108 protein-coding genes, 2 tRNA genes and 3 pseudogenes (2 of these 113 running past the window's edge) are annotated in these 110,379 nt (G+C 68.7%); 55 read left to right on the top strand and 58 right to left on the bottom strand.

Annotation, left to right across the window (positions count from 1 at the left end):
- Positions 1-666: the 5' portion of a PilW family protein gene (locus BLR05_RS02520; protein ID WP_092832113.1), read on the bottom strand. It extends 378 nt beyond the left edge of the window; only the first 666 of its 1,044 coding nucleotides appear in the window; its start codon is at positions 664-666; its stop codon lies beyond the left edge, outside the window.
- Complete coding sequence (gene pilV, locus BLR05_RS02515) at positions 663-1,337, bottom strand: type IV pilus modification protein PilV (RefSeq protein ID WP_092832112.1); 675 nt, start codon at positions 1,335-1,337, stop codon at positions 663-665. Before pilV ends, BLR05_RS02520 begins: the two co-directional genes overlap by 4 nt.
- Positions 1,338-1,417: 80 nt before the next feature.
- Between pilV and ribD the strand changes: the two genes are divergently transcribed.
- On the top strand, positions 1,418-2,548 hold the full coding sequence (gene ribD, locus BLR05_RS02510; protein WP_092832111.1) for a bifunctional diaminohydroxyphosphoribosylaminopyrimidine deaminase/5-amino-6-(5-phosphoribosylamino)uracil reductase RibD: 1,131 nt from the start codon (positions 1,418-1,420) through the stop codon (positions 2,546-2,548).
- A gap of 20 nt (positions 2,549-2,568) precedes the next feature.
- On the opposite strand, the pseudogene BLR05_RS02505 reads toward ribD, so the two are convergent.
- The 8 genes and pseudogenes from BLR05_RS02505 to BLR05_RS02480 all read right to left on the bottom strand — a co-directional run.
- Positions 2,569-2,835, bottom strand: a pseudogene (locus BLR05_RS02505) (DUF4142 domain-containing protein); the annotation flags it as partial.
- A complete protein-coding gene (locus tag BLR05_RS26970) occupies positions 2,814-3,116 on the bottom strand; it encodes a hypothetical protein (RefSeq protein ID WP_244160030.1) in 303 nt (100 codons plus the stop codon). The gene BLR05_RS26970 and the pseudogene BLR05_RS02505, both read right to left, overlap by 22 nt.
- Before the next feature lie 255 nt (positions 3,117-3,371).
- A pseudogene (locus tag BLR05_RS26965) lies at positions 3,372-3,443 on the bottom strand (hypothetical protein); the annotation flags it as partial.
- Positions 3,444-3,603: 160 nt separating this feature from the next.
- Positions 3,604-4,020 (bottom strand): hypothetical protein, encoded by a 417-nt coding sequence (locus BLR05_RS02495; protein WP_092832110.1) that lies wholly within the window; start codon positions 4,018-4,020, stop codon positions 3,604-3,606.
- Positions 4,021-4,046: 26 nt separating this feature from the next.
- Entirely contained in the window at positions 4,047-4,241 is a 195-nt protein-coding gene (locus BLR05_RS02490; protein ID WP_092832109.1) for a DUF3606 domain-containing protein, read from the bottom strand.
- A 97-nt stretch (positions 4,242-4,338) separates the two neighbouring features.
- Positions 4,339-4,542 (bottom strand): cysteine hydrolase family protein, encoded by a 204-nt coding sequence (locus tag BLR05_RS26960; protein ID WP_225978946.1) that lies wholly within the window; start codon positions 4,540-4,542, stop codon positions 4,339-4,341.
- A complete protein-coding gene (locus tag BLR05_RS26955) occupies positions 4,543-4,695 on the bottom strand; it encodes a hypothetical protein (RefSeq protein ID WP_225978947.1) in 153 nt (50 codons plus the stop codon).
- 232 nt (positions 4,696-4,927) lie between these two features.
- Positions 4,928-5,311 carry a DUF421 domain-containing protein gene (locus tag BLR05_RS02480; RefSeq protein ID WP_092832108.1) on the bottom strand — a complete coding sequence of 128 codons (384 nt, stop codon included), beginning with the start codon at positions 5,309-5,311 and terminating at the stop codon, positions 4,928-4,930.
- A gap of 185 nt (positions 5,312-5,496) precedes the next feature.
- Here BLR05_RS02480 and BLR05_RS02475 point away from each other — a divergent pair, with 185 nt between their 5' ends.
- From BLR05_RS02475 to BLR05_RS02455, 5 genes are all read left to right on the top strand, one after another.
- The gene (locus BLR05_RS02475; protein WP_092832107.1) at positions 5,497-7,131 is read left to right on the top strand and encodes a histidine kinase famiy protein; all 1,635 of its coding nucleotides are present in this window, start codon (positions 5,497-5,499) and stop codon (positions 7,129-7,131) included.
- A 121-nt stretch (positions 7,132-7,252) separates the two neighbouring features.
- Positions 7,253-8,311 carry an SAM-dependent methyltransferase gene (locus BLR05_RS02470; protein WP_092832106.1) on the top strand — a complete coding sequence of 353 codons (1,059 nt, stop codon included), beginning with the start codon at positions 7,253-7,255 and terminating at the stop codon, positions 8,309-8,311.
- A gap of 17 nt (positions 8,312-8,328) precedes the next feature.
- Positions 8,329-9,150, top strand: coding sequence for a DUF1295 domain-containing protein (locus BLR05_RS02465; protein WP_092832105.1), 822 nt, complete (start codon positions 8,329-8,331; stop codon positions 9,148-9,150).
- 23 nt (positions 9,151-9,173) lie between these two features.
- The gene (locus tag BLR05_RS02460; protein ID WP_092832104.1) at positions 9,174-9,794 is read left to right on the top strand and encodes a DUF6134 family protein; all 621 of its coding nucleotides are present in this window, start codon (positions 9,174-9,176) and stop codon (positions 9,792-9,794) included.
- A 63-nt stretch (positions 9,795-9,857) separates the two neighbouring features.
- A complete protein-coding gene (locus BLR05_RS02455) occupies positions 9,858-10,277 on the top strand; it encodes a DUF2177 family protein (RefSeq protein WP_092832103.1) in 420 nt (139 codons plus the stop codon).
- A 32-nt stretch (positions 10,278-10,309) separates the two neighbouring features.
- Here the strand turns inward: BLR05_RS02455 and BLR05_RS02450 are convergent, their stop codons facing one another.
- Together BLR05_RS02450 and BLR05_RS02445 are read right to left on the bottom strand one after the other, a co-directional pair.
- Positions 10,310-10,981: a ChrR family anti-sigma-E factor gene (locus BLR05_RS02450; protein WP_092832102.1), complete on the bottom strand. Its 672-nt coding sequence runs from the start codon at positions 10,979-10,981 to the stop codon at positions 10,310-10,312.
- A complete protein-coding gene (locus tag BLR05_RS02445; protein WP_092832101.1) occupies positions 10,978-11,643 on the bottom strand; it encodes a sigma-70 family RNA polymerase sigma factor in 666 nt (221 codons plus the stop codon). The genes BLR05_RS02450 and BLR05_RS02445 overlap by 4 nt, the downstream gene beginning before the upstream one ends.
- Positions 11,644-11,747: 104 nt before the next feature.
- Here BLR05_RS02445 and BLR05_RS02440 point away from each other — a divergent pair, with 104 nt between their 5' ends.
- Genes BLR05_RS02440 through BLR05_RS02430 form a run of 3 tightly spaced genes read left to right on the top strand, consistent with a single transcriptional unit; the run spans position 11,748 to position 15,228 of the window.
- Positions 11,748-13,136 carry an NAD(P)/FAD-dependent oxidoreductase gene (locus BLR05_RS02440; RefSeq protein ID WP_092832100.1) on the top strand — a complete coding sequence of 463 codons (1,389 nt, stop codon included), beginning with the start codon at positions 11,748-11,750 and terminating at the stop codon, positions 13,134-13,136.
- Positions 13,133-13,948: a DUF1365 domain-containing protein gene (locus BLR05_RS02435; protein WP_092832099.1), complete on the top strand. Its 816-nt coding sequence runs from the start codon at positions 13,133-13,135 to the stop codon at positions 13,946-13,948. Before BLR05_RS02440 ends, BLR05_RS02435 begins: the two co-directional genes overlap by 4 nt.
- Positions 13,945-15,228 carry an SAM-dependent methyltransferase gene (locus tag BLR05_RS02430; RefSeq protein WP_092832098.1) on the top strand — a complete coding sequence of 428 codons (1,284 nt, stop codon included), beginning with the start codon at positions 13,945-13,947 and terminating at the stop codon, positions 15,226-15,228. Before BLR05_RS02435 ends, BLR05_RS02430 begins: the two co-directional genes overlap by 4 nt.
- Positions 15,229-15,274: 46 nt before the next feature.
- On the opposite strand, the gene BLR05_RS02425 is transcribed toward BLR05_RS02430, so the two are convergent.
- Positions 15,275-16,081, bottom strand: a complete 807-nt coding sequence (locus BLR05_RS02425; protein ID WP_092832097.1) for an SDR family NAD(P)-dependent oxidoreductase — start codon at positions 16,079-16,081, stop codon at positions 15,275-15,277.
- A 234-nt stretch (positions 16,082-16,315) separates the two neighbouring features.
- Between BLR05_RS02425 and BLR05_RS02420 the strand changes: the two genes are divergently transcribed.
- Positions 16,316-17,608 carry an SPOR domain-containing protein gene (locus BLR05_RS02420; RefSeq protein ID WP_092832096.1) on the top strand — a complete coding sequence of 431 codons (1,293 nt, stop codon included), beginning with the start codon at positions 16,316-16,318 and terminating at the stop codon, positions 17,606-17,608.
- 147 nt (positions 17,609-17,755) lie between these two features.
- Positions 17,756-18,091, top strand: a complete 336-nt coding sequence (locus BLR05_RS02415) for an I78 family peptidase inhibitor (protein WP_092832095.1) — start codon at positions 17,756-17,758, stop codon at positions 18,089-18,091.
- Positions 18,092-18,131: 40 nt separating this feature from the next.
- Here the strand turns inward: BLR05_RS02415 and hemW are convergent, their stop codons facing one another.
- The 5 genes from hemW to BLR05_RS02390 form a co-directional block, all read right to left on the bottom strand.
- Positions 18,132-19,382, bottom strand: a complete 1,251-nt coding sequence (gene hemW, locus BLR05_RS02410; protein WP_092832094.1) for a radical SAM family heme chaperone HemW — start codon at positions 19,380-19,382, stop codon at positions 18,132-18,134.
- Between the two features lie 70 nt (positions 19,383-19,452).
- Positions 19,453-20,052 carry an RdgB/HAM1 family non-canonical purine NTP pyrophosphatase gene (gene rdgB / locus BLR05_RS02405; RefSeq protein ID WP_092832093.1) on the bottom strand — a complete coding sequence of 200 codons (600 nt, stop codon included), beginning with the start codon at positions 20,050-20,052 and terminating at the stop codon, positions 19,453-19,455.
- Positions 20,053-20,078: 26 nt separating this feature from the next.
- Positions 20,079-20,840 carry a ribonuclease PH gene (rph, locus tag BLR05_RS02400; protein ID WP_092832092.1) on the bottom strand — a complete coding sequence of 254 codons (762 nt, stop codon included), beginning with the start codon at positions 20,838-20,840 and terminating at the stop codon, positions 20,079-20,081.
- A gap of 129 nt (positions 20,841-20,969) precedes the next feature.
- Positions 20,970-21,884 (bottom strand): PP2C family protein-serine/threonine phosphatase, encoded by a 915-nt coding sequence (locus BLR05_RS02395; protein ID WP_092832091.1) that lies wholly within the window; start codon positions 21,882-21,884, stop codon positions 20,970-20,972.
- Positions 21,881-22,903: a serine/threonine protein kinase gene (locus BLR05_RS02390; RefSeq protein ID WP_092832090.1), complete on the bottom strand. Its 1,023-nt coding sequence runs from the start codon at positions 22,901-22,903 to the stop codon at positions 21,881-21,883. Before BLR05_RS02390 ends, BLR05_RS02395 begins: the two co-directional genes overlap by 4 nt.
- Positions 22,904-22,989: 86 nt before the next feature.
- Here BLR05_RS02390 and BLR05_RS02385 point away from each other — a divergent pair, with 86 nt between their 5' ends.
- From BLR05_RS02385 to BLR05_RS02370, 4 genes are all read left to right on the top strand, one after another.
- On the top strand, positions 22,990-23,901 hold the full coding sequence (locus tag BLR05_RS02385; protein WP_192883793.1) for a YicC/YloC family endoribonuclease: 912 nt from the start codon (positions 22,990-22,992) through the stop codon (positions 23,899-23,901).
- 43 nt (positions 23,902-23,944) lie between these two features.
- Complete coding sequence (gene gmk / locus BLR05_RS02380) at positions 23,945-24,565, top strand: guanylate kinase (protein WP_013595881.1); 621 nt, start codon at positions 23,945-23,947, stop codon at positions 24,563-24,565.
- 18 nt (positions 24,566-24,583) lie between these two features.
- Complete coding sequence (gene rpoZ / locus BLR05_RS02375) at positions 24,584-24,787, top strand: DNA-directed RNA polymerase subunit omega (RefSeq protein WP_011796632.1); 204 nt, start codon at positions 24,584-24,586, stop codon at positions 24,785-24,787.
- 92 nt (positions 24,788-24,879) lie between these two features.
- Positions 24,880-27,147: a RelA/SpoT family protein gene (locus BLR05_RS02370; RefSeq protein ID WP_092832088.1), complete on the top strand. Its 2,268-nt coding sequence runs from the start codon at positions 24,880-24,882 to the stop codon at positions 27,145-27,147.
- Between the two features lie 54 nt (positions 27,148-27,201).
- On the opposite strand, the gene greB is transcribed toward BLR05_RS02370, so the two are convergent.
- The 4 genes from greB to BLR05_RS02350 all read right to left on the bottom strand — a co-directional run bounded on the left by greB (position 27,202) and on the right by BLR05_RS02350 (position 29,251).
- Complete coding sequence (gene greB / locus BLR05_RS02365) at positions 27,202-27,771, bottom strand: transcription elongation factor GreB (protein ID WP_167361176.1); 570 nt, start codon at positions 27,769-27,771, stop codon at positions 27,202-27,204.
- A 94-nt stretch (positions 27,772-27,865) separates the two neighbouring features.
- Positions 27,866-27,942: transfer RNA gene (locus BLR05_RS02360), tRNA-Arg, on the bottom strand.
- 144 nt (positions 27,943-28,086) lie between these two features.
- Positions 28,087-28,398 (bottom strand): hypothetical protein, encoded by a 312-nt coding sequence (locus BLR05_RS02355; RefSeq protein ID WP_092832086.1) that lies wholly within the window; start codon positions 28,396-28,398, stop codon positions 28,087-28,089.
- Between the two features lie 295 nt (positions 28,399-28,693).
- A complete protein-coding gene (locus BLR05_RS02350) occupies positions 28,694-29,251 on the bottom strand; it encodes a hypothetical protein (RefSeq protein WP_092832173.1) in 558 nt (185 codons plus the stop codon).
- A gap of 144 nt (positions 29,252-29,395) precedes the next feature.
- On the opposite strand from BLR05_RS02350, the gene BLR05_RS02345 reads away from it, so the two are divergent.
- The 3 genes from BLR05_RS02345 to BLR05_RS02335 all read left to right on the top strand — a co-directional run bounded on the left by BLR05_RS02345 (position 29,396) and on the right by BLR05_RS02335 (position 32,290).
- On the top strand, positions 29,396-30,073 hold the full coding sequence (locus tag BLR05_RS02345) for a LexA family transcriptional regulator (protein ID WP_092832085.1): 678 nt from the start codon (positions 29,396-29,398) through the stop codon (positions 30,071-30,073).
- A gap of 912 nt (positions 30,074-30,985) precedes the next feature.
- Complete coding sequence (locus BLR05_RS02340; protein ID WP_092832084.1) at positions 30,986-31,675, top strand: LuxR C-terminal-related transcriptional regulator; 690 nt, start codon at positions 30,986-30,988, stop codon at positions 31,673-31,675.
- A gap of 213 nt (positions 31,676-31,888) precedes the next feature.
- A complete protein-coding gene (locus BLR05_RS02335) occupies positions 31,889-32,290 on the top strand; it encodes a hypothetical protein (RefSeq protein ID WP_092832083.1) in 402 nt (133 codons plus the stop codon).
- A 63-nt stretch (positions 32,291-32,353) separates the two neighbouring features.
- Here BLR05_RS02335 and hrcA read toward each other — a convergent pair whose 3' ends face one another.
- A complete protein-coding gene (gene hrcA / locus BLR05_RS02330) occupies positions 32,354-33,358 on the bottom strand; it encodes a heat-inducible transcriptional repressor HrcA (protein ID WP_092832082.1) in 1,005 nt (334 codons plus the stop codon).
- A gap of 29 nt (positions 33,359-33,387) precedes the next feature.
- Here hrcA and BLR05_RS02325 point away from each other — a divergent pair, with 29 nt between their 5' ends.
- The 3 genes from BLR05_RS02325 to rapZ are packed head-to-tail and all read left to right on the top strand — an operon-like array spanning position 33,388 to position 36,829.
- Entirely contained in the window at positions 33,388-34,284 is an 897-nt protein-coding gene (locus BLR05_RS02325; RefSeq protein ID WP_092832081.1) for an NAD kinase, read from the top strand.
- A gap of 2 nt (positions 34,285-34,286) precedes the next feature.
- Entirely contained in the window at positions 34,287-35,960 is a 1,674-nt protein-coding gene (recN, locus tag BLR05_RS02320) for a DNA repair protein RecN (RefSeq protein WP_092832080.1), read from the top strand.
- Positions 35,957-36,829, top strand: a complete 873-nt coding sequence (rapZ, locus tag BLR05_RS02315; protein WP_092832079.1) for an RNase adapter RapZ — start codon at positions 35,957-35,959, stop codon at positions 36,827-36,829. Before recN ends, rapZ begins: the two co-directional genes overlap by 4 nt.
- Before the next feature lie 26 nt (positions 36,830-36,855).
- Here the strand turns inward: rapZ and mutY are convergent.
- The 3 genes and pseudogenes from mutY to mutM all read right to left on the bottom strand — a co-directional run bounded on the left by mutY (position 36,856) and on the right by mutM (position 40,808).
- A pseudogene (mutY, locus tag BLR05_RS02310) lies at positions 36,856-37,948 on the bottom strand (A/G-specific adenine glycosylase).
- Positions 37,945-39,906 (bottom strand): dynamin family protein, encoded by a 1,962-nt coding sequence (locus tag BLR05_RS02305; RefSeq protein ID WP_092832172.1) that lies wholly within the window; start codon positions 39,904-39,906, stop codon positions 37,945-37,947. Before BLR05_RS02305 ends, mutY begins: the two are co-directional and overlap by 4 nt.
- A gap of 86 nt (positions 39,907-39,992) precedes the next feature.
- On the bottom strand, positions 39,993-40,808 hold the full coding sequence (gene mutM, locus BLR05_RS02300) for a bifunctional DNA-formamidopyrimidine glycosylase/DNA-(apurinic or apyrimidinic site) lyase (RefSeq protein WP_092832078.1): 816 nt from the start codon (positions 40,806-40,808) through the stop codon (positions 39,993-39,995).
- 29 nt (positions 40,809-40,837) lie between these two features.
- On the opposite strand from mutM, the gene BLR05_RS02295 reads away from it, so the two are divergent.
- From BLR05_RS02295 to pth, 7 genes are all read left to right on the top strand, one after another.
- Complete coding sequence (locus tag BLR05_RS02295) at positions 40,838-42,643, top strand: tetratricopeptide repeat protein (protein WP_092832077.1); 1,806 nt, start codon at positions 40,838-40,840, stop codon at positions 42,641-42,643.
- 17 nt (positions 42,644-42,660) lie between these two features.
- On the top strand, positions 42,661-43,164 hold the full coding sequence (locus BLR05_RS02290) for a lipoprotein insertase outer membrane protein LolB (RefSeq protein ID WP_092832171.1): 504 nt from the start codon (positions 42,661-42,663) through the stop codon (positions 43,162-43,164).
- An 8-nt stretch (positions 43,165-43,172) separates the two neighbouring features.
- Positions 43,173-44,030 (top strand): 4-(cytidine 5'-diphospho)-2-C-methyl-D-erythritol kinase, encoded by an 858-nt coding sequence (ispE, locus tag BLR05_RS02285; protein ID WP_092832076.1) that lies wholly within the window; start codon positions 43,173-43,175, stop codon positions 44,028-44,030.
- Positions 44,031-44,061: 31 nt separating this feature from the next.
- Positions 44,062-44,138 (top strand) — tRNA-Gln (locus BLR05_RS02280).
- Between the two features lie 44 nt (positions 44,139-44,182).
- Entirely contained in the window at positions 44,183-45,142 is a 960-nt protein-coding gene (locus tag BLR05_RS02275; protein ID WP_011796658.1) for a ribose-phosphate pyrophosphokinase, read from the top strand.
- A gap of 168 nt (positions 45,143-45,310) precedes the next feature.
- Positions 45,311-45,943, top strand: coding sequence for a 50S ribosomal protein L25/general stress protein Ctc (locus tag BLR05_RS02270; RefSeq protein ID WP_092832075.1), 633 nt, complete (start codon positions 45,311-45,313; stop codon positions 45,941-45,943).
- Between the two features lie 128 nt (positions 45,944-46,071).
- A complete protein-coding gene (gene pth, locus BLR05_RS02265; protein WP_092832074.1) occupies positions 46,072-46,713 on the top strand; it encodes an aminoacyl-tRNA hydrolase in 642 nt (213 codons plus the stop codon).
- Between the two features lie 36 nt (positions 46,714-46,749).
- On the opposite strand, the gene BLR05_RS02260 is transcribed toward pth, so the two are convergent.
- Positions 46,750-47,031, bottom strand: a complete 282-nt coding sequence (locus BLR05_RS02260) for a YfhL family 4Fe-4S dicluster ferredoxin (RefSeq protein WP_092832170.1) — start codon at positions 47,029-47,031, stop codon at positions 46,750-46,752.
- Positions 47,032-47,213: 182 nt separating this feature from the next.
- On the opposite strand from BLR05_RS02260, the gene BLR05_RS02255 reads away from it, so the two are divergent.
- The 8 genes from BLR05_RS02255 to BLR05_RS02220 all read left to right on the top strand — a co-directional run bounded on the left by BLR05_RS02255 (position 47,214) and on the right by BLR05_RS02220 (position 55,088).
- A complete protein-coding gene (locus BLR05_RS02255) occupies positions 47,214-48,176 on the top strand; it encodes an ABC transporter permease (protein ID WP_092832073.1) in 963 nt (320 codons plus the stop codon).
- Positions 48,176-49,063, top strand: a complete 888-nt coding sequence (locus BLR05_RS02250; protein WP_192883794.1) for an ABC transporter permease — start codon at positions 48,176-48,178, stop codon at positions 49,061-49,063. Before BLR05_RS02255 ends, BLR05_RS02250 begins: the two co-directional genes overlap by 1 nt.
- Positions 49,064-49,164: 101 nt before the next feature.
- Positions 49,165-50,133: an ABC transporter ATP-binding protein gene (locus BLR05_RS02245; protein ID WP_092832168.1), complete on the top strand. Its 969-nt coding sequence runs from the start codon at positions 49,165-49,167 to the stop codon at positions 50,131-50,133.
- Entirely contained in the window at positions 50,130-50,999 is an 870-nt protein-coding gene (locus BLR05_RS02240) for an ATP-binding cassette domain-containing protein (RefSeq protein ID WP_092832072.1), read from the top strand. The genes BLR05_RS02245 and BLR05_RS02240 overlap by 4 nt, the downstream gene beginning before the upstream one ends.
- Positions 51,000-51,084: 85 nt before the next feature.
- Positions 51,085-51,558, top strand: coding sequence for a helix-turn-helix transcriptional regulator (locus tag BLR05_RS02235; protein ID WP_092832071.1), 474 nt, complete (start codon positions 51,085-51,087; stop codon positions 51,556-51,558).
- Positions 51,555-52,817: a type II toxin-antitoxin system HipA family toxin gene (locus BLR05_RS02230; protein WP_092832070.1), complete on the top strand. Its 1,263-nt coding sequence runs from the start codon at positions 51,555-51,557 to the stop codon at positions 52,815-52,817. Before BLR05_RS02235 ends, BLR05_RS02230 begins: the two co-directional genes overlap by 4 nt.
- Before the next feature lie 89 nt (positions 52,818-52,906).
- Positions 52,907-54,394, top strand: coding sequence for an ABC transporter substrate-binding protein (locus tag BLR05_RS02225; protein WP_092832069.1), 1,488 nt, complete (start codon positions 52,907-52,909; stop codon positions 54,392-54,394).
- Between the two features lie 88 nt (positions 54,395-54,482).
- Positions 54,483-55,088 carry a hypothetical protein gene (locus tag BLR05_RS02220; RefSeq protein ID WP_092832068.1) on the top strand — a complete coding sequence of 202 codons (606 nt, stop codon included), beginning with the start codon at positions 54,483-54,485 and terminating at the stop codon, positions 55,086-55,088.
- Here the strand turns inward: BLR05_RS02220 and BLR05_RS02215 are convergent.
- The 5 genes from BLR05_RS02215 to BLR05_RS02205 form a co-directional block, all read right to left on the bottom strand.
- Positions 55,064-57,307, bottom strand: coding sequence for a type III secretion system effector protein (locus BLR05_RS02215; RefSeq protein WP_225978950.1), 2,244 nt, complete (start codon positions 57,305-57,307; stop codon positions 55,064-55,066). The genes BLR05_RS02220 and BLR05_RS02215 overlap by 25 nt on opposite strands.
- 109 nt (positions 57,308-57,416) lie before the next feature.
- On the bottom strand, positions 57,417-57,581 hold the full coding sequence (locus BLR05_RS26440) for a hypothetical protein (protein ID WP_167361171.1): 165 nt from the start codon (positions 57,579-57,581) through the stop codon (positions 57,417-57,419).
- Positions 57,512-57,733 (bottom strand): aldehyde dehydrogenase family protein, encoded by a 222-nt coding sequence (locus BLR05_RS26950; protein ID WP_434802836.1) that lies wholly within the window; start codon positions 57,731-57,733, stop codon positions 57,512-57,514. The genes BLR05_RS26440 and BLR05_RS26950 overlap by 70 nt, the downstream gene beginning before the upstream one ends.
- A gap of 46 nt (positions 57,734-57,779) precedes the next feature.
- Positions 57,780-59,135: a glucarate dehydratase gene (gudD, locus tag BLR05_RS02210; protein WP_092832067.1), complete on the bottom strand. Its 1,356-nt coding sequence runs from the start codon at positions 59,133-59,135 to the stop codon at positions 57,780-57,782.
- 129 nt (positions 59,136-59,264) lie between these two features.
- A complete protein-coding gene (locus BLR05_RS02205; protein WP_192883795.1) occupies positions 59,265-60,257 on the bottom strand; it encodes a Bug family tripartite tricarboxylate transporter substrate binding protein in 993 nt (330 codons plus the stop codon).
- Between the two features lie 132 nt (positions 60,258-60,389).
- Here BLR05_RS02205 and BLR05_RS02200 point away from each other — a divergent pair, with 132 nt between their 5' ends.
- Positions 60,390-61,445 carry a LacI family DNA-binding transcriptional regulator gene (locus BLR05_RS02200; RefSeq protein ID WP_092832065.1) on the top strand — a complete coding sequence of 352 codons (1,056 nt, stop codon included), beginning with the start codon at positions 60,390-60,392 and terminating at the stop codon, positions 61,443-61,445.
- Between the two features lie 107 nt (positions 61,446-61,552).
- The gene (gene xopQ / locus BLR05_RS02195; RefSeq protein ID WP_092832064.1) at positions 61,553-62,971 is read left to right on the top strand and encodes a type III secretion system effector XopQ; all 1,419 of its coding nucleotides are present in this window, start codon (positions 61,553-61,555) and stop codon (positions 62,969-62,971) included.
- A 31-nt stretch (positions 62,972-63,002) separates the two neighbouring features.
- Here xopQ and BLR05_RS02190 read toward each other — a convergent pair whose 3' ends face one another.
- From BLR05_RS02190 to BLR05_RS02160, 7 genes are all read right to left on the bottom strand, one after another.
- Entirely contained in the window at positions 63,003-63,248 is a 246-nt protein-coding gene (locus BLR05_RS02190) for a hypothetical protein (RefSeq protein WP_092832063.1), read from the bottom strand.
- Between the two features lie 95 nt (positions 63,249-63,343).
- Entirely contained in the window at positions 63,344-64,204 is an 861-nt protein-coding gene (locus BLR05_RS02185) for a DUF429 domain-containing protein (protein ID WP_092832062.1), read from the bottom strand.
- 4 nt (positions 64,205-64,208) lie between these two features.
- A complete protein-coding gene (locus tag BLR05_RS02180; RefSeq protein ID WP_092832061.1) occupies positions 64,209-65,090 on the bottom strand; it encodes an EamA family transporter in 882 nt (293 codons plus the stop codon).
- 114 nt (positions 65,091-65,204) lie between these two features.
- Positions 65,205-65,627 carry a BLUF domain-containing protein gene (locus tag BLR05_RS02175; protein ID WP_092832060.1) on the bottom strand — a complete coding sequence of 141 codons (423 nt, stop codon included), beginning with the start codon at positions 65,625-65,627 and terminating at the stop codon, positions 65,205-65,207.
- A 1-nt stretch (position 65,628) separates the two neighbouring features.
- Positions 65,629-66,354 (bottom strand): GTP cyclohydrolase I, encoded by a 726-nt coding sequence (folE, locus tag BLR05_RS02170; RefSeq protein ID WP_017439518.1) that lies wholly within the window; start codon positions 66,352-66,354, stop codon positions 65,629-65,631.
- A 119-nt stretch (positions 66,355-66,473) separates the two neighbouring features.
- A complete protein-coding gene (gene clsB, locus BLR05_RS02165; RefSeq protein WP_377777098.1) occupies positions 66,474-67,799 on the bottom strand; it encodes a cardiolipin synthase ClsB in 1,326 nt (441 codons plus the stop codon).
- The gene (locus tag BLR05_RS02160) at positions 67,799-68,557 is read right to left on the bottom strand and encodes an endonuclease/exonuclease/phosphatase family protein (RefSeq protein ID WP_092832059.1); all 759 of its coding nucleotides are present in this window, start codon (positions 68,555-68,557) and stop codon (positions 67,799-67,801) included. The genes clsB and BLR05_RS02160 overlap by 1 nt, the downstream gene beginning before the upstream one ends.
- Positions 68,558-68,676: 119 nt before the next feature.
- Between BLR05_RS02160 and BLR05_RS02155 the strand changes: the two genes are divergently transcribed.
- Positions 68,677-70,455 carry a response regulator gene (locus BLR05_RS02155; protein ID WP_092832058.1) on the top strand — a complete coding sequence of 593 codons (1,779 nt, stop codon included), beginning with the start codon at positions 68,677-68,679 and terminating at the stop codon, positions 70,453-70,455.
- Between the two features lie 51 nt (positions 70,456-70,506).
- Here BLR05_RS02155 and nudB read toward each other — a convergent pair whose 3' ends face one another.
- From nudB to BLR05_RS02095, 12 genes are all read right to left on the bottom strand, one after another.
- On the bottom strand, positions 70,507-71,031 hold the full coding sequence (nudB, locus tag BLR05_RS02150) for a dihydroneopterin triphosphate diphosphatase (RefSeq protein ID WP_092832057.1): 525 nt from the start codon (positions 71,029-71,031) through the stop codon (positions 70,507-70,509).
- On the bottom strand, positions 71,031-73,679 hold the full coding sequence (locus BLR05_RS02145; protein WP_092832056.1) for a chemotaxis protein CheW: 2,649 nt from the start codon (positions 73,677-73,679) through the stop codon (positions 71,031-71,033). The genes nudB and BLR05_RS02145 overlap by 1 nt, the downstream gene beginning before the upstream one ends.
- A gap of 140 nt (positions 73,680-73,819) precedes the next feature.
- Positions 73,820-74,632 (bottom strand): CsgG/HfaB family protein, encoded by an 813-nt coding sequence (locus BLR05_RS02140; RefSeq protein ID WP_092832055.1) that lies wholly within the window; start codon positions 74,630-74,632, stop codon positions 73,820-73,822.
- 78 nt (positions 74,633-74,710) lie between these two features.
- The gene (aspS, locus tag BLR05_RS02135) at positions 74,711-76,525 is read right to left on the bottom strand and encodes an aspartate--tRNA ligase (protein ID WP_092832054.1); all 1,815 of its coding nucleotides are present in this window, start codon (positions 76,523-76,525) and stop codon (positions 74,711-74,713) included.
- An 88-nt stretch (positions 76,526-76,613) separates the two neighbouring features.
- Positions 76,614-77,234: a DUF502 domain-containing protein gene (locus BLR05_RS02130; protein ID WP_092832053.1), complete on the bottom strand. Its 621-nt coding sequence runs from the start codon at positions 77,232-77,234 to the stop codon at positions 76,614-76,616.
- 10 nt (positions 77,235-77,244) lie between these two features.
- Positions 77,245-77,562 (bottom strand): FmdB family zinc ribbon protein, encoded by a 318-nt coding sequence (locus tag BLR05_RS02125; protein ID WP_092832052.1) that lies wholly within the window; start codon positions 77,560-77,562, stop codon positions 77,245-77,247.
- Between the two features lie 105 nt (positions 77,563-77,667).
- Entirely contained in the window at positions 77,668-79,113 is a 1,446-nt protein-coding gene (locus BLR05_RS02120; RefSeq protein WP_092832051.1) for a high affinity choline transporter 1, read from the bottom strand.
- Positions 79,114-79,183: 70 nt separating this feature from the next.
- On the bottom strand, positions 79,184-80,752 hold the full coding sequence (gene ubiB, locus BLR05_RS02115; RefSeq protein ID WP_092832050.1) for a ubiquinone biosynthesis regulatory protein kinase UbiB: 1,569 nt from the start codon (positions 80,750-80,752) through the stop codon (positions 79,184-79,186).
- Positions 80,749-81,339 (bottom strand): hypothetical protein, encoded by a 591-nt coding sequence (locus tag BLR05_RS02110; protein ID WP_092832049.1) that lies wholly within the window; start codon positions 81,337-81,339, stop codon positions 80,749-80,751. The genes ubiB and BLR05_RS02110 overlap by 4 nt, the downstream gene beginning before the upstream one ends.
- Positions 81,340-81,446: 107 nt before the next feature.
- Positions 81,447-82,478 (bottom strand): Tim44 domain-containing protein, encoded by a 1,032-nt coding sequence (locus BLR05_RS02105; RefSeq protein ID WP_092832048.1) that lies wholly within the window; start codon positions 82,476-82,478, stop codon positions 81,447-81,449.
- Positions 82,479-82,526: 48 nt separating this feature from the next.
- Positions 82,527-83,258: a bifunctional demethylmenaquinone methyltransferase/2-methoxy-6-polyprenyl-1,4-benzoquinol methylase UbiE gene (gene ubiE, locus BLR05_RS02100; protein WP_013595945.1), complete on the bottom strand. Its 732-nt coding sequence runs from the start codon at positions 83,256-83,258 to the stop codon at positions 82,527-82,529.
- A 156-nt stretch (positions 83,259-83,414) separates the two neighbouring features.
- A complete protein-coding gene (locus BLR05_RS02095; RefSeq protein ID WP_092832047.1) occupies positions 83,415-83,846 on the bottom strand; it encodes a gamma-butyrobetaine hydroxylase family protein in 432 nt (143 codons plus the stop codon).
- Between the two features lie 97 nt (positions 83,847-83,943).
- Here BLR05_RS02095 and BLR05_RS26945 point away from each other — a divergent pair, with 97 nt between their 5' ends.
- Positions 83,944-84,105: a hypothetical protein gene (locus BLR05_RS26945; protein ID WP_225978953.1), complete on the top strand. Its 162-nt coding sequence runs from the start codon at positions 83,944-83,946 to the stop codon at positions 84,103-84,105.
- A gap of 11 nt (positions 84,106-84,116) precedes the next feature.
- Positions 84,117-85,013: a GGDEF domain-containing protein gene (locus BLR05_RS02090; protein ID WP_225978954.1), complete on the top strand. Its 897-nt coding sequence runs from the start codon at positions 84,117-84,119 to the stop codon at positions 85,011-85,013.
- A 9-nt stretch (positions 85,014-85,022) separates the two neighbouring features.
- Here BLR05_RS02090 and BLR05_RS02085 read toward each other — a convergent pair whose 3' ends face one another.
- The 4 genes from BLR05_RS02085 to serA form a co-directional block, all read right to left on the bottom strand.
- Entirely contained in the window at positions 85,023-85,469 is a 447-nt protein-coding gene (locus BLR05_RS02085; RefSeq protein WP_092832046.1) for an HIT family protein, read from the bottom strand.
- Complete coding sequence (locus BLR05_RS02080; RefSeq protein ID WP_092832045.1) at positions 85,469-89,383, bottom strand: DUF3683 domain-containing protein; 3,915 nt, start codon at positions 89,381-89,383, stop codon at positions 85,469-85,471. Before BLR05_RS02080 ends, BLR05_RS02085 begins: the two co-directional genes overlap by 1 nt.
- Positions 89,384-89,503: 120 nt before the next feature.
- A complete protein-coding gene (locus BLR05_RS02075; protein WP_092832044.1) occupies positions 89,504-91,303 on the bottom strand; it encodes a methyl-accepting chemotaxis protein in 1,800 nt (599 codons plus the stop codon).
- 149 nt (positions 91,304-91,452) lie between these two features.
- Positions 91,453-92,682: a phosphoglycerate dehydrogenase gene (gene serA / locus BLR05_RS02070; protein WP_092832043.1), complete on the bottom strand. Its 1,230-nt coding sequence runs from the start codon at positions 92,680-92,682 to the stop codon at positions 91,453-91,455.
- 329 nt (positions 92,683-93,011) lie between these two features.
- Between serA and ugpB the strand changes: the two genes are divergently transcribed.
- From ugpB to BLR05_RS02035, 7 genes are all read left to right on the top strand, one after another.
- Entirely contained in the window at positions 93,012-94,322 is a 1,311-nt protein-coding gene (gene ugpB / locus BLR05_RS02065; RefSeq protein WP_092832042.1) for a sn-glycerol-3-phosphate ABC transporter substrate-binding protein UgpB, read from the top strand.
- A gap of 132 nt (positions 94,323-94,454) precedes the next feature.
- A complete protein-coding gene (ugpA, locus tag BLR05_RS02060) occupies positions 94,455-95,336 on the top strand; it encodes a sn-glycerol-3-phosphate ABC transporter permease UgpA (protein ID WP_092832041.1) in 882 nt (293 codons plus the stop codon).
- A 1-nt stretch (position 95,337) separates the two neighbouring features.
- On the top strand, positions 95,338-96,189 hold the full coding sequence (gene ugpE, locus BLR05_RS02055) for a sn-glycerol-3-phosphate ABC transporter permease UgpE (RefSeq protein ID WP_092832040.1): 852 nt from the start codon (positions 95,338-95,340) through the stop codon (positions 96,187-96,189).
- A gap of 60 nt (positions 96,190-96,249) precedes the next feature.
- Positions 96,250-97,266 carry a sn-glycerol-3-phosphate import ATP-binding protein UgpC gene (locus BLR05_RS02050; protein ID WP_092832039.1) on the top strand — a complete coding sequence of 339 codons (1,017 nt, stop codon included), beginning with the start codon at positions 96,250-96,252 and terminating at the stop codon, positions 97,264-97,266.
- A gap of 20 nt (positions 97,267-97,286) precedes the next feature.
- Positions 97,287-97,646: a bleomycin resistance protein gene (locus tag BLR05_RS02045; protein ID WP_092832038.1), complete on the top strand. Its 360-nt coding sequence runs from the start codon at positions 97,287-97,289 to the stop codon at positions 97,644-97,646.
- Between the two features lie 40 nt (positions 97,647-97,686).
- Positions 97,687-98,451, top strand: a complete 765-nt coding sequence (gene ugpQ, locus BLR05_RS02040; protein ID WP_092832037.1) for a glycerophosphodiester phosphodiesterase — start codon at positions 97,687-97,689, stop codon at positions 98,449-98,451.
- A 19-nt stretch (positions 98,452-98,470) separates the two neighbouring features.
- Positions 98,471-101,044 carry a DUF3772 domain-containing protein gene (locus tag BLR05_RS02035; protein ID WP_092832036.1) on the top strand — a complete coding sequence of 858 codons (2,574 nt, stop codon included), beginning with the start codon at positions 98,471-98,473 and terminating at the stop codon, positions 101,042-101,044.
- Between the two features lie 41 nt (positions 101,045-101,085).
- Here BLR05_RS02035 and BLR05_RS02030 read toward each other — a convergent pair whose 3' ends face one another.
- Together BLR05_RS02030 and BLR05_RS02025 are read right to left on the bottom strand one after the other, a co-directional pair.
- The gene (locus tag BLR05_RS02030; RefSeq protein ID WP_092832035.1) at positions 101,086-102,054 is read right to left on the bottom strand and encodes a Bug family tripartite tricarboxylate transporter substrate binding protein; all 969 of its coding nucleotides are present in this window, start codon (positions 102,052-102,054) and stop codon (positions 101,086-101,088) included.
- A gap of 115 nt (positions 102,055-102,169) precedes the next feature.
- Positions 102,170-103,075 (bottom strand): LysR substrate-binding domain-containing protein, encoded by a 906-nt coding sequence (locus BLR05_RS02025; protein ID WP_092832034.1) that lies wholly within the window; start codon positions 103,073-103,075, stop codon positions 102,170-102,172.
- Between the two features lie 115 nt (positions 103,076-103,190).
- Here BLR05_RS02025 and BLR05_RS02020 point away from each other — a divergent pair, with 115 nt between their 5' ends.
- Positions 103,191-104,759 (top strand): MFS transporter, encoded by a 1,569-nt coding sequence (locus BLR05_RS02020; protein WP_092832033.1) that lies wholly within the window; start codon positions 103,191-103,193, stop codon positions 104,757-104,759.
- Positions 104,760-104,766: 7 nt separating this feature from the next.
- Here the strand turns inward: BLR05_RS02020 and BLR05_RS02015 are convergent, their stop codons facing one another.
- A complete protein-coding gene (locus BLR05_RS02015; protein WP_092832032.1) occupies positions 104,767-105,042 on the bottom strand; it encodes a hypothetical protein in 276 nt (91 codons plus the stop codon).
- Between the two features lie 79 nt (positions 105,043-105,121).
- Between BLR05_RS02015 and hemA the strand changes: the two genes are divergently transcribed.
- From hemA to paeA, 6 genes are all read left to right on the top strand, one after another.
- Positions 105,122-106,420 carry a glutamyl-tRNA reductase gene (hemA, locus tag BLR05_RS02010; protein WP_092832031.1) on the top strand — a complete coding sequence of 433 codons (1,299 nt, stop codon included), beginning with the start codon at positions 105,122-105,124 and terminating at the stop codon, positions 106,418-106,420.
- 106 nt (positions 106,421-106,526) lie between these two features.
- Positions 106,527-107,609 (top strand): peptide chain release factor 1, encoded by a 1,083-nt coding sequence (gene prfA, locus BLR05_RS02005; protein ID WP_092832030.1) that lies wholly within the window; start codon positions 106,527-106,529, stop codon positions 107,607-107,609.
- 13 nt (positions 107,610-107,622) lie between these two features.
- Entirely contained in the window at positions 107,623-108,609 is a 987-nt protein-coding gene (gene prmC, locus BLR05_RS02000; RefSeq protein ID WP_225978955.1) for a peptide chain release factor N(5)-glutamine methyltransferase, read from the top strand.
- Entirely contained in the window at positions 108,606-108,938 is a 333-nt protein-coding gene (gene grxD, locus BLR05_RS01995) for a Grx4 family monothiol glutaredoxin (RefSeq protein ID WP_092832029.1), read from the top strand. The genes prmC and grxD overlap by 4 nt, the downstream gene beginning before the upstream one ends.
- Before the next feature lie 192 nt (positions 108,939-109,130).
- Positions 109,131-110,141 carry an AAA family ATPase gene (locus BLR05_RS01990; protein ID WP_092832028.1) on the top strand — a complete coding sequence of 337 codons (1,011 nt, stop codon included), beginning with the start codon at positions 109,131-109,133 and terminating at the stop codon, positions 110,139-110,141.
- A 183-nt stretch (positions 110,142-110,324) separates the two neighbouring features.
- Positions 110,325-110,379 carry the start of a polyamine export protein PaeA gene (gene paeA, locus BLR05_RS01985; RefSeq protein WP_167361174.1) on the top strand. 1,277 nt of this gene lie beyond the right edge of the window, so 55 of the gene's 1,332 nt are visible here — the first part of the coding sequence; its start codon is at positions 110,325-110,327; the stop codon falls past the right edge of the window.

The raw sequence follows: 110,379 nt of genomic DNA, 5'->3' as shown, positions 1-110,379 counted from the left end.
ATAGAGCACCTGGAAGTCCTCGACCCCGGAGATCAGCGGCCCGGTATCCGTCTGCAGCGTATTCGTGCTGTCGAGGTACCAGCGCGTACACATCAGTGCCGGCTCGCCATCATTGCTCACGTCCATGTGGAGCACGCTCGCCACCCGGTCGTAGCGGTCCTTGGCACTCACGGCGGGCGCATAACCCGAGCAGTCGATCATTGCATTGTCCGTCTTGGTGGCATCGCTGTTGGATGTCGCGGGCTGGAAGCGCAGGACGAGCACGTCGCTGCCATATCCCACGCTGCCCGACGTACGGGCCGTGCTGGCCTGGTACCAGTTGTCCGAACCGGTACGTGCCTTGTTGTTGAAGCCATAGACGAAGGTATTGGGGACCGCGGACGGATCGAGCCCGCTGGTGCTGGCGCTCTCGTCATAGGCCGCATGGAACAGGTCGCGGTAGCCCGCCTGCACGCCCAGGCGCTGAACCATGTCTTCCACGAAGCGGGCGTTGTCGCGCAGCTGCGATGCCGCATCGACGTTGTTGAAGCCCTGCCGGGCAACCACCAGGGCCACGGTCGCAGCCAATACGATCAGCAGGCTGATGACCATCGCGACCATCAGTTCCACCAGAGTCAGGCCCCTCTGCCGGCCCCTGCGGCCGGCGGCTTTGGAAAAGCGACTCATAGCGAGGGCGCTCCCATCGGGTTGCCGCTCGTGACGGGGAAGACCACATAGGGGTAGCTGGTGCTGGCCGCAGCGGTCTCGATGCCGGCGGACTCCGATGCACGGAGCGTGGATTTGCGGGTCCAGCCGATCTTGATGACCGCGATTTCATCCACGCCGGCAGTTCCAGCAGTGCAGTTCCATTGCGGCATGCCGTTGCTGTCGTAGGGCGCCTTGTCGAAGCAGATGACCACCCGCGCGCCAGGCAGGGCGGCATCCAGCCGCGTGAGCCAATCAGTCAGTTCTGCACGGGCCACAGCCGTCCCATCCGCGCAGGCGGACGACGAGGCCACACCCAGGCAATAGCCGGCGGTCGCCGGGGCCAACGGGCTTTGCAGACTGACGAGATACGGATTCAAGCTGGCATCGCTCTTGATGCCGATCTGGTTGTTACCCCGCATCATCTCCGCCATCTCCCGCGCCAGGTTGGCCGCCTGGGCCTGCAGGCGGGCCTCCCGGGTCGATTGCAGCGCAAAGGCCTGCACTCCGACCAGCCCCAGGATGCCGAACGAGAGCACCACGATCGACACCAGCACTTCCACCAGGGTAAACCCCGATTCCCGATGCCGTGGAGATGCATCTCCCGCTGGCCGCCACGAACGTAAGGAGTACAACAAACTGTTATTGTCCATGCCGGAATCTTAGGTCGGCGGCATGCCTCTGGCGATGCCGTTTGGCGGGCCAATCCGACCAGTCAGCGCAAAATACCCGGATGTCCGTGCCCTACGCCTCCGCATTCCCCATCGATTTCATGCAGCGTGCGCTCCAGCTGGCGGAAGACGGGCTCTACAGGACCTCACCCAATCCCCGCGTGGGGTGCGTGCTGGTCAACGCCGACCAGCAGGTCATTGGCCAGGGATCGACCCAGCGCGCCGGAGGCCCCCACGCCGAGATCATGGCGCTGCGCGATGCCCGGGCCCGGGGCCACGCCACCCGAGGCGCCACCGCCTACGTCACCCTGGAGCCCTGCTCCCATCACGGACGCACGGGCCCCTGTTGCGACGCCCTGGTGGAAGCAGGCATCGCCCGCGTGGTCGCTTCGGTAGGCGACCCCAACCCCCGGGTGGCGGGCCAGGGGTTCGCGCGCCTGCGCGCTGCGGGGGTCGAAGTGGAAGTCGGCCCGGGCGCAGAGGCCTCACGGGAGCTGAACATCGGCTTTCTCAGCCGCATGGTGCGGCGCTTGCCCTGGGTGCGGCTGAAGTCCGCAGCGTCCCTGGACGGAATCACGGCGCTGCCGGACGGGCAAAGCCAGTGGATCACCTCCGCCGCGGCGCGCGCCGACGCGCATGCCTGGCGCGCGCGGGCCTGCGTGGTCCTCACGGGCGTGGGCACCGTGCTCGCGGACGATCCGCGCCTGGATGTGCGCGAGGTGCCCACCGAACGCCAGCCCTGGGTCGCGGTGCTCGACAGCCGGCTGCGCACCCCGCCGGATGCGGCACTGCTGCGTGCGCGGGAGCGCAGCGTGGTGATCTATTGCGCGATCAGGGACGAATCGAAGGAGAGCGCACTGCGCGCCTCGGGCGCGACGGTCGTGCACCTGCCCGGCCCCGACGGTCGGGTGGCGTTGCACGACGTCATGGCGGACCTCGCGGCACGGGAAGCCAACGAGGTGCATGTGGAAGCAGGCGCCATCGCCAGCGGAGCGCTGTGCGCGGCCGGTCTGGTGGACGAGGTGCTGCTCTACCTCGCCCCCAAGCTCCTGGGACAAGGAAGAGGCATTGCGCCGTTCGGCCCGCTTCCGGACCTGGGGCAGGCGCTCGGCCTCACCATCCGCTCGGTCGCCCAGGTCGGGCCGGACCTGCGGGTGTGCGCGAGGGTGGCCAGCCGGGAATCCATGGCCTGAACCGCCGCACTTCCTACGCACACCGACACCGGCCTGCGGCGCATGTTCTTCCCGGCTGCCAGCGCGGCCAGTTGCTGGTTGGCCTGGGTGTGGTCGTCCACCATCTGCTGCGCGAAGGCACGCACCTTGGGGTTCCGGGCCTTCTGCAGCGCGAGCTGGCTGCTCCTGACCTCGGCATGGCCATTGTGGGCAGCATCGTCCCGGAAGGACTTGTCCGCCCGCGTCAGGCGCGACGCCTGTCCTTCCAGGACGACGGAGGCGGAAATCACCAGTTGGCGGTGGTCCATGGAATACTCCTTCCTGCAGTGATGAAAGGGAAACTGCAAGGAATGACCGCGCTCACGCGGAAGGCCCGGCGCCCATCCAGGACAGGCATCCCCAGCGCACCGGACCGGTCCGCCCAGACTACGCGCGCATCGGCAGCGGAAAGACGCCCCATGGCGTCGGCCGCGGAAATCCCCGGGCGGAACAGCACCATCACATCGCCGCCCCGGTCGCCCTGCGGCCACAGGCAGGCGAGCGCCGCTCCACCCACCAGCAGCACGGCGGCCAGCCAGCGGCCCGCCACACCGGGGCTGGAGCCCCGCGCGGCCGTCTGCGCAACGGGACCGGTAGCGGGCCAGCCACGGCCACGGCGCCCGGGCCGTTTCCGCGGCCACCGGAGATGGCGTTCAGCAGGAGCCAGCCGATGCGCCACAGCAGCGGTATCTCCGCCGCGTCGCGCACGCGGTGCAGGCCCAGAGCAGCCAGTGCGACGGCACGGGGCATCCAGCAGGTGCCAGAGCCCGAAGCCGGGCAAGGCACTGCCGGCCAGACGATGATCGGCTTCGGATGCGGCGAGCACGCTGCGCGCTTTCCAGAGCCGCCACAGCCCGACGGCCGCGATGACGTACATCAGGGTGTGGAACCGCCCGTCCGCCAGCGGGGGGAACGCACGCGGCTCAGCAGGTGGTGCCATTGCAGTACCTGGTGCAGCCGCCAGCCCAGGCCAGCGGGTGCAGGCTGCGGCCTTGCGACAAGGTGTCCTCAGCCATCGTGCGGACCGGGCATGCCGGTCAGTGCTGGCGGCCGCGGTCGCGCGTCTCGCCGATCAGGGCCGCCCCCTGGCGGGAGGACGGCATCGGGCCTTCGGGCTGGCCGCCACCGTAGTCGAGCCCCAGGCCCCGTGCCGAGCCGGAGGAATCGACCGACGCGATCGGCCCGGTCCGCAGCCGGTCCGAATGCCGGTCGCCGGGGCGCTGGCGCTCGCGGTTGCCATAGGTGCTCTCGTCGCCGCCGGCACCGAAACGGCGCGCGCCTTCGCCGGTGGCGAGGTTCTCCGCGCCGGCGGGGGTGGCGGCGGGACGGGGATCGTCGCGCATGCCGTACTGGTCATGGTGGCCGGTGTCGCGCCGGCGCTCCTGGCCGGAAGCCGCGATGGCTTCGCGGGATGTGTCAGGCTGCGCTGGAGTGGCTGTGTCGTCAGGCTTCATGGGGTGTCCTCCGATGTGTTGGGCTGTCATTGCGCGCGCTCGCGGTTCTGCGCGAGATAGCTGCGCACGGCCTCCGCCGAATTGCCGACGGTCTGAACGGCCCTGCGCAGTTCGTATTCGTCGCAATGGAGCACGGAGGCCCAGTCGCGCACTTCGTAGTCTTCCGAGAGGTTGATGAGCCGCCGGTCCGCGCCACCCACCTTGGTTTTGTCGTCTGCCACGAAAATGCTCCTATGCAATGCATGTGCGATGCATCCATGCTGGGCGGCCCGCTGCGGCCCGGGCGTAGGACAAGCCCCGCCGTCCATGCTGGAACTGTCACAGCAGGTTTCCGGGCCGCACATCGCACTGGAAGGCCTCTTCCAATTGCCTCAGGGCGTTGCGCTTGCGCGCCGGGCTCTCGGCGGCGGTGCAGTCCTCCGGCACCCAGACGTCGTAGCCGAGCATGCGGGCGTCGGTGGCGCTCAGCATCACGCACATCTCCGCTGCCAGGCCCGCGACGATGATGCGCCGCGTCCCCATCTACAGCAGCAGGTGCAGCAGGGTCAGGTCGCGTGGGCGGGGCGCCATGAGCCGGGACAGTTCGCCGCGCTTTCCTGGCCATTCCCCGCAGGCCGCGAGCAGGTCGCTGAATTCGCTGTGCCACGTGCCGTAGTTGTCGTTGGCATAGATCACCGGCACACGGCGGCTTGCCAGCCGCTCCCGCAGTTGCAGCGTCGCATGCGCGGCAGGCGGGTTTGGCGAGGCGAGGCGGCGGAGGACACGGGTGGCAGGTACCGGGCAATGAAGATACCCCCCAAGAACTTCCCGCCTCCACCGACCTGTGCCGCAGGGAACCTCCGAATCCGGCGCGCTTCTGTACGGGCCGTGGCGTATGGGCCGGTGCCGCGCGTTGCCGTGCGCCCGGTCACTCCGCCTGCGCGCGCGGGGCCTTCTGGATGACGATGCTGCCGTCCGCCTCCAGGAAAGCCAGCCGTATCGCGGACTCGTCGCAATCGGCCTCGCGCAGCGCCTTGTCCCAGTCGCTGCGCGACACCCGGTGGCGGCGCAGCGCATCTCGGAAAACATGGCCATCGCGCGCCACGAGCACGGCCTCCACCATGCGGCTGCATGCGCTCAGGAAGCCCGCGGTCGCATTCAGCGCCATCAGCACCCCGCACACCAGCAGATCGAAGGGCGTGAACTGCCCCACCGTCCGCTTGCCGGAAATCCGGAGCATGCACAACAGCGCAAGATAGACGAGCACGCCGCGCAGCACCCGTTCCGGCCATTCCACTTCGAGATTCCACATGGGCTTGGATCCTCCTTGGCCGCGATCCTGGCAAGGAAGCCACCGGCCTCCATGCGCCGGCCGAGCCACGCCGCGTAGGACGCAGCCGCCACCTGTGGTGGACGGCGCGTGCGCCTACAGGCCGGGCCGATCGGGGGAAATGTCCAGCACGGCGCTTTGTCCGCTTTGTCCGTATAGTCCGCCTGATGAGCAGCGAGAAGCCCCCCATCACCGGCCAGGCGCGCCCCTTCGTCGCGGAAGGCGCCCCCACCGAAGTCGCCGATCACAAGGACGACATCTTTTTCGCGGCCATCGAAACCACGCGGATGCCCATGCTGGTCACCGATCCGCGCCAGCCCGACAACCCCATCGTTTTCTGCAACCGTGCCTTCATTTCGATGACGGGCTACCAGCCGCAGGACATCCTCGGGCACAACTGCCGCTTCCTGCAGGGTCCCGCCACCGATCGCAACACCGTCGCGGCCCTGCGCGAAGCGATCGAGCAGCGGCGCGAGATCTCGCTCGAACTGCTCAACTACCGCAAGGACGGCTCCACGTTCTGGAATGCGCTGTTCATCTCGCCCGTCTACAACTCCCGCGGAGAACTCGTCTATTTCTTCGCATCCCAGCTCGACGTGAGCCGGCGCCGCGACGCCGAGGAAGCGCTGTCGCAGGCGCAGAAGATGGAGGCCCTCGGCCAGCTGACCGGTGGCATCTCGCACGATTTCAACAACCTGCTGCAGGTCATGTCCGGCCATCTGGACGTGATGCGCGTGCGCAACCGCAGCCAGAAGCTCACCCGGGAGGACATCGACCGCTCCGTCGACAGCATCCGCAGCGCCGTCAGCAAGGCCTCCACGCTCACGCAGCAGTTGCTGGCGTTCTCGCGCAAGCAGAAGCTCCAGGGCCGGGTCGTCAGCCTGAATGCGCTGGCCACCGGCATGGCCTCGCTGGCCGAACGCACGCTCGGCGAAGCGATCCAGATCGACTACGCGCTCGGAGACGACGTACCCAACTGCGAACTGGACACCACGCAGCTGGAGGTCGCGGTGCTCAACCTGCTGCTCAACTCCCGTGATGCCATGCCCAACGGCGGCCGCATCGGGGTCGAGACCCGCGGCATCGAACTGCACGCGCAGGATGGCCATGCCTTCTCCGGCCTGCCGCCAGGCCCCTATGCCACCCTGTCGGTGACCGACACCGGCGCGGGCATCCCGGCCGACATGGTGCCGCGCGTGATGGATCCGTTCTTCACCACCAAGGAGGAAGGCAAGGGCACGGGCCTGGGCCTGTCCATGGTGTACGGGTTCGCCAAGCAATCGGGCGGTGCCGTCACCATCTATTCCGAAGTCGGCGTGGGCACCACGGTGCGCATGTACTTCCCTGCCGTGCACGGCCGCACGCACCCGGAACTGGTGGAATCGCTTGCTCCGCACGCGCGCGGCGGCGCGGAAACCGTGCTGGTGGTGGACGACCGCGTCGAGGTGGCCGACCTCGCGCAGGCCATGCTCGAAGGGCTGGGGTACACGGTCCACGTGGCGCACAGCGCGCACGCGGCCCTCAAGCTCGTGCGATCCCTGGAGCCGTCCGCGCTGCCGCACCTGCTCTTCACCGACGTGGTGATGCCCGGAGGCCTGAACGGCTACGAACTGGCCCGCGAGATGCGCAAGACGGTGGCGGGCATCCATATCCTGCTGACCACCGGCTTCGACCGCGACATGGGCAGCCTTGCCAATGTCGCGCCCAGCGAGTTCGAGATCCTGAAGAAGCCCTACCGCCTGGCGGACCTCGCGCGGCGCGTGCGCATGGTGCTCGACGGCGCCACCGGCACCAAGACCTGAACCGGCGGTGGCAGCCGCCGGGCGCCGGCACGCCGGTGCCCTGCAATCCAAAAAGCGAGCCGCCGCGTACAGGCCGGAACCAGGCGGGCCATCCGGCACGCCGCCCGCCGGAGCTCCACGCATGCTGCAGAACACCGCCACCGCCATCCGCCTCGTCGAACGGGGCCTGCTGCCCGACCGGCTCATACGGCACGGCATACGCCGCCTGCTGAAAGACCGGCTCGCCGAATTGCGCAGCGGCGACGGGGTGTCCGCGGCGGAGCAGACCCAGGCGTTCCTGGAGCGCATCCGTTCGGCCCCGCTGGCACTGGTTCCGGAAAAGGCCAATGCGCAGCATTACGAGGTGCCTGCCGAATTCTTCGGCAAGGTGCTCGGCCCCCACCGCAAGTACAGCTGCTGCCTCTGGCCGGACGGCACCACGACCCTGGAGCAGGCCGAAGAGAACGCCCTCGCCGAGACCTGCGAGCATGCCGGCCTGCAGGACGGCCAGCGCATCCTGGAGCTGGGCTGCGGCTGGGGCTCGCTGACGCTGTGGATGGCCGCGCGGTATCCGGCCAGCACGATCACGGCCATTTCCAATTCGCACTCCCAGCGCCAGTACATCGAGGCCGAAGCCGCGCGCCGGGGCCTGCGCAACGTGCGCGTGCAGACCTGCGACTTCAACGTCTTCGATACCCCGGAGCGATTCGACCGGATCGTGTCGGTGGAAATGTTCGAGCACCTGCGCAACTGGCCCCGCGCCTTCTCGCACGTGGCACGCTGGCTGGCCGACGACGGCCGCTTCTTCATGCACGTGTTCACCCACCGCGAGGCCCCCTACCCGTTCGTGGCCCGCGATGCCAGCGACTGGATGAGCGAGCATTTCTTCTCGGGCGGCATGATGCCCAGCGACGACCTGGCCCTGCACTGCCAGGACGACCTGCGCGTCGCGCGGCGCTGGCGATGGGAAGGCACCCACTACGCGAAGACATCACGGGCCTGGCTGGACAACATGGACGCGCACCACGCGGAACTCCAGCCGCTGTTCCAGCAGGTGTACGGCCGCGACGCGGACACCTGGTGGACGCGCTGGCGGCTCTTCTTCCTGGCGGTGGAGGAACTCTTCGCCTACGGCGACGGCCAGCAGTGGTGGGTCAGCCACTACCTGTTCGACAAGCGGCCCGCGCACGGAGCGGCCTGACAGGACGGGAGACCGACATGGCGGACTTCTTCGGCACTGACGCCTGGCAGGCCGCGCTGGGCGGCCTGGCATGGACCGCCGCCGTGGCGCTGGCCACCTGGACCGTCAGCCTGGCCCGCCGCGATGCGAGCCTGGTGGACCGGATCTGGGGCCCGATGATCGCCGGGGCCGGCGTGGTGTATGCCCTGCGGCTGAGCCCGGCATGGCAGGGCAGTGCGGCGTGGTGGACTGTCGCCGTGGCGGCCGCCTGGGCGGCCCGGCTCGCCGTCTTCATCACGCTGCGCAACTGGGGCCATGGCGAGGACCGCCGCTACCAGGCCATGCGGGAGCGCCACGGCGAGCGCTTCGGGATCAGGAGCCTGTACCTGGTCTTCGGCCTGCAGGCCGTGCTGGCGTGGGTGGTGTCGGCCCCCCTCTTCGCCGCGGTGGTGTTCCTCCGCCCGGACCATGCCTGGCAGACCCTTCCCGGCCTGGCCCTGGCCGTCTTCGGCCTGGTGTTCGAAACCGTGGGGGATGCGCAGATGGCCCGGTTCAAGCGCCAGGGCGACCGCGGGGACCGCGTGATGGACCAGGGCCTGTGGCGCTATACCCGGCATCCCAACTACTTCGGCGAGGCCTGCGTATGGTGGGGCCTGTGGCTGGCGGCCCTGGGCGTGGCTGGCATGCCGGCGGTCTGGAGCATCGTCTCGCCCCTGCTCATGACCACGCTGCTCCTGCGGGTCTCGGGCGTGGCGCTGCTCGAAAAGGACATGCATTCGCGCAGGCCCGCCTACCGCGAATACCAGCGCCGCACGAGCGCCTTCATACCGATGCCGCCGCGGTCCGGGAGGCCCTCGTGAAGGAGCCCGCGCATCCCGGTCGCATGCACGCCGCCGCGCGGGCACGCAGGCTGCTGCCCGGGCTGCTGCTGGCCACGGCAGCGGCAAACGCCCAGGCGCAGTACGCGACGGAGCAGCAGTGGAACTTCACCGTGTCGCTGGACGGCAGCCCGATTGGCGAACACCGGTTCCGGCTGGGCGCCCAGGAGGGCGGCAACCGCCAGTTGGAAAGCTCGGCCCGCTTCACGGTGAAAGTGCTGGGCATCGCGGTGTACCGTTACCGGCATGAAGCCCGGGAGCAATGGCGTGGCGACTGCCTGAGGCGCATCGCGGCCGACACCGACGACGACGGTGAACGCAGCACGGTGCGCCAGGAATTCGCGCCGGACGCTCCCTGCACCCGCAGCTTCGCCTATTGGAATCCGGCCATCCTGGCCTCGCGGCAGCTGTTGGACCCGCAGAGCGGGAAGCTCGAACCGGTGCAGATATCGCGCGAGGAGGACGGCTCGGTCACCGTGCGCGGCCAGCCCCGGCCGGCGACACGCTGGCGCATCGCGGGCGCCCGCAGCCCCATCGACGTCTGGTATGCCGCCGACACCGGGGAGTGGGTGGGGCTGGATTCCACCGTGCGCGGCGGACGCAAGCTCAGCTACCGGCTTCCATGACGGCATCGCACTCCCGCCGCACCACCGCATTCCCCGCCATCCCCACTCTTCCGAAAGCCGCCCATGCCACGCACCTACGCCATCGCCTACGCCGCCACCGCCCTCGCCTTCCTCGCTCTGGATTCCGTATGGCTCGGCACCATGGCCCAGCGCCTGTACCGGCCCAACATCGGGCACCTCATGCAGGACGGTGTCTCCATCGCCCCCGCGGTGCTGTTCTACCTGTTGTATGTGGCCGGCATGGTCTTCTTCGCCGTCGTTCCAGGCATGGAAAAGCAAAGCTGGCAGCAGGCCCTGGGCCTGGGCGCGGCGCTCGGGCTGATGGCCTATGCCACCTTCGGGCTCACCAACCAGGCGGTGTTGCGCGACTGGCCCTGGCATGTCACGGCCATGGACATGGCCTGGGGAACGGTGGCCACCGGAGCTGCCAGCGCGATCGCCTGCGAGGTGATCCTGCGGTGGTTCCCTCCTGCATCGGCCTGACCGTCCAGGGCCGCGCCATTTCGGCACCGGCCCTACATTCCCACCAGGCTTCCCGCCAGCCGCGCCAGCATCCCGTCGAAGCGCAGGCGCCCATCGACGGCCGCCAGGCAGATGCAGTCTCCCGGCCCCTGCACCACCGGCTGGTGGTGCACGCTGTCGTCGGCAGCATCGAAATCGCCCGCGCCGAAGAGTGCATGTCCGTCATGGAAAGCGCCGTGCATGACCTGCGTCCACTCGAGCCCGCCGTGGGTATGGGCGGGCAGGCTGCGTCCGGGGCCGATGCGCAGCAGGAACACGTTCACGTCGCCCGCCGGCGGGGAGAGGGGCCGGCTCCAGCGCATGCCCGGGGCGATCCATTTCCAGGGCGAGAACGCCATGCCGTCCAGCGCCTGCGGCCATGGTGCGCCCGCAGGCCAGTCGGGGCCGCCGCGCACGGGTGCGGTAGCCCCGACTGGCGGGCGCGTTCCGTCCACGGACAGGGCATCGATGGCCTCCAGTACGCCGGACAGGGCGTCGGGCCTCAGCGTTTCGGCCGGCAGGGATTCCAGCAACACGCCGCCGACAGCCTCCAGGACCCTCAGGCGCTGCCCGCACTGCGGGCACATCTCTGCATGCACCGCGGCCAGCAGCGCCGGCCCCGGCGACAGCCGTCCCGCGGCCAGGTCGAGCAGCAGGCCATCTCCAGGGTGGTGGCGTATCGTCATGGCGCATGGGCGCCGAGCAGGCGGTGCAGGTGGCGTACGGCCAGGCGCACGCGGGATTTCACGGTCCCCAGCGGGATGCCGAGATCCTCGGCGATCCGGGCATGGGGCTGGTCCTCGAAGAAGGAGCGGCGCAGCACCTGCGCCTGTTCGGGAGCGAGCGACTCCATCGCCCGCCGCACGTCGTTTTCGCACTGGGCGGCGTAGGTCAGTTCCTCGGGGCCGTCGCCGTCCACGGCGATGTCGAGTCCTTCGTCGCTGTCGCACAGCTGGTTGGATTTGCGGCGCAGATGGTCGATGCGCAGGTTGCGCGCGATGGTGAACACCCAGGTCGAGACGCCGGCATGTGCCGGATCGAAGGTGGCCGCCCTGCGCCAGAGATTGACCATCGCTTCCTGCGCGAGGTCTTCCGCCACCCCCTCCGCCAGGCCCAGGCGCATCAGGTAGGCCTTCACGCGCGGGGCGAAATGCTTGAACAGCGCCGCGAAGGCCTGCCGGTCCCCGTGATCGGCCACGGCGCGCACCAGCGCGATCCACGCTTCCGACGAAGGCGATGAAGGCAGTCCTTCGGTGTGATACTTCGACACAATCGACAGGTAGGGAGGCAGAGCGGAGGCGGTCCTCGGGGGAGGCTGCTCTGCCAGGGGCTTGCGGACGATGGTCATGGTGCTGCCATTACGCAGCGATGGGCGGATTAGATCACGCCCCGCGACATCGGAATCCAAGAGCCCGGCAGATGCGTATAGGACGGCAGCATCCGAGGACTCCAATGAGAACGACACCAGACATGTCCGCCCCCGGCGGCGGCTCCGCGGGCGGAGCATCGCGCAACGGCCCGCTCGATATCGCCGTCATCGGCAGCGGGATCTCGGGCCTGGCCGCGGCCTGGCTGCTGGCCGGCCGCCACCGGGTGACCGTGTACGAAGCCGACGCGCGGCCCGGCGGCCACAGCCATACCGTGGACGTGCAGGGCCCTTCGGGCACCGTGGCCGTCGATACCGGCTTCATCGTCTACAACGAATCGGCATACCCCAACCTCACCGCCCTGTTCGCCCACCTCGGCGTGGAAACGGTCCCCACCGACATGTCGTTCGGGGTGAGCATGGACGCAGGGGCGCTGGAATACTCCGGATCGGGCCTGTCCGGCCTGTTCGCGCAACGCGCCAACCTGCTGCGCCCGCGCTTCTGGTCCATGCTCCGGGATCTCGTGCGCTTCTACCGCCTCGCGCCGGGCGACGCGCAGGAAATGGGGCTGCTGCCCCTGGACGAATACCTCGACCGCCGCGGCTTCGGCCGCGCCTTCCGCGAAGACCACCTCTACCCCATGGCGGCGGCCATCTGGTCCACCCCCGCCGCGCGCATCGGCGAGTACCCCACGGAATCCTTCGTCCGGTTCTGCGAGAACCACCAGTTGCTCCACCTGGGCCACCGGCCGGCATGGCGCACGGTCCGTGGCGGCAGCCGGCGCTACGTGGAAAAACTCGTGGCCGCCCTGGGGCAGGACGGCCTGTCGCTCGCACGGCCCGCCGTGGAAGTGCGCCGCACGGAAGGCGGCATCCACGTCCGCACCGCCGATGCGCGCGAATCGCGCCGCCACGACCATGTGGTGATCGCGACCCATGCCGACCAGGCGCTGCGCCTGCTGCCCGATGCCACGCCGGAGGAGTCGCGCTGGCTGGGCGCCTTCGGCTACAGCCGCAACCGCACCGTGCTGCACAGCGACCCGGCACTGATGCCGCGCCGACGCGCGGTCTGGTCCAGCTGGAACTACGCCAGCGACCGCAGCCTCGCCGACGGCCTGAGCGTCACCTACTGGATGAACCGGCTCCAGCACCTGCCGGACGACCTGCCCCTGTTCGTGACCCTGAACCCGGTACGCGAGCCCGACCCGCGCCACGTACTGCACGCGCAAACCTACGAACACCCCATTTTCGACGGCGACGCGCTGCGCGCCCAGCGGCAGCTGTGGAGCCTGCAGGGCGAGCGGCGCACCTGGTTCTGCGGCGCCTACTTCGGCGCAGGCTTCCATGAGGATGGGCTGCAGGCCGGCCTTGCCGTGGCCGAGGCCCTGGGCGGCGTGCGGCGCCCCTGGTCGGTGCCGAACGAATCGGGCCGCATCCACTGCACGCCGGCGCATGCGCCAGGGGCCCCGGGATGATTCCCGCCACCGTGCCGGTGCCGGGCAGCGCCCTGTGCATCGGGGAAGTCACGCACCAGCGCCACCGCCCTGCACGCCATCGCCTGCGCTACCGCGTCCATGCGCTCTGGCTGGACGTGGACGAACTGCAGGAGCTGGCACGCCGGCTGCGGTTCTTCTCCCTCAACCGGTTCAACCTGTTCAGCCTGCACGAGCGGGACTACGGACCGGGCACGGGCGAGGCCCTGCGCAGCCACGTGGAGCGCCAGCTCGCCGCGGCGGGTATTCCGACCGGAGCAGGCCCCATCCGCATGCTGACCATGCCGCGCATCCTGGGCTACGCGTTCAACCCGATCACGGTATATGCCTGCCACCGGCCCGACGGCGGCCTGCTCGCGGTGCTCTACGAAGTGAACAACACCTTCGGAGAACGCCACAGCTACCTGGTCGCGGTGCCTGGTGCGCAGGCGCACGACCCGCGGCAGCGCCATGGATGCGACAAGTCCTTCCATGTATCGCCCTTCCTGCCACTGTCCCTGCGCTACGCGTTCGACCTGCGGCGCCCGCAGGTTCCAGGCGATGGACTGGCGCTCGGCGTGACGGCTGGCGACGCCGCCGGTCCCGTGCTCCACGCCGCATGGCGGCTGCGCATGCGCCCCCTGACCGACGGAGCGCTCGTTCGCGCCTTCTTCACGCATCCCCTGCTCACGCTGAAGGTGATGGGCGCCATCCATTGGGAAGCGCTGCAGATCTGGCTCAAGGGCGTGAAGGTCCACACCAAGCCGCCGGCCCCCGAGCGGCACCTCACCATCATTCGCCCCGAAGAAACATGACGCCCTCCCCCACCTCGCCCACGAAGGCCGCGAGCGGCCTGTCCGAGGAATCCTCCGGCCACCACCTGCCGCATGCGCGTCGCTCCCCCGGCAGGCCCTGGCTGCACCGCCCCCTGGAGCGCCTGCTGCGCCGGCTGCTCGCCAGCATGGCCTGCGGATCGCTATCGGTACACTTGCCGGATGGCGGGGTCCTGCATGGTGCCGGCGCGGCACCCGGCCCGCAGGCCGCCATGGTCCTGCACGTCTGGAAGCCCGTGTGGCGGCTGCTTGCCGGAGGCGACCTCGGGCTGGCGGAAGGATACCGCCGGGGCGAATGGTCCACCCCGGACCTCACGGCCCTGCTGGAGTGCGGCAGCCGCAACGAAGCCCCCTGGAGCCGGGGCATCGGCGGCGGCTGGCTGGCCCGCTGGGCGGGTCGGCTGCGCCACCTCCTGCGCGCCAACACGCGCGGCGGAAGCCGGCGCAACATTGCCTTCCACTACGACATGGGCAACGATTTCTATGCGCAGTGGCTGGACGCGTCGATGCTCTACTCCAGCGCGATCTATCCCACGGGATCGGAATCGCTCGAGGCAGCCCAGGCCGTCAAGCTGGAACGCATCGCCGAGCGCCTGGCCCTGCAACCCGGCGAAGAGGTGCTGGAAATCGGCTGCGGCTGGGGCGCGCTGGCACAGGACATGGCCCGGCGGGGCGCCCGGGTGACGGGCATCACGCTGTCTTCGGAGCAACTGCGCTTCGCCCAGGAGCGCATGCGGCAGGCGGGGCTGCAGGACACCGTGGAACTGCGCCTGCAGGACTACCGGGACGTGCCCGGCACCTTCGACCACATCGTCTCCATCGAGATGCTGGAAGCCGTCGGCGAATCCTTCTGGCCCACCTACTTCGCCACCCTGCGCGACCGCCTGCGGCCGGGTGGGCGCGCGGTGCTCCAGGTGATCACCATAGCGGACCGCCACTTCGAGCACTACCGCTCGGGGGCCGACTTCATCCAGCGGTACATCTTCCCCGGCGGCATGCTGCCCTCGCCTGCGGTGCTCGCCAGCCAGGCCGCGGGCGCGGGCCTGCGCATCCGCTCCAGCGAGACCTTCGGCCCCGACTACGCCACCACCCTGGCCCAATGGCGCCAGCGCTTCCAGTCCGCCTGGCCGTCCATCGAGCCGCTGGGCTTCGACGAGCCGTTCCGCAGGCTCTGGGAGTACTACCTGTGCTATTGCGAAGCCGGCTTCCGCACGGGGCACATCGACGTGGGCCTCTATACCCTCGAGCACACCGACCGTTGAGCAGTCTGCCAGGGCAACGGTACTCCGCACCGCCCTGCCGCGGGCGTCAGCGGTCGGCCGTGCCGGGCTCGGCCATCTTCCGGTGCTGCGCCGCGACCAACTGGGAAGGGGCCATCTTCGCCAGGGCCACCTGCAGCTTGTTGCCCAGCCCCACCACCACATCCGCCTCACCGGCCTCCATCGCGGCGTAGCCCGTGCGTGCCACCTCGGCCGGATCGGACTTGCCGGACTGGGTGCCGAACTTCGTGTCCAGCATGCCCGCCCGCTCGAAGAACGCGGTGTCGGTCACACCCGGCATGAGGCAGGTCACCGTCACCCCGCAATCCTGCAGTTCATCGCGCAGCGCGGCCGCGAACGAATCGACGAATGCCTTGGTGCCGTTGTACACGGCCTGGAAGCTGCCGGGCAGGAAGCCGGCGATCGATCCAGTGATGAGGATGCGCCCCCGGCCGGCCGCGCACATGCGCTGGGCCACGCGCTGCACCAGCCATACGGTGCCGGTCACGTTGGTATCGATCACGTGGCGCACGTCGGCAAACGGCTGGTCCAGGAAGGCCCCGCCCAGGCCGTGGCCCGCATTGGCCATGAGCGCATGCACCATGCGGTCGCCGATGACCGCCCAGAGCTTTTCCAACCCCTCGGCCGTGGCCAGGTCCAACTGGATGAACTCGACCTCGGCGCCTTCGGCGCACAACGCCTCGGCCGCTCCGTTGAGCGGCGTGTCCGCTGCCAGCACGAGGTTGTACCCCCCTCGGGCGGCACACCGAGCCAGCTCCAGCCCGATGCCGGACGACGCTCCGGTAACCACCGCTAGCGGCCGAGTGGTTTCCGTGTTGCCTTCGATGGATTCCATGGCGAGACCTCTTTCCGATCAGCTGTATGAAAGGCGCGGCGCCCGCGCCGCCTGCCGCCGTCTGCGCAGGACGGGCGGGCAGGAGCATTGCGGGCGCCTCCGTGCACACCATGGTGGAAGCCCCTGCGGCGCTCGCCTGTCGGACACCGCCCCGCACCGGCCGGCGATAAAACCGCGCTTTTCCATGCCGGACGGTCGGCCGGGCCGCGAGCAGCCCGTGCCAGAATCCGGGCCATGTCCGCACCATCGGCCTACGCGGTCACAGCCGCCACCACCGCCCGACGCTCCACGGAAAGCACCATGGCCGCGCTGTACCGCGCCGCTCTGGGCCCGATCGGCGTGGCGCGGTACCTGCCCGCCTTCGAGCGCTTCGACGAGGCCGGCCGTACGCTGCCCGGCTGGAACTGGGCGGCGGCGCTGTGCACGCTCAACTGGATGGTGTTCCGGCAGCTGTGGAGCGCTGCGCTCGTCTATGTGGCCGCACTCGAGGGCCTGGCGCTCCTGGCCGTCGCGGTGGGCCGCTACACCGGCACCTGGCCGCTTCCCGTGCTCGCCGGCCTGGGCCTGGCGGTGCTGCTTGCCGCCACCGTGATTCCCGGGCTCTACGGCAACGCCATCGTCCATGGCGAAATCCGCAAGCGGATCACCAGGGCGCTGGCCGCCTCCGCGACGCTGACGCAGGCCCAGGAACGGCTGCAGGAGCATGCGCCGACACAGCGCCGGCTCGTGTGGATCGGCGCAGCCAACGCCGTGCTGGCCCTGCTGCTGGCGGCGTTGCTGCTGTTGCAGCCGGGATGGTCCGCCATGGACCCTTCCGCAGCCTTCCACCCGCCCGCGACGGCCGCAGAGGCCCCGCGGACAGCTGCGTCCACAGCGCAGGCACCGGCCTCCGAAACGGCCTCTGAAATGCCCTCCGGCCCGCCCGAGGCCGCCTCGGCGTCCGCCAGCGCGGCCCCCGCGCCCGACGCCACCTCCCCCGCCGCTCCGGCCTCGGTACCCGCACCTGTCGAGACGGCCGGCGTGGCAGGCGCCTCCCTGGCGGCATCTGCCGCCTCTCCGGCCTTGCCGCCCGCGCCCACAGCGTCCTCCACCGCACCGGCCGCAGCCCCTGCGCGCGCGCTGCCGGCTTCGGCGGCTGCCTCCGCATCGACACGGCCGGCACAGATACAGCCACAGGCGCCGGCCAGTGCCGCCTCTCGCCGCACCGCCCCCTCCGCCCCTTCACCGGCCTCCCGACCAGCGGCGTCCGCAGCGGCGGACCGTACCGACACCATCGCGTCGCCCGCACGCAGGCTCTACATCAACGTCGGCCTCTTCGCCGAGCCCGCGAATGCGCAACGCGCGCACGGCATGCTGCGCGGGGCCGGCATTCCGGCGGCCACGCAACCGGTCACCGCGGCAGACGGCCGCGAACTGCTGCGGGTACGCGCAGGCCCCTTCACTTCCACGTCGCAAGCCAATGCCGCGGCCGCTCGTATCCGGGCGCTCGGACTGGAAACCTCGGCCGCGGCTGCGCAGCGCCCGTGATGGCACCTCTGCCGTGGTTTCGTGTTACTGCTCGTGACGCCCCCCGCGCGACCGGCTGCGCTAAGGTCGGTCGGCCAGGCCGGCATACCGCGCCATACCGGCACCACCCTCCCAGCCCCTCTTTTCCTGATGACGGAGCCTCCATCCATGCGCACCACTGCCTGCCTTCTCGCCACCGCCACTCTCGCACTCCTCGCCAGTGGCTGCAGTACGGCGAACATGCCCTGGAGCGGACAATCCGCGCCGGCGCCGGTCGGCCCGACCGGCGCCCCCATGGGCGGCACCTGCAACGCCCAGCCCGCCCAGGCCCTCATCGGCCAGAACAGCACCGCAAGAGTGGTCGAGGATGCGCGCGTGCGGTCCGGGTCCCAACTGGCGCGGCTGCTGCGGCCCGGGCAGATCGTCACCAAGGAATACGACCCGCAGCGCCTGAATCTCGAGGTGGATGCGTCCGGCCGCATCACCGCGGCCCGCTGCGGCTGATCCGCAGCCCGTCGGGCCCGGGCGCGCACCGCGATCCGCCTCAATCTGCCAGGAAGAGTTCCTGCAGGTCGCTGAGGAAGTCGAACCCGCGCTCCGTCGGGCGCACGCGCGCGGCATTCCGCACGACCAGACCCTTGCGCTCGGCCTCGTCCAGCGCATCCGCGATGGCGCTCAGCGGCAGTCCCGTGCGATCCGCGAAATCCTGCAGGGCGAACCCCTCGCGCAGGCGCAGCGCATTGAGCATGAACTCGAACGGCAGATCCGCCCTGCGCACTTCGTGGTCCTGCGCCACGGCGTTGCCGGCCAGTGCCTGCTCCATGTAGCGCTGCGGATCGCGGAACCGCACCTGCCGCGCCACGCGGTGAGCGAAGCTGAGCTTGCCGTGCGCCCCCGCGCCGATGCCGAGATAGTCCCCGAACTGCCAGTAGTTCGTGTTGTGCACGCACTGGTGCCCAGGACGGGCATAAGCGGAAATCTCGTAGCGGTGCAGCCCCACCGCCTCCGTCATCTCGGTGATCCGGTCCAGCATGGCATAGGCCAGATCGTCTTCAGGCACCACTGGGGGAAACTTGGCGAAATAGGTGTTGGGCTCGATGGTCAGGTGGTAGATGGACAGGTGCGGCGGCTGGAGCGACAGCGCCAGCGCCACGTCCCGTCCCAGGTCCTCCAGGCTCTGCCCGGGCAGCGCGTACATGATGTCGAGGTTGAACGTATCGAACGCCTGCGCGGCCTCCTGCACTGCAGCCAGGGCCTGGGCCCGGTCATGCACCCGCCCCAGCGCCCGCAGGAAGCGGTCGTCGAAACTCTGCACGCCGACGGACAGCCGCGTCACACCGGCCGCGCGGTAGGCACGGAAACGGTCCTTCTCGAAGGTCCCGGGATTGGCTTCGAGCGTGATTTCGGCGTCCGCCTCGAGCCGCAGCCGCGCCCGCACTCCGCCGATCAGCCGGTCGATCGCTTCCGGCGAGAACAGGCTGGGCGTTCCCCCGCCGATGAACACGCTGTGCACCGTGCGTCCCCAGACGAGTGGCAAGGCGGCTTCCAGGTCCGCCATGAGCGCATCCAGATAGCGCTGCTCCTGCAGTGCGCCCGCACCGCCGCGCGCCTCGTGCGAATTGAAGTCGCAGTATGGGCACTTCTTCAGGCACCAGGGCAGATGCACGTACAACGACAGCGGCGGCGGGGAACCCAGGCTCAAGACACCGGGCCGCATCGAATGCCGCACGTCGCGCAGCGGAGCGGGCGCCTCTTCGGCGCCCGGAGGGGCGGCAGGAACGATGGGAATGGACACGGGAAGGGAAACGTTGGAAGACGGGGATGCCGGAGGGGAAAAGGCGTTCGGGCCAAAGCGCCGGTGTGGGTCAGAACCAGCGCTCGCGCATGAGCGCGAGCATCTGCTGCGCGGACCGCCCCCGGTGGCTGTGCGCATTCTTCACCTCCACGGGCAGCTCCGCGAACGTCTTGCCGAACTCCGGGATGAACATCACCGGATCGAAGCCGAAGCCCCCGTTGCCGCGCGGCTCCGTGGCGATCTCTCCGGCCACCCGGCCCACGGCGATGAGGGGCTCGGGATCGTCGGGACTGCGCACGGCCACGAGCGTGCTCACCATCGCTGCATGCCGCGAAGCGACGCCCTGCATCTGCTCCAGCAAAGCACGCACGTTGTTCGCGTCACCTTTCTCGTAGCCGAAACGGGTGGCGTAGTAGGCGGTCTGCACGCCCGGCTGGCCACCGAAGGCATCCACGCACAGGCCCGCATCGTCGGCCAGCGCCGGCAGTCCGGTGTGCTTCGCCGCGAAGCGCGCCTTGGCCAGGGCATTCTCGACGAAGGTATGGAAGGGCTCGTCCGCCTCACCCACGCCGAGGTCGGCCTGCCGCACCAGCTCCACGCCGAGGGGAGAGAACATGCTCTGCAGTTCGGCCAGCTTGCCGCGGTTGTTGGATGCGAGGACGAGTTTCATGGTGGGAATGCTTTCGGGAAAAGGACTCAGACGCCGGACGCCGGCACCGACAACGCCTGCCGCTGCAGGGCGATGAGCGCGTCCACGCCCTGCGCGGCCAAGTCGAGCAGCCGGTCCATCTCGCTGCGCGTGAACGCGACGCCTTCCGCCGTCCCCTGCACTTCGACGAACCGGCCGCCGTCCATCATGACGACGTTCATGTCGGTGTCGCACTGCACATCCTCGGTGTACTCCAGGTCGAGCAGCGGCGTGCCCTGCACAATGCCCACCGACACGGCCGCCAGCGGCGCCGTGATGGGGGATGCGGAGATCTTCCCGCCCGCCAGCAGGGCCGACACGGCATCGTGTGCGGCGACCCAGGCGCCGGTGATCGCGGCCGTGCGCGTGCCGCCGTCGGCCTGCAGCACGTCGCAATCGAACTGGATGGTGCGCTCGCCCAGCGCGCGCAGGTCGAACACCGCCCGCAGGCTGCGGCCGATCAGGCGCTGGATTTCCTGCGTGCGGCCGCTCTGCTTGCCGCGTGCGGCCTCGCGGTCGCTGCGGGTGTGTGTCGCGCGCGGCAGCATGCCGTATTCGGCCGTCACCCAGCCTTCGCCGCTGCCGCGCTTGTGCGGCGGCACCCGCTCCTCGACCGAAGCCGTGCACAGCACCTTCGTATGCCCGAACTCGACCAGCACCGAGCCTTCCGCGTGCATCGTGTAGCGGCGGGTGATGCGCACAGGGCGCAGGGCATCGACGGCGCGGCCGGCGCTGCGTTCGAAAGGGACGGAAAGGGAGGAGGAAGGCATGGGGATGCAACCGCGTGTGAAAGGGAATGAATAGCCACCCGGCTGCGGCCGGCGCGGAAAGCGCACGGTCCGCGCCCGCCAGGGCTGCGCCTGTGGTCCTGCGCGCCCGGCACAGCCTGCGCCGCAGCGTCAGGTCTTGCGCGCGGCGGAGCGACGGATGGCCTCGTTGATCTCGGCGATGGAGCGCTCGATCGCCTCGTCGTCGAGATCGTCCAGTTCGTCGGCCGCTCCGGCCTCGAACGGTTCGGCCTGGATCGTGGAAGCGAAGCCGTCGTCTGCGATGCTGTGTGTCGATATACCCTGGGTGGATTCGAAGGTGTCGGGAGTTTCCCACTCCATCGCCACCACCGTGACGTTGTCGCTGCTATCCCCCGCCCTGCGCAGGGCATCTTCCACCAGCTCCGGCACCGCCTGGGACACCGGCAGCCTCCCGAGCTGGCGCGCAATGGAGGCATCGTCCAGCGCGCCCCACAGGCCGTCGGAACAGAGCAGCAGCCGGTCGCCCTGCTCCAGCGCGACCGGGCCCGTGATGTCGTAGATGGGCTTGGTCGGAGACCCCAGGCAGGTGAACAGCACGTTGCGGTTCATGCGGTCCATACCGGGCAGCGACGCATTGCGCAGTTCCATGTAGGAGTGGTCGCGGGTGCGCGTAAGCAGTTCGCCGGAGCGGACCATATAGAGGCGGGAATCCCCGCAATGCACCCAGCTCGCGCTGCCCGCCTGCACCACCGCCGCGACGAGCGTGGTGCGGGGCGTGTCCAGCATGCCCCGGTCGCTGGCGTAACGCAGGATCTGGTGGTGCGCGGCCAGCAGGGACTCGGCCAGGAAGGCATCCACCGAGGGCAGCACGGGCTTGGCCTGGCGCTGGAACGCGGCGGAAACCGTCTGCACCGCGATCTGCGCGGCCACCTCGCCATCCGGATGCCCGCCCATCCCGTCGGCCAGCACGAAGAGGCTGGACTCCCGGGTATAACAATAGCCCATCCGGTCCTCGTTGATCTCGCGGCCGCCGCGGCGGCTCACCTGAAAGACCGAGAATTTCATTTCTGCTTCGCCCCTCCGCCGAGGCGCGTGGCCTCGCCCACCTTCTGCACGTTCTTCTTGGTATCCGACACCAGCGTATCGAGCTGCAGCCGCATCTTCTCGCCGACGGACAGCTTGGTATAGCGGCGCTCGCCTTCGCGGCTCAGCTCCTTCTGCAGCGCGAAGACGGACTGCGGGCGCGAGAGCGGATCGAGCGCCATGCACCATTCCACCACCTCGATGAGGTTGTCGGAATAGACGCCCCGGAGCTTGCTCAGGGCGAGCGACAGCCGGTCCTTCTCGGCGCGCTGCGGTGCCTCGTTCGGTGGGAAGCCCTGCATGCAGGCATAGATGCATGCGCCGATGGCGTAGATGTCGGTCCACGGTCCCATGGAGGAATCGCGGCGGTACATCTCGGGCGCCGCGAAGCCCGGCGTATACATGGGCCGGATGAAGTTGCCCTCCTTCGACAGCACCTCGCGCGCCGCGCCGAAGTCGATCATCACCGCCTTGTTGTCGTCGGTGATGAAGATGTTGGCCGGCTTGATGTCAAGGTGCAGCATCTTGTGCTGGTGCACGATGCGCAGGCCCCGCAGCACCTCGTCGAACAGCGAGCGGATCGTCGATTCACGGAACACCTTCTGCGTCTTCAGGTCGCGCGCGGTGATGATGAAATCCTGCAGCGTGGCGCCTTCCAGGTAGTTCATCACCATGTAGACGGTCTCGTTCTCCCGGAAGAAATTGAGCACGCTGACCACCGAGGCATGGGATATCTGGGCCAGGGCGCGGCCTTCCTCGAAGAAGCTCTTGAGCCCGAGGCGGTAGAGCGACAGCTTCTCGGGCGGCACCTTGGGCAGCAACTCGCCCGGCGAGCGCGTGGCGAGGGAGGAAGGCAGGTACTCCTTGATGGCAACCTGCTGGCCTTCGGCATCGACGGCCAGGTACACCACGCCGAAGCCGCCGGAGGAGAGCCGGCGTACCACGCGGTAGCCGCCCAGCATGGTGTCGGGCGGCAAGGGGGCCGGCTTGATTTTTGACATATTCGCGAAGAAAACCTGGACGCGTCCCGATCGGGAAAAGGAACCCGGATAATCGCCGGATCGCAAGCAATCACCGAAAAAGTCCGATGGCAGTTTACAGCATGACCGGCTACGCGAGCGCCCAGCTCGAAGCCTCCGCCACCGATGCCGACAGCGGTGCCCATCCCGCCCGCCTGGGGATCGAGATCCGCTCCGTCAACAGCCGCTTCCTGGATCTCTCCTTCCGGCTGCCCGACGAGCTCCGGGCCCAGGAACCGGGCCTGCGCGCCCTGGTCACCCAGCAGCTCAAGCGTGGCAAGGTGGAGGTGCGCGCCTCCATCGAGTCGGAGTCCCAGGGCCTCATCGCCCCGCCCTCGGCGCGCATGCTGCAGCAGCTCAATTCGGCGCAGGACTCGGTCCGCGCCTGGCTGCCGTCCGCCGCGCCGCTGTCCGTGGCCGACGCACTGCGCCTGTGCGCGGGCTCCGCGGCGTCTTCAGCCTCCTGGAACGCGGAAGACCTCCAGGCCCTGGCCCAGGGGGCGCTGGAAGACCTCGTGGCGGCGCGCGAGCGCGAGGGCAAGCGGCTCTCGGCCATGCTGCAGGACCGCCTGAAGCAGTTGCGCGCCCTCGCCCGCCAGGCCGGCCCCCTGGTGCCCCAGCTGGTGGACCAGCAGCGCCAGCGCTTCCTCGAGCGCTGGAAGGAAGCCATGGCGCTCGCCGAAGGCGTGCCGGTGCCCGAGGCGGCGCAGGACCGCGCCCTGGCGGAAGCCACCGCCTTCGCCATCCGCATCGACGTCGCGGAAGAGATCACACGCCTCGAATCCCACCTCGACGAGATCGAGCGCCTGCTGAAGAAGGGCGGGGAGATCGGCAAGCGCCTGGACTTCCTCATCCAGGAACTGCACCGCGAGGCCAACACCCTCGGCTCCAAGTCCGCCGCCATGGACCTGACCCGCATCAGCGTGGACATGAAGGTCCTCATCGAGCAGATGCGCGAGCAGGTCCAGAACATCGAGTGAGCGATAATCCTCCTGATTTGATAGCAGCCCGCGCACATCCCGTATGGACTATCCCGGTAATCTTTTCGTAGTGGCGGCGCCGAGCGGCGCAGGCAAGTCGAGCCTGGTAAAGGCCCTGCTCGAGCTCGACTCCCACGTGCAGCCCTCCGTATCCCACACCACGCGGCCTCCGCGCGGCCAGGAGCGGCACGGGCGCGAATACTTCTTTACCTCCGAGCAGGAGTTCGATGCGATGGTGGCCGCCAACGGCTTCATCGAGTGGGCGCACGTCCACGGCCGCCGCTACGGCACGTCCCGCAAAAGCATCGAGGAACGCATCGGCCAGGGCGCGGATGTCATCCTCGAGATCGACTTCCAGGGAGCCATGCAGGTGAAGGAAGCCTTCTCCAACGCCGTGCTCATCTTCATCCTGCCGCCGAGCTGGGAAGAGCTGCGCTCGCGGCTGGAGCGCCGCGGCGAGGACGCCCCGGACGTGATCGAGCTGCGGCTCAAGAATGCGGCCATCGAGATGGCGCAGGCCGAGAAATTCGACTTCGTTATAATCAACGAGCTTTTCGAACGGGCGCTTTTCGACATGAAAACCGTCGTTCATGCCCAGCGGCTCAAGTACGCAGCCCAGCGCCGGGCACGTGCCGACACCTTCGAATCCCTCAATATCGTCTAGACCGCCAGGAGAATCCGCATGGCACGCATCACCGTTGAAGACTGCCTCGAGCACATCCCGAACCGTTTCCAGCTCGTCCTGGCAGCCACGTACCGCGCGCGCATGCTGAGCCAGGGCCACGCCCCGAAGATCGAGAGCCGCAACAAGCCCGCCGTGACGGCCCTGCGCGAAATCGCCGAAGGCAAGATCGGTCTGGAGATGCTCAAGAAGGTGCCCGGCTGACCCTGTCGGTCGCGCACCGATCAACAGCACCGCCAGGCGGTGCTTTTTTTTGCCTTCGGCCGGCGGGGCACGGGCACGCTACATTTCAGGGTATGAATGAGGTACTGACCAAACCTTCCGCCCCGGAGCCGCGCCCTGGCAACGCCCCGGCGGCGGGCGCGTCTGCCGCGGCCGCCAACGCGGCCGCCGCCAGTTTCGCCTCGCTCACCGAAAACCTCGAGTACCTCGATGCAGCGAGCATCGAGCAGGTGCGGCAGGCCTACAAGTTCGCCGACAAGGCCCACCTCGGGCAGTTGCGCAGCAGCGGCGAGCCCTACATCACCCACCCCATCGCGGTGGCCGCGCAATGCGCCACCTGGAAGCTCGACGCCCAGGCGCTGATGGCGGCGCTGCTCCACGATGCGATGGAGGACTGCGGCGTCACCAAGTCGGACCTGCTGGAACGCTTCGGCCCGCAGGTGGCCGAACTGGTCGACGGCCTCACCAAGCTCGACAAGCTGCAATTCAACACCCGCGAGGAAAACCAGGCCGAGTCCTTCCGCAAGATGCTGCTGGCCATGGCGCGCGACGTGCGCGTCATCCTCATCAAGCTGGCCGACCGCACGCACAACATGCGCACGCTCTCGGACATGCCGCGCACCAAGTGGGGCCGCATCGCTTCCGAGACCCTGGAGATCTACGCGCCCATCGCCCACCGCCTGGGCCTGAACCAGACCTACCGCGAACTGCAGGACCTCTCCTTTCGCCACCTGCACCCCTGGCGCTACGCCACGCTATCCAAGGCGGTGAACAAGGCGCGCAACCGCCGGCGGGACATCATCCAGAAGGTGCAGACCGAAGTGGACGCGGCCTTCGCCCGCATCGGCATGAAGGCGCGGCTGGCCGGCCGCGAGAAAACGCTCTACGCCATCTACCAGAAGATGGACACCAAGCACCTGAGCTTCGCCCAGGTGACGGACATCTACGGCTTCCGGGTCATCGTGTCCTCCGTGACCGACTGCTACACCGCGCTCGGCATCCTCCACCAGCTCTACAAGCCCGTGCCCGGCCGGTTCAAGGACCACATCGCCATCGCCAAGCTGAACGGCTACCAGTCGCTGCACACCACGCTCGTGGGCCCCTCCGGCATCAACATCGAGTTCCAGATGCGCACGGAGGAGATGCACGTGGTGGCAGAGGCCGGCGTCGCAGCCCACTGGCTCTACAAGGCCCAGAATGCCGAAGGCAGCACGGCCGAGCGGCTGGGAACCAAGTGGCTGCAGTCGCTGCTGGACATCCAGAACGAGACGCGCGACGCCGCCGAATTCTGGGACCACGTGAAGGTGGACCTGTTCCCCGACGCGGTCTATGTGTTCACACCCAAGAGCCAGATCATGGCCCTGCCCCGCGGCGCGACCGTCGTGGACTTCGCCTATGCCATCCACAGCAACGTGGGTGACCGGGCCACGGCCGCCAAGATCAACAACGAGCAGGTCCCGCTGCGCACCGAGCTGAAGAACGGCGACGTGGTGGAAATCATCACCGCGCCCGTCTCCACCCCCAACCCCGCATGGCTGGGTTTCGTGCGCACCGGCCGCGCGCGTTCCAAGATCCGCCACTACCTCAAGACCCTGGCGCACACAGAGTCCGCCGGCCTGGGTGAAAAGCTGCTCACCCAGGCACTGCGGGCCGAGGGCCTGGAGCGCCTGCCCTCGGAGGACGAGAACCACGCGCTCTGGGACAAGCTGCTGCGCTTCACCGGCAACCGCTCGCGCACCGAACTCATGACCGACATCGGCCTGGGCAAGCGCATCGCCGGCATCGTGGCCAAGCGGCTCATGGTGCTGATGGCGGAACACGGCCACCGGCCGGACGCCCTGCTGCTCACCCGGGAGCGCTATACCTCGCACGAGAACCTGTCACAGGGCGGCGTCACGCTCGACGGCAGCGAGAACGCCTCCGTGCAGTACGCCAGCTGCTGCAGGCCGGTGCCGGGCGACCCGATCGTCGGCTACCTGGGCCGCGGCGAAGGCCTCGTCGTCCACAACGCCCAATGCGGTGTGGCCAAGAAGCTCCAGCACAAGGACAGCGAGCGCTTCATCACCGTCGATTGGGCGGACGAGCCGACCCGCATGTTCGAGACCGGCATCGTGGTGACGGTCACCAACGGCAAGGGCGTGCTGGCACGCATCGCCGCGGAACTCGCCAGCTCCGAGGCAGACATCGTGCATGTGGACATGGACGAGGAAAAAGCCATGGACACGACCGACCTGCGCCTCGTGGTGGCCGTGCGCGACCAGGCGCACGTCGAAGCCGCGCTGCGCAACCTGCGGCGCACCACGGCCGTCCTGCGCGCCTTCCGCATCCTGCCGTCGCCCTAGCCCCCAGCCGGACACCCGCGTCCCTTCGCACCCCCAATGGGCGCAGGAAGGGTTTCAGGAAGGCGCTCGCGCGGGGTACTCGACCCGCAGGATCTCCAGCGTGCGCAGCCCGCCGGGCGTGCCCAGCCGGACCTGGTCGCCTTCGCGCGCCTTCAGCAGCGCGCGCGCCACGGGCGACACCCAGCTCACCTGGGACTGGCTGCTGTCCACCTCGTCGATCCCCAGGATGGTCACCGTCCGCTCCACGTCCAGGTCGTCCATGTAAGTGACGGTGGCGCCGAAGAACACCTGGTCGCTGCCGTGGTGCAGAGAGGGATCGACCACCTCCGCGATGTCCAGGCGCTTGGTCAGGAAGCGGATGCGCCGATCGATCTCGCGCAGGCGCTTCTTGCCATAGAGGTAATCGCCGTTCTCGGAGCGGTCGCCATTGCTGGCAGCCCAGTGGACGACCTCCACCACCTTCGGCCGCTCGTTGTCCATCAGGTCGAGCAGTTCGGACCGCAGACGGGCATGGCCTGCCGGCGTCATGTAGTTCTTGCTGCCGGCGGGCAACGGCGGCGCGGATGGGAACTCCGCATCGTCGTCGGGGGCGTTATCCGTTTCCTTGGTGAAGGCCTTGCTCATGGGATCGGTCGGCTCCAGGTGATGACGACCGCCAGCGGCAGCTGGCAGAAAATGGAAAAAGCCTCGTGACTTTGACATCACGAGGCTTACCATTTGGTGCGGCTGGCAGGAATCGAACCCACGACCCCTTGGTTCGTAGCCAAGTACTCTATCCAGCTGAGCTACAGCCGCCAAGCTTTGAATTATAGCATGTTTTGCCACTCTTCAAAAACTTCTGAGAGATTTTTTGAGCCTTTCGGATCAAGTCCGTCGCATCAGAAGCAGAACGCCATTGTAGTACAGAAATCCGTCCCGCCTGAAGACTTCGGTAATTTTCTATCTGGCAGAGCTGGCCCTGGCACACGACTGCAGCGTGACCAGGGACTCCCGGGCGTTCTGATGGCTGCGCTCCAGGGTATCCACACGCTCCCTGACTTCCCGGATGGCTTCACGCACGGACTCCCGGTCCCTTCCGGCCATCGCCTCTGCCTGCGCGATGCGGCTGTCCTGGCGGACACGTTCTTCGCAGAACGAGCCATAGGCCAGAATCACCGAGCCGATGAATGCAAGCAACTGGAAGATGGTGCCCGTGCTGATCGTCGCGTCGAACTTCAAATGCTTTTCAGTGCTGGCGGTCTTGGTCTTCATGGCATCTCCTCGTTGCGCCTGCGCGCGTTCTCATGGGTTGCGGCTCTCACCGGCAAACCCGCAGCCTCCCGGAGCCCGGACGTAGCGCGGCCATTGCCACGAGTGCCCGGGGATAAATGAAAAAAGCCTGCAGAGCGAGCCCTGCAGGCTTGGGAAAATTTCGGGCGAGCTTCTTCTTCGAGGGCTACCGCAATCGCTACAGGCCCTACTGGCCAGGCTGTCGTTGCGGGCGTTTGACGAAGAGGCGTCGCGCGAGAGGATCAGCACCCTCTGCAATCAACTGATGCAGTTCCGGTCAGGTGCGCTGACCACCGAGACGGGAATGGATGGATTGGAGCGCGCGCTGCACGCAGTCGTCGATGAAGCTGGCAATGCGGCGTCCAGGCTCGCCATGCGGCACGCTGGTCAAGCCGGTGGCGTCGCATGCAATGCACCTTCTGGAGGAAAGCCGACCCGTGCCGGGCATGGGCAGGAACTTCCTGCCGAGACACTCGGAACATGCAGGCTGCAGCCACCAAAGGAGTACGGCGGCCGACACGACCTCGGGAGAATCCACGTTCCATCGGGCCGCCTGCGCGGAAAGCTGTCGCTGCACCTGCGGCAGAGCCCGCAGCAGAGCGTGTCCGCAGACCTGCCCTGGTGCACCGCCACTGTCGGCCTTGCGCGCTGCAGCATCATGTTCCGCACGCAGCCGCAGGAGAGCGCCGCCGGTGCGCGAACGGCTCCAACCTGCCGCGACCAGCACGTCGGCAGATGTATGGGGCGAGCCTTCGCGGACGCAGAAGCGCAGGTCGGAAGCGCTGGTGGCTGTGCCGTACGCCTCTTCGAGTACAGGGAAATCGCTGGGAGACATGGCCATCCTCGCAGTCATGGTTATCGAACTTCGCAGCAGCCGCGCTGCCGCACCGAATTCCTGCTTCATTGATTAAACATCACGTTTACACAAAAGTCCAATTTTTGTTTAAAACAATTTGTTTAATTGGGGCACAATGAGGCCATGCACGAGAGTACTGCCCGTCTTTACCAGGCTGCGTCCGAAATCAAGGATGTTTCGGGCCAGTCCGCCGTGGCCCGGCTGCTCGGGGAGTCGCCGCAGAACCTCAAGAACTGGGAGGTGCGAGGAGTTTCCAAGGCGGGAGCACTCAAGGCCGAGGAACTCATCGGTTGCTCGGCCGCCTGGGTGCTGGCGGGCGATGCGCCACCAGCCAGGCGCGGGGAGGCACCTGCCCGAGCCCCCTCACAGGAAAGCGGCGTGTCGGTGCCGCAATTGGCAAACACCGCGTCCATGGGCGCAGGAAGCGAGATGGCCCCTGAAGATGTCATGGTCGGCCACCTCACCCTGTCACCGGCATGGATCGGCAAGACACTGCGCGGCCTGAGCACGCCTGAGAACCTCCGCTTCATCCATGCCTACGGGGACTCCATGGAGCCCACCTTCCTCGACGGCGACGTGCTTTTGGTGGACGCAGGCGTGCGCACCCTGGAGGTCGACGGGGTCTATGTGCTGGCGGCCCAGAGCCGCCTCTTCATCAAGCGTGTGCGCCAGCGGCTGGATGGTGCCTACGAGATCAGCAGCGACAACCCCACCGTGAAGACGGTGGACGTCCTGGACGGCAAGCACACGGTGGAGATCCTGGGCAAGGTGATATGGATCTGGAACGGACGGAAGATCTGATCGGACTTCGACTCGCCGCGTTCAAAACCGGCAGGCCGACCACATTATTTAAACATTCCCCGAACACGCCCCCGCGCTAGTCAAACAAAACGAAACGAACGCATTGAGGTGGGCGCAAGGTCACGGCGGAGACATTCCTGCAGCCAGGAATCCAGGCCATCGGCCGAGCCGCGGGACCAGTTGCAAGGGCGGCGGGAGGGTCAACCTGGGCGTGGAGCGGTCCCAAAGGGCATCGTCGGCCAGCACAGCCACCTGTTCGGACGGTCCGTGCTGCGTGGATCGTCACGCCTGCCGTGCGCGTCGTCCATCTTCTGTGCGTGGTAGGCCGTGCTGGGCTCGAACCAGCGACCAAAGGATTATGCGTGCCACTTCGGCTTTCGCCGCCCGTTTCCGGTTCGTGGCCTGGACTCTGTCTTGCCTTTCGGCCTTCCCGTCGAGTCTCTACACGTTCCCTCCTCGTGGAGGGCTTCGCTCGGCGTTGGCATAGCGCGCACGGACGCGCAGTAGCGTTCACCGAATTTGAGAAGTTCTACTTCAAGGCAGAGTGAACTTACCTTGAGCAACCCATTGGGTGCCGCTCCATTCCCGGGCGTTCGCCTGGGGGCAGGAGCCTCCCCGTCAAGTCCTCTGCTCTAACCAACTGAGCTAACGGCCCACAGCCTTCGATTGTCGCATAGCCCACTGGGCACGGCAAAAAAGCAGGAGTTGGCGGCTTCTGAAAGAGCCCCATGCCTGCGGCATGGACAGGCCAGGAAAGCCCGGCATGTGGGATATGCCCCTGGTATCGGTGCAGGCCGTTTCACTCGGACGCCTCGGAAGAGGTTTTGTAACTCGCTGGCACCCGAGCATGGTTTAACCTCATCGTTACGATCGAGTTGCTTTTGATGATCCGGCCCATCGCCAGAACGTCGTATGCCACTGTCCGCCTTTTCCCGCCTTCCGCTGGCGTGCTACGCGCTTGTCGTCGATGACCATCCGCTCGTCGCACGGGGCATGGCCGAGTTTCTCCGCATCCATCCCCGTCTGGACGATGCCCGCCACGCACACGAGACGTCCGAGGCCCTGCGCATCATTGCCTCGCATGGCTCCCCCGTCCTGGCACTTGTGGATTTCTGGCTCTCGGAGGGTGCCGCCACGTCGTTCATCGACAACCTTTTCGCGATGCCCCCGAGCACGCGCATGCTGATCGTGAGCGCGGACCACCACCCGGCCATCGTCCTCAAGGCCCGGTCCAGCGGTGCCCATGGATTCATCCACAAGCGGGAATCGCCCGAGACCTTCCACGCCGCCGTCAATGCCGTGCTCGATGGAGCCGCCTGGTTCGAATCGGAGGCCACGGCCTCCCTCTCCGGCACGGCCCTCGGTGCCGCGACACCTCGCGAAATTTATCTCGCTCCCGCCGATCTGGGCCTGACCCCGCGCCAGGGCCAGATCCTCGCACTGGTTCTGGAGGGACTGCCCAACAAACCCATCGCGAATACGCTGCATCTCTCGGAGCACACGGTGAAGGAACACCTGACGGCCATCCTGCAGAAGCTTGGCGTGAGCAACCGCGTAGAGCTGATCTCCCGGCTGCGCGGCGTCCGGATCAGTGGATCTTGACGCGCCCCCGTGGCGCAGCGCAGCCCTGCTCAACGAGCTCGAGGCGATACAAGGGGTTACGCAATTCCCGCCATGGCAGGGGTTTGGGCAGAAGGGCCGCCCCGTATAAATCCGCGTTCCCTGCCGGAACCGCATGGTCCGGGTGGGATGTCCCCTATATGGAAGCTGAACGGATGGACGGTCTGCGCAAGGCCGTCACGGATAGGAGAAAACATGAGGATTGCCGCCCCCTTGCTTGCCATCGGACTGCTCACCGCGCCGATGGCCTGGTCCGCCAACCGCGCCTGCGTGATCGAGGGAACCATCTCCGTCGCGGGTTCCGGGACGGCAGTGAAAGACTGCATGGAGTTCTCGTCCGACGTCACGGCGGAGCAACTCAAAAGCAGCTGCGACGCGGTCGCACAGGCGTCGGCCGGGTTGGGCGGCAAGCCCGGAAAGGTGACACTCATGCGCCAGTGCCCGAGACCTGCCAGCGGCGCCTGCAAGGGACTGATGGGCCGGCCGCTCGATGCCTACTATTACGGCCTCCCGGCCGATGCCATCCAGCAGAAGCGCCAGGCCTGCGAGACCTCGACCGCCGTGATCAAGGCGGGCACATGGAGCGACGGCCGGTAATCCGCCCGCACGCTGCCTGCCGGGCCACCATGGCCGCATGCCGCGCCATCCGGGCCGGGGGCCCTAGCGGCGATGGCTCAGCGCGTTGGTCACCAGCTTGGAGGTGATATCTACGATCTGGATCATGCGGTCGTAGGGCATGCGCGTGGGGCCGATGACGCCCAGGGTGCCCACGACCTGCCCGTCCACCTCGTACGGGGCGCTGACCACCGACAGCTCCTCGAACGGAACGACCTGGCTTTCGCCTCCGATGAAGATCCGCACGCCCTCGGCCCGGTTGGAGACGTCCAGCAGGCGCAGTATCTGGGTCTTCTGCTCGAAGAGGTCGAAAGCCTTGCGCAGGTTGCCCATGTCGTTCGAGAAATCGCTCAGGGCCAGCAGGTTGCGCTCGCCAGAGATGACCACCTCCTCCTGCGAGGCGGCCATGGCCTCGGAGCCGACGTTCACCGCGGCCTGCATGAGGGAGGCGATCTCGCCGCGCAACTGGTCCACCTCGGTCTTGAGCCGCTCCCGCACCTCTTCCATGCCCATGCCGGAGTAATGGCTGTTGAGGAAATTGGCGGCCTCTGCGAGTTGGGACTGGGAGTGATCCACCTCGGTGAAGATCACGCGGTTCTGCACGTCGCCGTCCGGCGAGACGATGATGACGAGCAGGCGGCGCTCCGAGAGGCGCAGGAACTCGATATGCCGGAAGACGGACTGCCGGCGCGGCGCCATCACCACGCCCACGAACTGCGAAAGGCTGGACAGCAGCTGCGCCGCGTTGGCGATGACCTTCTGGGGCTGGTCCGGTGCGAGTTCGGGGGAGCACAGCTCGCCGCGCTGCACCGTCAACATGGTGTCAACGAACAGACGGTACCCTCTGGCCGTGGGGATGCGCCCCGCGGAGGTATGGGGGCTGGCGATCAGCCCGATCTCCTCCAGGTCGGCCATGACGTTGCGGATGGTCGCCGGCGAGAGATCCAGCCCGGAGGCCCTCGACAGGGTGCGCGATCCCACCGGCTGGCCGTCGGCGATGTAGCGCTCGATCAGCGCTTTGAGCAACAACTTGGCACGGTCATCGAGCATTGAATCATTTTAATGATCTAATTTCCGCGATGAAGCTCAGGTTCCAACGCGTGGCGCTCGTCGGCAAATACCAGGCGCCCACTTCTGCAGGCATGTCCGACAGTTCGCGCGACGCGGTGGACGGCATCGCCAGATTCCTGGCCAACGAGGGATGCGAGATTGCCCTCGAGGCGGATACCGCCGCGAACACAGGGTTCACCGACTACCCGGCGCTCTCCGTGGAGCGCATCGGGCTGGACTGCGATCTCTGCCTCGTGGTGGGCGGCGACGGCACGATGCTCGGCGTTGGCCGGCAGCTCGCGCAATACCGCACGCCGCTCATCGGCATCAACCAGGGCCGGCTCGGTTTCATCACCGACATCCCCCTGGGCGAGTACCCGACGGTCCTCAAGCCCATGCTGCGCGGCGAATACGAGGAAGACCTGCGCCCCCTCATGCGGGCCCGGGTGATGCGCCAGGGCCAGTGCGTGTTCGAGGCCCTGGCCATGAACGACGTGGTGGTCAACCGCGGATCCACGTCCGGGATGGTCGAACTGCGCGTGGAGGTGGGCGGCCATTTCGTGTCCAACCAGCGCGCCGACGGCCTCATCATCGCTTCCCCAACGGGATCCACCGCCTATGCCCTGTCCGCGGGCGGGCCGATGCTGCACCCGACTATTCCCGGCTGGGTGCTGGCGCCGATCGCGCCACACACGCTGTCGAACCGGCCCATCGTGCTGTCGGACAGCATGGAAGTGGCCGTGGAGGTCGTCAGCGGGCGCGATGTCAGCGCGAATTTCGACATGCAGTCCCTTGCGTCCCTGCAGCACGGCGACCGCATCCTGGTACAGCGCTCGGACTACCGGGCGCGTTTTCTCCATCCGCGCGGCTGGAATTATTTCGCCACGCTGCGCAAGAAACTCCGCTGGAACGAAGGAGGCTACTGAGAATGGCGTTGAAGCGGATTGCGCTGCGTGATTTCGTGATCGTCGAGTCCCTCGAGCTCGACCTCCATTCCGGATTCACCGTTCTGACCGGCGAGACCGGCGCCGGCAAGTCCATCCTCATCGATGCGCTGCAGCTGCTGCTGGGCGCGCGCGCCGATCAGGGCGTGGTGCGCGAAGGCGCGGCGTCCACGGACTTGTGCGCGGAGTTCGACGGCACGCCCGCCATCGCAGCCTGGCTGGACGAGGCGGGCATTCCTCCGGAAGAAGGCCTGCTGCTGCGGCGCACCATCGACACCCAGAGCAAGAGCCGGGCGTGGATCAACGGGGTGCCGGTGACCGCGACGCAGATGCGCACCCTGGGCTCCCACCTCCTCGACATCCATGGGCAGCACGCCTGGCAGAGCCTCACGCGCGCGGACGCGGTGCGCGGCCTGCTGGATGCGTACGGCGGTATCCGCCCGGAAGGCCTGCAGCCCCTCTGGACGAGCTGGCGCGACGACCGCAAGGCACTGGATGCCGCCGTCGCGGGCCAGAACGACATCCAGCACGAACGCGACCGGCTGCAGTGGCAGATCGCCGAAATGCAGAAGCTCGCACCCGCCGATGGCGAGTGGGACGAGCTGAATGCACAGCACACTCGCCTCTCGCATGCGCAGGCGTTGATCGACACGGCCCAGGACGCGCTGTCGGCGCTGGAAGACGATGAATCGGGCGCTCATGGCCCGCTGGTGCGCGCCCGCGGCCTGCTCGAAGCGAAGGCGTCGCTGGACCCGCAGTTCCAGTCCATGCTGGACGTGCTGGCGTCCTGCCTGGCCCAGGCATCGGACGTGGCCCATTCGCTCCAGGCCTACCTGCGCCACACCGACGTGGACCCCGACCGGCTCGAAACGCTGGATGCACGCATGGGACTCTGGATGTCGCTGGCCCGGCGCTTCAAGCGCCAGCCGCAGGACCTGCCCGCACTGCTCACCGGCTGGGAGGAAGAACTCGCGCGCCTGGACGGGGCCTCGGACGTGGAAGCCCTCGCTGAGCAGGCCCGCAGGAGCGAAGCCGCCTACATGCAGGCCGCCCGGGAGACTTCCCAGAAGCGCGCCAAGGCCGCTCCACAGCTCGCGCGCGCCATCACGCAGGCCATGCAGGGGCTGGGCATGAAGGGCGGACGCTTCGACGTGGCGCTCGATGCGCAGGCCGAGCCGGGCCCGCACGGATTGGACAGCGTGGCGTTCCTGGTGGCGGGTCACCAGGGGGTGACGCCGCGCCCGATCGGCAAGGTGGCCTCGGGCGGCGAGCTGTCGCGCATCTCGCTGGCGATCTCGGTGACCACCAGTCGCCTCGGCGAAGCGCCGACGCTGATCTTCGACGAGGTCGATTCCGGCGTCGGCGGCTCCGTCGCCGAAACCGTGGGCCAGCTGATGCAGCGGCTCGGCCGCGACCGGCAGGTGCTGGCGGTGACCCACCTGCCGCAGGTGGCCGCGTGCGCGGACCATCATCTGGTCGTGTCCAAGCGCTCCCGCCAGCAGGGAACGGTCAGCACCGTGGCGGCTGCGGAAGGCGAGCGACGCATCCAGGAAATGGCGCGCATGCTCGGCGGCGAGCGTGCTTCGGCCGCCACCCTCGCACACGCCCGAGAGATGCTGGACAACAGCCGCGCGGCAGCCAGGGGAGCCCGGCCATGACGGCTGAAACGCTGGAGATCGTGCTGATCACGGGCATGTCGGGCTCCGGCAAGTCCGTGGCGCTGCATGCGCTGGAAGACGCGGGCTACTACTGCGTGGACAATCTGCCCCCGGAGCTGCTCGCGGCCTTCGTGGCGCTGGAGCACCAGCACCACGGCAACCGGGTGGCCATTGCCATGGACGTGCGCAGCGCCACGGCACTGCCCCTGGTGCCGCAACAGCTGCGCCGGCTGCGCGCGGAAGGCGTGACCGTGCATTCGCTGTTCCTGGATGCCACGACGGACACGCTGGTGCGCCGCTTCTCGGAAACCCGCCGCCGCCATCCGCTGTCCCGCGACGACTGGTATGGCGAGCCGCACGCGCTGCTGGAAACCATCGAACTCGAGCGTGAATTGCTCGCGGACCTGCGCGAACAGTCGCATGTCATCGACACCAGCGCCATCCGCGCCGCGCAACTGCAGGGCTACGTGAAAAGCCTCATGCCCGCGCTGCCGGGGCAGCTGACCCTGGTGTTCCAGTCGTTCGCGTTCAAGCGCGGCGTCCCGGTGGACGCGGACTACGTCTTCGACGTGCGCATGCTGCCCAACCCGCACTACGAACCGGGCCTGCGCCACCTCACCGGCAAGGACCAGCCCGTGGTGCATTACCTGGAGCAGGCCCGGGAGGTGCGGCAGATGCGCGAGCACATCACCCACTTCCTGGGACACTGGCTGGAGCCGCTGGCCCAGAACCACCGCAGCTACGTCACGGTGGCGATCGGCTGCACGGGGGGGCAGCACCGGTCCGTGTATCTCGTCGAGAAACTCGCCGAGGACTTCTCGGACCGCTGGACGACGTTGCGGCGCCACCGGGAACTCGACGGGCGCTAGGCGGCGGCCCTGCCGGGCACCGCGGCTCAGGCTTGCACGGCTCCCGCGGCGGGCAGCTGCAACTGCTCCAGCAGCTTGCGCACGGGGGCCGGCAATCCCAGCGCCTTCCATTGCGGGGCGGTGTACCAGCCCCCCCTCCTGCGCGGTATCGGACTGGCCGCGTGCGGCAGGCTCCGGCCCGTGCACCAGCATCGGGTGCAAGTGCAGGTCCCGGTGCGTGAGGACATGGAACACGGCGTCCAGCTCCCGCGGCGTGCGGACCACGCCGCGCTGCGCCAGCCAGTCCATCGCATCTTCCCGGCTGTCGAACATGGGTGGGCAATGCAGTCCGGCCCAGATGCCCTCGGAAGGCCTGCGCTGCAGCCACAGGCGGCCTTCGCCGTCGTGCAGCAGGGGGAACCACCATGCCTGCGCCCGCCGCAGCAGTTTGCGCGTGCGGACCGGATAATCCTCGGGATTGCCGGCCGCGGCCGCCGCGCATTGCGGCTGCAGGGGGCAGAGGATGCAGGCGGGCTTGCGCGGCGTGCAGAGGCTCGCGCCCAGGTCCATCAGTCCCTGCGTGTAGCGGGGCATCGCCTCCTGCAGGTCGTCGTGCGGCAGCAACTCGCTGGCGCGATCCCACAGGTCACGCTCGTTGCGGGCGACGGCCAGGTCGGCATCGAAGCCGAGCACCCGCGTAAGCACCCGCCGGACATTGGCGTCCAGGATGGGCACGCGCTCCGCGAAGCAGAAGGAGGCGATCGCGCCGGCCGTGGAACGGCCGATGCCGGGCAGGCCGGCCAGCGCCTCGGCGGAGCGCGGGAACGCCCCGCCGTGCCGGTCCACGACGTCCTTGGCGCATCGGTGCAGGTTGCGGGCGCGGCTGTAGTAGCCCAGGCCGCTCCAGAGGGCCATGACGTCGTCCTCCGGCGCAGCGGCCAGGGCGCGCACATCGGGGAACCGTTCCAGGAACCGGGTGTAGTAGTCCAGCACCGTGCTGACCTGCGTCTGCTGCAGCATGATTTCGGACAGCCAGACCCGGTAGGGGTCGCGCGTCTGCTGCCAGGGCAGGTGGTTGCGGCCGTGCACGGCCTGCCAGCGCACCACCTCGGTGGCGATGTCGGGGACCGCGCGCTTCATGCGGACAGCGGCGCCCGGGGCTGGGGCTTGCCGTTTTCCGCCGGCAGGGAGGCGAGTTGCTCCGTCAGCTCGTGCAGGCGCGTCTCCAGTTGCGCGAGTTCCTGCTCGGCCTGCTCTATCTCGGCAATGCGCTCAACGAGGCCGCTGGCGGCATGCTGGATGCGATCCACGGCCTCGATGCGCCGGGCGAAGCTGCGCTTGCGCTCGCGCAGCTGCGCATCGAGCTGCGCCGTGGCGGACTTGCTCCACAGCTCCAGGTCGTTCGCGGCCGACTCGAACACGGTGCGCAGCCGCATTCCCAGCGCCCGCACGAGGCGTTGGGTGAAGTCGGGTTGCGCCAGCCGCAGGGTGTTGCCCACGCCGAGGTACTGCATGTGGCGGCTCTCGATCTGCTGGATTTCCGTGAGGAAACCATCGAGCCGGGGCGTGGCGGGCACCTGCAGGGAGAAACCGAAATCCGCATTGAGCTGGCGAAACGTTCCACCCAGCATGGCATGGATCTCGGTGGCCGATGCCTGGGCCTTGTCCATGATGGTGCGCAGGCGCTCGAACGTATCCACGTACACCTTGCGGACCCCGAGCTTCAGACCCTTCTGCTGGAGGGTTTCGACCAGCACCGTCAACTCCGCCTTCAGCGAGCGTGCGCCCAGGTCATGGAAGATGTCGCGCAACAGCTTCAGGTGCACCGCTCGCACGGCCTGGATCTTGGCGGCGCTGGCATCGAATTCGCGCTGCTCCTGCTCGATGCGCACGCGCATGGACTCGATCACCGACGCATTCTTGCCGCGCAGGCTGCGCAGTTCGAGCATCTGGTCGTCCAGGTCGCGGCGCCGGATGTTGATGGTCCGGCCCGCCTCCGAGCGCAGGGACGCCACGCCGGCCGTCACGGCTGAACGCAGGATGGCCTGTCGCTCGCCCATCACGCCCTGCGCCAGCGCATCCTCCAGCGCCGGCAGTCCGCTCGACTCCAGCAGCACGTCGTCGCAATGGATCTTGGACACCAGGCCCTTCTGGGCGGACACCAGGAGCACCTGGTCGGGCGCCACGCCCAGCATGTCGGCGGAGGCCAGCCGCTGGCGGTCCAGCTGCTCCTGCACCTGGGTCGGGGAATTGAGTGTGTCCCAGAGGGTATCGATCTTGTTGAGCACCACCAGTTGCGCGTCGGAGTGGCCCACGGCCGGAGCCACGTGCTGGCGCCAGATCTCCAGGTCCGAGCGAGTGACGCCGGTGTCCGCCCCCAGGATGAATACCACGGCGTGGGCCTGGGGGATGAGGTTGATGGTGAGTTCGGGCTCGGCGCCCACGGCGTTGAGGCCGGGAGTGTCCAGGATGACCAGGCCCTGCCGAAGCAAGGGGTGGGGGATGTTGATCAGCGCATGGCGCCACGCCGGTACCTCCACCAGCCCCCTGGCGTCGAGCACGGGGTTCTCCTGCGGCTGGTCGTCGTGCCAGAAGCCGAGGGCACGCGCCTCGTCCTGCGTGACCCGTCGCACTTCCGACACCTTTTCGATGGCCTGGGCGAGCTGGTCGGCATCGCCGACGTTCAGCGGCACTTCGGTCCACTGGTCCGGCCGCATTCGCCATTCGGCCAGCCCCTGCGGCTGCAGCCGCGTGTCGATGGGCAACAGCCTCAGGCTGTTGGGCAGCGCCGGGTCGTACCCGAGCTCGGTCGGGCACATCGTGGTGCGCCCCGCGCTGGCCGGCATGATGCGGCGGCCGTAGTCGGCGAAGAAGATCGCATTGATGAGCTCGGACTTGCCGCGCGAGAATTCCGCCACGAATGCGACCATGACCTTGTCGCTGCGCACCTGGTCTTCCAGGCGGCGCAGCTTTTCCTCGATGGCCGCATCCATGAGGGCGTGCGACGACATCCATTCCCCCAGGTGCTTCAGCTGCAGCGCGAAAGCGCGCCGCCAGGCGCCATGCTGGTCGAATTGCTCGTTGAAAGAAGGTCCCACGGTGCTCCTGGAGGTGGATGCTGCGCTGCTGCCCTGCAGGCACATGCAAAATATATCAGCACCCCGGGCGGCATTGCCCATGCAAATCAGGGCCGCTGGCAGCGGATGCAATAGTACGTGCTGCGCTGGCCCTGCCGCATGGAGCGTATCGGCGTCCCGCAGGTCCGGCACGGCAGGCCCTCGCGCCCATAGACATGGGCTTCGAGCTGGAAATGCCCGGCGTTGCCGTCCACGCCGGCGAAGTCCCGCAGGGTGCTGCCGCCGCGCTCCACCGCCCGGGCCAGCACCGTGCGGATGGCCTCGTGCAGGCGCCTGGCACGCAGGGGCCCGATCGACGCGGCACGCGCCGTCGGGCGGATGCCTGCCAGGAACAGCGCCTCGGACGCATAGATGTTGCCGACACCGACCACCGCCCTTCCCCCCAGCAGGAACTGCTTGAGGGGCAGGCGGCTGGCCCGCAGCGCCGCCACGAAGCCTTCCAGAGTGAAGGTATCGCCGAGCGGCTCCACCCCCAGCCGTCCCAGCAGCTTCACCGCCTGCGGGCTCGTCTCGGAATCGGCCCAGACGACGGCACCGAAGCGGCGCGGATCCTTCAGCCGCAAGGTGCCCTGGCTGGTGGCCATGAGGAAATGGTCGTGCGCGCCGGGGGCCTCGGCGCTCCGGTCGAAGCGCAGGCTACCGGACATGCCGAGGTGGATCAGCAGCATGCCGCGGTCCAGGTCCACCAGCAGGTACTTGCCGCGGCGCCGCACGGCCACGACGCGCAGGCCGTGCAGGTCCTCGGGAGCGCAGCCCAGGGGCCAGCGCAGCGACTTCCCCAGGCTCACGGATTCGATCAGCGCGCCCGCCATGGCGTCGGCGATGCCGCGGCGCGTCACTTCCACCTCGGGCAACTCAGGCATATGGTCGGGCTCCGGAAACAGGATCTGGCATGGATTATTATGGGTCGATGGAGCAATCACATCGACTTCGGAGTGCCGCATTCCTGTGCGCACTGTGTGCCGTCGCGGCGCCTTCTTTCGCGGCACCGGCTGCTCCCCCTCCCCCATCCGCGCGAGCCCAGCAGACGGAGCTGCAGGTGGAGAACATCCCGGCAAGCGAAGCCCGCGCGGCCCTGGATGCCGAGCTGTTCTACGACATCCTCATCGGCGAACTGAGCACGAGCCAGGGAGACCCCGGCACGGGCTACGCCCTCATGCTCGAGGCCGCACGGCGCAGCAGCGACGCCCAGCTCTACCGGCGCGCGACGGACATCGCGCTGCAGTCCCGTTCCGGTGAATACGCCCTGGCGGCAGCACGCGCCTGGAAGGAATCCCAGCCGCAGTCGCGCGAGGCCAATCGCTACGTGCTGCAGATCCTGATCGCGCTCAACCGCATCCCGGAAACGGGCGACCTGCTGCGGCAGGAACTGGCGCAGTCCCCGGCGAAGGACCGGCTGCTGACCCTGCAGGCCATTCCGCAACTGTACGGACGTGCACCGGACAAGGCGGCCGCGGCGGCCGTCGTCGAGAAAGCCCTGGCGGATCAGTTGCAGAACCCTGCGGCCGGCCCGCTCGCGTGGACGGCGCTGGGCCGGATGCGGCTCGCGGCCGGCGACCGCAAGGGCGCGCTCGAGGCCGCCCGCAACGCCCAGGCGCAGGAACCCACGCTGGACGCCGCGGCGCTGCTTTCGCTGCAGCTCATGGAAGCGGGAGAAGCCGAGGCCGAGCCACTCGTCGCCCGCTACATGGACGGCAAGCCGCAGCCGGAGATCCGCATGGCCTATGCGGGCGTGCTGCTCAACCTGCAGCGCTTCTCCGAGGCCGGCACACAGGTGGACCTGCTCACGCGGGAAGCCCCGGACATGGCCGAAGCCTGGCTGCTGAAGGCGACCCTGGCCCTGCAATCCGACCGGCTGCAGGAATCCGAAGCGGCGCTGGACCAGTTCGAGCGCCTGCTGCAGTCCTACCCGGCCACCGACCCGCGCAAGGCCGCCATGGGACAGGCCTACCTGCTGCGTTCGCAAATCGCCGAAAAGCGCGGTGACCTCGCCCAGGCCGAGGCCTGGCTCGGCAAGATAGAGAACTCCTCCGAGCTGCTGGCCGCGCAGACACGCCGCGCCTCGCTGCTGGCGCGGCAGGGCAAGCTGAGCGAAGCCATCGCGCTGATCCGCCGCCTTCCGGCGCGCAATCCGGTGGAGGAACGCCAGAAACTCGTGGCCGAGGCGCAGTTGCTGCGCGATGCCAGGCAATACCAGCAGGCCTTCGAGGTACAAGGCAAGGCGGTCGCCATGGCGCCCGGCGACTACGACCTGGCCTACGACCAGGCCATGCTGGCCGAGAAGGCCGGCGACCTGGCCGGCATGGAGCGGCTGCTGCGCCAGATCATCGAAAAGCGCCCTGACTACCACCACGCCTACAACGCGCTCGGCTATTCGCTGGCCGAGCGCGGCATCCGCCTCCAGGAGGCCCGGCAGCTGATCCAGAAGGCCCTGACCTACGCGCCCAAGGATCCGTTCATCACCGACAGCCTGGGCTGGGTGGAGTTCCGCCTGGGCAACCATGCCGAGGCGGCGCAGTTGCTGGGCGACGCCTTCCAGCGCCAGCCCGACCCCGAGATCGCGGCCCACCTGGGCGAAGTGCTGTGGACCATGGGGGAGCGCTCGCGGGCCCTGGAGGTCTGGCGCACGGGGCTCCAGCTCAACAAGGACAATGAGACGCTGCAGGAAACGATGAAGCGGCTGAAGGCCGCCCCGTGAACGCGGTGCCCGTGGCGATGCGTCCGCTGCGCCGCAGCCTGCTGGGCGCCCTGGCGGGAACCGCCCTCGTGCTGGCGGGATGTGCCAGCCCACCCCGCCCACCCGGGACCGCGGAGCAGGCGGGCACCCGGCAGTGGAACGGCCGCATGGCGCTGCAGGTGGATGATCCCGCAGTGAACCCCGTCAGCGCCGGATTCGAACTGAGCGGCGGACCGCAGCAGGGGGAGCTCGTGCTCCTGAATCCCCTGGGCAACGTGCTGGCCACTCTGGAGTGGTCTCCCGCCGGCGCCGTGCTGCAGAAGGGCGGCGAACGCCGCACCTCCCCATCGCTCGACGCGCTGGTGCTCGAGCTGACGGGCAGCGCCCTGCCCGTCGCCGCGCTCTTCGCCTGGCTGCAGGGAAACGCAGTGGCAGTGCCCGGCTGGACAGTCGATACCAGCCGGCTGGACGATGGCCGGCTGACCGCCCAGCGCCAGAGTCCGCTGCCGGAGGCCACGCTGCGCATCGTGCTGGACCGCTGAGCCGATCCATGCGCGCGATCCACGACCTGCCCGCCCCGGCAAAGCTCAACCTGTTCCTGCACATCACCGGGCGCCGGCCCGACGGCTACCACCTGCTGCAGTCGGCCTTCATGCTGATCGACTGGTGCGACACGCTGCATTTCGAGGTGCGCCCAGGCGGCGGGATCAGCCGGGAGGACATGGGTGCCGATCTTCCGGCCGACGACCTCTGCACCCGCGCAGCCCGCGCGCTGCAGGAGGCCACGGGCACGCGCACGGGTGTGCATATCACCCTGGAGAAGTCCATTCCCGCGCAGGCCGGCATGGGCGGAGGCTCCTCGGATGCGGCGACCACGCTGCTCGCCCTCAACCGGCTGTGGGGACTGGGGCTGGGCCGCCCGGCGCTCGAGCACATCGGACTGTCGCTCGGGGCAGACATTCCTTTCTTTTTGCGCGGCAGGAACGCCTGGGTCGAAGGAATCGGTGAGACAATTACGCCGCTCGAGAACGTGCATGCGCTGCCGCAGAGCCGGTTCGTGGTAGTCAAGCCCGAAGCCGGACTGGATACGAAATCGATTTTTTCGTCTCCTTCTCTGGAACGCGATTCAGAGCATGCTACAATCTCAGGCTTTGCTGCAGCACACTACCAATTTGGTAAGAACGCACTGCAGCCGGTCGCCGAAACGCTCTGCCCCGAGGTCTCGCAAGCCATCCAATGGCTTGGGAACAAAGGACTGCAGGCCCGGATGACCGGCTCGGGAAGTGCGGTGTTTGCGCAAATGGCACATGCGATCGATTTATTCGATCTGCCCACCGGATGGAGGGCAAAAGTATGTGATAATCTGAGGCTCCACCCCCTCGCAGGGTGGGCAGCAGATGAAGATTGAGGTGGATTGCCATCAGGCAGTCAACCTGTGTAGGGGAGTCGCCAAGCTGGTTAAGGCACCGGATTTTGATTCCGGCATGCGAAGGTTCGAATCCTTCTTCCCCTGCCAAAGCTTTTTGCCTCGGGCATTTACTTCAGACTGCTGGGTCTCGCATGCAAGCCAACCACCCCGACTTCATGGTTTTCACCGGCAATGCCAATCCAGGCATGGCCGCTGATATCGCCCGGCATCTCGGCACGAGCCTCGGCGCCATCGATGTGGCCCGCTTCTCCGACGGAGAAGTGACCGTAGAAATCAAGCAAAACGTCCGTGCCCGCGACGTGTTCGTGGTGCAGTCCACCTGCGCCCCCACGAACGAGAATCTCATGGAACTGCTGATCATGGTCGATGCGCTCAAGCGCGCATCCGCCGAACGCATCAGTGCCGTGATTCCCTATTTCGGCTATGCCCGCCAGGACCGCCGCCCGCGCTCCACGCGCGTGCCGATCTCGGCCAAGGTGGTGGCCAACATGCTGCAGGCCGTCGGCGTCGCCCGCGTGCTGACGATGGACCTGCACGCCGACCAGATCCAGGGCTTCTTCGACATCCCGGTGGACAACATCTACGCGTCCCCCGTGCTGCTCGGCGACCTGCGCCAGAAGAACTATGAAGACCTGATCGTCGTGTCGCCCGACGTGGGCGGCGTGGTGCGCGCGCGCGCACTGGCCAAGCAGCTCGGCTGCGACCTCGCCATCATCGACAAGCGCCGCCCGAAGGCCAACGTCTCGGAAGTGATGCACGTGATCGGCGAGATCGAAGGCCGCAACTGCGTGATCATGGATGACATGATCGATACGGCCGGCACCCTCGTGAAGGCCGCCGAGGTGCTCAAGGAGCGCGGCGCCAAGAAGGTGTACGCCTATTGCACGCACCCGATCTTCTCGGGCCCCGCCATCGACCGCATTTCCCAGGGTGATGCGCTCGACGAGGTCGTCGTCACCAACACCATTCCCTTGAGCGAAGCCGGCAAGGGATGCACCAAGATTCGCCAGCTCTCCGTGGCACCGCTGATCGCCGAGACGATCCAGCGCATTGCCAAGGGGGAGTCGGTGATGAGCCTGTTCTCGGACTGAGGATCCTTCCTCCCCTGCCCCGGCCTGCCGGCCGGTGCGGCAGATGCCAGGCCTCCTTCGGGAGGCTTGCGCGTTCGGGAACAACCCCACGGGCCCGCAGCCATCCTGGCGCGGGCCTTCGTCAACGCAGGGCCCGCTGGTCGCGGCAGGCCCCCACAGGAGTGAAACATGAACTTCGTCGCTTTTGAGCGCGCCAAGCAAGGTACGGGTGCGAGCCGCCGTCTGCGCAATTCGGGCAAGACGCCCGGCATCGTCTATGGTGGTTCCGCCGAACCCCAATTCATCGAGGTGGACCACAACGCCCTGTGGCACGCCCTGAAGAAGGAAGCCTTCCACTCCAGCGTGCTGGACATGGAACTGGCCGGCCAGACCAGCAAGGTCCTGCTGCGCGACGTGCAATACCACCCCTACAAGCAACTGGTCCTGCACATCGACTTCCAGCGCGTGGACGAGAAGACCAAGCTGCACATGAAGGTGCCGCTGCACTTCTCCGGCGCCGAGGAATCCCCGGCCGTGAAGATCGACAAGTGCATGGTCAACCCCGTGGCGACCGAACTGGACGTGTCCTGCATGCCGTCCGACCTGCCCGAGTTCATCAACGTGGACCTGAGCAAGCTGGAAAAGGGCCGTTCGCTGCACCTGAAGGACATCAAGCTGCCCCGCGGCGTGTCTGCCGTGGTGCGTGGCAGCCAGCAGAACCCGGTGCTGGTGTCCGTGGTGACACCGGTGGCCGAAGTCGAGGCACCGGCCGAAGGCGCGGCTGCTCCGGCCGCTGCGCCCGCCAAGAAGGGCAAGAAGTAACTCCTGCCCGCTGACCGAAGGCGGCCCCTGGCGGGCTGCCCTCGCCGGCCACGGCCCACCGCTTGCGAGCGCGTGGGCCGTTGTTTTTTGGAGCGCCCGACGGCACTCCCCGGATAATCGCGCGCACCATGATCAAACTGTTTGTGGGCCTGGGCAACCCCGGGCCGGATTACGACGCCACGCGGCACAACGCGGGCTTCTGGTGGATCGACGGGCTGGCCCGCGAGCTGAAGGTGCAACTGGTGCCGGAGCGGGCCTACCACGGGCTGGCTGCCCGGGCGAGCGTGGGCGGGCAGAGCGTGTGGCTGCTGCAGCCGCAGACCTTCATGAACCTGTCGGGCAAGTCCGTGGCCGCGCTGGCCCGCTTCTTCAAGATCCAGCCACAGGAGATCCTGGTGGCGCACGACGAGCTGGACATCGTGCCGGGGCAGGCCAAGCTCAAGCGCGGCGGCAGCCACGCGGGGCACAACGGCCTGCGCGACATCCACGCCCAGCTGGGCTCGCCGGACTACTGGCGCCTGCGCATCGGCATAGGACATCCGGGCGTGAAGGCAGAAGTCGCGAACTGGGTGCTCAAGAAGCCGTCGCCCGACCACCGCACGCTGATCGAGGACAGCATCGCCCATTCCCTGAAAGCCGCGCCCGCCATGCTGGCCGGAGACATGGGCAAGGCCACGCTGCTGGTACACACGACCAAGCCGCCACGGCCGAAGCCCCCGCGGCCCGCCGACGCCCCGGTGAACGCGCCTGCCGCGCCCGGCGGCGAGTAAGCCGGGTCGCGGCGCGGCGCCCTGCCCGGCGGAAAATTACTCCGAAGGGCGAGCCGGAGCCCCGGCATCGGCCGTTCCGGTCAGGCGCAGGTACTTCTGCATGAGCGTCTCGCGGCTCTCGACATGACGGGGATTCACAGGGATGCAGGCCACGGGGCAGATCTGCACGCACTGCGGCTCATCGAAGTGCCCCACGCACTCGGTGCATTTGTCCGGGTCGATTTCGTAGGTGGCCTCGCCCAGGTAGATGGCGTGGTTGGGGCACTCGGGCTCGCACACGTCGCAGTTGATGCACTCCTCGGTGATCATCAGGGCCATGGGTGCCTCCGGGTGGAGCGGAGCACGGCGGGCGTGCGGGAAACGGGCGTCATGCGAAGGATTATCCCAGCCCGCCATCTCCATGCCGCGCCAGGGGGCGCCGGCTCCGCATCGGGCGACGGCTCCGGGCAGGTTTGCCGCTATGCTGCGCCTTTCACGCCCACGCCCCCGACCGCCTCTCCATGGGACCGCTCCTTCTCAAGCGCCTGCTCACGTTCGCCGCCACGCTTGCCGGGGCATCGGTGGTCGTATTCCTGGTGCTGGAGATCCTTCCCGGCAATGCCGCACAGGTCATGATGGGCCCCGACGCATCGCCCGAGGCAGTGGCGGCGCTGGCCGCCCGGCTGGGCCTGGACCAGCCCGCGCCGCTGCGCTACATGCAGTGGATCGGCGGGCTGCTGTCGGGCGACATGGGCACCAGCCATGCCTACGGCACGCCCGTGCGCGACCTGGTGCTGGAAAGGCTGGCCCTGACGGTGCCGCTGGCGCTGATGGCGATGGCGATCACCACCGTGCTCGCACTGCTGGCCGGGGTGTACGCGGCCTCCCACCATCGCCGCTGGGGTGACGTGGGGATGATGGGCCTGGCGCAGATCGGCATCGCGATCCCGAACTTCTGGTTCGCGATCCTGCTGATCCTGCTGTTCTCGGTGAAGCTGCAGTGGTTCTCGGCGGGCGGATTCCCCGGCTGGACCGAAGCGGCGGGCGGCGGGCCGCTTGCGGCGCTGCAGGCGCTGCTGCTGCCGGCCGTCTCGCTGGCGGTGGTGCAGGCGGCCATCCTCGCGCGCATCACCCGTTCCGCGGTACTGGAGGTGCTGCGCGAGGATTTCGTGCGCACGGCCCGGGCCAAGGGCCTGTCGCGCCGCTCGGCGCTCTGGGGCCACGTGCTGCGCAACGCGATGATTCCCGTGGTCACCGTGATGGGGCTGCAGTTCGCGAACCTGCTGGCCGGCACGATCGTGGTGGAAAACGTCTTCTACATGCCGGGGCTGGGCCGGCTGATCTTCCAGTCCATCGCGAACCGCGACCTGGTCGTGGTGCGCAATTGCGTGATGCTGCTGGCGGCCATGGTGATCGTGGTGAACTTCGCCGTGGACCTGATCTACGCGGCGATCGATCCCCGCTTGAAAGCGAGCGGACTCTGATGCGAACGCCGCTCCATGCCACCGCACCTGCCGCCACCCGGACCGCCATGGCGGTGGACGGGCTGCGGCGCGCACTGCGGCATCCCAGCTTCGCCCTCGGGGCCGCGCTGACACTGCTGATGGCACTGGCGGCCGGGCTTTCCTTCGCATGGACGCCCGGATCACCCTACGACATGGACATGGGTGCGGCCCTCCTGCCGCCCGGAGCCGCGCACTGGCTGGGCACGGATGCGTACGGGCGCGACGTGGCTTCGCTGCTGCTCGTGGGCGCGCGCAATTCGATCCTGGTGGGTGTGATCGCGGTGGGCATCGGGCTCACGGCCGGCTCGGCACTCGGGCTGCTGGCCGCGGCCCGGCGGGGCTGGGTGGAAGAGGCCGTGATGCGGCTGGCGGATTTCACGTTCGCGTTTCCCGCCATCCTCTCGGCCATCATGCTGACCGCCGTCTGGGGCGCCGGCGTGGTGAATTCGATCATCGCCATCGGTATCTTCAACATCCCGACCTTCGCACGCGTGGCGCGCGCCTCGGCCAAGGCCGTCTGGGCGCGGGAGTACGTGCTGGCGGCGCGCGCGTGCGGCAAGGGTCCCTGGCGCATCACGCTGGAGCACGTGCTGCCCAACATCGCCGCCGTGCTGACCGTGCAGGCGACGATCCAGTTCGCGCTGGCGATCCTGGCCGAGGCCGCCCTGTCCTACCTGGGCCTGGGCACGCAGCCGCCACAGCCTTCGTGGGGCCGGATGCTGAGCGAGGCGCAGACGCTGATGTTCCAGGCCCCCCTGCTGGCCGTGTGGCCCGGGCTGGCGATCGCGCTGGCGGTGCTGGGGCTGAACCTGCTGGGCGACGGCCTGCGCGATCTGCTCGATCCACGCCTGGCGCGCCACCGCTGAACGAAGGACCGCCAGTGACTTCCAGCACGACTCCCTCACCCGCCCCCGGCGCCCTGCTCGAGGTGCGCGGCCTCCGGGTGGACCTGCCCACCCGCCAGGGCATGGCGCGGGCGGTGCACGGGGTGGATTTCATGCTCGCACGCGGCGGCACGCTCGGCCTGGTGGGCGAGTCGGGCTGCGGGAAGTCGCTCACCGCGATGGCGCTCATGGGCCTTCTGCCCGAAGGCGCACGCGCCACGGGCCGCGTGCGCTTCGAGGGCCAGGAATTGCTGGACCTGCCCGACGCCGCGCTGGCGCGCCTGCGCGGGCGGCGCATCGCGATGGTGTTCCAGGAACCGATGACGGCGCTCAACCCCGTGCACACCATCGGTGCGCAGGTGGCCGAGCCACTGCGGCGGCATCTGGGGTTGGGGCGCACCGAGGCGCGCGCGCGCGCGGTGGCATTGCTGGACCGCGTGGGCATACCGCGGGCAGCGCACCGCTTCGGCGCCTATCCGCATGAATTCTCGGGGGGGCAGCGCCAGCGCATCACCATCGCCATGGCCCTGGCCTGCGGGCCGGACGTGCTGATCGCCGATGAACCGACGACCGCACTGGACGCCACCGTGCAGCGCCAGATTCTGGAGCTGATCGCGGGACTCGTGGCCGAGCGGGGCATGGCGCTGGTGCTGATCTCGCACGATCTGGGCGTGGTCGCGCAGAGCGTGGACCGGGTGCTGGTGATGTATGGCGGCAGCGTGGTCGAGGACGGCCCGACGCGCGAGGTGTTCGCGCACCGGGCCCATCCCTACACGCAGGGTCTGTTCGCCGCGCGGCCGCGCTGGACGGACGATTCCGGCAACGCGGGCACGGCCCTCGGCGGCCGGGCACGGCTGCCGACCATTCCCGGCACGGTGCCGGAGATCGGAGCGCTGCCGCCGGGTTGTCCGTTCGCGGGCCGCTGCGCCTTCACGGTGCCGGACTGCGACGCCGGATTGCCGGAGCCGGTGGACGTGGGGCCGGCGCACCACGCGCGCTGCATCCGGCTGGAGGCCGTGGAGGCTGCGCAGGCGACGGAGGTACGGCGGTGAACCGGCAGGACGCTCCGGACCTCGCAGTGGCGGATGCGGCCGTGCTGCCGGCACCGCTGCTGGATGTGAGCGGCCTGGTGCGCGACTACCCGCTGCCGCGCGAGCGCCTGTGGGCGCCGCCACCACGCTTCCGGGCACTGGACGGCGTGGATTTCACGCTGGCACCCGGCCGCAGCCTGGGGGTGGTGGGCGAATCCGGCTCTGGCAAGTCCACACTGGCGCGGCTCGTGATGGCGCTGGACGCGCCGACCGCGGGCCAGGTGCGGCTGCGGGGGCGCGATCTGCATGCGCTCGATGCGGCAGAGCTGCGCGCGGCCCGGCGCGACGTACAGATGGTGTTCCAGGACCCATATGGCTCGCTGGATCCGCGCATGACCGTGGAGCGCATCGTGGCCGAGCCGCTGGCGGCGCTGGAGGGCGTGCCCCGCCCGCAGCAGCGCGAGCGCGTGGCCGAAGTACTGGCCCAGGTGGGCCTGCGCCCGTCCGACGCGGGCAAGTATCCGCACGAGTTTTCCGGAGGGCAGCGCCAGCGCATTGCGATCGCGCGGGCCATCGTCACCCGCCCGGCCCTGGTCGTGGCCGACGAGCCGGTGAGCGCGCTCGACGTCTCGGTGCAGGCCCAGGTGCTGAACCTGCTGCAGGACCTGCAGGAGCAGGCCGGACTCTCCCTGCTGCTCATCAGCCACGACCTGGCCGTGGTACGCCATCTGTGCGAGGAGGTCGTGGTGCTCAGGGAAGGCCGCATCGTGGAGCGCGGGAGCCCCGAAGTGCTGTTCCGGTCCCCTGTGCATCCCTACACCCGCGAACTGGTGGCAGCCGTTCCCCGGGTGCTTCCCGTCCATGGCCGGGAGACACTCTATTCATAGATTTTCAAGGTACGGTCATTTCATTCTTCTATGAATATTTAATTCATAGATTTACGTATTTTTGGCATCCGGGTAACATCTATGAATGCCCCGCCAGAATACCCGTCCTGCCGACTACCCCCAGGCCGTGCTGCAGCAGATCGGCCAGCTCGCCGAGAACATTGCCACCGCCCGCAAGCGGCGCGGTGAAACGCAGGCGCAGTGGGCCAGGAAGCTGGGGGTATCGCAGCCCACCATGGCGCGCATCGAGCGCGGAGATCCCTCCGTGGCCATGGCCTCCTATGTGATGTGCCTGTGGTTGATCAACCAGGCGCAAGGGCTCGCGGACCTGGCCGCCCCCGCGCATGACCGTGCGGCGCTGGAACGGGAGGTGGCCCTGGCACGCTCGCGCCGCCCTGCGTCGCGTCCCCGCGACGGCAGGGAACCCGCCAGGCTTCGGGTACCACGAGCCTCCGGGCCGCTTCCGGCATTCGGCGTGTCCGGGCCGGGCCCGGATGCTGCCAGCCAGGCGGCCGGGCTGGCGGCGCTGCTGCACCCCACGAAGCCCCCACGCGAATGACCGACAACGGCAGCGTCCACCCGCGCACCTACGTTCCGCAGGATGAGCTGCACCTGTGGGCCCTGGTGAACCCCGACTACCCGGTGAAGGTCGGCACGCTGCGGCTGTCGGAGCTGGTGCCGGACTGCGCCACTTTCTCCTACGACGAGGGCTGGTGGCACTTCCCGCTGAGCGAGGACCTGCCCATCATGCCGGGCCATCCATTCACGGCGGCAGAGAAAGGCAGCGCGCCGGGCGCCATCGACGATGCCCGGCCGGACCGCTGGGGCGAGCGCATCATCCGCCATATCGACCGTCCGGGGCGCCTGTCTATCCTGGAGATGCTGCTGTTCGCGGGCGACGACCGCTTCGGGGCTCTGGGGGTGTCGGTGTCGGCCCGGCAATATGTGCCGCGCACCCTGGGCCCTTATCCGCAGCTGCGGGACCTGGGGATGCTGAGCGCCGCCATCGACGAAGCCCAGACCCAGGCCCCGGTCACGGAGGCCATGCAGCGCCTGCTGCAGCCCGGGGTCACGCTGGGCGGCGCGCGGCCCAAGGCCCTGCTGCACACCGCCGCAGGGCCGTGCGTGGTCAAGTTCAGCGAACTGGACGACACGGTGGACACGCCCCTGGTCGAGCACGCCACCATGACCCTGGCCGCGATGGCCGGCATCGACGTGGCGCAGACGGGCGTGCTGCCCGTTCCACCGCGCCACGGCAAGGCACGCCATGCATTGACGATCCAGCGCTTCGACCGGCGGGGCCGCCACCGCATGCATTGCATTTCGGCACGGACGGCGCTGCGGGCGGCAGGGCTGGACGAGAGCTACGGGGCCCTGGCCACCGTCCTGCTGCGCCTGGGCCATCCGGACACACAGGCCGCTCAGCGCGAGGAGCTGTTCAGGCGCATGGTGTTCAACATCCTCATGGACAACACCGACGACCACGAACGCAATCACAGCCTGCGCCTGGACTTCGACGGCTATTACGCACTCTCGCCCGCCTACGACGTGGTGCCGACGTTGCAGAACCTGGGCTGCCAGGCCATGTCGGTCGGCGCGGCCGGCGCCGAATCGAGCCTCGACAACGCCATGACGGAACTGAGCGAATTCGGCATCCGCGCGCCGAGGGCCCTCGAACTGGTGCGGCAGGTGGCGCGCACGGTCGATGGCTGGAAGGCCCACTTCGCCCGCACGGGAGTGTGCGATGCCGACCTGGAAGTGCTGCGGGCCAGCATCGACCGGGAAGCCCTGCATCGGCAAAGGCAGGCATTTCTCTGATCGGCGCGGCCCGGCGATGCCGGCCGGCATGGCGGAATGCGCCGCGTGGTGTACAAACACACCCGGACCGAACGGAGACACGCCACCCCATGCCCATCGACCGCCGCACCCTCCTCGCCGCAGCTGCCGCCTCGCCGCTGGCACTGCCGCTGCCAGCCCTGGCCCAGCCCCGCAAGGACACCGTCGTGCTGGCCATGACGCTGGAGCCGCCGGGCCTGGATCCGACGTCCGGAGCTGCGTCGGCCATCGGCGAGATCACGCTCTACAACCTGTTCGAGACGCTGACCCGCATCAACCCCGACGGCAGCACCTCCCCGCTGCTGGCGGAGCGCTGGGACATCTCCCCGGACCTGAAGACCATCACGTTCCACCTGCGCCGGGGCGTGAAATTCCACAATGGCGCCCCCTTCAATGCCGCGGCGGTGAAGTATTCCTTCGACCGTGCGTCCGGCGAGAAAAGCACGAACAAGGACAAGCGCACCTTCGCGAACCTCACCACGCAGGTGGTGGACGAGCACACGGTAGTGGTCATCAACAAGGAGGTCGATCCGGACCTGCTGTTCCTGCTGGGCCAGGCCACGTCAGCGATCGTGGAGCCCACGAGTGCCGAGGGCAACGGCGTGCGGCCGGTCGGCACCGGCCCCTACCAGTTCACGGCCTGGAACCAGGGGGCTTCCGTCACGCTGTCCGCGTGGGACGGCTACCGCACGCCCGGCACGGCGAAGATCCGCCGCGCGGTGTTCCGCTTCATCTCGGACCCCGCCGCCCAGGTGGCGGCACTGATGGCGGGTGACGTGGACGCGTTCCCCCGCGTGGCGCCGCGCGCCGTGCCCCAGTTCAAGGCCAACCCGCGCTTCCAGGTGATCGTGAGCGGCTCCCGCGCCAAAACCATCCTCGCGATCAACAACCAGCGCAAGCCGCTGGACGACGTGCGCGTGCGCCGGGCCATCGCGGCGGCCATCGACCGCAAGGCCGTCATCCAGGGTGGCGCGGACGGCCTGGGCGCGCCGATCGGCAGCCATTACGTTCCGGGCGCATTCGGCTACGTGGACACTACGGGCATCAACCCCTACGACCCCGACAAGGCCCGGCGGCTGCTGGCCGAGGCCGGCGTGAAAACGCCGCTCGAACTCACGATGACGCTGCCCCCCACGCCCTACGCGCGCCAGGGCGGCGAGGTGATCGCGGCGCAGCTCGCCAAGGTGGGGATCGTGGCGAAGCCGAGGAACGTGGAATGGGCTCAGTGGCTGAGCGGCACCTATGCCAACAAGAACTACGACCTCACGCTGATATCCCACGTGGAGCCTTTCGACCTGGGCAATTTCGCCAAGCCCGACTACTACTGGGGATACCGCTCTCCGCGGTTCGACGCGCTCTACGAGCAGATCAGGAGCGCGGCCAATCCCGCCGACCGGGCCCGGCTGCTGGGCGATGCGCAGCGGCTGCTGGCGGAGGACTGCGTGCATGCATTCCTCTACCAGGCGCAATGGGCCACGGTGGCGAACCGCAACCTGCGAGGCCTGTGGAAGGACATGCCCATCTTCGCCAACGATCTGTCGGCCCTGTCATGGGCGTGACGGCCCCCCCCCCGCTGCCGCATGTTCCGGGCCTGAACCAGCAGCACGCCCCTTCACCGCACCTACTCCCCCTGGACACACCCACCGAATGGATATCCTGATCATGGCGGCCTTCATCGCCGCCGGCGTGCACGTGCTGAACCTGCGGCAGCAGCGCCGCCGCATCGGGCTGCTGGCCCGCCACCTGGCGAACTACCAGATCGAAAAGCTCATGGAGAACCTGCTGGAGGGCTATCTGCGGGCGCTCGGCGAGAAGGAGGAAGCGAGGCGCGACCAGATCTGGCAGTTGCTGCGCACCACGGAGCAGCAACTGGCGGAGCAGTTCCAGCGCTTCGCGGCGGAGTTCTCGCAAGTGCCGCACGAGAAGACGCGCGTGAGCCGCATCCCGGTGGCACTGCCCTTCGCGCTGCAGCTGTTTCCTGCCGCGTCGTTCGACCTGCGGCAGGCATTCGTGGTCCACGCCCAAGGCATCGCGCGCGGTGTGCGCAATGATGCCGGCCTCACGCAGCGCGACAAGGCCTTCACGCTGACCGCGGAGCTGCTGCTGATGCAGCACACCTGCCACTGGTTCTGCAAGTCGAAGACGGTGGCCTCGGCGCGCATGGTGGCCCGCCACCGGACGCCGCACCAGCAGTTGGTGGAATCGGTATCGCCGGAAACGCGGCGGGCCTACCTGGCGCTGGTGGGCGGATGAGACGCCGCAGTCAGGCGCATCCCGGAGGTGGCCTGGTTTGGGTCCATCTCGATCACTATTTCCGTCGCACCCGCTGCAGAGGTATGGCCCGGACCCAGTACCCTGCCAGCCTCGGACAGGGAGAGGATCTCGGGCGCGACTTCGAATTCTGCGCTCAACTGCTGGTTTAGTGATTTAGCGAAACCCAGCAGGTTCCCGACCTGGTCCTGGGCCAGCAAAGCCTTCATGTCCAGACCCGCACGTGATCCGCGGCGCTGGGCCAGCGATTCGCTCAGGCCGCCCATGACGCCGCGCAGCACCTGCCTCCCAAGACCGACATCGACTTCGCCCTCGCGCCGGTTGTTCTTGACGGAAATGGCCGTGTGCTGGTTGCTCGCTCCGATGGCCGCCATGACCCCGGACAGCACCGAAACCCCCACGGTCTGCGCGACCGGGGCCTGCCGCGTGCCTCCGGATGCCGCAGACGTCACCTTGCCGATGATCGAGGACGCGGCACTGCCGAAGACCCCGAGGTGGAAGGCCTGCCCGAGCCGCTGCGCGGTCTGCGCGGAAAACTCCTTCACCGTGTACTTGGCAACGAGATCCCGCAATAGCTGCTCTGAGATCACCGACTTTTCCGATGCGAGGAGAAGGGACTGCGCGAGTCCGTCGGGGTCCAATTCCGACAACCGCCCTTGCCCGAGCAGCGCCGCATCGTTCTCCATCCCGGCGAGGGCCGCACGATCGCTCGCCCGACTGTCGGTGTCCCCCTGCCCGACGGCCGGCGGGCGATCGGCCAGCAGTTCCCGCAAGGTTGTCACCTGCCGCCCCACATCCGCTGAAACTCGCTTGACCAGGGACTGCACCGGCATCGAGATGAAGCCCCGAAGCTTTGCGGTATCGATGTCATCCGCTTCCAATGGCTGCCCACGGGCCAGCTTGTCGGTACCCGAAGCGGTGAAGAATTGTCCGTAGAGCAGGTTCAGGACATTGTTGTATTCCTGCTTGGCCCTTTCGTCGAAACCCGCGGCGACGTGCTGGGCTGCCGTCAGCATGAGGGAGGCAACCACCTGCAGCGTGGGCGGCAGGACCCGGGCGGCTCCCGACTTGCCCACCAGCCCCAGCAGGCTGGCTGCGGGTGAACGCAAGGTCCGGGGCACGAACTGCCACCTGTTGCCCATCCATTGGCGTTCATGCGCTCCCTGCGTCATCAGGAATTCTCCATGGGTCCTGTGCAGTTTCTTCTCGGAGTCCAGCCACTGCCTCACCTGCAGGTGCAGTTCTTGGCGCGCCTCGCGGGTAAGCCCGGAAAGCGCCGCAAGCACGGCATCGGGTGGACCTCCCTGATCCGCCTGGATGCCGTGCTCTGCCAGCGTAGCGCGCAACCGGTCGTGCAGGGCGCTGAACTGAACGACTTCGTGTTCCAGCGCTTTGGAGAGTTCGGGCAGCCAGTGCCTGTCGTTGATGTTCTTCTTGTCGGGAACGATCACTGGGCCGTGACGCTCGCGAAGCGACTCGCACAGGGTCACAACGGCCGACTGCTGCAGGGCATTCATGGGAGCAGCGATGGCGGCCGTGCCGAACCCGATCCCGGCGCCGGCCCAGGGATCGCCGGTGGCGTAGTTGACCCACGGCGAGACGATATATTGCAGCGCGTTGTTCATGAACGATCCGGTGGGATTCGGCAAGCCTGACAGGAAAGCGCTGCGCCGCAGTGCATCCACGTCCTCCCGGTCCAGGCCCTGGGCTCCGTACCATGCCCGTACATCGGTTTCCGACACCTCCCTCATGAGGTCCGAGTGCGTGGGTATCTGCCGCATGAGCGGACGCAAGCGGTTCACCAGGTCCACGGCCATCTGTGGATTGACCTCCCGGGATGATTGCGTCGCGAGCGACACCTGCATGCGCTGCAGAGCAACGAGCCGTGCGGCCGGTGTGGAAGCAATCGCACCGCCCCGCTCCACCTGCACGGTTCCCTGCGGCTCGGTAATGCCTGCCTCCAAATCCAGGATCGTCCCGGACTCGGCGGCTCCGGTGGCGGACGCCAAGCTGACGCGGGGCCGCACCGCGGCCTCCGGGCCGTAATCCGTCGCCCGCGCGTGCAGGCCGGTAAGTGGTCCCGGTGCATTGGATGCACTCGCCGTGTCTGGCTTTCCCTGTCCAACCTCCGCATCGGAGACCGGGGACTGCAGTTTGCTCATTCGGCCGGATGCGCGATGACTGATGATGTTGTTGTCCATTGCAAACCCCTGCTCCTCTGATCGGATAACTTATATCCAGCACATTAAGAATGACCAGTTGGAGACACCACGGCAGGCCGAGCGAAGCGATGTCGTGGTTTTCGAAGTTTCAGGAGGAGCGCATCGCGTCCGGGCGCAGGTACTTGATGACCAGAAAGCCGCCGACTCCGTAGCTGTAGCCCTCGCGCCACCGGCCCGATTGCTTCACGCCGCCGAACGGGTCGCCGTCGGACCGCATCCGCGGCGCATCGGCCAGCACGGTGGCGCCCTGCACGCCGCGTCCAGGTCGGCATCGCCGAACACGATGCAAGGCACATTGCCACCCGGCTTCAGCGAGAGTTTCTTGACGATGTCCGGGCTCCGGCGCGTCAGGGTGCGGCCGGTTCCGGTGGAGCCCGTGAGGTGAATGCGCGGCACGCGGGCCATGGGCTTGCCCATGGCGGGAACGGTCACGTCGATGGTGCCGCCGCCCTCAGCGCACCATGCAGGGCCGCTTGTTGTCGAAGCGCCAGCCCGGCACGAGGTACTGCATGGCGACCGCATCGTCGCGTGCGCCCAGGCCGTGCTGCAGGTAAAGCCGGTGCGCGGCTTCCACGGCATCCATGTCCAGCTCCAGCCCCAGGCCGGGGCGTTGCGGTACCTGGATCTGCCCGCCTTTGATCCGGTAGGGTGCGCGGGTGAGGTGCTGGCCGTCCTGCCAGATCCAGTGGGTGTCGATGGCCGTGACCTTGCCGGGCGCGGCGGCCGCCACGTGGGTGAACATGGCGAGCGACACGTCGAAGTGGTTGTTGGAGTGCGAGCCCCAGGTCAGGCCGAAGGCCTCGCACACCTGGGCCACGCGCACCGATCCAGCCATGGTCCAGAAATGCGGGTCGGCCAGCGGGATGTCCACCGACTGCAGCGACAGGCTGTGCGACATCTCGCGCCAGTCGGTGGCGACCATGTTGGTGGCCGTGGGCAGGCCGGTGGCGCGGCGGAATTCGGCCATCACCTCGCGGCCGGAATACACGCCCTCGGAGCCGCACGGATCTTCCGCATAGGCCATCACGCCGTGCAGGTCGCGCGTGAGGCGCACGGCATCCTTCAGCAGCCAGCCGCCGTTGGGGTCGAGCGTGACACGTGCCTGCGGAAAGCGCTCGTGCAGCGCGCGGATCGACTCCACCTCGTCCTCACCGCGCAGCACGCCGCCCTTGAGCTTGAAGTCGGCGAAGCCGTAGCGCGCATGCGTGGCCTCGGCCAGGCGCACGATGGCCCCGGGCGTGAGTGCTTCCTCGTTGCGCAGGCGGAACCAGTCGTCCTCTGCGCCGGATTCGTCCCGGTAGGCCAGGTCGGTCTTGCGGCGGTCGCCCACGTAGAACAGGTAGCCCAGCACCTGCACGGCCTCGCGCTGCTGTCCGTCGCCGAGCAGCGCGGCCACGGGCACGCCCAGGTGCTGGCCCAGCAGGTCGAGGAAGCACGACTCCACGGCGGTGAGCGCATGGATCGTCACGCGCAGATCGAACGTCTGCAGGCCGCGGCCGCCGCTGTCGCGGTCGGCGAAGCGCGCCCGCATCGCGTTCAGCACCGCGCGGTGGTGGCCCACGCCCTGTCCCACGACCAGCGCGCGCGCGTCTTCGAGCGTCTGCCGGATCTTCTCGCCGCCCGGCACTTCGCCCACGCCGGTGCGGCCCGCGCTGTCGCGCAGGATCAGCAGGTTGCGCGTGAAGAAAGGGCCGTGGGCGCCGCTCAGGTTCAGCAGCATGCTGTCGTGGCCGGCCACGGGCACGACGCGCAGGTCGGTGATGACGGGCGTGGCGCCCGGGGCCTGGAGGTTGTCGGAAGATGTCATGGTGAATGGAAAAAAGGAAAGTAAGTACGGCCCCCGGTGCCGTATCCGGCGCGCCCGCGGAGCAGGCCACGCCAGCGGACGCCGTGGAACCGGCTTTGCCGGGCTACCCGGTCAGGGAGGTACCGTTCACTAGTCGGAGGTGATCTTGCGCATTTCGATGAGCTGCTTCCAGCGGGTCCATTCGCGGGCCTGGAAGGCCGTGAATTCAGCCGGCGTGCTCGCCACGATTTCCAGGCCCTGCTCTTCCATGCGCTTGCGCACGGCGGGGTCCTTCATCGACGCGATGGCGGCGGCGGCGAGCTTGTCCTTCACGGCGGCCGGCAGGCCCCGGGGCGCGGCCATGCCCTGCCAGGAATACACCTCGGCACCCGCCACCCCGGCCTCGGCCAGCGTGGGGACGTCGGGCAGCACGGGCGAACGCTGGCTGCCGGTGACAGCGATGGCATGCAGCTTGCCCGCGCGGATGTGCGGCAGCACGGCATTCACGTTCTGAAACGAGAAGTCCACCTGGTTGCCCAGCAGGTCGTTGATGGCCGGCGCTCCGCCCTTGTAGGGGATGTGCAGGCCCTGCGTGCCGGTCTGCTGCCAGAACACCTCGGCGGCCAGATGGTCGGAGGAGCCGTTGCCCGAACTCGCGAAGCTCACCTTGCCAGGCTGGGCCTTGAGCTGGGCGATCACCTCGGGCACCGTGCGGGCCTTCTGCGCCACGTTGGCCACGAGCACGTTCGGCGCCTGCACCGGCACGGTGATGTAGTCGAAATCCCTGGTGGCGTCGTAGGGCACGTTTTTCTGCAGGTGCGGCGTGACGACGAAGGCGCCGAGCGACGACACCAGCAGGGTATAGCCGTCGGGGGCCGCGCGTTTCACGAAGCCTGCGCCGATGGTGCCGGTCGCGCCGGGCCGGTTGTCCACCACGAAGTTCTGTCCCAGCCTGTCTCCCATGCGCTGGGCCATGGCGCGCGCCACCATGTCGGTGGAGCCGCCTGCGGGGAACGGCACGATGATCGTGACCGGCTTGTCGGGCCAGGCTCCCTGCGCCAGGGCGGGCGGCACGGCGCAGAGGAGCATGGCGGACAGTGAAAGGGCGGCGCAGAGGCAGCGCAGAAATCGGGGGGCGGGCATGGCTTTTGTCTCCTGTTTTGCGAATGTTAACGTTAACATTTACGAAATGCAGAGGGTAAACCCGGCTTCTGCGACAGGCGGTTCCGTCATCCGGCGCCATCGCGTGGAAGCGGCACGCCCTAGACTCGCCGGATGGCCCTGCCCCCCGACGCCCCCTCCCCGCCCCCCGGTCCCGCCGCCCGTCCGGGGTCGGCTTCCCGCGCCGCCGTCACCCTGCGGGAAGTGGCCGACCGTGCGGGTGTGTCGATGATCACGGTCTCTCGCGCACTGAAGACGCCACGGCAGGTCAGCGAGGCCACCCGGGCCCGCGTGGAGGAAGCCGTGTCCACCCTGGGCTACGTGCCCAACCTGCTGGCGGGCGGCCTGCGCTCTTCGCGCAGCCACCTCGTCATGGCCCTGGTGCCCACCATCCGTGGTCAGTTGTTCGGTGAAATGATCCAGTCACTCACCGATGCGCTGCATGCGCGCGGCTTCCAGGTGGTATTCGGCGAGGTGGGCTACGCAGCGTCGCGCGAGGACGAACTGCTGCGCGCCATCGTCGGGCGGCGCCCGGACGGCATCGTGCTCACGGGCGTGATGCACTCCCCCGAGGGGCGGCGGCTGCTGCTCGCTTCGGGCATTCCCGTGGTGGAGACCTGGGACACCACGCCTACGCCCATCGACATGCTGGTGGGGCTGTCGCACGAGCGGCTGGGCGACGCGGTGTGCCGCTACCTGCATGGCCGCGGGCGGCGCCGGCTGGCGCTCATCAGCGGTGACGACGAGCGCGCCGCACGGCGCCAGCGGGGGTTTTCCGAGGCCGCCCGGCAACTGGGCCTGCAGGAGCCGGTCCTGCGGTGGGTGCCCGCACCCACGTCGCATGCCCAGGGGCGCGACGGACTGGCTGCGCTGCGGGAGGACACCCCCGACATCGATGCGGTGTTCTGCAGTTCCGACATGCTGGCGCTCGGGGTGCTCACGGAGGCCCGCGAGCGCGGCATCGCTGTGCCCCGGGACCTTGCCGTGGTGGGTTTCGGCGACATCGAGTTTGCCGCCACCCTGGCGCCCAGCCTGACCACCGTGCGCATCGACGGCACGCGCATCGGCCGGATCGCCGCGTCCTTCATCGCCGACCGGGCGGAGGGCCGCGCCCTGCCCGAGCCCCGGGTGGACATCGGATTCTCGATCGTGGAGCGCGAGAGCGTCTGATGCGATGCAGGCGGGTGCGGGCACGCAGGGCATGTTGCGCTTCGCGGTACCGCAAGGCCCTGCGCCCTTCCATCCGGCAGCTGCCGGCGTTCGCGCAGGATGGAGCGATGACATCCATTTCTCCATCCTCCCTTCCCGGCCGCGCCGAACACGCCCGGCCCGCGTCCACAGTGCACGGCGGCGACGGCGGCACGGCACCGACGTCTTCGATCCGCCGTTCATCCCGCCGCGATGCAGCAGGACCGCTGGCAGAACTGCGTGGCATCCGGGGGCCGGGCCTGGGCCATCCACCATCCCGCGCAGGGCTGCGCGCCCCCCGGCAGGCGCCGACGGCAGCGCTCTGGCCCGCGCTGCTGTTCACGGCGCTATGGACCCTGTCGGAAGGCCCGCGCCCGGCGCAGACGCCGGCATCCCTGTCCACGGCGGAAGCCGCGGTCCTCGAGCGGCTCCGGCAATACCGCCCGGCGCGGCCACAGAACTGCATTCTGTTCAGCGATCCCAACAAGGACCCGGACGACGCGGTGTCCTTCGTCATCGGAAAGCCCTTGCAGGAGATGGGGCTGGCGAAGATCCACCATGTCGTGACCACCCTCGGCCCCGCCGACATCCGGAAGGAGCGCGCGCGATTCTCCAAAGGGGTATTCGATGCCCTCGGCATGCCCGACGTCGCCGTATCGGCAGGCGGCGAGTACGACATGGGACGGAGATCGGCAGACCACGGTGTCTTTCTGCGGCGCGGGGAGCCGCTGCGCGCTCCGCAAGAGCGCCTGGAGGCGGAAGCAGGGCAGGATATCGGCGGCAGCCTGGCACGCCTGGAAGGCAGGGCCACGCTGGTGGCGATCGCCGGAATGACCGATGCCAACGCCCTGCTGCAACAGCACCCCGCGCTCGTCAGGGAGAAGGTGGAACGCATCGTCATCATGGGTGGCATCGAACAGGCCCCGGACGCCGAAGGATGGGTGCAGCCCGACGAGCGCGCCTACAACAATCACACCGACCAGGCCGCCGCGCGGGCGTTCTACCGCACGGCCCAGGAATACGGCATTCCCCTGCGCATCGTCAGCAAGGAAGCCGCCTACCAGGCGGCAGTACCCCCAGAGCTCTATGAAGCGCTGGGCAAGACCGGCCACCCGGTGGGCAGCTATCTTGTGGACATCCAGCGCGACGCCCTCAGGCATCTGTGGCGAGGCATCATGGAAGGCCAGATCGCCCGGCTCGACAAGCGATGGTTCTACAACACGTTCGTCGCGCGCCCCGGGGAGAACGCGCAAGCCTTCGAGGCGTGGCGGGCATCCGCAGAGGCATCCTTCGACGCGGTGTGGGAGAGCATCAGCCGGTTGAACCTCTACGATCCGCTCACGCTGCTCGCCGCCACCGACGGGCCCGCAGGCATGCTGTTCCGCCCGGCCCCCGTGCCAACGCGGGGCACGGGCGTGGTGGAAGTGATCGGGGCCGATCAGGTGGCCTCACCCGCGGACGCCAGGAACCTGATGTCCGCCCTCGCCAAGACCGCGCTGGGAAGCTGACGGGGCCTGCGGCGGCGGTCGGAGCCCGGGATCAACGCATCGGGATCACGAACACCTTGCGCGGGGCCGTGCACCCCGGGCCTTCATAGGGTTCGCTGTCGCGCTCCCAGCCCGGGCCCGGGGACACCTGCGTGCAGACGCGCTGGCCATCCACCTTGCTGCGCCAGTAGTACCAGGCGGCCGGACCGGCGTGCGCGGCCATGCAGCACAGTGCCGCCAGCGCGGCGCAGGCGGGAAGGCGCCATGCCGCTGTTCTTGCCATGGCCTTGTCGAGCATGCGGGACTCCTTTCATTGCCGATGTCCGCGGCGATCCTGTCCGCATTGTGCGGCTCCCGTTTGAAGCCGGCGCAAAGCCGGGATTCACCGCGCGTTCAGCTGCCGGGAAACGGCGCAGTCACGATCCATCCCTCAACCGGGTCCAGGCCGGCAGGCAGCCCGTAAAGCAGATCACCCAGCGCATGGCGCCTGGCCGCCCAGGCAGCCTGGACGAGGCAGAGCACGGCATCGAGGCTGTCGCCGCTCGCGTCGCCGGCCAGCGCATCCCGCTGGGCGTTGGTGAGGGCCACGCGCAGCCCCAGCCGGGTGGCGCCCGACTCCAGGCCCGCGATCAGGTCCTTGCGGGCGATGAAGCGCTCGGTGGTCTGTTTCGCCGTCTCGTCGCTCTTGTAGCTGCGCCGCCCGAGGATCTCGCGCGCCAGCAGGCCGGGGTAGGCCTCCAGCGCCACGCGCGCCGGATCACCGGCCCGCAGCCCCGGAATGTGCACACCCGCATCGATCAGCAGCGGCAGGCCCGCGTGCAGCATGTACGCCACGGGCGGGTTGACCCATTTCATCGAGGTGCTGGAGCCGGCCGGCCCGTCGGTGGCGCGGTGCACGAACTTCGCGCCCACGGAACGCGCGGCGCAGAAGGCAGCGAAGGTTTCGCGGATCTGCGGCCGGGTGAGGCTGCGGTAGTGGGCCATGCTGCCGGCCCAGTCCAGGGGCCAGTCCAATGCCTCCAGCAGGCCGCGCGGCAGGCCGAACGGCAGGTCGAAGCCGCCCACCCAGGCGCCCGGCGCGGCCAGCCAGCGGCCGAAGGAGTCCAGCGTCTCGAACCGCTCGAGCCCCGACAGCGACACCCGGCCACCGCGTTCGCGGCCGAGCGCGAGCACGATGGGCTTGCGGCGGCCCGGGCTGCTGGAAAAGTCGCAGCCCACGAGCAGCGGCCCGGCGGAGGGAACCGGCTCGGCCATGCGGCTACCCCAGTGCCAGCGCCACCACGCCGGCGGCGATGAGCACCGCGCCGGCCAGCCGCGAGGCGCGATCGCCCTCGCCGAGCAGGTGTCCGCCGATGAGCGCCGCGAACAGCATCGAGACTTCGCGCGCGGGCGCCACGTGCGACATCGGGGCGACCTGCATCGCGTAGAGCACCAGCACGTAGGACACGGGGCTCACCAGGGCCACGGCCAGGGCGAAGCGCCATTGGGCGCTCCAGAGCCGGCGCGCCGCGGGCACGTCCCGCAGCACCGCGGGCGCGAGAAGCGCCACCCGGACGAAATTGCCCATGTAATCCACGAGGATGGGCGACATCAGCAGCATCTTGACCGCATAGCCATCCACCACGGTGTAGCTCGCGATGAACGCGCCCGTGAGCAGCCCGTAGGCGATGCCCTTGTGCACGCGGGCGCGCGCTGCGGGATCGTGCGATGCACGCAGCAGCGCCGGTCCGCCGGCGATGAGGAACACCCCGCCCACCACGCCCGCGATGCCGGCCACTCCCAGCGCGCTGATGTGCTCGCCGAGGAAGGTGATGGCCACGAACGAGGACAGCAGCGGCCCCGAGCCGCGCGCGATCGGATAGACCACGGTGAGGTCCGCCTTGCGGTAGCCGCGCAGCAGGATCACGTAGTAGGCCATGTGCAGCGCGCCGCTCGCCGCCACGAGCGCCCATTCGGTGGCGCCCCACGAGGGCACAGCATCCCGGCCCAGCCAGAAGCCCAGCGGGGCCCAGACGAACATCATCACCACGGAGGTGAAGAACGCGAACCGCGCGTCGCCTCCTGCCTTCTTGGCGACGATGTTCCAGCCCGCGTGGATGACGCCGGCCAGCAGGATGAGGGCGAAAGCGGAGAACGGCATGCGGAGCCCTGCGGCGGCAGGGCGGTGGACGGATCGGGAAAAGCGCCGGCGGCCTTGGCGGGCCGGGATGCGCCCGGCGGCGGCTGCCGCCAGGGAGGGCAGCAGGAGGCCGCGTCAGGTACGGCCAATGACCGACGCCGTGGCCATGAGCTCTTCCAGCAGCGCCAGGGAGACGCGGCCGGAGACCACGTACGGATCCAGTTCCGGCTTCTCGGAATACTTCAGCAGGGTCGAATGGTTGATGCGGCCGAGGTTCACCTGCCCCATGGTCCAGCCGCCGAAGCGGCGCTCCTCGATCTCCTCGAAGTACAGCAGCTCGACATCCTTGTGGCGGGGATCGCGCAGGATGTGGCCGTAGAGCTCGTTCACGGCAGAGCGGCCACCCTCGATGGCCTGCAGGAACACGCCGGCGCCATAGCAGAGCACCCCGGTGATGCCGCTACCCGGGTTGTGCTGGCGCGACTGGGCCAGGATGTCTTCGATGGCCGCGCTGGAGGTGTCCACCGCGCGGCTCGCATAGAGCAGGCGTACGAGCATGTCAGGTCCTTCCGGGGATGAGCGAGAGGAATTCCCGGCGCAGCGCCGCGTCCTTCAGGAAGACACCGCGCATGACCGAGTTCAGCATTTTGCTGTCCATCTCGCGCACGCCCCGCCAGGACATGCAGAAGTGGCTGGCCTCCATCACGATCGCGAGGCCGTCGGGCTGGGTCTTTTCCATGATGAGGTCGGCCAGCTGCACCACCGCCTCCTCCTGGATCTGGGGGCGGCCCATGACCCAGTCCACCAGGCGCGCGTACTTCGACAGGCCGATGACGTTGGTGTGCTCGTTGGGCAGCACGCCGATCCACAGCTTGCCGATCACGGGGCAGAAGTGGTGGCTGCAGGCGCTGCGCACGGTGATCGGCCCGACGATCATGAGCTCGTTCAGGTGCTCGGCATTGGGAAACTCGGTGATCGCGGGCTGCTTGACGTAGCGGCCCCGGAACACCTCGCCCAGGTACATCTTCGCCACGCGGCGGGCGGTGTCCTGGGTGTTGTGGTCGCCGGCCGTGTCGATGACCATGCTGTCGAGCACGCCCTGCATCTTGGCCTCGACCTCGTCGAGCAGTTGCTCGAGCTCGCCGGGCTCCAGGAAGTCGGCGATGTTGTCGTTGGCATGGAACCGCTTGCGGGCCGCGAGCAGGCGCTCACGTATCTTGGCCGAGACAGGCGCGCCTTCGGGCGGGGGAGCGCTGTTCGGATCGTCGGCGAGGTGTGTGAACATGCCGGCGATGGTACCAGCGATGCGCCACATCGGCTCGACCAGGGTTTCGCTGGCTCCGGCAGCGCCGGCCGGCCACATCGAGCTATTAAATCAATAGCAAACCAATCAGGAAGGCCGCCTCAGTACCGGCTGCCGGTCACCCACAGGGCCAGGCGCATGAGCGCGAACGCCACGCGGTCGCGCAGCCGCTGGCCCCAGGGCCGGGCCCCGTAGGCCTGCGGGTCCAGCCGTCGGCCGGCGTGCTCCATGGCGTCCACCAGCCGCGCCCGCAGCGCCCGGGCGAATCCCGCATCCTCCACCACCACGTTCGCCTCGCGCGCCAGCAGCATGGACAGCGGATCGAGGTTGGACGAACCCACGGTCGCCCAGGGGTGATCGCCCTGCGCGTCGATGACCGCCACCTTGGCGTGCAGGAAGCTCGGCGCGTACTCGTGGATCTCCACCCCGGCCGCCAGCAGCGCGCCATAGACCGGACGTGCCGCGTGGTACTGCATGAAGTACTCGTAGCGCCCCTGCAGCAGCAGCCGCACGCGCACGCCGCGGCGCGCGGCCAGCACCAGCGCGTGCCGCAGCTTGCGCCCCGGCAGGAAATAGGCATTGGCGATGATGACTTCGTGGCGGGCGTTGCCGATGGCGCGGCGGTAGGCGCGCTCGATGCGGCTGCGGTTGCGCAGGTTGTCGCGCAGCAGCAGCCCGGCGCGCAGCCCGTGCACCGCCGCGGCTCCGCCGGGCGCGGCCTCCCGGGCCAGACGTTCCGCCTGGCGGGCCTGCGCCGCGGCGCGCAGATCGCGCATCAGGTCGGCCAGCCGGCGCTGCCGCGCGTCGCGCGTGGCCTGCAGGCGCCACCAGACCTGCTCCATGGCTTCGCCGGCCTCCTCCACGAGGCGGCCCCACACCCGGACGGCGAAATCGAACCGCGGCGACTCCAGCACGCCATGGTTGGGGTCGTGCAGGTCGTCCAGCACGTTGATGCCGCCGCAGTACAGCACGCAGCCGTCCACCACGCACAGCTTGCGGTGCAGGCGCCGCCAGCGCCTGGGCAGCAGCAGGCCCAGGGGGCCCAGCGGCGAGTACACCTGCATGCGCACGCCCGCCTCCTCGAAGCGCTCGGGCCACGGCGAGCACAGGCGGCCCGTGCCGACCCCATCGACCACGAGATGCACACGCACGCCCCGGCGGGCCGCGCGGATCAGCGCCTCCGCGATGTCGGCCCCGGAGCCGGTGCAGTCGAAGATGTAGGTCTCGAACTGGATGTCCGAGAGTGCGGCGTCCATGTCGGCCACCAGCGCGCAGAACAGTTCCGCCGAGCCCTGCAGCAGCGCGACGCGGTGCCCGCCGGACAACGCGGCCGGAACCGCGCGGCGCCGGCGCAGGGTGAAGCGCGGCACGCCGCGCCGCGGTGCGGGGGCGGCCGCCGGAGCGGCGGAACGCGGGGCCGGCGGCATCACAGCCGGAATTCCGCGATCAGCGGCAGGTGGTCGGACATGCGCCACCAGATGCGGCCTCGCGGCACGTGCAGGCCCATGGGCTCCATGCCGCGCACGTACACATGGTCCAGCTGCACCAGCGGCAGGCGCGCGGGATAGGTCAGCGCGCGCGGCTCCCCTTCGTATTCGCGCAGGCCGAACGCCGCCAGCGCATGCTTGACCTGCCGGCCCCAGTCGTTGAAGTCTCCCGCCACGACCAGTGGCGCACCGGCCGGCACCTCCCGCGCCACGAAGCGCTGCAGCTGCTCCACCTGACGCACCCGGCTGCCCGGGATCAGGCCCAGGTGGACGACGATGGCATGCACGCGGCGGCCCTGGACCTCGACCTCGACATGCAGCAGCCCCCGCTGCTCGAAGCGATGGTCCGACATGTCCTCGTGCTGGTGGCCGATCACCGGCCAGCGCGTGAGCAGCGCATTGCCATGTTCGCCATGGCGCGTGAACGCATTGGTGCGGTACACCGCCTCGTAGCCTTCCGGGGCGAGGAATTCGGCCTGCGGCAGTTCGGGCCAGCGCGGGAAATGCCGCGCACCGCGCCGGTGCACCTGGCGCACCTCCTGCAGGCAGACGATGTCGGCGTCCAGCTGCTCGACCGCGTGGCCGAGGTTGTGGATCTCGAGCCTGCGGGCCGGGCCCAGGCCCTGCACGCCCTTGTGGATGTTGTAGGTGGCAATCCGGAGAGTGCCGGCGCCGTCGGAGACGTCCCATGGTTCCATGGCGCGATTGTGGCGCAGCCGCCCGGCCTCCCGCACATTCCCTCTCCCGCTTCCAGCCTCCAGGCCCTACACTGGCGCGTCGCCTCCCCCACTCCTTCGACGCCGCACCGCGGCCTTCCATGTCCAGCGCCAAAGCCGCCCACCTCGCCGAATCGCAGGCCCTGGTCATCGATGGCAACGCGACGTCGCGCAGCATCCTCGTGGCGCAGCTGCGGGAGTACGGCATCGCGCGCGTGGTGCAGTGCAGCAGGGTGCAGGACGCGCGCGCCCGCCTGGAGCACACGGTGTTCGACTACGTGCTGTGCGAGCAGTACTTCCAGGAAACCGGGCAGTCGGGGCAGACGCTCCTCGACGACCTGCGCCGCGCGCAGATGCTGCCCTTTTCCACGGTCTTCTTCATGGTGACGGCCGAGGCGTCGTATGCGGCGGTGGCCGAAGCCGCGGAATCCGCCCTCGACGGCTACCTGCTCAAGCCGTTCACGCCCAGTGCCCTGTTCGAGCGGCTGTCGCTGGCGCGGCTGCGCAAGAACCACCTCAAGCCCATCTTCGACGCGATCGGCGAGGAGGACTTCGAGGGTGCGGCCAGGCTCTGCGTGCAGCGCTTCGAGACGCGCCAGCCCTATTGGCTGTATGCCGCACGCATCGGCAGCGAACTGCTGCTGCGGCTGGGCCGGCACGACGAGGCCCGCACGCTGTTCGAAGCCGTGATCGAAGCGCGCGCCCTGCCCTGGGCCAAGCTGGGCGTGGCGCGCTCGCAGATCGAGGCCGGCCAGGCGCCGCGCGCGGTCACCACCTTGGAGGGCATCATCGGCGAGGACGCATCGTTCGCGGACGCCTACGATGTCCTCGGACGCGCGCAGGTGGAGATGGGGCAGTTCGAGGAGGCGCTCGGCACCTACCGCACCGCCGCGCAGCTCACGCCCGATTCCGTCGTGCGGCTGCAGAAGCTGGGCATGATGGCTTACTACCTCGGCGACCACGACACCGCCGCGAAGATGCTCTCGCGCGCCGCCGTGCTGGGACTGGACTCCAAGCTGTTCGACTACCAGTCGGTCGTGCTGCTCGCGTTCAATTACTTCGACACGTCCGACCGCAAGGGGCTGGAGCGCTGCATGGCCGATTTCGCCCGCATCCGCGAGCGCCATCCGGCCAGCCAGCGGCTGCAGCGCTTCGAGAGCGTAGTCCGCGCACTCCAGTTGATCCTGCAGCGGCAGTTCGCCCAGGCGGTGGCCGGGGTGCGCGCAATGGCGGCCGAGGCCTCCGCCCCGGATTTCGACTTCGAGGCCGCCTGCAACCTCGTGGGGCTGCTGGCCGTGCTGACTCGCACCTCGATCGACCTGCCGGACGCCTCGACCTGGATCGAATCGCTCGGCATGCGCTACTCCAATACGCGCAGCCTGTGCGAACTGCTGGCGCGTGCAGGCAACCTCTGCCCGGAGTATGCGGAAGCCCTGCGCACCTGCCTTCCGCGGGTCAACCGCGCAGCCGAGGAGGCCATCGCCCGCAGCCTGGGCGGAGACCCCGCGAGCGCCGTGGGCCAGTTGCTCGTGCACGCGGACGCCACGCTGAACACCAAGCTGCTGGACCTGGCGCAGCAGGTCCTGACCCGCTATGCCCCGCGCCTGGATGCCGCGGTATCTTCCGGGCACCAGGAGCGCATCGACGCCCTGCGCGCGCGCTGCGGCCACGCGCCCGCCCGGGCCATGCTCGGCCAGGGCACCGAGCGCAAGCCCGGGGAACTGGTGCTGCGCACCGGCCGCGCAACCGCCAGCGCCAGGGCGGACGCCGCCATGCCGCCGGCCGCGGAGGAGCGCACCGACGATGCGGCCGGTGGACTGACCTCCAATGCCGGCCATGGCGGAGATGCCGCCGACCTGCTGCGCCTGCGCCCCGCCTGAGCGCTAGGCATCACGCTGCGCCAGCGGTCGCGGCCTACCGGACGGGGCCAGTCATCCGGAACCTTCCGGGCCCGCGCGTTCCACGAACCGCGGAAGCCACAGGCAGGCCTCCGCATTCGATGGCGAAAAACAGGCCAGCGCTGCCTCGCGCCAGGGCAGCCACTGCCAGGCATCGTGCTCCCGCGGGCTCAGCACGACTGGCGTGCCCACGGGCACGCACATCCCGAACAGCCGCTCGCGGTTGCGCACCACACCCGGCGCATAGCGGTGCAGCCACTGCGGCCAGATGTCGTACTCGTTTTCCAGGAACCAGTCGGTCAGCACATGCCCCGGCGCGCGCGCATCGATGCCGGTCTCCTCGAACACCTCCCGGACCGCGGCGGCCTCGAAGGCTTCCCCAGGCCAGTCCTTGCTGCCCGTGACGCACTGCCAGTGCGGCTCGCCGCCACCCGCGCGGCGGATCATCAGCACCTCGAGCGCCGGCGTATGGATCACCACCAGCACCGACTCGGGAATCTTGTAGCCCACGGAGCCGCTGGCCGGAGGCGCCTGCGGCGGCACGGACTCCCCGCGCATCAGCCGGCCGCCACGAGCGCCGCCAGGTCCAGCGGCGGCTCCGGCCCCAGGGCACCGGCAGCGCACTGGCGCAGCCACGGGGCGCCGATGCGGCACAGCATGCGCTTGCCGGCACCACCGTCGACGGGTACCGAGAGCACCGCGTCGATCAACGGCGCCTGCCCGGCGGCAGACGGCCACGCCACGGGCTGCAATTGCCGCGCATCCATGTCCAGCATGGGGCCGAGTCCATCCACCCGCAGCGCGAATTCGCCCGTGCGCCCGTCGTCCAGGCCGATCCGCAGGACGATCAGCTGGTGCAGGCCCGACGGCAGGCCCGTCCACCCAGCCCGCCCGCGCTGGTCCGCCACGAGCGAGTGCATGTCCACCACGGGGCACACCCGCTCCCCGATCTGCGCCAATCCCAGGAATGGGGCCCGGGCGCGTCCGGCCTGCAGCACGGCGACATCCTGCGCGGCAGCGGCCACGTGGGCCGAACCGATCCCGAACCAGTGCTCGCCGACCAGGAAGGTGGCCAGTTGCAGTTCGCTGCCGGTCTCCCGGCGCGGTGCGGATGCCGCGGGCACCGGCACGCTCCTTCCGCCCCAGCCGGCGGAATCATCGCTGGCGCACAGGCGGCGCAGCGCGATGCAGCGCAGGCCATGGTCATAGCCGTCCTGCGCGCGGAACTCGCGGTAGCCATGGCCCTTGTCGACACCCACACCGAACACTCCTCCGACGAGCGACACCATTCGCTCGCCGGGTGCCACCCGCAGCGCATCCAGGGCCACGGATACAGCCTCTTGCGCACGTGCCGCGCCGGTACGGCTGGCACGCGCCAGGGTGCCTGCGGCATCGACGAAAGCCAGCAGGTCCTGCTCGCCCAGGCCGGCAGCACAGTCGGCCAGGATGGAGTCGAGTTGCTGGGCGGCATCCCAGACGACGGCCACGCCGCCCAGCGCGGCGGCATCTTCCGCCGAGCGCACCGCCGCCGCATAGACGAACGTAGGCGAGCCGGGATGGAAGCGGCTTTCCACGTAGTCGCTGACCGTATAGGCCTGCTCCGAAGGCAGCCGCAGGCAGCGTGCCACCCAGGGTTCATCGAGGACCGTTCCCACATGGTGGGCGCGGTCCGGCCGCGACACCGCCACCACCCGGCCTGAACGGTCGAACAGCACGAGGCACGCATAGACCGTGTAGAGCGCATTGATCTCGGCCAGCACCGCGGCAGAGGCCTCGCACCGCGCGGCGCTGTCCGCCAGCGCCTGCGCGAAACGGGGCGTGAGCGCCCACCAGCGGCAGTCGTTCGCGCGCTCGTACAGGTTGCGGTCCAGGATCTGCATGGCCAGGGACGCACGGCTCTGCGCATCCCGCAACTGCGACTGGGTCACCACGCCGTACAGGCCCTCGAGTGCCGCGGCGAAGGCCCGGGCGGTCTTGCGCGCGGTGGCTCCGATCTCCGAGAGCAGGGTCCGCGCAAAAACCACCTCCCGAGCCGCCACGGCTTCGCCGCCACCGATCTGGTTCAGTTCCAGCAGCCCGTTCCACACCGAACGCTCCAGGGCGGACTGGATGGCGGCCGACCGCAGCGGAATGCCGCGCAGTTCTTCCGACAGCAGGTCCGGGCGGCCGGCCATATGCGTGCGGCCGTCCGACATGCTGGCACGCTCTTCGAAGGCGCCGTCCAGCGGCAGCATGGCGACGCCGCGCCAACCCGGGCCGGCATAGCCCTGAAAACCCTGAGTCCGGCGGACCGCAAGCAGGTACCGGCGCCCCATGTGGCGCACCACCTGCCCGGCGTCGGGCGTGCCGCTCCCCGCCTCGGGAATGCGCCAGTCCACCGGCAATTGGAGCGGATCGCCGGATGCCAGCACCCGGCCCTCTCCATCCACCATCGCCAGCACCGCATCGATACCGGAATGCTCGCCCTCGTCGGTATCGCGGAGGGACTCGAAGATCGCGGGCATCTCATCCGCCAGGCGGAACTCCAGGCACAGCACGCCCACAGTACGTCCTTCCCGAACGACGCGGTGCGCATAGACGAGGGTGGGCACGCTCCGGCCGGTGAAGCCGTGCAAGGCGTGGTGCTCCACGTACGCGGCATCGCTGCCCAGCACCTCGCGCAGGAACTGCTGGTCGCGATCGTGCAGCGCGCCGCCGGGCGCGGGCAGGTCCCCGTGCAGGCAGGCACAGGGGCGGCACTGCGCATCGAAGAGGAAGATATTGCCGTACACGGTGTATTTGCCCGCGTACGCCTTCAGGCGCGACTCGATGGCCGAGCGCTCACCCGGGCTGTGGCGCCCCTCGTCGAGGTACCTGGCCAGCGGGCCGTCCAGCGCAAGGAAGCCGATGTCAGCAGTCCGTTCGAACAGGTTGCGCACCAGCACGTCGATGCAGATCTGCGCGCGGTTCGCCAGGTCGTCCAGGCGGTTGCGCAGCGCCTCCCTGGCCAGCCCGCGCATAAGCTCCCCGGAGAGCGCGGCGAAGTCGTGGCGGGCGCGCGCCAGATCGCTGCCCGAAGAAGCCTTGGTGGACAGCAGCGAGAGCGACGACAGCAGCGACAGATGGTCCCACGCACTTTCGACGAGCCTGAGCTCCTGCTGCTGTTGCTGCGCGGCAGGCATGTAGCGCAGCCATTCTTCCGGGGATGCGATGGGCGAAGTGGACACGTTGCGGTCTCCACCTTTCCTTTGAAAGAGGCAGGATATGGAAAGGTCGTGTCACTTTAAGCAAATATCGCACCTGCCGGGTTCTCCTGAACCCTGAGCGCCCCGGGGCACGGCCAGGCGCGTGCGAAGCGATCCACCCCTCAGCCGCCCGCCGTGGCCTTGCGCACCGGAACGGCCGGCGGCAATTCCTTCGCCTGCAGCGCCCGCACCTGCGCCACGAGCTGGTTGTGTGCGTCAAGGAACGCCGCAGCGATCACCTTGCCCTCGTTGGTATTGCTCCAGCCGGCACCGGCACCGCCGCCCAGGCGGCCCAGCACCAGGCCACCCACACCCAGGTCGGTGGTGCGCGCGGCGCCCGTGGCGGCGGCCACCTGCTCCGTCGTCTCGTTGTCCGAGAGCAGCAGCGCCGTCTGTGCCTCTTTGAACTTCACCCGTTCCGCGAGGCCAATGAGGCCCGCCATGTCGCGCAGCCCGGGGATCATCGCGAGGATGCCGCCCAGGCCCCGCCCGGCGTCCTGCTCGCTGAAGGTCACGCTCGGGGTCAGCGTGTATTGCGCCTCGTAGCCCCGGCCCTTGTGCACCGTGGTGTCCTTGCGCAGCACGCCCGCCTCGCGCAGGTCCTGCTCCTGCACCGTGCCGCGCAGGCCGGCGGAGCGGTCCACCACGCGGAAACATCCGCTCTGCTGGGCCAGCAGCTTGACCAGCGGCACGGGCGACGAGGGCAGCTGGTAGGCCGAGCCCATCACGTAGCCGTTCGGGTTCTCGGCCAGCGCCAGCGTGGCCACCGGCGCGTCGCAGCGCACCAGTTCACGCGCGGCATTGCGTGCGCCCTGCGGGCCGGCCGAACCGCTCACCACCGAACCACCCTCGCCCAGCTCCGTCTTCTTCTCGCCGCAGGCCGCCAGGGCCAGCACCGCCGCCAGGGCCGCGGCGCCCTTCGCGAAATTCTGCATGTGACAGGTTCCTCGCAAAAAAAATGGCAGAAGCCGCGAGGCCCCTGCCATGGGATTCGAAACCGTTGCCGGCCCCGGTCAGGCGGCCTTGGCAGCGTCCGGGTTGCGCAGGCGGATGTGCAGCTCGCGCAACTGCTTCTCGTCCACCGGGCTCGGCGCCTGCGTGAGCAGGTCCTGCGCGCGCTGCGTCTTGGGGAATGCGATCACGTCGCGGATCGACTCGGCGCCCGTCATCAGCGTGATGAGGCGGTCCAGGCCGAAGGCGAGGCCGCCGTGCGGGGGCGCGCCGTACTGCAGCGCGTCCAGCAGGTAGCCGAACTTGGCGCGGGCGTCCTCGGGCGTGAGCTTGAGGGCCGCGAACACCTTGCTCTGCACTTCGGCGCGGTGGATGCGCACCGAGCCGCCGCCCAGTTCCCAGCCGTTCAGCACCATGTCGTAGGCCTTGGCGATGCAGCGGGCCGGGTCGGTGTCCATCAGGTCCTCATGGCCGTCCTTGGGCGCCGTGAAGGGATGGTGCACGGCCACCCAGCGCGCGTCGTCCTCGTCGTACTCGAACATCGGGAAGTCCACCACCCAGAGGGGTGCCCAGACGTTCTCGAACAGGCCGTTCTTCCTGCCGAACTCGCTGTGGCCGATCTTCAGGCGCAGCGCGCCGATCGCGTCGTTGACCACCTTCAGCTTGTCGGCGCCGAAGAACAGCAGGTCGCCGCTCTGCGCGCCGGTGCGCTTCAGGATCTCGGCGATGGCCGCATCATGGATGTTCTTCACGATGGGCGACTGCAGGCCCTCGCGGCCCTTGGTCAGGTCGTTGACCTTGATATAGGCCAGGCCTTTGGCGCCGTAGATCTTCACGAACTCGGTGTAGGCATCGATCTCGCCGCGCGAGAGGCCGCCCTCTTCGCGCGCACCGCCGGGAACGCGCAGGGCCACCACGCGGCCGCCCACCATGTTCGCCGCGCCGGAGAAGACCTTGAAGTCCACGTCCTTCATGACTTCGGTCAGCTCGGTGAACTCGAGCTTCACGCGCAGGTCCGGCTTGTCGGAGCCGAAGCGGAATGCCGCGTCCTGGTAGGTCATGATGGGGAACTCGCCCAGGTCCACGTCCAGCTGGGTCTTGAACACCTCGGTCACCATGCGCTGGAAGATCGCGCGGATCTCTTCCTCTCCCAGGAAGGAAGTCTCGCAGTCGATCTGCGTGAACTCGGGCTGGCGGTCGGCGCGCAGATCCTCGTCGCGGAAGCACTTGGTGATCTGGTAGTAGCGGTCGTAGCCCGCCACCATCAGCATCTGCTTGTAGAGCTGGGGCGACTGCGGCAGCGCGAAGAACTGGCCGTCGTGCACGCGGCTGGGCACGAGGTAGTCGCGCGCACCTTCGGGCGTGCTCTTGCCCAGCATGGGCGTCTCGATGTCGATGAAGCCTTCCTTGTCCAGAAAGTTGCGCACCTGGATGGCCGTCTTGTAGCGCAGCATCAGGTTGCGCTGCATGTAGGGGCGGCGCAGGTCCAGCACGCGGTGCGTGAGGCGCGTGGTCTCGGACAGGTTCTCGTCGTCCATCTGGAAGGGCGGCGTGACCGAGGGGTTGAGCACGTTCAGCTCATGGCACAGCACTTCGATCTTGCCGCTCTTGAGGCTGTCGTTGGTCGTGCCTTCGGGGCGAGCGCGCACCAGGCCCTTGATCTGCACGCAGAACTCGTTGCGCACGCCTTCGGCCGTCTTGAACATGTCGGCGCGGTCCGGGTCGCACACCACCTGCACGTTGCCTTCGCGGTCGCGCAGGTCGATGAAGATCACGCCGCCATGGTCGCGGCGGCGGTTCACCCAGCCCGCGAGGGTGACGGTTTGGCCCATCAGGGCTTCGGTGACGAGACCGCAATAGTGGGAACGCATGGCCATGGGTGCTTCTTCCTGCGCCCGCGAGGGGCGCCCAAACTGGAGGGAGGTATCGAGCGCGGCCCCGCGGGGCGCGACGAAAGGGAAAGGGTTACTTGGAATCGGGGAGCGTGAGGTCCGGGGGAGCCACCACGCCCATCGATACGATGTACTTCAGCGCGGCATCCACGCTCATATCGAGCTCGATGCAGTCGCTCTTGCGCAGGATCACGAAATAGCCGCCGGTCGGGTTGGGCGTGGTCGGCACGTACACGCTGACGTAGCCGTCACGCAGGTAGGCGGCCACTTCGCCGCTGGGCGTGCCGGTGATGAACGCGACGGTCCAGACGCCCTCCCGCGGCCACTGCACGAGCACCGCCGTGCGGAAGGCGTTGCCGCTTTCGGAGAACAGCGTGTCCGAGACCTGCTTGACGCTCGAATAGATCGAGCGCACCACCGGGATGCGGCTCACGAGCGCATCGCCCCACTCCACCAGCTTGCGGCCCGCGAAATTGCTGGCCAGCGCACCCACCGTGAGCAGGATGGCCAGCGTGAGCAGGACGCCGAAGCCGGGGATGTGGAAGCCCAGCAGCCGGTCGGGCTGCCAGTTCTCGGGAAGGATCTGCAGCGTCTGGTCGAGCGTGCTGATGATCCAGTGCAGGACCCAGGCGGTGATCACGCCGGGCACGATCACCAGCAGGCCCGTGAACAGCCATTTGCGCAAAGCGGACATCGAGGGGCGTTCAGCTCTTGGAGGTGGGTGCGGCGGGTGCCGCGGCAGAGGGAGCCGACGCAGGTGCCGGTGCCGCCGCGGGGGCGGGAGCGGGCGCCGCAGCGCCTTCCGCCGCAGGGGCCGGCGCGCTGGCGCCGCCACCGCTGCCGCCGCGGAAATCGGTCACGTACCAGCCCGAGCCCTTGAGCTGGAAGCCGGCGGCCGTGACCTGTTTGGCGAACGTCTCGGCACCACAGGCGGGGCAGACCGTGAGCGGGGCATCGGAGATCTTCTGCAGCACATCCTTGGCATGGCCACAGGAGCCGCATTTATAGGCATAGATAGGCATTTTTTACCGTGCTGTTAGACGCGCGAAGGAGGGTTTGCAAAACCTTCAATTATAGGCAGGCGCTCCGGCGCCCCCGCCAGCCCTCGTTTCGCGGCCCTGCGCGGGTCACTCCGCTCCCACCACGCGATGGTGGGATGCGTGGCTGTTGGCCAGCCACTGGGGGGCCAGCGAGCCGGCGAGCATGCCGGCGACAGCGGCCAGCAGACCCGCCAGTTGCGCGGGGAACACCTCGCCCACGGGCAGCGCCATGAAGGCCAGCCAGAAGCCCAAGCCCAGCACGATGGCGCACAGAGCGCCCTGGGTGGTGGCACGCTTCCAGTACAGGCCGAACACCAGCGGCACGAAGGCGCCGACCAGGGGCACCTGGTAGGCGCCGGACACCAGCTCGTAGATGGAGGTGCCCTGCATGTGGATCGAATAGGCCAGCACCAGCAGGCTGAACACCAGGGTGCTGATGCGCATGGTGCGCAGGTGCTCGCGGTCGGTCACGGAGGGGCGGAACTGGCGCCAGATGTTCTCGGTGAACGTGACGCTGGGCGCCAGCAGCGTGGCCGAGGCGGTGGACTTCAGGGCCGACAGCAGCGCACCGAAAAAGAGCACCTGCATCACGAAGGGCATCTTCTCGAGCACCAGCGTGGGGAGCACCTTCTGCGGATCGTCCTTCAGCAGCGCCGCCGTCTCCGCCGGCATGATGATGAGCGCGCTGGCCACGAGGAACATGGGCACGAAGGCGAACAGGATGTAGCAGATGCCGCCGATCACCGGCCCGCGCGTGGCGGCCTTCAGGTTGTTGGCGGACATCACCCGCTGGAACACGTCCTGCTGCGGGATCGACCCGAACATCATGGTGATGCCGGCCGCGACGAAGAACACCACGTCGTGGAATTTCGGCTCCGGCAGGAAGCGGAACAGGTCGCGGCTCGCGGCGAAGTCGATCACCTTGCCGGCCCCGCCCGCCATCTCGCCCGCGAAGACCGCGATGATCGCCAGGCCCGCCACCAGGATGATCATCTGGATGAAATCGGTCACCGCCACCGACCACATGCCGCCGAAGAGCGTGTACGCGAGGATGGACACCACGCCGATCGCCATGCCTGCCGGGATGCTGATGGAGCCGCCCGAGAGCAGGTTGAACACCAGCCCCAGCGCAGTCACCTGCGCCGCGACCCAGCCCAGGTAGCTCAGCATGATGATGAGCGAGCAGATGATCTCCACCGCCCGGCCGTAGCGCTCGCGGTAGTAGTCGCTGATCGTGAGCAGCGTCATGCGGTAGAGCTTCGCGGCGAAGAAGATGCCCACGAGGATCAGGCAGAAGCCGGCGCCGAAGGGATCTTCCACCACGTTGCCCAGGCCGCCCTGGATGAACTTGGCGGGAATGCCCAGCACCGTCTCCGAACCGAACCAGGTCGCGAAGGTGGTGGTGATGATCATGTAGAGCGGCAGGTGCCGCCCGGCAATGGCGAAATCCGCCGTGTTCTTGACGCGCTTGGCGGCCACCAGCCCGATGGCGATGGTGGTCAGCAGATAGACGATGACCAGGGTCAGCAGCACGGCATGCTCCTCGATGTCGCGAAGTGAGGTTGTGGGTAAGAGAGGATGCGCAGGCGGCGCTGCGGAAGCTTCAGTGGAAGAACCGGATGCGGATCAGGAACTGCAGCGCCAGCAGCCCCAATACAAAACCCATGCCACCGTAGATGATGCTCTGCAGCAGCCGGTTGGTGCGGCGCTGCTCGGCGAGCAGTTCCTGCATCTCGCGCCGGTGGTCGTGCGGCTTGTGGCGCAGGTAGTCGTGCAGCAGGCGCGGCAGCTCGGGCAGCATCTTGGCGAAATGCGGCGACTCGGCCTTCACTTCGCGCCAGAGCCGCTGCGGTCCCATCTGGTCGAGCATCCACTTCTCCAGGAACGGCTTGGCCGTGCTCCAGAGATCCAGGTCCGGGTCGAGCTGCCGGCCCAACCCCTCGATGTTGAGCAGCGTCTTCTGCAGCAGCACGAGCTGCGGCTGGATCTCCACCTGGAAGCGGCGCGAGGTCTGGAACAGCCGCATCAGCACCATGCCCAGCGAGATTTCCTTGAGCGGACGGTCGAAGTACGGCTCGCAGACGGCACGGATGGCCGATTCCAGTTCGTTGATGCGCGTGTCGGCCGGCACCCAGCCGCTCTCCACGTGCAGCTCCGCCACGCGCTTGTAGTCGCGGCGGAAGAAGGCGGTGAAGTTCTGCGCGAGGTATTCCTTGTCGAACTCGGTGAGCGAGCCGACGATGCCGAAATCCAGCGAGATGTAGCGGCCGAACGAACCCGGCTCCAGGCTCACCTGGATGTTGCCCGGGTGCATGTCCGCATGGAAGAAGCCGTCGCGGAAGACCTGCGTGAAGAAGATGGTGACGCCGTCGCGCGCCAGCTGGCGGATGTCCACCCCGGCCGCGCGCAGCCGCTCGATCTGGCTGATCGGCACGCCCTTCATGCGCTCCATCACCAGCACTTCGGGGTGGCAGAAGTCCCAGAGGATCTCCGGGATGCGCACCAGGCCCAGGCCCTCCATGTTGCGGCGCAGCTGCGCGGCATTGGCGGCCTCGCGGATCAGGTCCAGCTCGTCGTGCAGGTAGTTGTCGAACTCCGCCACCACCTGCCGCGGCTTCAGGCGCTTGCCGTCGGCCGACAGGCTCTCCACCCAGCCGGCCATGGCGCGCATGAGCCCCAGGTCGTTGTCGATCACGGGCAGCATGCCGGGGCGCAGCACCTTCACCGCCACCTCGCGCTCCACGCCGTGGCGATCGCGCACGATGGCGAAATGCACCTGCGCGATGGAGGCGCTCGCCACCGGTACGCGCTCGAACGAGACGAACACCTCGCCCACGGGCCTCCGGAAGGCGCGCTCGATGGTGGCCACGGCCACGTCCGGGTCGAAAGGCGGCACGCGGTCCTGCAGCAGTGCCAGTTCGTTGGCGATGTCCGGCGGCAGCAGGTCGCGCCGCGTGGACAGCACCTGCCCGAACTTCACGAAGATGGGCCCCAGCCGCTCCAGGGCCTCGCGCAGGCGCTGCCCGCGCGGCGCGTCCAGCTTGCGGCCGAAGGAGACGATGCGCGCCAGCAGCCGCAGCCAGGGCTTCTGGAAGCTCGTCAGTACCAGCTCATCCAGTCCATAGCGCAGCGCCACCCAGACGATGGTGGCGCCGCGGAAAAGCCGGCTCATGGAACGCCGCGGTCGGAAGCGGGAGCAGCCGCCTGGGCGGAGCCGTCCGCCGGAGGACGTCCTCCCATGCGCATGCCCACGAACTGCTTGAGCGCCTGCGCGGCGCGCCGCGCGGCCGTGCAGATCGCATGCGCCGGCGTGTCGCCGACCAGGCGCGAGAGGTCTTCCTCGAGATCCCAGCGCACATGGTCCACCAGCCACTGGATCTCGGCCGCCAGCTGCACGTCGCCCTCGATGCGGATGGCCGGCTTGTCGCCGCGCAGGGCGGCCTGGGCAAGCGACAGCGGCGAGGTGTCGGTGATCTCCATGCGCAGGTCGGGCACGGCCGCTTCGCCGGCCAGGTCGAACAGGCCGGCCGGCGTCACGCGCAGGGACATGGAATAGACGCGCCACTGCAAGCGCGCCACGCTGCCGCTCTGGCGCACGAGCCGTTCCATGGCCTCGGGTTCCTGCATGAGCACGTGGTTGACGAGCAGCACCAGGCGGTGCTGCACTTCATGCACCAGCCATTGCGGGGGCTGGGGGCCGCTGGCCAGGCGCTCGAAGAGCCCGTCCAGGAACGAAAAAGGGGACTGTGGTGCTGCCATAGTCCCCGATTATTCCCCGAACTCGCCCGGACGCCCGAAAGCTTGCCCGTACACGGGCCGTGCCATTGGAGCCCGGCCCGCCGCGCGGCAGACCGGCCCCGCCGGTTTCACTGGAGCGCCTGCACGCCCGCCACGAGCCAGCCGCTGGTGCCGCTCTTGGGCTTGGTCATGTTCCAGACCTCGCGGAACGGGCTCGGGCCTGCGGAGGGTTCCTCGCGGATCATGCCGGAGAACTCCACGCTGGCCATGTAGCCGTCGCCCAGGTCCTCGATGCCCAGCAGCTGCGCCTCCAGCATCACCACGTCGGTGTGGTTGGGCTGGCTGGCACCGCGCAGGGATTCGCGCTCGCCGAGCTGCGCGCGGATTTCATCGACCATGCTGTCGGTCATCATCGAGCGCAGCGTGGCGATGTCCGAGCGGTCCCAGGCGGCCTGCAGCGTCACGAAGTTGCGCTTGGCGGCGTCCAGGAAGCCCTGCGTGTCGAAGTCGGCCGGCACGCCCCAGTTCTGCGATCCGGACAGCGCGGAGCCGATCACCACGCCGCTGCCTGCGCCAGCGGCGCGGGACGTGTCGAACGCCATGCCGCTGCGCTCGAAGGGGCGCGCGGAGGCATCGTTGCCCACGTTCTGCGGGCTGTACTGGCGCGGCACGGCCGCATCGGAGGGCGACGCGGAGCCGGCCCCCTGGAAAGCGAAGGGCGCGCCGCCGGCCGCAGCCGCGGAAGCCGGCCTGCGCGAGCGCATGACCATGCCGATCACCGCGAAGGCCACCAGCGCGAGCAGCGCGATCAGCAGGAAATTGCCGAAGGCCGCGCCCAGTCCGAGGGAGTGCGCCAGCCATGCCAGGCCCAGGCCCGCGGCCAGGCCGCCCAGCATCGCGCCCCACGGCTTCTTGGGAGCGGCGGCGGGCGCCGCGTTCGGCGCAGCCGCCGGCTTGGCCGCGGCTGCATTGGCGGGGCTGTTGCCCACCGCGTTCTGCGTGGGGGCCGCCGGCGTGGCCGGCGGGGTCGCGGCCTCGCGCTGCGTCACGTTGCTCGACTGCTTGCCGACCGACTTGCCGCCGCCCATGCGGCGCGCATCGGCGTCCAGGTGGACCACCGCGAGCATCGCCACCAACGCCACAGACCAGAATTTCATCATGTCATCTCCACTCGGTTTAGTTATCCGAAACGCGTACTTCGTCCCAGTTCAGCACTTGATTCCAACATGCAGGGCCACGATGCCGCCAGTCATGTTGTGATAGTCCACATGTCCAAAGCCATTTTTCTGCATGAGGGTTTTGAGCTCTTCCTGGCCCGGATGCATGCGGATCGACTCGGCCAGGTAGCGGTAGCTTGCGTCGTCGCCGGCCACCAGCCGGCCCAGCCGCGGCAGCACCTTGAAGGAGTACCAGTCGTAGGGTTTGCGCAGCGGCTTGGCGACCTGCGAGAACTCCAGCACCAGCAGCCGGCCGCGCGGCTTGAGCACGCGGCACATCTCGGCGATGGCCACGTCCTTGTGGGTCATGTTGCGCAGGCCGAAGGCCACGCTCACCACGTCGAAATGGTTGTCGGGAAACGGCAGCCGCTCGGCGTCGCAGACCAGCGTGGGCAGCACGGTGCCTTCGTCGATGAGGCGGTCGCGCCCCACGCGCAGCATGGATTCGTTGATGTCGGTGTGCACCACCGTGCCGCTCGCGCCCACCTTCTTCGCGAACGCGCGGGCCAGGTCGCCCGTGCCGCCGGCGATGTCCAGCACGCGCTGGCCTTCGCGCAGGTTGGCGACCATCACGGTGTAGGCCTTCCACGCACGGTGCAGGCCTCCGGACATCAGGTCGTTCATGACGTCGTATTTGGAGGCGACGGAATCGAAAACCCCGCGCACGCGGCGCGCCTTGTCGTTCTCGTCCACGGTCTGGAAACCGAAATGGGTGGTGCTCATGGTGGGATGCTAAGAGCGCAGGGGCCGCGCGGACGGTGACAACCCCGCAAAGGGTTGGGACATATGTCGCGCGGCGGGTACGCGGGGCTTGAAGAAAAAACCGGCGCCAGCGCTTGCCGGGAAAACCGCTGGCGCTATCAATATTAGAGCATACGCTCAGTGCGTGCCGCAGGCGCCACCGGCACCGCCGCCGCCGTTGCGCCCCGCCGGCATGGGCGCATCGCGATCGAGCCCGGCCTCCGCCAGGCGCTGCAGGTACTGCTGCCAGAGCGATTCCTGCTCCCGCCCGAGCCGGTACAGGTACGGCCAGGTGAAGAGCCCGCTCTGGTGGCCGTCGGAGAACACGGGCTTGATCGCGTAGTGGCCCACGGGCTCGACGGCGGTGATCTGCACATCGCGCTTGCCCGTCTGCAGCACCTCCTGGCCCGGGCCGTGGCCCTGCACTTCCGCGGAGGGCGAATACACCCGCAGCAACTCGAAAGGAATGCGGAAGCTCGCGCCATCGTCGAAGGCGATTTCGAGCACGCGCGACGCGCCGTGCACGGTGAGCGATTGCGGCGCGGCGGCGGCCGCCTGCTGGTCTGCCATGGAAGGTTCTCTCATCTTTCTGCCGCGCGGGACGCCGCGGTAGCAACTCTTACATTCGTGGACGAGAATTGTCCCACCAGCTGCCCCACAGCCCACCATGCCCGGCACCGACGCCCCCATCCCCGCGCCCCATCGTGCCGAGGAGGGGCGCCTGGCGCGCAAAGCCTTCCTGGTCATGACGCGGCGCGTGACGGTGATGGCTGCGGCGGTGGACGCAGCCTTCATCCCCTCTTCCTGCTGCTCGGATCGCCGCTGCTGACCTGGGTCAATGTGGCGAGCATCGCCATGTATGCGGCGGCCTACGCGCTGCTGGGGCGCCGGCGCAACGTCGCCGCGCTGTCGCTGATCTGGCTCGAGGTGGTGGGCCATTCGGCCCTGGGCACCTGGCTGGTCGGCTGGAACAGCGGCTTCCACTACTACCTGCTGATGTTCATCCCCGCCGTCGTGGTGGGCCGGGGCCGGCGCAGGATCACGCCGGTGATGCTGCTCGCGCTGTTCGTCCTCTACATCGGCATGTACGAGCTGTCGCGCCGCTACGGCGCGCAGGCGCCGCTCGGCGACCTCGGGCTCTCGATCACGCATGCGTTCAACGTGGCCGTGGTCTTCGCCATGGCGGCCTACACCGCGCGCTACTACTACGGTTCGGTCCTGCGCGCCGAGCGCCGGCTGGAAGACCAGGCCGCCACCGACCCGCTCACGGGGCTGTCCAACCGGCGGCGCCTGGCCAGCCTCGCGCAGGACCGCATTGCGCAGGCGCGGCAGGCCGGGCAGCCGACGGCGGTGGTGATCGCGGACATCGACCACTTCAAGCGCATCAACGACACCCACGGCCACGAGGCAGGAGACCAGGTCCTGGCGCACGTGGCGGAACTGCTGGCGCGCAGCAGCCGCGCGCGCGACCTGCTGGCGCGCTGGGGCGGCGAGGAATTCCTGCTGGTGATGCCCACGTCCGGCCTGGCGGACGCGCAGGCGCTGGCCGAGCGCATGCGCGCCGCCGTGTCCGAACACCCGGCCCGCCACGGGGCGCACGCCATCCCGGCGAGCCTTTCGCTGGGCGTGGCACAGCTGCGCAGCGGCGAATCGCTGGAAGCCGCGATCGCCCGTGCCGACGGGGCCCTGTATGCCAGCAAGAACGCGGGCCGCAACCGCGTGACGGCGGCGGACTGACCGCGCGCCCTAGTCCAGGCCGGCCTGGGCCAGGCGCTCGTGCAGCCGCTGCGCGATGGATTCGCCCCGGGCCTGCGCGGCGGCCTCCTGGACCCGGTCACGCTCGCGCTGGGGCGGCGCCCAGACAGGCGCGGGAAAATGGCTGTCCCACCCGAAGCGGGCGATCACGTGCCAGTGCAGGTGCGGCACCATGTTGCCCAGGGCCGCGAGATTGATCTTCGCGGGCTGCAGCTGCTCGCGCAGCACCTGCTCCACCACCGCCACGGCGGCCATGCAGTGCGCGCGCTCGGTTTCGGCCAGGTCCGAGAACTCCGCAGCATGCGCGTTCCAGATGACGCGGTAGAACCCCGGGAAGCCGCGGCCGACCTCCTCGCCGGCATGCACCACGCGCACCTGCCGGCCACGCCAGACCAGCGTGCCGCCGTCGCCGCCGCACAGCGGACAGGTGGAAGCCATCAGACCAGCACCCGCTCGATGCCGCCGGCGTTGGCGCGCTGCACGTACTCGGGCATCCAGTTCTCGCCCAGGATCTCGCGCGCCATCTCGACGACGATGTAGTCGGCTTCGAGCAGGCCGTTCTGCAGATCGTCCTGGTAGCGGTTCAGGCCCTGCAGGCAGCTGGGGCAGCTGGTCAGGATCTTCACGTTCTCCTGCGGAGCGACGGCACCGCTGGCACGCAGCCTGGCCTCGCCCCTGCGGATCTCTTCTTCCTTGCGGAAGCGCACCTGGGTGGAGATGTCGGGCCGGGTCACGCCCAGCGTGCCGGACTCGCCGCAGCAGCGCTCGCTCTTGACCACCTGGTCGCCCACCAGCGCCTTGACGGTCTTCATCGCGTCCTGCTGCTTCATGGGGCTGTGGCAGGGCTCGTGGTAGAGGTAGGCGCCCTTGCCCTGCAGCTGGATGCCCTTTTCCAGCAGGTATTCGTGGATGTCGATGATGCGGCAGCCCGGGAAGATCTTGTCGAACTGGTAGCCCTGCAGCTGGTCGTAGCAGGTGCCGCAGCTCACCACCACGGTCTTGATGTCCAGGTAGTTCAGCGTGTTGGCCACGCGGTGGAACAGCACCCGGTTGTCGGTGATCATCTTCTCGGCCTTGTCGAACTGGCCGCTGCCGCGCTGGGGGTAGCCGCAGCAGAGATACCCGGGCGGCAGCACGGTCTGCACGCCCGCATGCCAGAGCATGGCCTGGGTCGCCAGGCCGACCTGCGAGAACAGGCGCTCGGAGCCGCAGCCGGGGAAGTAGAACACCGCCTCCGTCTCGGCCGTGGTGGCGGCCGGATTGCGGATGATGGGCACGTAGTCCTTGTCCTCGATGTCCAGCAGCGCGCGTGCCGTCTTCTTGGGCAGGCCGCCGGGCAGCTTCTTGTTGATGAAGTGGATCACCTGCTCCTTGACCGGCGCCGTGCCCACCGTGGCGGGCGGGTGCGCGGTCTGCTTGCGGCCGAAGCCGCGCAGCAGATCGACGGCCATGCGCTGCGCCTTGAAGCCCACGTCCACCATGGCCGTGCGCATCAGCTTGATGGTGTCGGGGTTGGTGGCGTTGAGCATGCCCATGGCCAGTGCATTGCCGGGGCGGAAGGTCTTCTTGCCCATCTTGCGCAGCAGGTTGCGCATGTTCATGGTCACGTCGCCGAAATCGATCTTGACCGGACACGGCGTGTAGCACTTGTGGCAGACGGTGCAGTGGTCGGCCACGTCCTCGAACTCCTGCCAGTGCTTGATGGACACGCCGCGGCGCGTCTGCTCCTCGTACAGGAACGCCTCGACCAGCAGCGAGGTGGCCAGGATCTTGTTGCGCGGGCTGTAGAGCAGGCTGGCGCGCGGCACGTGCGTGGCGCACACGGGCTTGCACTTGCCGCAGCGCAGGCAGTCCTTGACCGAGTCGGCGATGGCGCCGATGTCGCTCTGCTGCATGATGAGCGACTCGTGCCCCATCAGCCCGAAGCTGGGCGTGTAGGCATTGGTCAGGTCCGAGAACATCAGCGACTCGCGGGCGGAAACGGCCGCCGGCGCAGCGCCCTCCCGGGCGGCAGGCTCCTGGCTCCGCAGCAGCTTGCCCTTGTTGAAGCGGCCTTGCGGGTCCACGCGGCGCTTGTAGTCGGCGAACGGGCGCAGCTCGTCGTCGGTGAGGAATTCGAGCTTGGTGATGCCGATGCCGTGCTCGCCCGAGATCACGCCGTCCAGGCTGCGCGCCAGCACCATGATGCGCGCCACGGCCTCGTGGGCGGTCTGCAGCATCTGGTAGTCGTCGCTGTTGACGGGCAGGTTGGTGTGGACGTTGCCGTCGCCCGCATGCATGTGCAGCGCCACCCACACGCGGCCCTTGAGCACGCGCTTGTGGATGGCCTGCGCCTCGTCCATGATGGGCTTGAAGGCCGCGCCGGGGAACATCTTGGCCAGCGGCTCGCGCAGCTGCGTCTTCCAGCTCGCGCGCAGGGTGTGGTCCTGCAGTTGCGGAAAGAGCGCCTCCACGCCCTGCAGCCAGCCGCTCCAGAGCGTGCGGACTTCGCCGATCAGCGCCACCGCCTGGGCCACGCGGTCCTCCAGCAGCTCGGCCGAGGGGATCTCGTGCGCATCGTCCTGTCGGCCCAGCGGCAGGTTGCCGCGCTGGAAGAACTCCTCCAGCGCATCGCACAGCTGCAGCTTGTTGCGCAGCGACAGCTCGATGTTGATGCGCTCGATGCCGTCGGTGTATTCGGCCATCCGCGGCAGCGGGATCACCACGTCCTCGTTGATCTTGAAGGCGTTGGTGTGGCGGCTGATGGCGGCCGTGCGCTTGCGGTCCAGCCAGAACTTCTTGCGCGCCTCGGGGCTGATGGCGATGAAGCCCTCGCCCGCGCGCGAGTTGGCGATGCGCACGACCTCGCTGGTCACGCGCGCCACGGCGTCGGCATCGTCGCCCGCGATGTCGCCGAACAGCACCATCTTGGGCAGCCCGCCGCCGTGCTTGCGGCTCTTGGTGGCGTAGCCCACGGCCTTCAGGTAGCGGTCGTCCAGGTGCTCCAGGCCGGCCAGCAGCACGCCGCTGCGCTTTTGCTCGGCGAACATGAAGTCCTTGATCTCGACGATCGAGGGCACCGCGTCCTTCGCATTGCCGAAGAACTCCAGGCACACCGTGCGCGTGTGCGCCGGCATGCGGTGCACCACCCAGCGCGCGCTGGTGATGAGGCCGTCGCAGCCTTCCTTCTGGATGCCGGGCAGCCCGGAGAGGAACTTGTCCGTCACGTCCTTGCCCAGGCCCTCCTTGCGGAATGTGCGGCCGGGGATGGCCAGCCGCTCGGTGCGGATCGGTGTCCTGCCGTCGGCCTCGAAATACCGCAGCTCGAAGGTGGCCGTCTCCACGTCGTGGATCTTGCCCATGTTGTGGTCCAGGCGCGTGACCTCCAGCCACTGCGCCTCGGGCGTCACCATGCGCCAGCTGACCAGGTTGTCCAGCGCCGTGCCCCAGAGCACGGCCTTCTTGCCGCCCGCGTTCATGGCGATGTTGCCGCCGATGCACGAGGCCTCGGCGCTGGTCGGATCGACCGCGAAGACGAAGCCCGCGCGCTCGGCCGCATCGGCCACGCGCTGGGTGACCACGCCGGCCTCGGTCCAGATGGTGCCGACCTCGCGGTCCATGCCCGGCAGGCGGTGCATCTCCACCTCGGTCATGGCCTCGAGCTTCTCGGTGTTGATGACCACGCTGCGCCAGGTCAGCGGAATGGCGCCGCCGGTATAGCCGGTGCCGCCGCCGCGCGGGATGATGGTCAGTTCCAGCTCGATGCAGGCCTTGACCAGCGCGGCCATCTCGGCCTCGGTGTCGGGCGTGAGCACCACGAACGGGTACTCGACGCGCCAGTCGGTGGCGTCGGTCACGTGCGACACGCGCGACAGGCCGTCGAACTTGATGTTGTCCCTGGCCGTGTGGCGGCGCAGGCGCTTCTGCACCTGGCGCCGCAGCTGGGCGGCCTCCACGAAGGTGGCGTCGAATTGCGCGATGGCCCGGCGGGCGGCCTCCACCAGCTGGCCCACCAGGCGGTCGCGCTCGGCGTCCTCGCCGGGCGTGCGGCGCTTGCCGATCTCCGAGAGCCGGTGCTGCAGCGCATCCACCAGCATCTTGCGGCGGCCCGCGTTGTCCAGCAGGTCGTCCTGCAGGTAAGGATTGCGCTGCACGACCCAGATGTCGCCCAGCACCTCGTACAGCATGCGGGCGGAACGCCCGGTGCGCCGCTCGCGGCGCAACTGGTCCAGCACGTCCCAGGACTCGGAACCCAGCAGCCGGATGACGATTTCCCGGTCGGAAAACGAGGTGTAGTTGTACGGAATCTCGCGCAGGCGAGTGGGCTCGGCGGCCTGTGGCATCAGGGCTGCCAACTCAGTGGGTGCATTCATCGGGGGGATCACCTGGGGAGCGCGGACGCTCCCAACCTTGGGAGGGGCCGCGATTTTAAGCCAGCGGCCTCCAGCGCGCCGGGCCCCGTCGCCACGCCCGTACGCCCCGGCAGGCCGGCTTCAGAAGCTCTCCCACTCGTCTTCCCCGCCCGCGGCACGGGGAGCGGGCCGGGACGCACCGGAAGCCGCCGGGGCAGCGGAAGCGCCGATCCGGGCTTTCGGGGCCGCGGCCCGGGCCGGGGGCGCGGATTTCACCGCAGGTGCCTGCGCCGGCCTGGCCCGCGCAGGCACGGGGGCCGCCACCATCGCCACGGGAGCCGCCGCCGGCATGGGCGCCACCGGTGCACTGCGGGCCACCGCCGCCCCCGGGGCCGTGCGGAAGAACGCCACCGCCTGCACCAGCTGTTCCGCCTGGGTCTTGAGGCTGCCGGCGGCCGCCGCGGATTCCTCCACCAGTGCGGCATTCTGCTGCGTGGCCTGGTCCATCTGCGTCACCGCCGCACCCACCTGGGCCACGCCGTCGCTCTGCTCGCTGCTCGCCGCGCTGATCTCCGCCACGATGTCGGTCACGCGCCGGATCGAGTTGACCACTTCGGTCATCGTGGCACCGGCCTTGTCCACCAGCACCGTGCCCTGCTCCACCCGCTCGACGCTGTTGCCGATCAGGCTCTTGATCTCCTTGGCGGCCTCGGCGCTGCGCTGCGCGAGGCTGCGCACCTCGCCGGCCACGACGGCGAAGCCCCGGCCCTGCTCGCCGGCACGCGCGGCCTCCACCGCGGCGTTGAGCGCCAGGATGTTCGTCTGGAAGGCGATGCCGTCGATGGTGCCGATGATGTCGCCGATGCGGCGCGACGCCTCGTTGATGCCCTTCATGGTCTCGACCACTTCGCCGACCACCTCGCCGCCCTGGCTCGCGATGCCCGACGCGCTGGCCGCCAGCTGGCTGGCCTGGCGGGCGCTCTCGGCATTCTGGCGCACGGTGGCGCCCAGTTGCTCCATCGACGCCGCCGCCTGCTGGAGCGAAGCCGCCTGCTGCTCCGTGCGGGCCGACAGGTCCCCGTTGCCCTGCGCGATCTGGGCGCTGGCCGTGGCCACGCCTTCCGCGTTGCGGCGGACGTCGCCGGTGATGCGTGCCAGCGTGTCGCGCATGTCCACCAGGGTGCGCAGCAGCCGGGACACCTCGTCGCGGCCGTCGGAGCGCAGTTCGACGGCCAGGTTGCCCTGCGCCACCTGCTGGGCCGCATCGATGGCGCGGTCAAGGGGATGCACGATGCTGCGCACGATGACCACGGCCAGCAGCGCGGCGATGGCCGCGGCGGCCACCATCGTCACGACGAGCCAGCTGCGGCCGCTGTCCAGTATCTGCACGGCCAGGCTGGAGGCGTCCTTGGCCTGGTCCACGTTGTACTGGATGACCTTGTCGAGCTGCTCGCTGGTGGAGAAGTACAGGCCGCGCGTGGTGTTCAGCATGTGGTTCAGCAGTTCCGCATGCTGGCCCCGGTCCTGCGCGGATGTGCGGATGCGCGATGCAGCGGCGATGTAGGCCGCCAGGTCCTTCTTGAAGGCCGCGGCCAGGGCCGCCTCGCCGGGACTGCCGATCAACGTGGGCTCGACGTAGGTCCGGTTGAGTTCCTCGAACTTGGCGACCGTCTTGTCGAACGAGGCGCGGTACTCACCCTGCTCCTTGTCGGGCGTCTCCAGCAGCAGGAGGGCTTCCACGCGCCGCATCAGGTCGAGATTGCGGCGGTATTCCGACAGGATCATCACCGACGGCAGGTTGTTGTCCACCACGGTGCTGGTCTGCTCCTGCAACTGCGACATCTGCCGCAGGCTGAAGAGCCCCAGGAAGACCGAGAGAACGACCATGGCGGCGAAGGCAAGGCCCAGCCGCGGCGCGAGCTTGATGTGGGAGAAATTCATGTTTTGAAAATGGCCAGGATGGGACCTGAATAGTCACCAAATGTATCAATTGATACAAAAAGAATGTTGTCAGCCATTTTCCCGTTCTGCGTCCGCCATGGCCACAGAGGCCATGGGAGCCGGAAACGCCGCGCCGCCCCGGACGACGCTCAGAACAGCACGCGGCTGCGGATCGTGCCCGGCACGCTAGCGAGCTTGTCCAGCGCCAGCTCGGACGACTGCGCATCGATGTCGATCACCACGTAGCCCACCTTTTCGTTGGTCTGCAGGTACTGCGCCGAGATATTGATCTGGTTGTCGGCGAACACCTGGTTGATGGCCGACAGCACCCCCGGCACGTTCCGGTGGATGTGCAGGATGCGATGCTTGCCCGGGTGCGCGGGCAGCGCCACCTCGGGGAAATTCACCGACGAGGTCGAGGTGCCGTTGTCGCTGTACTTCACAAGCTTCTCGGCCACCTCCAGGCCGATGTTGGCCTGCGCCTCCATGGTGGAGCCGCCGATGTGGGGGGTGAGGATGACGTTGTCCAGCCCGCGCAGGGGCGAGGTGAACTCATCCTTGTTGCTGCGCGGCTCGACCGGGAACACGTCGATGGCCGCTCCGAGCAGCTTCTTCGCGCGGATCGCTTCGGCCAGTGCCTCGATGCGCACCACGGTGCCGCGCGCCGCATTGATCAGGATCGCGCCCGGCTTCATGGCCGCGATCTCGTCCGGCCCGATCATCCACTGCGTGGAGGGCAGTTCGGGCACGTGCAGGGTCACGATGTCGCTCTGCGCCAGCAGCGCCTGCAGCGACGGCGCCTGGCGGGCGTTGCCCAGCGGCAGCTTGCTGACCACGTCGTGGAAGACGACATGCATGCCCAACGCCTCGGCCAGCACCGACAGCTGCGTGCCGATGGAGCCGTAGCCCACGATGCCCAGCGTCTTGCCGCGGATCTCGTAGGCGTTCTCGGCGCTCTTGAGCCATCCGCCGCGGTGCGCCACGGCGTTCTTCTCGGGCACCCCGCGCAGCAGCAGGATGGCCTCGGCGAGCACCAGCTCCGCCACCGAGCGGGTGTTGGAGTACGGCGCGTTGAAAACGGCGATGCCGCGCTCGCGCGCCGCTTCCAGGTCGATCTGGTTGGTGCCGATGCAGAAGGCTCCCACGGCCACGAGCTTGTGGGCGTGCGCGAACACCTCGGCCGTGAGCTGGGTGCGCGAACGGATCCCCAGGAAATGCGCGTCGGCGATCTTGCGGTGGAGTTCCTCGCCCTCCAGCGCCCCCGGCAATGCCTCGATCTGGGTGTAGCCCGCGCCGCGCAGCACGTCGAGCGCTGAAGGGTGCACACCCTCCAGCAGAAGGAACTTGATCTTGCTCTTGTCCAGCGATGTCTTGGTCATGGAACTACAGGAAGGAGAAGGAGGGGAAGGAGGGAGGGATGGCGGCGCCTGCATCACTTATGCATCGCAGACGGGAGACCATTGTGCAATGGGAAGAAACCCTGTACCTGCGGGGCTTTTCGATCCACCACGTGGAATTCCGGTCACACAGGTGACGGACGAGCCGGGCAATCCGTCACAAAACAGACACAATTCCGCCCCACAGAGCCTGACGTCCAGGGAAGTTCCCGATCCGTGGAACCCCCTGCGCATGCGACAACGACATACCGATGACATGTGGCACGCATAACATGCGCCGCTTTCGCATCGCCATACTTTGAGGAGTTTCCATGCAGCCCAAGCACCTGGCCCTGGCCGCCGCCATCGCCGCATCCGCTTGCATTCCGGCCCACGCGCAGACCGAGATCCAGTGGTGGCACTCGATGACGGCCGTGAACGGCGAATGGGTGAACGACCTGGCCCGCCAGTTCAACGAGAGCCAGAAGGACTACAAGATCGTGCCCACCTACAAGGGCAGCTATGACGAATCCATGACGGCCTCGATCGCCGCTTTCCGCGCCGGCAACGCGCCGCACATCCTGCAGGTGTTCGAAGTGGGCACCGCCACCATGATGGCCAGCAAGGGCGCGATCGTGCCCGTGGGCAAGGTGATGCAGGACGCCGGTGCGCCGTTCGATCCCAAGGCCTACATCCCCGCCGTGGCCGGCTACTACACGGCCCCCAATGGCCAGATGCTGAGCTTCCCGTTCAACAGCTCCACCACGATCTTCTATTTCAACAAGGACGCGTTCAAGGCCGCCGGCCTGCCCACCGACAAGGCGCCTGCCACCTGGCCCGAAGTGGTCAACGCCGCCGCCAAGCTCAAGGCGTCCGGCCACAAGTGCCCGTTCACCACGGCCTGGCAGAACTGGACGCAGGTGGAGAGCTTCTCTGCCTGGCACAACGTGGAGTTCGCGAGCAAGGCCAACGGCCTGCAGGGCCTCGACGCCCGCCTGAAGGTCGATTCGCCGCTGCACGTGCGCCACATCGAGAACCTCGCCAACATGGCCAAGCAGGGCCTGTTCGTGTACAAGGGCCGCGGCAACGTGCCCGAGGCGAGCTTCGTCTCCGGCGAGTGCGCCATGATCAACACGTCGTCGGGCTTCTACGGCAACGTGGCAAAGAACGCCAAGTTCGCCTACGGCCTCGCCCCCCTGCCCTACTACCCCGACGTGCCCGGCGCGCCGCAGAACACCGTCATCGGCGGTGCCAGCCTGTGGGTGATGGCCGGCAAGAAGCCCGCCGAGTACAAGGGCGTGGCCGAATTCTTCAAGTTCATCTCGACGCCGGAAGTGCAATCGGCCAGCCACAAGCGCACCGGCTACCTGCCCGTGACGACCGCCGCCTACGAACTGACGGAGAAGTCGGGCTTCTACAAGGAAAACCCGGGCACCGATGTCGCCGTGACGCAGATGATCCGCAAGGTGACCGACAAGAGCCGCGGCATCCGCCTGGGCAACTACGTGCAGATCCGCGCCATCGAGGACGAGGAACTCGAGCAGGTCTGGTCCGGCAAGAAGACCGCCAAGGAAGCGCTCGACGCCATCGTGAAGCGCGGCAACGAACAGCTGGAACGCTTCCAGAAGGCCAACAAGGGCTGATTCCCGTAGCCCCGGGGCCGGCCCGGCCGGCTTCCGATCACCGTACCGGCCCTCCCCGCGACCGCAGGGAGGGTCTTTTCGTCATTCGACAGCCCGGCAGTGCACGCCGGGCACAAGGTAACTGCATCCGCCATGGAAAAACGCGTCCGATTCCAGTCCGCCTGGCTGCCCTGGCTGCTCATCGCGCCGCAGATGGCCATCATCGTGGTCTTCTTCTTCTGGCCCGCCAGCCAGGCGCTGGTGCAGTCGCTGCAGATGCAGGATGCCTTCGGCACGTCCACCGAATGGGTGGGGCTGGAGAATTTCCGCCGGCTGTTCGACGACCCCGGCTACATCGAGTCGTTCAAGACCACCGCGTTCTTCTCGGTGCTGGTGGCAGCCAGCGGCATCGTGCTGTCGCTGCTGCTGGCGGTGTTCGCCGACCGGGTGGTCAAGGGCGCCATGTTCTACAAGACCCTGCTGATCCTGCCCTACGCGGTGGCACCAGCCGTGGCCGCCGTGCTGTGGGTCTTCATGTTCTCGCCCTCGCTGGGCGTGGTGTCGTACGCGCTGGGCCGCCTCGGCATCGACTGGAACCACCTGCTCAACTCCGGCCAGGCCATGGCGCTGATCGTGATGGCCTCGGTCTGGAAACAGATCTCCTACAACTTCCTCTTCTTCCTGGCGGGGCTGCAGTCCATCCCGAAGTCGCTGATCGAGGCTGCGGCCATCGACGGCGCCGGACCATGGCGGCGCTTCTGGAGCGTGCAGTTTCCGCTGCTCTCGCCCACCACGTTCTTCCTGCTGGTCATCAACGTGGTGTACGCGTTCTTCGATACCTTCGCCATCGTCGATGCCGCCACGCAGGGCGGCCCGGGCAAGGACACGGCCATCCTGGTCTACAAGGTCTATTACGACGGCTTCAAGGCCATGGACCTGGGCGGCTCCGCGGCGCAATCCGTGGTGCTGATGCTGATCGTGGTCGCGCTCACCGTCGTGCAGTTCCGCTACGTTGAAAAGAAAGTCCAGTACTGAAATGGTCGAACGCAGCCTCACGCGCGGCACCCTCGCGCACTTCATCATGATCCTGGGCATCGTCATCGTGGCGTTCCCGCTCTACCTGGCCTTCGTGGCCTCCACCCACACAGCCCAGGAAATCGTGCAGGCGCCCATGCCCCTGCTGCCCGGCACGAACTTCTGGGACACCTACAAGGCGGCCCTCTTCGGGCGCGACCAGGGAGCCGGCTCCACCGCGCCGGTGGCCCGCATGATGTGGGTGAGCTTCGTGTCGGCCATGGTCATCACGGTGGGCAAGATCGCCATCTCGCTGCTGTCGGCCTTCGCCATCGTGTACTTCCGCTTCCCGTTCAAGGGCCTGTGCTTCTGGCTGATCTTCATCACGCTGATGCTGCCGGTGGAAGTGCGCATCGGTCCCACCTACCAGGTGGTGTCCGATCTCGGCATGCTCAACAGCTACGCAGGCCTCACGGTGCCGCTGATCGCGTCGGCCACCGCCACCTTCCTCTTCCGGCAGTTCTTCCTGACGGTACCGGACGAGCTGGTCGAGGCCGCGCGCATCGACGGCGCCGGGCCCATGCGCTTCTTCAAGGACGTGCTGGTGCCGCTGTCGCGCACCTCCATCGCCGCGCTCTTCGTGATCCAGTTCATCTACGGCTGGAACCAGTACCTCTGGCCGCTGCTGGCGACCACGAGCGAAGACATGTACCCCGTGGTGATCGGCATCAAGCGCATGATCGCGGGCGGCGACGGGCAGAACGAGTGGAACATCGTCATGGCCACCGCCATTCTGGCCATGCTGCCGCCCGCCGCGGTGGTGATCCTCATGCAGAAATGGTTCGTGAAGGGCCTGGTGGACACCGAGAAGTAGTCCATCCCCCACTGAAACGCCCATTCCACCCACGCATCCAGCTACGAATCCAATCGCAACATGGCATCTCTTTCCCTGCGCAACGTCGTCAAGCGCTACGGCCACGGCCCGAAGGCCAACCAGGTCATCCACGGCGTGAGCGCCGAAATCGCCGACGGCGAATTCATCGTCATCGTCGGCCCCTCGGGCTGCGGCAAGTCCACCCTGCTGCGCATGGTGGCGGGCCTGGAAGAAATCTCCGGCGGCGAGATCGCCATCGGCCCGCGCGTGGTCAACAACCTGGAGCCCGCCCAGCGCGACATCGCCATGGTGTTCCAGAACTACGCGCTCTATCCGCACATGACGAACTTCGAGAACATGGCCTACGGCCTGAAGATCGCCAAGGTGCCGAAGGACGAAATCAAGGCGCGCGTGGACAAGGCCGCGAAGATCCTCGAACTCGGCCACCTGCTCGAGCGCAAGCCGCGCGAACTCTCCGGCGGCCAGCGCCAGCGCGTGGCCATGGGCCGCGCCATCGTGCGCCAGCCGCAGGTGTTCCTGTTCGACGAGCCGCTCTCCAACCTCGACGCCAAGCTGCGCGCGCAGACCCGCCTGGAGATCCAGAAGCTGCACCGGAGCTTAAGCATCACCAGCCTGTTCGTCACGCACGACCAGGTCGAGGCCATGACGCTGGCCCAGCGCATGATCGTGATGAACGGCGGCGTGATGGAACAGTTCGGCACGCCCGAGGAGGTCTATCACACCCCCGCATCGACCTTCGTCGCGAGCTTCATCGGATCGCCGCCCATGAACCTGCTGAAGAACGCCCCGGGCGGGCGGCAGGGCGCGATTCTCGGCATCCGGCCGGAGCACATCGACATCTCCGGTGTGGGCTGGGAACTGCGCGTGGAGACGGTCGAGCTGCTGGGTGCGGAGCGCCTCGTGTATGGCCGGCTGCAGTCGGGCGGCGGGGACGAGCCGGTCATCGTGCGCATCGAGGAAGGCACCCACCATCCCCAGCCCGGCGACACCATCCATGTCGAGCCCCGCATGGACCGGCTGCACTGGTTCGAGGCCGCCTCCGGCAAGCGGCTCTGAGCCGCGCCGGCACCGTCCGCATGGAACAAAAAGCCCCGCTGCACGCCACCATCCCGGTGCTGGCGTCCCTCGACCTCGAAGAAAGCGCTGCCTTCTATTCCGGGCGGCTGGGCTTCACGGTCGCATTGCGTACCGGCGACTACCTCATCGCCGGGCGCGACGGCTGCGAACTGCACTTCTGGCTCTGCGGCGAGCGCCACATCGCCGAGAACACCTCCTGCTATGTGCGCGGCGACGTGCGCGCGCTGCATGCCGAATTCGCGCAGCGGGGACTGGAACTGCCGCCGCCCGTGGAGCGCCCCTGGGGCATGCGCGAGCTCTACGTGCACGATCCCCACGGCAACCTGCTCAAGTTCGGCGAAGAGATCCTGCAGTCCTGAGCAACCGCGTCCGCCGACGGCGGTCCTATAGTCCATCGCCATGACTGCCACCCCATCCACCACGCCCCCCGCCAACTGGCCCTACCCCCGATGGATCGCCCACCGCGGCGCGGGCCGGCTGGGCCCCGAGAACACCCTGGCGGCCTTCCGGCTCGGCGCACGCCATGGCTACCGCATGTTCGAATGCGACGCCAAGCTGAGCAGCGACGGCGTCGTCTTCCTGCTGCACGACGCCACCCTGGACCGCACGACCAACGGCCGGGGCACCGCCGGCGAGCGCCCCTGGGGCGAACTCTCGCAACTGGACGCGGGCAGCTGGCATTCCCGCGGCAGCGCGGGCGAACCCCTGCCGACCCTGGAGCACCTGGCACGCTTCTGCCTGGCCAACGGCTACCTGCTGAACATCGAGATCAAGCCCACGCCGGGCACCGAAGAGGAAACCGGCCGCGCCGTGGCCGCGCTGGCGGCCCGGCTCTGGCACCAGGCCGAGGTGCCGCCGCTGCTCACCTCCTTCAAGGTGGCGGCGCTCACGGGCGCGCGCGACGCCGCGCCCCTGCTGCCGCGCGGACTGCTGCTCGACGCCCTGGAGCCCGGCTGGCTGGACACCGCCCGCCAGCTCGGCTGCGCGGCGGTGGTCTGCAACCATGCGCTCTGGACGGCGGAGCACGTCGCCGCCGTGAAGGCCTGCGGCCTGCGCACGCTCAGCTACACGGTGAACGACGAATGGGCCGCGCAGCGGCTCATCGACCTGGGCACCGACGGGATCATCACCGACCGGGTGGATCTCTTCAGTCCGGCACGGTGATACCCTCGCGGGTCCAGCCATGGACGCGACCATTCACTTCCTTTCCCCGCTTCGTTTCCTGCGGCGCCTTCCGCGCACCGTGCAGGCGCTGATCCTCCTGTCGGCCTGCCTGCTGGCCTGGCCGCCCGGCACGGCACAGGCCGCCCCGCAGGCGCCCGCCTCCGCCCCGGCATCCGCCAGCAGCGCTGCGGCATCCCGGGCCACCGCAGCCGCTGCGGCGGCGGCTGCGGCGGATGTTGTCGATCCCGACACGCCGCTGCCCTCCGTGGACGAGCTGCGCAAGCGCCTCGAGGCCATCCCCCGCAAGCTCGGAGACCAGGACGACGGCCGCAAGCTCGTGAACGACGCCTACGCCGTGGGCGCCACCGCCGAGCAGGTGGTGGCCCGCCGCACGGCCGATCTGGCGGACCTGGACAGCCGCCTCGCCGGACTCGGCCCCGCCCCCGAAAAAGGCGCGCCCGCCGACTCGCCCGACGTCGTCCAGCAGCGCAGCGCACTCGCCAAGCAGCGCGCCACCGTCGATGCGGACCTCAAGCTCGCGCGCCTGATCGCCGTCGATGCGGAACAGCTCGGCGCCGACCTGCTGCGCCAGCGGCGCCAGCAGTTCCAGGCCGAACTCACCGCGCGCGCCGATTCGCCCCTGGGCGCCGCCTTCTGGCGCAACCTGCGCGCCGCGTGGCCCACGGACACCGAACGCCTGTCCGTCCTGGCCATCGAGGCCCGACAGGCTGCGCAGCGCGCCCTCGAACCCGAGCGGCGCCGGACCTTCCTCGCCAGCCTGCTGGGGGCGCTGCTGCTCCTGGTGGCCGGCAACTGGGCCGGCGAGCGCCTGCTCGTTCGCCTGGCACCGGCCAAGCTGCCCGCGGGCCGGCTGCGGCGCTCCCTGCTGGCCTCGGCCTCCGTGCTGGCGAACGTGGTCTTCACCGGCACCGCCGCGCAATGGCTGCTGAGCGGGCTCGACGCGGGTGACAACCTCGGCGAGCGGCTCGACGGGCTCGGGCACACCGCCGTGAACCTCGCGGTCTTCGCGGCCTTCGCCATCGGCCTGGGGCACTCCCTGCTCTCGCGCAAGCGCAGTTCCTGGCGCCTGCCCTCGCTGCCCGACGACCTCGCCCGCCGGCTGAGCCCCTACCCCTGGTGGATCGCGATCATCGCGGCGCTCGGCGGCATGGTGACGGAGATCAACGCCGCCGTGGGCGCCAGCCTCTCCGCGGAAATCACCGCCCAGGCCTGCTTCGCGCTGCTGGTGGCCGCCGTCGTCGCCGCGTCGGTGCGGCAGCTCAACGCGCCGCTGCCCGTATCGGCGCAGGAGCCGGCCACCGGCGAAGATTCCGCGCCGCCCCCGGCCGACGCGCCACGCCCGCTCTGGGTCGGCCTGCTGGTCGCCTGCGCGGGCATCGCCTCCCTGGCCGTGGTGCTGCTGGTCGCCTTCGGCTACATCGCGCTGGCCGGGGCACTGGCGCGGCAGATGGTCTGGAGCGGCGTCGCCTTCGCCACCGCCTACCTGCTCTATCAACTGGTGGACGACCTCTGCGACGCCCTGCTCTCCTCGCGCAGCGGCTTCGGGCGGCGCCTGCACACGGGCATGGGCATTGATCCGGGCCTGCTCGACCAGGCGGCGGTCGTGCTGTCCGGCGCGCTGCGCGTCGTGCTGTTCTTCTATCTCATCATCGCCCTGCTGGCGCCCTTCGGCACCGGGCCGGACGAGCTGTTCCGCCGGGGCAGCGCGATGGACCAGGGCCTCAACCTCGGCAACTTCGCGCTGGCCCCGCAGTCCCTGCTGACGGCCCTGGGCGTCGTCATCGCGGGTTTCATCGGCATCCGCGTGATCAAGCGCTGGCTCAGCGACCGGTACTTCCCCAGCACCACGCTGGAGCCGGGCATGCGCAGCTCCATTACCACCCTGCTCGGCTATTTCGGCGGCGTGATGGTGATCGCGGCCGCGCTGGCGGCGCTGGGCATCAGCGTGGAGCGCATCGCCTGGGTCGCGAGCGCGCTGTCGGTGGGTATCGGCTTCGGGCTGCAGGCCATCGTGCAGAACTTCATCTCGGGCCTGATCCTGCTGGCCGAGCGGCCCGTGAAGGTGGGCGACTGGGTCAAGCTCGGCGACACCGAAGGCGACATCCGCCGCATCAACGTGCGCGCCACCGAGATCCAGCTGGGCGACCATTCCACCGTGATCGTGCCCAACTCGGAATTCATCACCAAGACCGTGCGCAACATGACCTGGGGCGGCTCGCAGGGCCGCGTGCTGCTGCGCCTGCCGGCCCCGCTGGACACCGACGCCCAGCGCATGCGCGCCCTGATCCTGGACGCCTTCAAGGCCCACGAAAGCATCCTGGAAACCCCCGGGCCCAGCGTCACGCTCGAAGACATCGTGAGCGGCACCCTCACCTTCCTGGCCATCGGCTATGTGAGCAACCCGCGCAACGCCGGCGGCGTGAAGAGCGACCTGCTGTTCTCCATCCTCGAATCGCTGCGCGCCGCAGGCCTGGCGCTCTCGCCCCCGGCCACCACCGCGGTCGCGCCTCTGTCCGCAGCCGCCCTCCAGCCCAGGGATCCGGCCGGCACGCCCACGCCGGGCGCGGCGTAACCACCGCCGCAGGCCCGCCGGCGGCTTCGGTTCAGGACAGCTCAGTCCAGCTTGGCGCCGGACTGCTGCACCGCCACGGCCCAGCGCGGCATCTCCGCCGCGAGGAAGCTGGCGAACGCATCGGCGCCGAGGAAGGCCGGATCGGCGCCCTGCGCCACCATGCGGCTCTTGACGTCGGGCGACTGCATGACCTGGGCGAACGCATCGCTGAGCTTCGCCACCACGTCCCTGGGCGTGCCGGCCGGCGCCAGGAAGCCGTAGAAGCCCACCACCTCGAAGTGGGGGATACCACCCTCGATCACCGTGGGCACGTCAGGCAGCGCCGGATTGCGCGCGCGGCTGGTGACGGCCAGCGCCCGCACCTTGCCCTGCTGGTGGTACGCCGCCGCCTGCGGAATGCTCTCGGCCATGAACTGCACCTGCCCGCCCATCAGGTCGGTGAAGGCCGGCGCGCTGCCGCGGTACGGGATATGCACCATGAACAGCCCCGTCGCCGTCTTGAACATCTCCGGCACCAGGTGGCTGATGCCCCCGTTGCCCGCCGAGCCGAAGTTGACCTGCCCCGGCCGCGCCTTCGCGTAAGCGATGAACTCCTGCAGGTTCCGCACAGGCAGCTTCGGGTTGACCAGCAGCGCCAGCGGCTGCATCGCCGTGCGCGCGATGGGCGTGAAATCCTTGAGCGTGGAATACGGCAGCTTGCTGTAGAGCGCCGGGTTGATGACCATCACGCCCGTGTTGGCCAGCATCAGCGTGTGGCCGTCCGGCGCCGCCTTCATCACGTCCTGCGCACCCACTGTGCCGCCGGCCCCGGCCTTATAGTCCACCACCACCGGCTGGCCCAGTACCGCCTGCAGCTTGTCGGTCAGCAGCCGCGCATGCTGGTCCAGCGGGCCTCCGGCCGGGAAGCCGACCACCACGCGGATGGGCTTGGAGGGGAAGGCGGGCTGGGCCAGGACAGCCACGGACGTATAGGCGAGGGTGGCGACGGCAAGCCAGGTGTGCAAGCGCATGGGAAGTCTCCGGGAATGTTGGTGTTGTGGAGACGGCAGCTTAAGGCGGGAGCGGCCGTGGAGACAGGGGCAATATCCGTGGGACGGCTCGCGGCGATGGCCGGCGTTCTGACCGCTAACGCGCCGTCCGCGCGCGCTGCAGCCCATTGCCGGCCACCTCCTGCGAGGCCCATTCGGTCTGTTCGATGAGCCGCCCCAGTTCCCGCACCGCCTCACGGCTGCCCTGCACCGACCCATCGCTGTAGACCAGCATGTAATCCATCATGGGCAATGGCGGCAACCCGTCGCGCTCGCCCAGCAGCACCATGCCGGGACGCAGGTTGTCGCTCGTGAACATGGCCACTGCCAGACCGCTCAGCACGGCAGCGCGCAGGTCGTGCAGGCTGTGCGAACTGAAGGCCTTGTGCCAGGGGATGCCCGCCCGCTCGAGCGCATCGATCCCGATCTGGCCGCACACGCACGGCAACGGCGAATAGGCCAGCGGCAGCGAGGCGCCGTCCCGCCGCTCCCAGCCCTCGGCGGCTGCCCACACCATCGGCAGGCGCTGCAGCGGAATGCCGCCGCTCACTTCGGACGTGCTGGTGATCACGGCGAGGTCCACATCCCCTTCGCGCACCATGGCCGACAGGTCGAGCGTGAGGCCCACGCTCACCTCCAGCCGGACATGCGGACAACTGCGAGCGAACTGGTGCAGCAGTTGCGGCAGGCCGTCGCTCATGAAGTGCTCCTGTACCCCCAGACGCACGGTGCCCTCGATGGGCGAGCAGCGGAAATGCCGCTCCAGCGCTTCCTGTGCCTGCAGCACGCGCTGGGCGTGGTGCAGCAGATCCTCGCCGTCGGCCGTCAGGCCCAGGCGACGGGTCGTGCGGCGGAACAGCGGCCGACCGACCAGCGCCTCCAGCCGCCGGACCTGGTGGCTGACGGCGGACTGCGTCAGGTGCAGTTGCTGGGCCGCACGGGTAAAGCCCTGGTTGCGATGCACCGCGACGAAGGTGTGCAGCAATCCGGTGTCGATGGTCATTGCGCTCTAATAAATTAAAAAATCAACTGAATCCCACATTATTTAATCATTTGTATCATGAATCCAGTCTTTCCAGAATGGCGGCTGCCTTCCCGGCCTGCTTTCTGGAGCCCTTATGCCTGAACACCTCAAGAACTCCCGGCGCCTGGCGCTGGCCGCCATCTGCCTTTCCGCGCTGATGTTCGGCCTGGAGATTTCCAGCGTGCCCGTGATCCTGTCCGTGCTGGACAAGGAACTGCACGCCGACTTCCAGGGCCTGCAATGGATCATGAACGCCTACACCATCGGCTGCACCACGGTGCTGATGGCGACCGGCACCCTGGCGGACCGGTACGGCCGCCGCCGCGTCTTCATGCTCAGCGTGCTGGCTTTCGGCCTTGCTTCGCTCTGGTGCGGATGGGCCGGCTCCACGCCCGTGCTCATCCTGGGCCGGCTGGTGCAGGGGATCGCAGGCGGCGCGATGTTCATCTGCTCCATCGCCCTGCTCTCGCACCAGTTTCCCGACGGCCGGGAGCGGGGCCGCGCCTTCGCGGTCTGGGGCGTGGTGGCCGGCGTCGGGTTGGGTTTCGGCCCCATGGCCGGCAGCGCCATCGTCTGGGCCTCCAGCTGGCACTGGGTGTTCCTGGTGCACGTGCCGCTGTCCGCGCTCACGCTGGCCCTGATCCGTGCCGGCGTGGCGGAGTCCCGCGATCCCCAGGCACGGGAGCACCGGCTGGACTGGGCCGGCCTTGGCACGCTGACCCTGGCCGTGCTCGGCTTCACCGGCTTCCTCATGCAGGGCGAAAGCCTCGGCTGGAAGAGTCCTGCCGCCCTCGGCCTGGCCACCCTGGCCGCCGTCAGCCTGGCGGCATTCATCGCGGTGGAGCGCAGTCAGCCCCGCCCGATGTTCGACTTCTCCGTATTTACGATCCGCGACTTCTCGGGCGGCATCCTGGCCTGCGTCGGCATGAACTGCAGCTACTGGCCCTTCATGATCTATCTGCCCTTCTACTTCGGCGCCGGTGTGGGCCTGGACACCACGGCCACCGGCCTGATGCTGCTGGTCTATACGGTGCCGTTCCTGGTCATGCCTCCCGTCGCACAATGGCTGCTGCTGCGCTGCCAGGCGGCCTGGGTGATCCCCTCCGGGCTCTTCATCATCGGGCTGGGCTTCATGCTGATGTGGGGCGGCAGCCTGATGGCGCACCTCGGCGGCTGGACCGTGCTGCCCGGCGCGCTCGTCGCAGGCATCGGACTGGGCCTGACCACGACGCCGGCCACCAACATGACCACGGCCTCGGTGCCGCCGCACCGCGCCGGAATGGCGTCAGGCATGGACGTGAGCGCGCGCCTCATCACGCTGGTGATCCACATCGCCGTGATGGGCCTGGTGCTGGTGGCGGGCATCCAGGCCGCATTGCGCGGACTGTGGGGGCCGGCAGTGGAACCGGGCCTGCTGCAAGCGCTGGCCCGGCGGCTTGCGGGCGGCGACCTGCCTGGCGCGCAGCAACTGCTGGCCGCCCACTCCCTGCCGGTCGCGAGCGTGACGCCACTGCAGCAGGTGGTGATTCAGGGCTTCGGCTGGGTGATGCTGTATGGCGGGCTGGCCGCCTGGATCACGGCCGGGCTCAGCCTCGCGGTGCTGAGGGGCCGGGGCCGGCCGGTGCATGGGGATCTTCAGCCCTGCGGCAGCGGCATGCACTGAGGGCCTCTCAACGCCAGCCTCGCACCAGCACCCACTGCACCGTGCCGCACGCCGCCACCAGGGCGGCGTAGGTCAGCATCTTCCCGTCCCGCCCGGTCAGCACCAGCCCGGCCACGCACACCCCGAGGCCCACGGCAAAGCTCACGGCCACCTGCCCCGGGAACCCGACGCTGCGGGGCGTTCCGCGGAAGCAGAGCGCGGCCAGGCAGGCCAGCAACAGCGCCACGCCCAGGGCGGGCGCCATGAAATTCAGCAGGTGGAGTGCGGCGGCAGTCGGGTCCATAGCGCAAGGGCATGACGCAGATCAAGACCCTTGTGCTGCGGGAAGCACACGGGCGGGGTGGAAATTTTATAATCCGGGTATGGCAGTCTGGGCACTCGGCATCAACCACACGACCGCGCCGCTCGATCTGCGCGGCCGTTTTGCTTTCGCCATCGACCAGATCGCGCCCACGCTGCAGGGCCTGCGCCAGTCGCTGGGCGGCACCACGCGCCATCCGCAGGTGGAAACCGCCATCCTCTCCACCTGCAACCGCACCGAAATCTACTGCGCCGGCCAGCAGCCGGCACTGGACCACACGCTCGACTGGCTCGCCCACAGCGGCGGCGTGAGCCCCTCGCTGCTGCGCTCGCACTCCTACACGCTCGAAGAAAGCCTCGTCGCGCGCCACGCGTTCCGCGTGGCCAGCGGGCTCGATTCGATGGTGCTGGGCGAGGCCCAGATTCTCGGCCAGATGAAGGACGCCGTGCGCGCGGCGGAGACCGCCGGCGCACTCGGCACCACGCTCAACCAGCTCTTCCAGCGCAGCTTCGCCGTCGCCAAGGAAGTGCGCACCAGCACCGAGATCGGCGCCCACAGCATCAGCATGGCCGCCGCCGCCGTGCGCCTGGCCGGGCAGCTGTTCGAAGACCTGACCGAGATCCGCATCCTCTTCGTGGGCGCGGGCGAGATGATCGAGCTCGCTGCCACCCACTTCGCGGCGAAGAACCCCAAGAGCCTCGCCATCGCCAACCGCACGCTGGAGCGCGGCGAGAAGCTCGCCTCCCGCTTTGGCGGCGAGGTCATGCGCCTGGCCGACCTGCCCGACCGCCTGCACGAGTTCGACGCCGTGGTCAGTTGCACCGCCAGCAGCCTGCCCATCATCGGCCTGGGCGCCGTCGAGCGCGCGCTCAAGAAACGCCGCCACCGCCCCATGTTCATGGTCGATCTGGCCGTGCCGCGCGACATCGAGCCCGAGGTGAAGGCGCTCGAGGACATCTACCTCTACACCGTGGACGACCTCGCCAGCGTGGTGCAGACCGCGCAGGCCAGCCGCCAGGCGGCCGTCGCGCAGGCCGAGGCCATCATCGACGCGGGCGTGCAGAGCTTCATGCACTGGATGGACCAGCGCAGCCCCGTGGGCGGCGTGGTGCCGCTCATCCAGCAGATCCACGCCCAGGCGGACGAATGGCGTGCGCTGGAGATCGCACGCGCCAAGAAGCTCATCGCCAGGGGCGAGGACATGGACGCCGTGCTGGAAGCGCTCTCGCGCGGCCTCACGCAGAAGATGCTGCACGGCACCCTGGCCGAGTTGCGCGCAGGCGATGCCGACACGCGCGCCCAGACGGCCCAGACCGTCTCCCGCCTTTTCCTGCGCTCGCAGTCCAAGAGCGGCCTGTAGCGGCGCCCGCCGCCCTGCCGCCAGGCCTCACCCTCTCTGGCCTCCAGCATCCGCACCCGGATGCCCCGGTCTGCGAACAACGACCGCAGCCATCCTCTCTCCCAGAATGAAACCCTTCCTCAGAAGCCAGCTGGAACGCTACGCCCAGCGCCTCGAAGAGCTCGACTTCCTGCTCTCGCGCGAGGACATCATGTCCGACATGGCCCAGTACCGCACCATCTCGCGCGAGCACGCCGAGGTGACGCAGATCGCCGGCCGCTATGCGCGCTATCGCCAGCGCGAGGCCGACCTGGCCGGCGCGCGCGAGATGCTGGACGACCCGGACATGGCCGACATGGCCCGGGAAGAGATCGCCACTGCCGAAGCCGAACTGGTGCAGCTGGAGGATGAACTGCAGCGCTTGCTGCTGCCCCGCGACCCCGACGAGGCGCGCAATGCCTTCCTGGAAATCCGCGCCGGCACGGGCGGCGACGAATCCGCGCTGTTCGCGGGCGACCTGGCCCGCATGTACACCCGATACGCGGCCACGGCCGGCTGGAAGGTGGAGATCCTGAGCGCCAGCGACAACGAGATCGGCGGCTACAAGGAAGTGGTGCTGCGCGTGGAAGGCGACGGCGTCTATGGCGCGCTGCGCTTCGAATCCGGCGGCCACCGCGTGCAGCGCGTGCCCGCCACCGAGACCCAGGGCCGCATCCACACCAGCGCCTGCACCGTGGCCGTGATGCCCGAGCCCGACGAGCAGCAGGCGATCACGCTGAACCCGGCCGACCTGCGCATCGACACCTTCCGCGCCAGCGGCGCGGGCGGCCAGCACATCAACAAGACCGACTCCGCCGTGCGCGTGGTCCACCTGCCCACCGGCATCGTGGCCGAATGCCAGGACGGCCGCAGCCAGCACAGCAACAAGGCCAAGGCGCTGCAGGTGCTGCAGGCGCGCATCCAGGAAAAGGAGCGCAGCGAGCGCGCCGCCAGGGAGGCCGCGCTGCGCAAAGGCCTCGTGGGCTCGGGCGACCGCTCCGACCGCATCCGCACCTACAACTTCCCCCAGGGCCGACTCACCGACCACCGCATCAACCTCACGCTCTACAAGCTGCTGGCCATCATGGAAGGCGACCTGGGCGAGGTGCTGGAGGCCCTGCGCCACGCGCGCGAGGCCGAACTGCTGGCCGAACTGGAATCGGCGGCCTGATGTCCACTGCGCCATGAACGACGCCTACGCGCCCCCGCCGGCTCCCTTCACGGTCGCCCAGGCGCTCGCGCACGCCCAGGCGCTCGGCCTCGCGCGCATCGATGCGCAGATGCTGCTGCTGCACATGCTCGGCCGCCCGGACGCCGGCCGCGCCTGGCTGCTCGCCCACGACGGGGACCGGCTGTCCGCCGGGGAGCAGGAGGGTTTCGAAGCTCTCTGCGCGCGCCGGCAGGCCGGCGAGCCCGTGGCCTACCTGACGGGTAGCAAGGAGTTCTACGGCCTGTCGCTGCAGGTGGACGCGCGCGTGCTCGATCCACGCCCCGACACCGAAACGCTGGTGGACTGGGTGCTGGAGGTCCTGCGCCCCCTGCCCGCGCCACGCGTGGCGGACCTGGGCACGGGCAGCGGCGCCATCGCCCTGGCCCTGCGGCACGGGCTGCCCGGCGCGCAGGTGGTGCTGGCCGTGGATGCCAGCGCGGACGCGCTCGCGGTCGCCCAGGCCAACGCGCGGCGGCTGCACCTGCCCGTGGACTTCGTCCGGACGAACTGGCTGGACGGCATCTCCGGCCCCTTCGACGCCATCGTGTCCAACCCCCCCTACATCGAAGAAGACGACCCGCACCTGGCGGCGCTGGTGCACGAACCGCGGCAGGCGCTGGCGAGCGGGCCGGACGGGCTGGACGACATACGCACCATCGTGGTGCAGTCTGCCAGCCGCCTCGCCCCGGGCGGATGGCTGCTGCTGGAGCACGGCTGGAACCAGGCGCAGGCCGTGCAGGCGCTGCTGCGCAGCGCGGGCTATGCCGACGTGCAGAGCCGCGCCGACCTCGCCGGCCATGCGCGCTGCACCGGCGGACGCATGCCCGGCGCGCCTGCCACGGCCGCTCCCTGGAAACCCCGGCACATGCCCCCAGATGGTGCAGGCCTCCTTCTTCGGGGCTGCAGTGAAATAATCCCCCATGGCCGCCCGACCGCGGCCCCTTACAGGAGCAACCCATGAGCGACACCACCCAGCAACGCATCGACGCCCTCGTCAAGTCCAACGACATCCTGCTGTTCATGAAGGGCAGCGCCAGCTTCCCGATGTGCGGCTTCTCGGGCCGCGCCATCCAGATCCTCAAGGCCTGCGGCGTGGACCCCAAGGCCGTGGCCACGGTGAACGTGCTGGAAGACCAGGAGATCCGCCAGGGCATCAAGGAATACAGCAACTGGCCCACCATCCCGCAGCTGTACGTGAAGGGCGAGTTCATAGGCGGCTCGGACATCATGATGGAGCTGTACGAGTCGGGCGAACTCAAGCAGGTGCTCGGCGGCCAGGCAGAGGCCTGAGCCACGCCCGGCAGGCTCGCATGCAGCCGCCCCCCGGGGCGGCTTTTTCTTGCCCGCGAAGGGGCACGGCCCGTGGGCGTGGCTGCCGGACAACTGCTACCGGTTGACGGGGTTTTTCCATCTTTGGGACCCGGCATGTTGTGTGCTTGAATGGTTGCGTGCCCTTTCACTCCAACGAACCAGGAGCGCGCCATGACGACGACACACAGCCTTGTCCCGCAATCGCCTTCGATGGGCCTGCCGGTGGCCCAGTTGCGCAACGTGTTCCGGCCCGGCGATGTGGAGCGCAAGCTCGCCCGGCTCCAGGACGCCGGCAGCCAGCGTGAGTACGAAACGCTGCGCGCCGTGTACGAACGCATGCTCGAACGCGGGCCCGAACGCTTCCAGGTCAAGCCCTCGGGCGTGCCCGACATGGCCGGGCTCTACGGGCAGCTTCCGAATTTCACCGACGTGCTCGACGATGTGAAGCGCCACGTCGCCCTCGCACAGGACAGCCGCGACGGTCTGGAGGTCACGCCCATGCTGCTGCTCGGCCCTCCCGGCATCGGCAAGACCCACTTCGCGCGCCAGCTGGCCGAACTGCTGGGCACCGGCATGAACCTCGTGCCCATGAGCTCCATGACCGCCGGATGGCTGCTCTCGGGATCGTCCTCGCAATGGAAGGGCGCGCGCCCCGGCAAGGTCTTCGAGGCCCTGGTGGACGGCGAATACGCCAATCCCGTCATCGTGGTGGACGAGATCGACAAAGCCGCCCCCGACGCGCAGTACGACCCGCTGGGTGCCCTCTACGGCCTGCTGGAACACGACACGGCCCAGAGCTTCACCGACGAATTCGCGGAAATCGCCATCGACGCCAGCCAGGTAATCTGGATCACCACCGCCAACGACGAGCGCGGCATCCCCGACCCCATCCTCAACCGCATGAACGTGTTCGAGGTCCAGGCCCCCTCGCCGGAGCAGGCCCGCACCATCGCGCGCAACCTCTACCAGGGCATCCGCGAGGGCCACGACTGGGGCCGGCTGATCGATCCCGAACCCCAGGCCGATGTGCTGGACATCCTGGCGCAGATGCCGCCGCGCGAGATGCGCCGGGCGCTCATGACGGGCTTCGGCAACGCCCGGCTGCAGCACCGCTCCACCGTCGAGGTGTCCGACCTGCCGCGCGGCGCGTCCGGCAAGCCGCGCATGGGCTTCGTGCAGTAGCCGGCCGTTCCTGTACGGCGTGCGGGCATGGCGGCGGAGCCGCCGTACTCCGCTTGCCCGCTGATCCACCACGCAAGCCGGGTGGACTGCTCCGCACGGCCGCGCCCGCACTGCCCGCGTACACTCGGGACGCTGGCGCACGGCCCTTCACACGACAAATCCATGGCGGCGCCCGCCCGTCCCATGACCCTGTCGCAAAGCTTCTTCCTCATCGGCCTCCTCATCGTGGCCAGCGCCT

Source organism: Paracidovorax cattleyae (assembly GCF_900104515.1).
Lineage (GTDB): Bacteria > Pseudomonadota > Gammaproteobacteria > Burkholderiales > Burkholderiaceae_C > Paracidovorax > Paracidovorax cattleyae.
This window is presented reverse-complemented; position numbering and strand designations above follow the sequence as displayed.

Bases quoted from the DNA above. Each gene is read 5' to 3' on its own strand.
- pilV (WP_092832112.1), bottom strand. From the start codon at position 1,337: ATGGACAATAACAGTTTGTTGTACTCCTTACGTTCGTGGCGGCCAGCG.
- ribD (WP_092832111.1), top strand. From the start codon at position 1,418: ATGTCCGTGCCCTACGCCTCCGCATTCCCCATCGATTTCATGCAGCGT.
- BLR05_RS02495 (WP_092832110.1), bottom strand. From the start codon at position 4,020: ATGAAGCCTGACGACACAGCCACTCCAGCGCAGCCTGACACATCCCGC.
- BLR05_RS26960 (WP_225978946.1), bottom strand. From the start codon at position 4,542: ATGGGGACGCGGCGCATCATCGTCGCGGGCCTGGCAGCGGAGATGTGC.
- BLR05_RS02480 (WP_092832108.1), bottom strand. From the start codon at position 5,311: ATGTGGAATCTCGAAGTGGAATGGCCGGAACGGGTGCTGCGCGGCGTG.
- BLR05_RS02475 (WP_092832107.1), top strand. From the start codon at position 5,497: ATGAGCAGCGAGAAGCCCCCCATCACCGGCCAGGCGCGCCCCTTCGTC.
- BLR05_RS02470 (WP_092832106.1), top strand. From the start codon at position 7,253: ATGCTGCAGAACACCGCCACCGCCATCCGCCTCGTCGAACGGGGCCTG.
- BLR05_RS02465 (WP_092832105.1), top strand. From the start codon at position 8,329: ATGGCGGACTTCTTCGGCACTGACGCCTGGCAGGCCGCGCTGGGCGGC.
- BLR05_RS02460 (WP_092832104.1), top strand. From the start codon at position 9,174: ATGCACGCCGCCGCGCGGGCACGCAGGCTGCTGCCCGGGCTGCTGCTG.
- BLR05_RS02455 (WP_092832103.1), top strand. From the start codon at position 9,858: ATGCCACGCACCTACGCCATCGCCTACGCCGCCACCGCCCTCGCCTTC.
- BLR05_RS02450 (WP_092832102.1), bottom strand. From the start codon at position 10,981: ATGACGATACGCCACCACCCTGGAGATGGCCTGCTGCTCGACCTGGCC.
- BLR05_RS02445 (WP_092832101.1), bottom strand. From the start codon at position 11,643: ATGACCATCGTCCGCAAGCCCCTGGCAGAGCAGCCTCCCCCGAGGACC.
- BLR05_RS02440 (WP_092832100.1), top strand. From the start codon at position 11,748: ATGAGAACGACACCAGACATGTCCGCCCCCGGCGGCGGCTCCGCGGGC.
- BLR05_RS02435 (WP_092832099.1), top strand. From the start codon at position 13,133: ATGATTCCCGCCACCGTGCCGGTGCCGGGCAGCGCCCTGTGCATCGGG.
- BLR05_RS02430 (WP_092832098.1), top strand. From the start codon at position 13,945: ATGACGCCCTCCCCCACCTCGCCCACGAAGGCCGCGAGCGGCCTGTCC.
- BLR05_RS02425 (WP_092832097.1), bottom strand. From the start codon at position 16,081: ATGGAATCCATCGAAGGCAACACGGAAACCACTCGGCCGCTAGCGGTG.
- BLR05_RS02420 (WP_092832096.1), top strand. From the start codon at position 16,316: ATGTCCGCACCATCGGCCTACGCGGTCACAGCCGCCACCACCGCCCGA.
- BLR05_RS02415 (WP_092832095.1), top strand. From the start codon at position 17,756: ATGCGCACCACTGCCTGCCTTCTCGCCACCGCCACTCTCGCACTCCTC.
- rdgB (WP_092832093.1), bottom strand. From the start codon at position 20,052: ATGAAACTCGTCCTCGCATCCAACAACCGCGGCAAGCTGGCCGAACTG.
- rph (WP_092832092.1), bottom strand. From the start codon at position 20,840: ATGCCTTCCTCCTCCCTTTCCGTCCCTTTCGAACGCAGCGCCGGCCGC.
- BLR05_RS02395 (WP_092832091.1), bottom strand. From the start codon at position 21,884: ATGAAATTCTCGGTCTTTCAGGTGAGCCGCCGCGGCGGCCGCGAGATC.
- BLR05_RS02390 (WP_092832090.1), bottom strand. From the start codon at position 22,903: ATGTCAAAAATCAAGCCGGCCCCCTTGCCGCCCGACACCATGCTGGGC.
- BLR05_RS02385 (WP_192883793.1), top strand. From the start codon at position 22,990: ATGGCAGTTTACAGCATGACCGGCTACGCGAGCGCCCAGCTCGAAGCC.
- gmk (WP_013595881.1), top strand. From the start codon at position 23,945: ATGGACTATCCCGGTAATCTTTTCGTAGTGGCGGCGCCGAGCGGCGCA.
- rpoZ (WP_011796632.1), top strand. From the start codon at position 24,584: ATGGCACGCATCACCGTTGAAGACTGCCTCGAGCACATCCCGAACCGT.
- BLR05_RS02370 (WP_092832088.1), top strand. From the start codon at position 24,880: ATGAATGAGGTACTGACCAAACCTTCCGCCCCGGAGCCGCGCCCTGGC.
- greB (WP_167361176.1), bottom strand. From the start codon at position 27,771: ATGAGCAAGGCCTTCACCAAGGAAACGGATAACGCCCCCGACGACGAT.
- BLR05_RS02355 (WP_092832086.1), bottom strand. From the start codon at position 28,398: ATGAAGACCAAGACCGCCAGCACTGAAAAGCATTTGAAGTTCGACGCG.
- BLR05_RS02350 (WP_092832173.1), bottom strand. From the start codon at position 29,251: ATGTCTCCCAGCGATTTCCCTGTACTCGAAGAGGCGTACGGCACAGCC.
- BLR05_RS02345 (WP_092832085.1), top strand. From the start codon at position 29,396: ATGCACGAGAGTACTGCCCGTCTTTACCAGGCTGCGTCCGAAATCAAG.
- BLR05_RS02340 (WP_092832084.1), top strand. From the start codon at position 30,986: ATGCCACTGTCCGCCTTTTCCCGCCTTCCGCTGGCGTGCTACGCGCTT.
- BLR05_RS02335 (WP_092832083.1), top strand. From the start codon at position 31,889: ATGAGGATTGCCGCCCCCTTGCTTGCCATCGGACTGCTCACCGCGCCG.
- hrcA (WP_092832082.1), bottom strand. From the start codon at position 33,358: ATGCTCGATGACCGTGCCAAGTTGTTGCTCAAAGCGCTGATCGAGCGC.
- BLR05_RS02325 (WP_092832081.1), top strand. From the start codon at position 33,388: ATGAAGCTCAGGTTCCAACGCGTGGCGCTCGTCGGCAAATACCAGGCG.
- recN (WP_092832080.1), top strand. From the start codon at position 34,287: ATGGCGTTGAAGCGGATTGCGCTGCGTGATTTCGTGATCGTCGAGTCC.
- rapZ (WP_092832079.1), top strand. From the start codon at position 35,957: ATGACGGCTGAAACGCTGGAGATCGTGCTGATCACGGGCATGTCGGGC.
- mutM (WP_092832078.1), bottom strand. From the start codon at position 40,808: ATGCCTGAGTTGCCCGAGGTGGAAGTGACGCGCCGCGGCATCGCCGAC.
- BLR05_RS02295 (WP_092832077.1), top strand. From the start codon at position 40,838: ATGGATTATTATGGGTCGATGGAGCAATCACATCGACTTCGGAGTGCC.
- BLR05_RS02290 (WP_092832171.1), top strand. From the start codon at position 42,661: ATGCGTCCGCTGCGCCGCAGCCTGCTGGGCGCCCTGGCGGGAACCGCC.
- ispE (WP_092832076.1), top strand. From the start codon at position 43,173: ATGCGCGCGATCCACGACCTGCCCGCCCCGGCAAAGCTCAACCTGTTC.
- BLR05_RS02275 (WP_011796658.1), top strand. From the start codon at position 44,183: ATGCAAGCCAACCACCCCGACTTCATGGTTTTCACCGGCAATGCCAAT.
- BLR05_RS02270 (WP_092832075.1), top strand. From the start codon at position 45,311: ATGAACTTCGTCGCTTTTGAGCGCGCCAAGCAAGGTACGGGTGCGAGC.
- pth (WP_092832074.1), top strand. From the start codon at position 46,072: ATGATCAAACTGTTTGTGGGCCTGGGCAACCCCGGGCCGGATTACGAC.
- BLR05_RS02260 (WP_092832170.1), bottom strand. From the start codon at position 47,031: ATGGCCCTGATGATCACCGAGGAGTGCATCAACTGCGACGTGTGCGAG.
- BLR05_RS02255 (WP_092832073.1), top strand. From the start codon at position 47,214: ATGGGACCGCTCCTTCTCAAGCGCCTGCTCACGTTCGCCGCCACGCTT.
- BLR05_RS02250 (WP_192883794.1), top strand. From the start codon at position 48,176: ATGCGAACGCCGCTCCATGCCACCGCACCTGCCGCCACCCGGACCGCC.
- BLR05_RS02245 (WP_092832168.1), top strand. From the start codon at position 49,165: ATGGCGCGGGCGGTGCACGGGGTGGATTTCATGCTCGCACGCGGCGGC.
- BLR05_RS02235 (WP_092832071.1), top strand. From the start codon at position 51,085: ATGCCCCGCCAGAATACCCGTCCTGCCGACTACCCCCAGGCCGTGCTG.
- BLR05_RS02230 (WP_092832070.1), top strand. From the start codon at position 51,555: ATGACCGACAACGGCAGCGTCCACCCGCGCACCTACGTTCCGCAGGAT.
- BLR05_RS02225 (WP_092832069.1), top strand. From the start codon at position 52,907: ATGCCCATCGACCGCCGCACCCTCCTCGCCGCAGCTGCCGCCTCGCCG.
- BLR05_RS02220 (WP_092832068.1), top strand. From the start codon at position 54,483: ATGGATATCCTGATCATGGCGGCCTTCATCGCCGCCGGCGTGCACGTG.
- BLR05_RS02215 (WP_225978950.1), bottom strand. From the start codon at position 57,307: ATGGACAACAACATCATCAGTCATCGCGCATCCGGCCGAATGAGCAAA.
- BLR05_RS26950 (WP_434802836.1), bottom strand. From the start codon at position 57,733: ATGGCCCGCGTGCCGCGCATTCACCTCACGGGCTCCACCGGAACCGGC.
- gudD (WP_092832067.1), bottom strand. From the start codon at position 59,135: ATGACATCTTCCGACAACCTCCAGGCCCCGGGCGCCACGCCCGTCATC.
- BLR05_RS02205 (WP_192883795.1), bottom strand. From the start codon at position 60,257: ATGCCCGCCCCCCGATTTCTGCGCTGCCTCTGCGCCGCCCTTTCACTG.
- BLR05_RS02200 (WP_092832065.1), top strand. From the start codon at position 60,390: ATGGCCCTGCCCCCCGACGCCCCCTCCCCGCCCCCCGGTCCCGCCGCC.
- xopQ (WP_092832064.1), top strand. From the start codon at position 61,553: ATGACATCCATTTCTCCATCCTCCCTTCCCGGCCGCGCCGAACACGCC.
- BLR05_RS02190 (WP_092832063.1), bottom strand. From the start codon at position 63,248: ATGCTCGACAAGGCCATGGCAAGAACAGCGGCATGGCGCCTTCCCGCC.
- BLR05_RS02185 (WP_092832062.1), bottom strand. From the start codon at position 64,204: ATGGCCGAGCCGGTTCCCTCCGCCGGGCCGCTGCTCGTGGGCTGCGAC.
- BLR05_RS02180 (WP_092832061.1), bottom strand. From the start codon at position 65,090: ATGCCGTTCTCCGCTTTCGCCCTCATCCTGCTGGCCGGCGTCATCCAC.
- BLR05_RS02175 (WP_092832060.1), bottom strand. From the start codon at position 65,627: ATGCTCGTACGCCTGCTCTATGCGAGCCGCGCGGTGGACACCTCCAGC.
- folE (WP_017439518.1), bottom strand. From the start codon at position 66,354: ATGTTCACACACCTCGCCGACGATCCGAACAGCGCTCCCCCGCCCGAA.
- clsB (WP_377777098.1), bottom strand. From the start codon at position 67,799: ATGCCGCCGGCCCCGCGTTCCGCCGCTCCGGCGGCCGCCCCCGCACCG.
- BLR05_RS02160 (WP_092832059.1), bottom strand. From the start codon at position 68,557: ATGGAACCATGGGACGTCTCCGACGGCGCCGGCACTCTCCGGATTGCC.
- BLR05_RS02155 (WP_092832058.1), top strand. From the start codon at position 68,677: ATGTCCAGCGCCAAAGCCGCCCACCTCGCCGAATCGCAGGCCCTGGTC.
- nudB (WP_092832057.1), bottom strand. From the start codon at position 71,031: ATGCGCGGGGAGTCCGTGCCGCCGCAGGCGCCTCCGGCCAGCGGCTCC.
- BLR05_RS02140 (WP_092832055.1), bottom strand. From the start codon at position 74,632: ATGCAGAATTTCGCGAAGGGCGCCGCGGCCCTGGCGGCGGTGCTGGCC.
- aspS (WP_092832054.1), bottom strand. From the start codon at position 76,525: ATGGCCATGCGTTCCCACTATTGCGGTCTCGTCACCGAAGCCCTGATG.
- BLR05_RS02130 (WP_092832053.1), bottom strand. From the start codon at position 77,234: ATGTCCGCTTTGCGCAAATGGCTGTTCACGGGCCTGCTGGTGATCGTG.
- BLR05_RS02125 (WP_092832052.1), bottom strand. From the start codon at position 77,562: ATGCCTATCTATGCCTATAAATGCGGCTCCTGTGGCCATGCCAAGGAT.
- ubiB (WP_092832050.1), bottom strand. From the start codon at position 80,752: ATGAGCCGGCTTTTCCGCGGCGCCACCATCGTCTGGGTGGCGCTGCGC.
- BLR05_RS02110 (WP_092832049.1), bottom strand. From the start codon at position 81,339: ATGGCAGCACCACAGTCCCCTTTTTCGTTCCTGGACGGGCTCTTCGAG.
- BLR05_RS02105 (WP_092832048.1), bottom strand. From the start codon at position 82,478: ATGATGAAATTCTGGTCTGTGGCGTTGGTGGCGATGCTCGCGGTGGTC.
- ubiE (WP_013595945.1), bottom strand. From the start codon at position 83,258: ATGAGCACCACCCATTTCGGTTTCCAGACCGTGGACGAGAACGACAAG.
- BLR05_RS02095 (WP_092832047.1), bottom strand. From the start codon at position 83,846: ATGGCAGACCAGCAGGCGGCCGCCGCCGCGCCGCAATCGCTCACCGTG.
- BLR05_RS26945 (WP_225978953.1), top strand. From the start codon at position 83,944: ATGCCCGGCACCGACGCCCCCATCCCCGCGCCCCATCGTGCCGAGGAG.
- BLR05_RS02085 (WP_092832046.1), bottom strand. From the start codon at position 85,469: ATGGCTTCCACCTGTCCGCTGTGCGGCGGCGACGGCGGCACGCTGGTC.
- BLR05_RS02080 (WP_092832045.1), bottom strand. From the start codon at position 89,383: ATGAATGCACCCACTGAGTTGGCAGCCCTGATGCCACAGGCCGCCGAG.
- BLR05_RS02075 (WP_092832044.1), bottom strand. From the start codon at position 91,303: ATGAATTTCTCCCACATCAAGCTCGCGCCGCGGCTGGGCCTTGCCTTC.
- serA (WP_092832043.1), bottom strand. From the start codon at position 92,682: ATGACCAAGACATCGCTGGACAAGAGCAAGATCAAGTTCCTTCTGCTG.
- ugpB (WP_092832042.1), top strand. From the start codon at position 93,012: ATGCAGCCCAAGCACCTGGCCCTGGCCGCCGCCATCGCCGCATCCGCT.
- ugpA (WP_092832041.1), top strand. From the start codon at position 94,455: ATGGAAAAACGCGTCCGATTCCAGTCCGCCTGGCTGCCCTGGCTGCTC.
- ugpE (WP_092832040.1), top strand. From the start codon at position 95,338: ATGGTCGAACGCAGCCTCACGCGCGGCACCCTCGCGCACTTCATCATG.
- BLR05_RS02050 (WP_092832039.1), top strand. From the start codon at position 96,250: ATGGCATCTCTTTCCCTGCGCAACGTCGTCAAGCGCTACGGCCACGGC.
- BLR05_RS02045 (WP_092832038.1), top strand. From the start codon at position 97,287: ATGGAACAAAAAGCCCCGCTGCACGCCACCATCCCGGTGCTGGCGTCC.
- ugpQ (WP_092832037.1), top strand. From the start codon at position 97,687: ATGACTGCCACCCCATCCACCACGCCCCCCGCCAACTGGCCCTACCCC.
- BLR05_RS02035 (WP_092832036.1), top strand. From the start codon at position 98,471: ATGGACGCGACCATTCACTTCCTTTCCCCGCTTCGTTTCCTGCGGCGC.
- BLR05_RS02030 (WP_092832035.1), bottom strand. From the start codon at position 102,054: ATGCGCTTGCACACCTGGCTTGCCGTCGCCACCCTCGCCTATACGTCC.
- BLR05_RS02025 (WP_092832034.1), bottom strand. From the start codon at position 103,075: ATGACCATCGACACCGGATTGCTGCACACCTTCGTCGCGGTGCATCGC.
- BLR05_RS02020 (WP_092832033.1), top strand. From the start codon at position 103,191: ATGCCTGAACACCTCAAGAACTCCCGGCGCCTGGCGCTGGCCGCCATC.
- BLR05_RS02015 (WP_092832032.1), bottom strand. From the start codon at position 105,042: ATGGACCCGACTGCCGCCGCACTCCACCTGCTGAATTTCATGGCGCCC.
- hemA (WP_092832031.1), top strand. From the start codon at position 105,122: ATGGCAGTCTGGGCACTCGGCATCAACCACACGACCGCGCCGCTCGAT.
- prfA (WP_092832030.1), top strand. From the start codon at position 106,527: ATGAAACCCTTCCTCAGAAGCCAGCTGGAACGCTACGCCCAGCGCCTC.
- prmC (WP_225978955.1), top strand. From the start codon at position 107,623: ATGAACGACGCCTACGCGCCCCCGCCGGCTCCCTTCACGGTCGCCCAG.
- grxD (WP_092832029.1), top strand. From the start codon at position 108,606: ATGAGCGACACCACCCAGCAACGCATCGACGCCCTCGTCAAGTCCAAC.
- BLR05_RS01990 (WP_092832028.1), top strand. From the start codon at position 109,131: ATGACGACGACACACAGCCTTGTCCCGCAATCGCCTTCGATGGGCCTG.